Raw genomic sequence first — 112,640 nt, 5'->3', positions numbered from 1 at the left:
CTGGCTGTCGCGGGAGTTGAGGAAGATCACCGCGTCGAGCGCGGGAACGTCGACGCCCTCGCTCAGGCAGCGGGCATTGGTGAGGATGCGGCAGACGTTGTCTTCGGGGTCCGTCTCTTCTTTCAGCCAGTCGAGCATCTGGTTGCGCACGAGGACGTTCATCGTTCCGTCGACGTGCTTGGCCTCGAGACGGAAGCGTCCGTCGTTCTCCCGCTCTTCGCCGTGGAAGCTCACTCCGGCCGGGCGGCTGTATTGCCCGTCGTAGCCGCTGAGCATCGACTGCACCTTCTGGCTGTCTTTGATCGAGCGCGAGAAGGCGACCGCGCGGCGCATTGGCGCGCGATCGCTCTTGGCTTCTCCGAGCCCCTGCACGCCGCGCTTCGCGAGGCCGTCGAAGATGCCCATAATGCGGGCGACATCCGGGATGTTGAGCTCGCCATCGATCGAGAACTGTTCCTGCCAGTTCGCGCCGATGGTTCCCTCGTCCACCGCGAGCACGAGCACCCGGTAGTCGGTGAGCAGATCGCGTTCCACGGCCGCGCCGAACCCCAGGCGGTGGAAGGTGCGGCCAAATACCGATTCGTCGTCCATGCTCACGAGCACGGCGTCCTTCTCCACCGCCTTCGTGCGCACCGCCTCGGCGTAGATCTTCGGGGTGGCCGTCATGTAGAGGCGCTTTTTGGCCTTGATCGCGGACTCGTCGTGCACGCGGAGAAAGGCCGACTCTGTCTTGTCGGCCAGGGTGAATCCGGCGGTGCGGTGTGCCTCGTCGCACACCACCAGGTCGAACTCTGGCAGGCCGCTGGCCTGGGCTCGCGCCACGACGTCGATCGACTGGTAGGTGGAGAAATACACGGTCAGGCCGTCGGGCACCTCTGCCTTGGCGACCTCCTTCAGCAACTGGCCTGTGCTGGTCGTCGCGGGATAGGCAAGATCGGAGACGGAGTAGTCTTCGTTGTTTTTGCCGACCTTGGTGTCGGAACAGATCGCGAAGGCGCGCAGGGGCATGGCGCGCTCGGCCGACCACTCCTTGAGCGTTTGCGAGAGCAGGGCGATCGAGGGCACCAGGAACAGCACGGAGCCGCCGGCGCCGGCCACCTTCTCCGCGATGCGCAGGCTCGTGAAGGTCTTGCCGGTGCCGCAAGCCATGATCAGCTTGCCGCGGGACGCGTCCTCGAAGCCGGCCTCGACATCCGCCAGCGCTTCCACCTGGTGCTGACGCAGCTTCTTTGTGGACGCCCGATGCAGCTCGTCCGGCTTCGCAAGCGAGTAGCGCGACCAGTCGATGTCGGAGTTCGCGAGATCATCGATCCCGATGCGCCAACTCTTCACCCGCTGGTCGAGCAGTGCGTCTTCGGCATGCTTCGACCAGTTGGTGGAGGTCGACACGACCATGCGGCTGGTGAACGGATGCTTGCCACTCGTCGCGAGGAACGAATCGATGTCGCCCTTCTGAATGGTGTGCGCCGGTGCGTAGAACTTGCACTGGATCGCGCAGAATCCGCCGCCGTATATTTCTCGCGCCACCAGGTCGATGCCGGTGTCTGGCTTGCCGTCGCGGCCCGGCCAGTCCTGCCACAGCCACACCTCTTCGAAGCGTGCCGTCCACACGGGGTCGGCCGTGAGATAGGCCCTGGTGAGCCGCTCGAGGAGCAGTCCCTTCTCGCGGGTGTCCCGCGCCATTCGCGCGTACTCGTCGAGCAGTTCGTGGATTGTGGTCACGCGTCGGCACCCCGTCGTCTGCCCCTTGGGCACTCAAGGCATGCCATGATTGAGGCATGAACTCTTGAGGCATTAAAGCATGAGTGACGATGGCTCTGGATAGTCGTGCTGCGGGCGCGTAGTCATGAGTGATGGCCGATACGCACTCCGAAGCCGCCCGGATTCTGGGCGAGCGAGTGCGGATATATCGACAGGAGCTAGGGCTCAGTCAGGAAGACATCGCGGACCTGGCCGAAATGCACGTGACAAACCTGGGCAAGATCGAACGCGGGCAATCGAATCCGAGCCTGACCACGATCATCCGCGTCTCAGGCGTGCTGGATGTCGACCCGGCCGAGCTTGTGCGCGGGCTCGGTCTCGGCGAGATTCCCACGCGCGCCCACAAGCTCACCGCCGCGGATCTCATCCGCGAGCGGAACAAGCGCGGCTAGAAACTCACGCGCCAGAGGTATTCGCCGCCCCACGGGCGGAACCACCGCACGATCACGACGCTGCTGCGGGCTAGGTCGTCACCGCGCAGGGTGAACTCGAGGTAGTCCCCGGGCTGTAGTCGGCTCGGGATGTCCGTGAGCAGCAAACCGGCGCCGAGAAGCGTCAGCGAGATGCCCCGCAGCTCCTCTGTGCCTTCGTTGCTCAAGCGATAGGCCGGAGCCCGGTCGCGGTCGAGGTGGAACGGAACCAGGTAGGCGGACGGTGGCGGGATGTCGGGAACCAGTCTGAGCATGTCTGCACGCTAGGTCGGGCATCCGACGACCGCTCTTGAGCTGTGGACAGACATTTGTGCCTAGGAGCTGTGCAGGAGAAGAACTCTGCTCCTCACCCGCGGTGTGGCACTGGTTTCGGTTCACAGAGTCGCTGTTCGCCCGCCTGTGCTTACGGGAGGATCGGTACTTTCCCCTTGAGGTCCGCAGGAAGGATATATACGATGGAGCTAATAGAGGATATACAACTCGGGGGAGGGGTGATCATGACCAAGCGCCTCGTCGAGATCGATGATGACGATCTCCAGACCGCCCAGGAGCTCTTGGAAGCCCCGACGATCAAGGAGACCGTTGCCCTCGCGCTCAAAGAAGTGATTGCGGCCGAGGCTCGCCGGCAGCACATCAAGTTGCTGCGCACAGGCTATCTGGCGCCGATGGCCGACAAAGCTGAGCGTCGTCGTGCCTGGGGGCAATAGGTGGGTGCTGTGGCGACCCACCTCATTGACACGAGTGCGTACGCCAGAATGCAGTACGAGGCGGTCAGCGACGTGCTTGCACCGTTGATCGAAGCCGGAGTGGTGGGAAGCTGCGCACCGCTTGACTTCGAGGATCTGTATCAGACCCGCACGCCCGCGGAGTACCGGCTGGTCACGAGCATCCGCCGCAACGCGTATGAACACCTGCTCGTCGCCGAAGACGAGTGGTCACGAGCCTTCGAGGTGCAGACCGTGCTCGCATCCCAGTCGCGCCTGCGCGGGGTCGGGATGTCCGACCTGCTCATTGCGGCGGTCGCCGAGCGAAACGGGCTGACGCTGCTGCACTACGACGGCGACTTCGACACGATTGCCGAGATCACCGGTCAGGATGCGCGCTGGGTAGTGCCCCGTGGCCAGACGCCGTAGTCGGGCCCGTCGTTAGACTCCGTAGTCCGCGTTGTAGCGCGCGAGCACCTCGTCGATAGGCGCGTCCAGCAGGAGGCTGCCCTTGTCGAGGTAAAGGCCGCGCGTGCAGAAGCGCTTGAGGTCCTTCTCGTTGTGGGAGACGAAGAACATGGTTCTGCCTCCGGCGAGCATCTCCTCGATGCGTCGGTAGCACTTCTCGCGGAACGCCTTGTCACCCACCGCGAGCACCTCATCCACCAGCAGGATGGGCTCTTCCAGCCTCGAGATCACGGCGAACGCGATGCGCACCCTCATTCCGCTCGACAGGTGCTTGTACGGCGTATCGAGAAAGTCGCCGATCTCGGCGAAACCGATGATCTCATCGAAGCGCTCGTCGATCTCGTGCCGCTTCATGCCGTGCAGGCCTGCGGTGAGGTAGACGTTGTCGCGCACGGAGAGGTCGTCGACGAAACCGCCGGTGATCTCGATCAGGGGAGCGACCCCGGAGTGCACCCGCACATAGCCCTCGTCGGGGAACATCACTTCGGCGACCAGCTTCAGCAGGGTCGACTTGCCCTGGCCGTTGCGACCGACCACGCCGATCGCTTCGCCCGCCGCCACGCTGAAGGTGACGTTTCGCAGCGCCCAGAACTCACTCGAGCGGGTGCGGCGCGTGCGGCCCGCGAAGAGGTCCTTGAAGTTGCGGCGTGACAGGCGATTGCGACGAAAGCGGATGCCCGCATCCTTCACCTCGATCACGGCCGTCGACGGGCCCGCGGATGTCGTCTCGGTCACCTAGATTTCCTTCAATACCGCGCGAATTGTGCGCCTGAACACGAGAAGGCCGACACCGAAGATCACGAGGCACATGATGGCGCTGATGATCACGTCGAGCCAGTGGTCCTTGATCTCCAGCGGGAAGAATGCCGAGCGGTACAGCGCGAAGATCCCGGACAGGGGATTGAACGCGGAGACGAGATGAAGTCCGTGCGGCAGATTGGTGAGGCTGTAAATGATCGGCGACGCATAGAACAGAAAGCGCAGCGTGAGCTTCACGGCCCGTTCCATGTCTCTGAAGAACACTACGAGCGGCGCCACGATGAAGCCGATGCCGAGCGTGAGGATCGCCTGCATGACGATCGCCAGAGGCAGCAGCAGGATTTCGCTGTGCAGTACCGCCGGGGTATCCGTGAACTGGGAAAGGACGACGAAGACCGCGATGACGGGAAGGCTGACGACGAACTCGATGCCCTTCGAGAGCACGATGCGGCCCACCCAGATGGTGCGCGGGATCTTCGTCGACCGGATGAGCTTGGCCTCGCGCAGAAACGCCCTGGTGGCATCCGAGACGCTTCCGTTGAACCACATCCAGGGCAGAAGAGCCGTGAGCAGAAACACGATGTAGGGCTGGTGGCCGATGCCGCGCGGAAAGATCTGGGTGAAGACGAACCAGTAGATCGCCGCCATGACGAGCGGGTCGAGGATCGACCAGAAGTAGCCGAGCGCCGACGTGGAGTACCTGACCTTGAGGTCACGCGTGGTCAGCAGCCACAGCGAGTGCCGGTAGCGCGCGAACGGAGACCGTGCCAGGCGTGCCTGAGGAACTACACTCACGCGTCGGGGTCCTTAAGAGTCACGCACCCCCGAGCGCCCGCGTCAGACGAAGAGGTTTGCGCGCTCCAGGTCTTCGGCAAAGTCGATCTCTACGGCGTAGAGGTCGGAGATGTCTACCGGCTCAAATCGTAGCTTGTCCTGTTCGATTGCCAGCTCAATGCCGCGCTCGAAGTAGTCCTGGTCGCCGACACGGCCGAGCTGGCGCAGAAGCGCCGCCTTGTCCTGAGCCGCAATGAAGTTGATGCCGACGGCCTCGCCGAGTCCGCCCTTGACGGTCTTCGAGAGCTCGTTGATGTATCCCTCGGCGCCGACCGTGTACTTGACCTCTTCATCCGACACCTTGGAGGTGTTGACCGAGACGAAGGACTGCTGCCGCTCCATCATGGCCGCGGCGCGAACAAGCGCCTCCGGGTCGAAGACGACGTCACCGTTCATCCAGAGCACGCCGCCATCCTTCGATGCACGAAGCGCGCGCATGAGGCTCTTTGACGTGTTCGTCTGGTCATACTGCTCGTTGTAGACGAAGGATGCGCTCGGGAACGCCTCGATGATGTGCTCGAGCTTGTAGCCGACGACGATCGTGACCTCGGCGCTCTTGCCGAACGCGTGGTGGATGTTGTCGAACTGCTGCTGCATGATGCTGCGGCCGTCGCTCAGCTCGGTCAGTGGCTTCGGAAGCGAGCGACCGAGACGACTGCCCATGCCCGCTGCCAGAATGACGATCTGCGTGCTCATAATGGGTTGCTCCTCAGGTTGCCTTGTCGTTCCATGCGATCCTGTGCGTGCTTCAGGCAATTCTTCAGGAACTTCCTAAGAATTTCCCCTTAAGACGAGCCCTAAGTTCGGGACTCTTTGCCCCGGATGCCCTTGCCACAGGTGTTCAACACCACCGATTGTTCACGGGGCGGTTACCGCATAGCTGTACTTGTGACACCTCGTTGTGCTCTGGCAACTTTACCGAAGGCTCGCGATTGAGGCCCAGAATCGGACGTCTTGTGTCCAATTCGTAATGCGGGCGCGTATTGGGACGAAGCTGTCCACCGGCGTTGATACGGTTACGGGGTGGATCCAGACACCGACGACCGAGAGCCCGGCTCAGCAGACGCCGGAAGATCCGTAGCGGAGACTTCGGAAGCCGACACAGGCACCTCGAGCACCGCAGTATCCGCAGCCGAAGCGGGCGCCAGCGCGGTCGCGAGCACGCCGTCGGCGGCGCCGAAGCCGGCCGCAAAGAAGCGCACCACCGCGCGCAAACCGCCCGCAGCATCCGCCGCTGAGAGCCCAACGCCGGCGACTGTGAACGCGCAAAAGCCCGCCACCGCAGCCCGGAAGCCGGCGACCGCAGCGCGAAAGTCGACTGCCGCGAAGACCGCTACCAAAAAGACGGTAGCCGCCGGGTCCACTGCGGCGAAGACCGCAGGCACCGCTGCGTCGAAGCCGCCGGTCGCAACGCGCACTGCTGCGGCGAAGACTGCCCCGTCGAAAAGCACCCAGGCGAGGCCGACCGAAACGGTGCTCCAGATCACGGGGCTCAGCAAGCATTTCGGCCAGACCTTCGCGGTCGACAGCGTTTCGCTCTCCGTGCACGCGGGCACCATCTTTGGCATCGTCGGGCCGAACGGCGCGGGAAAGACCACGACGCTGTCGATGGTCACCGGCCTTCTGCGTCCGGACGCGGGTACCGTTCGTGTGCACGGTGCCGACGTGTGGACCGATCCGGAGAAGGCCAAGCGCAACATGGGTGTGCTGCCCGACCGACTGCGACTGTTCGACCGGCTCACCGGCGGCCAGCTGCTCCACTACTCCGGCATCCTCCGCGGGCTCTCGGCCGCGACCGTGAAGTCGCGTTCCGCCGACCTCGCCGTGGCCTTCGGTCTCGAGGATGCGCTCGACCGGCTCGTCGCGGATTATTCGGCCGGAATGACCAAGAAGGTCGCGCTCGCGGCGGCGATGATCCACTCGCCGAGGCTGCTCGTCCTCGACGAACCGTTCGAATCGGTCGACCCGGTCTCCGCGGCCAACGTGATCGAGATCCTGCAGAAGTACACGGCGGCGGGTGGCACGGTGGTGCTGTCCAGCCACAGTATGGACCTCGTCCAGAGAATCTGTGATTCGGTCGCGATCATCATCGACGGCAAGGTTCTCGCCTCCGGCACCATGCGGCAGGTGCGCGGAACGCAGTCGCTCGAGAAACGATTCGTCGAACTCGCCGGTGGGCGTCGAAGCGCGGAGGGCATGGAGTGGTTGCACAGTTTCTCCGACTGAAGCTGCGGCTGCTCGCCAACACCCTGCGACGCAGTCCGTGGCAGGTGGTGGGCATCATCATCGCGCTGCTGTACGGCCTCGGTGCGGCCTTCCTCGCGATCGGCTCGCTCATCGCGCTCAGATTCGCGGATGCCGCATTCGCGGGCACGATCGTGACGCTGCTCGGATCGGTGCTCGTTCTCGGCTTCCTCCTGCTGCCGCTCGCGTTCGGAGTGGATGACACCCTCGACCCCAGGCGGTTTGCGCTGTTCGGTATCCCCTCGGCGCGGCTCGCGGCGGGCCTCGCCCTCGCCGCGCTGATCGGTGTGCCCTCGCTCGTCATCGCCGTGATCGCGATCGCCCAGGTCGTGACCTGGTCACGAAGCCCGCTCGCCATGACCCTCGCCGTGCTGAGCGCGCTCGTCATCGTCGTGACCTGCGTGCTCGGCTCCAGGGTCACCACGTCGATCGCAGCCTTCCTCCTGTCGAGCCGGCGCGCACGCGAGACCACCGGATTCATCACCGTCATCGCGATCGTCTCGCTCTCGCCGGTCGCGGTGCTTCTCGCTTCGCTCGACTGGCACCGCGACGGCATTCGCCTGCTCGCCGGCATCGCGCGCGTCGCGGGCTGGACGCCGCTCGGAGCGGTCTGGGCCTCGCCCGCGGATGTCGCCGTCGGCAATGTGGGCGCGGCCCTCGCGAAGGCCGCCATCGGCATCGCCTTCGTCGGCATCCTGTGGTTGGCGTGGCGCGCGCTCGTGGAGAAGATGCTCGTCACCCCCGCGCGCGAGACGCAGGTGCGGCACGAACGCGGGCTGGGCTGGTTCGCTCGGATGCCCGACAACCCGACCGGCGCGATCGCCGCGCGGGCGCTCACGTACTGGTTCCGCGACCCGCGGTATCGCATCTCGCTCGTCATGGTGCCGATCGTCCCGGTACTGCTCATGGTGCCGCTGTACACGGTGGGCGTGGACTGGCACTACCTCGCGCTCATCCCCGTGCCCGTGATGTGCCTGTTCCTCACCTGGTCGATCCACAACGACGTGGCCTACGACCACACGGCGATCTGGCTGCACCTGGCATCGAACACCTCGGGCCGCGCCGACCGCCTCGGTAGGGTCGTGCCCGCGCTCATCCTGGGCGTGCCCCTGGTTCTGATCGGCTCGCCCATCTGCGCCGCCCTGTTCGGTGACTGGGCGGTTCTGCCGTCACTGTTGGGCCTGGGCACCTGCATCCTTCTGCTCGGGCTCGGCCTGTCGAGCGTGATGTCCGCGAGATTCCCTTATCCCGCCGTGCGCCCGGGGGACGGGCCGTTCATGCAGCCGCAGTCGAGTGGAACGGTCGCCGCGGTTGCGCAGTCGATCTCCTTCTTCGCGATCATCGGCATATCCCTGCCGGTGGTAGCGCTCGCCGCCCTGGGATTCGCGTTCGGCATCGCGTGGCACCTGGCCGCACTGGCGGCCGGGGTGGTGATCGGCCTCGCCTGCTTCTTCGGCGGCGTGCACTGGGGAGGGCGCATCTTCGACCGGCGCGCACCCGAACTGTTGGCTTTCACGCTTCGGAACTAAAATCTTCTTATGAGCGGTGACACACAGCAGGGCGGCGGCGGAACAGACACCCTCGACCGCGAACTCGAAGAACTCCTCACCCGCGAGCAGGTGGAGGACGGTGACCACGAGCGCTTCTCGCACTACGTGCAGAAGGAGAAGATCCTGCAGTCGGCGCTGAGCGGCAAGCCCGTCATCGCGCTGTGCGGCAAGGTGTGGACCCCCGGTCGCGACCCCGAGAAGTTTCCGATCTGCCCCACCTGCAAAGAGATCTACGACTCGCTGAAGAAGTAGCGGCCCTGGCGATCGGCCCTTCGACGAGCTCAGGGACCGGCCGTTCGCTGAGCTTGTCGTTCGCTGAGCTCGTCGAAGCGGTCGCTCAGGCGTAGCGGGTCGGGATGACCGGCTCGCCGCGGCCCAGGCGGAAGGCCTCGGGCGGCAACTCGGCGATGGCGGATGCGCGGTGCTCGCGGGCCAGAACCGTGCCGGCGACGCCGCAGTACCGGTCATCCGGCACACCATCCGTCATGAGCGGCACGAGCAGCGAGCGGTGCGGGGCCGCATCCTCATCGGGCTTGCCGACGTGGATGACCTCGGCGGTCGCTCGTCCCGCCGCGTCGAAGGTGCGCACGGGATACTTTCGGCCACCGAGCGAAACCTTCTGCGGCGACTTCTTGGCGACGGAATGCCAGGCGCCCTCGGCATCCGTTCTTGCCACGAGCTTGTAGACGAGTCCCGCGGCGGGGGAGCCCGAGCCGGTGACGACGGAGGTTCCGACGCCGTAGGAGTCGACCGGGGCCGCGCGCAGGGCCGCGATCGTGTACTCGTCGAGGTCGTTGGTCACGGTGATCTTGGTGCCGGTCGCACCGAGTCCGTCGAGCTGTTTGCGCACCGCACTTACCTGCTCTGGCAAGTCTCCGCTGTCGATGCGCACCGCGCCGAGCCCGGTGCCGGCGACCTTGACCGCGAGGTCCACGGCGGTCGTGACGTCATAGGTATCGACCAGCAGGGTGGTGCCGGGGCCGAGGGTGGCGACCTGGGCGCGAAACGCCTCCTCCTCGGTGTCGTGCAGGAGGGTGAAGGAGTGCGCGGCCGTGCCCATGGTCGGGATGCCCCAGCTGCGCCCAGCCTCAAGGTTGCTTGTGGCGTCGAAGCCGGCGATGTATGCGGCCCGGGCGGCCCCGACGGCGGCGCGCTCGCTCGCGCGCCTGGACCCCATCTCCGCCAGCGGTCTCCCGCTCGCGGCAGACACCATGCGGGCGGCGGCGCTCGCGACCGCGGTGTCGTAGTTGAGCACGCTGAGCGCGAGCGTCTCGAGGATCACCGCCTCCGCGAAGGTGCCCTCCACGATGAGGATGGGGGAGCCAGGAAAGTAGACCTCACCCTCCTGGTAGCCGAAGATCGAGCCACCGAAGCGGTAGTTCGCGAGCCAGTCGATGGTGACCGCGTCGACGACGTGATTGTCGCGCAGCCAGCCGAGTTCGGCATCCGTGAACCTGAATTCGGTGACGAGGTCGAGAAGGCGCCCGGTGCCGGCGACGATTCCGTAGCGGCGACCGCCTGGGAAGCGGCGGCCGAAGACCTCGAACACGCAGTCGCGCTCGTGCGTTCCGGCACGGATGGCCGCATCCAGCATCGTCAACTCGTAGCGATCGGTCAGGAGTGCGCTGCTCACGAGTCGAGCCTACCGAGTGCTCCCTGTGACGACGGCTAAACTTGGGCCTCGTGACTGACGCGCCCATCGGCATCTTCGACTCCGGGGTGGGCGGTCTCACCGTTGCTCGCGCGATCATCGACCAACTGCCGGGCGAGTCGATCGTCTACGTCGGTGACACCGCGCACTCGCCCTACGGTCCGAAGCCCATCGCCGAGGTTCGCGGCTACGCGCTCGAGATCATGGACGACCTCGTCGCCCAGGGCGTGAAGCTGCTCGTGATCGCCTGCAACACCGCGTCCTCGGCCGTTCTGCGCGACGCAAGGGAGCGCTTCACCGAGGCCCACGGCATCCCCGTGGTCGAGGTCATCCAGCCGGCCGTGCGCTCCGCCGTGCGGCAGACGCGCAATAAGCGCATCGGCGTGATCGGCACCCAGGGCACCATCGCGTCGCGCTCCTACGAAGACGCCTTCGCCGCCGCCACCGACCTGGAGTTGTTCACCCAGGCGTGCCCGCGCTTCGTCGAGTTCGTGGAGGCCGGCGTCACCTCGGGCGCCGAGCTGTTCGACGTGGCCGAGGGCTACCTGCGACCGCTGAAGGACGCGGGAATCGACACCCTCGTGCTCGGCTGCACCCACTATCCGCTGCTCTCCGGCGCGATCCAGTACGTCATGGGCCGCGATGTCACGCTCGTCTCGAGCGCCGTCGAGACCGCATACGACGTCTACCGCAAGCTCGTGAAGCACGGCCTGCAGCGACAGTCGACGGATGCCCCGAGCTACGTCTTCGAGGCAACCGGCGGCAGCCAGAGCGAGTTCCTCACTCTCGCCCGACGTTTTCTCGGCCCCGAGGTCTCGGCCGTGGAGCTTGTCGAAACCGGTGCCATCCATCTACCAGCCCAGCCAGCAGAACAGGACCTGATTTCATGAGCGACACACGCATCGACGGACGCGGCAATGACCAGCTGCGCGAGGTGACGATCGAGCGCGGCTGGAGCAAGCAGGCCGAGGGTTCAGCACTCATCTCCTTCGGCAACACGAAGGTGTTGTGCACGGCATCCTTCACCAATGGTGTTCCGCGCTGGCTCGCGGGCAAGGGCAAGGGCTGGGTCACCGCGGAGTACTCGATGCTTCCGCGCTCGACCAACAGCCGCATGGATCGCGAATCGGTGAAGGGCCGCATCGGCGGTCGCACGCACGAGATCTCGAGGCTCGTCGGCCGCTCCCTGCGGGCGATCATCGACACCAAGGCGCTCGGCGAGAACACGATCGTCATCGACTGCGACGTGCTGCAGGCCGATGGTGGCACTCGCACCGCGGCGATCACGGGTGCCTACGTCGCGCTCGTGGACGCGATCGAGTGGGCCCGGGAGAAGAAGTTCATCGGTCAGAAGTCGACCCCGCTCATTGACAGTGTCTCGGCCGTCAGCGTCGGCATCATCGACGGCATTCCCATGCTCGATCTGGCATACACCGAGGATGTGCGCGCCGAGACCGACATGAACGTGGTGGTCACCGGCCGCGGACTCTTCGTCGAGGTGCAGGGCACCGCCGAGGGTGCGCCGTTCGATCGCCGCGAACTCGACTCGCTACTCGACCTCGCGCTTGGCGGCGCGACGGAACTTGCTACCATCCAGCGCACCACGCTCGGGCTATGACCGCCGTGAAGCTGGTTCTCGCCACCCACAACGCGCACAAGGTTGAGGAGCTGCGCCGCATCCTCGGCTCCCAGCTCGACGGCATCGAGCTCGTGGGCTACGAGGGCCCCGAGCCGATCGAGGATGGCGACACGTTTGAGGCGAACGCGCTGATCAAGGCGCGGGCGGCATCCGAATTCACCGGGCTTCCGGCGATCGCCGACGACTCGGGCATCTGCGTCGACGCCCTCGAGGGCGCGCCGGGCATCTACTCGGCTCGCTACGCGGGCACTCGCGACGACATCGACAACTACCGCCTGCTGCTCGCGAACCTGGGCGACAATGCGAACCGTACGGCGAGCTTCATGTGTGCGGCCGCACTCGTCGTCCCGCCGCCGGTGGGTGCCGTCGGCCCGGACGGCCCGGCCGAGGCCGCGGAGTCGTTCGAGCACGCGGAACTCGGCGTGTGGCCCGGGACCATCGCTCGCGCCGCGGCGGGAGAGTCGGGCTTCGGCTACGACCCGATCTTCATCCCCGAGGGACTCGCGGTGACCTCGGCGGAGCTCAGCCCGGCCGAGAAGGATGCGCTCAGCCATCGCTCCCGCGCCTTCTCGCAGCTCATGCCCGCGGTGCGCGCGCACCTCCTCTGACGTCGTCCCGATTGTTCGCAGTTTCCGCCTCACGGCGAGGCGGGAAGGGCGGAAACTGCGAACGATCCGATCACGCAACTATGGTGTGAGGGTGACCGTGCGGGCCAGAGGGTGGATGCTGCTGGGTCCGGCCTTCGTTGCCGCGATCGCCTACGTCGACCCCGGCAATGTCGCGGCGAATCTCAGCGGCGGCGCGAGGTACGGCTACCTGCTCGTGTGGGTGCTCGTGGTCGCCAATGTCATGGCCGGCATCGTGCAGTACCAGTCCGCGAAGCTCGGAATCGTGAGCGGCACGACGCTGCCCGCCCTGCTCGGCGAACGCCTCCGGCCGCTGCCTCGCCGTGCCTTCTGGGTGCAGGCCGAGCTCGTCGCCGCGGCCACCGACCTCGCGGAGGTGATTGGCGGAGCGATCGCACTGCAGCTCCTCTTCGGCCTCCCGCTCCTACTCGGAGGCGTCATCGTCGGGGTCATCTCCATGCTGTTGCTCGCCGCGCAGAGTCGCTTCGGGCAGCGTCCGTTCGAGTCGGTGATCATCGGACTGCTGGCGATCATCGCCGTCGGGTTCCTCGCGGGGCTGTTCGTGCATCCGCCCGACGGCCGTGAGATTCTCGGCGGTCTCGTTCCCCGTTTTGACGGAACCGACTCGGTGCTGCTCGCCGCGAGCATGCTTGGTGCCACCGTCATGCCGCACGCGATCTACGTTCACTCGGCGCTCGCCCGCGATCGGCACGGCCTCGCTGCACCGGATGCGCGTGCCCGGCTGCTCAGAGCCACCCGCTGGGACGTCGTGGTCGCCCTCGGCATCGCGGGCCTCGTCAACATCGGAATGCTGCTGCTGGCCGCGGCCAACCTGCGCGGCGTCGCCGGTACCGACACGATCGCGGGTGCGCACTCGGCCATCGAAGCCTCGCTCGGACCGGTGATCGCCCTCGCCTTCGCGATCGGGTTGCTGGCATCGGGGCTCGCCTCGACATCCGTGGGCAGCTATGCGGGCGCGACGATCATGGCGGGGCTGGTGAAGCGGCAGATTCCGCTGTTCCTGCGCCGACTCGTAACGCTCGTTCCGGCGCTCGTCGTGTTGGGGCTCGGCATCGACCCGACCTGGGCGCTTGTGATCAGCCAGGTGGTGTTGAGCTTCGGCATCCCGTTTGCGCTCATTCCGCTGTTGCGGTTCACGGGCGATCGCAGCGTGATGGGGGACGCCGCCAACGGACCGGTCATGCGCTGGGCGCTCACGGCGACGGTTGTGCTCGTCGTGGCGCTCAATCTCGCGCTGCTCGTGCTGCTCGCAACGGGGCTGTGACGGCGGGGCGCGTTCGACGGGTAGCGTTGAACCGCTATGACCACTGACGAGATTCCCCTCGATGCGCCGCTCGCCGCGCGCATCGCCCACGCTGTTGACCGCTATGGCGAGGATCGAGTCATCGCCATGGCGGTCGGACTGCTGTCGGGTAGGAACGAGGGCGACGACATCCTGCTGTATTTCGGCGGGCGTCACGCCCGGGGAGTGCTCGATGGCGCGCCGCCGCTGTACTGGCCCGAGCTGTGGGGCGCCCGGGCGCTGACCGTCGTCTGGCCGGATGCCGAACCCGGTGCGGCGACATCCGCGGTTCTGGCCGGTCTCGGCAATCAGGCCTGGCGGGTGCGCGAGATGTGCGCGAAGGTCTGCGCGGCCCACGGCGTGGGCGACACGGACTCGCTGTCGGCGCTGCTCGCCGACGAGGTTCCACGCGTGCGCTCGGCAGCAGCGCGAGCGCTCGCCGAGATCGGCACCACTGAGCAGCTGGATGCGATCAGGGCGTTGCTGAAGGATGCCGACAAAGACGTGCGCAGGGCCGCCCAGCAGTCGCTCGACCGGCTTCGTGATCGCACGAGGCCGACCAGGGACTGACGCGGCACCCGCCGACTCGACTCAGGTATCCGGGTTCTGGTCGAACGCGCCTTCGCGCAGACGCAGGTCCTCACCGTTCGTCGCGGCGGCCGCCTCGCGGTTCGCCTTGCGAGCCTTCCGGGTCGCCTGAATGTAGTGGTATACGGTGGGGATGAGCGTGATCACGACGGCGCCGAGCAGGATGATGTCGATGTACGAACTCACGAACGCTGCGACCGGCGGAATGTAGCCGAGCAGGTAGCCGCCGACCGTGAGCCCGGCCGCCCAGATGAGCGCACCGATGAGGTTGTAGAGCGAGTACTTGCGGTAGTTCATGTGACCGACGCCCGCGGCCACCGGCGCGAAGGTGCGCACGATCGGCACGAAGCGCGCCAGGATTACGGCGAGACCGCCGAAGCGGTCGAAGAAGTGGTTCGTGCGCCGTACGTTTTCGATGCTGAAGAGGCCGGTCTCCTTGCGTTCGAAGATGCGCGGGCCAGCCTTGTGTCCGATGAGATATCCCGCCTCACCGCCGAGGAAAGCGGCCAACCCGATCGCGCCTGCCACCCACCAGATGTCGATTTGGATGAGCTGCCCGTGGCCGGGAAAGGCGAGGAGTCCGGTGATGATGAGCAGGGTGTCGCCCGGGAGCAGAAACCCCACGAGCAGCCCGGTCTCGGCGAATACGATGAGTGCCACGCCGACGAGCGCGAAGGCGCCGAATCCCGCGATGAGCGTGTTCGGGTCGAGCCAGGGGATGAGGGCCGAATGTACCAAGGGCGGGTTCTCCAGTCGTCTGTTATGGACAGGCTAGTTGTTCGAGGATGCGGGAAGCTGTAGGGATTTCCCCCCATATCTGCGGCCGTCAGTGCGGGAGAAGGGACTTGAACCCTCACGCCTTGCGGCACAGGAACCTAAATCCTGCGTGTATACCAATTTCACCACTCCCGCGAACGGTCAATTCTAGCCAGCGGGGGCGGCGGTGCGGGGCAGAGCACCCCGCACCCGATCCCGCTACTGGGTGGTGAGCCGCGAGCGCACGGCGAGCCGGGTCGGCACGGCGATCGACACGAGGCCGAGCAGCACGGTCACGCCCACAAGCGCCAGGTACACCACGGGCTGAATGGTGGGAAGGGGCTGTCCCGAGACGCCGAAGGCGATTCCGAACAGCGGCGGGATGGCCGCGACGGTTCCGACCACCACCGAGATGCCAGCGATCAGCACGGATTCGATGAAGGTCATCCGCTGCACCTGGTTGTTCGACGCGCCCACCAGCCTCAGCAGGCCGAACTCCCGGCGGCGTTCGGAGGTGGCCATCACGAGGGTGTTGATCACCGAGAGCGCGATGTATCCGAAAATCACGGCGAGGGCGACGATGTTCACCCAGGACTGCGAATCCCGAGCATCGCCTCCCGCGGCCGTGATGGCGGCCCTCGGCTGCACGCTGAGGCCGAGCGAACGGATGCCCGCGGCCGCGGTCCCCGAATCGGTCGACACGAGAAGGTAGTCGTCGAGCGCGGTGGTGGTGTGCGGTCGCACCGCGCTCGCGGCCATCGTCAGGTCGCCGAAGCCGAGCCCTCTGGAGTAGATGGCGACGACGGTGGCGTTCACCGGCGTCCCGTCGCCGAGGTTCACCTTGAGAGGCTGCCCCACGGCGAGCGGTTGCCCCACCATGGCACCCGTCGCGGCGGCAGCGTCGGCGCTCACCGCGATGGTGTTCGGCTCCGCCAGCCGTGCGAGCGAGCCGCTGGTGACTCCGAGGTCGAGCGTGTCGCCGGCCGCTTTCGGGTCGACGCCCTGAAGCGAGTAGACCGACACCTCGTCCACGAGTGGCGTGTTGACGAGCACCGTGGAGCGGATCACCGGATTCACGGCGGTCACCCCGGGGATCTCTCCCACGTCGTTCGCCACCTCGGGCGAAATTCCGGATGCCGAGCTCACCAGATAGTCGGAGGTCACGCCCTTCACCGTCTGGTCTGCAGCCTCGGCGGCTACCGTCGTGGGCAGGAACAGTTGGACGCTGGCGAAGGTGATCGCGAGAGCGAGCGGAACGATCGCGGAGGCGAGGCGTCGGGTGTGAGCACTCGCGCTTGCGCTGGCGAGCACAGCCGCTGCCGACGAGCTGTGCCGCAGCAGCGGGCTCACGATGCGCAGGGCGAGCCCCACGATCTTCGGGCCGAGCAGTGCCACGCCGACGATGTTGAGCAGCGCGGCGGATGCGGCGGCGGTGAGACCGAGCAGCCCCGAGAAGACGAGCGGCAGCAGAGACGCGAGCAGACCGATGGCGAGGAGCACAACACCCGTGATGATCCGGCCCCTGCCGAGCCGCCGCGGTTCCGTCGCGGACTCGCGCAGCGCATCCACGGGCGCTATTTTCGCCGAACGCCGCGCGGCGATCGCGGCCGCACCGAGCGCGGCCAGCACGCTGACGGTCGCGGCAGCGACTGCGGGGAGCGGACTGTATGACAGTTCGAAGTCGGCAGGAATGACGTGTGCCACGACGAACTGGTCTCTCAGGAACCGCGCGAGGAAGAACCCTGGCACGGTTCCGAGCAGCGCGGCGGTACCGGCGACGAGGAGCACCTCGCGGGCCACGAGCGCGTGGATCTGCCAGCCGTGCGTGCCGATGGCGCGGAGCATGGCGAACTCGCGGCGCCGTCCGGCGGTCGACAGAGACAGGGTGCTCGCCACGACGACGAGGGCGATCATGAGCGAGACGCCCATGAACGAGCCGCTCAGCTCGGTGATCCGAGCGCGCGCGCCGAAGGAGTCGAAGGACTCGAGCTCGCCCCTGGCCATCCCCGTGTACGTCTTCACGTTGTTTACCGAGGTCGCGATCGCGGACGCGAGGCCGTCGACATCCGTACCGGGCTTCGCGATCACGCCGATCGTGTCCACGCTGCCCTTGTGCGGCGAGAGCTCCGCGATCTGGCCGTCGCTGAGGAAGACCGTCGACGACGCATCGCCCGATTCTTCGCCCTTCGGCGCGTGGCGGCTCGTGCCCGACACGGTGTAGTCGGTGGCGCTTGCGCCGTAAGCGAGGCGGATGTGGCTTCCGGGCTTGACCCCGAACGAGCGGTCCAGCACGACCTCGTCCGCGGCGCGAGGGGCCCTCCCGCTCGCAAGTTCGTACGGCGCCAGCGCGGCGGTAGACCACCCGTGTGCGTCGACGGCGCGGTGCGTACTGGTGGTGAGTGGAATGGTGATGTCGCCGATCGCGCGCTCTACGCCGGGCACGGCGGCGACCTTGGCGACCGTCGCATCCGACAGCGGGTTGCGTTCGCTGAACGGCACGGCCGGCTTGGTCGACGATGAACCCTTGTCGTAGTGGGCGGGCAATTCCTGCGGGGCGGCGACGATGATGTCGGCTGCGGCGTAGCGGGTGGCCGGGATTCCGCCGTTCTGCCCCGATTCGAGCAGCACACCGAGCGCGGTGAGCAGCCCGGAGGCGAGCAGGATGGCGATGAAGACACTCGTGAGACCGCGACGGTGGTAGCGGATCGAGCTCAGCGTGACGTGCCACATGGTTACCACTGCCCCAGGGTCGTCATCCGGTCCGCGATGCTCTGCGCATCGGGGGAGTCGACGGAACCCGCGAGCTGCCCGTCGGCGAGAAAGAGCACGCGGTCTGCGTACGAGGCCGCGACCGGGTCGTGGGTGACCATCACGACGGTCTGGTGCAGCTCGGCCGCCGTGTACCGCAGCAGGTCGAGCACCTGGTGGCTGGTGCGGGTGTCGAGCGCGCCGGTCGGCTCGTCGGCGAAGACCACGTCGGGTTTCGCGATGAGAGCGCGGGCGATGGCCGCGCGCTGCTGTTGCCCGCCCGAGAGCTCCTGAGGACTCCTGTCGATCAGATTCGCGAGGCCGACGGCCTGCACGATGTGGTTGAACCACGCCTGGTCCACCCTGCGACGAGCGAGCAGCAACGGCAGCGTGATGTTCTGCGCCACCGAGAGGTGGGACAGCAGGTTGTAGGCCTGGAAGACGAAGCCGACGTGGTCGCGTCGGAAGGTGGTGAGCTTGCGCGCCTTGAGCTTCGACACCTCGGTGGTGCCGAGGATCACCCGGCCCGAGGTGGGCTTGTCGAGTCCCGCGGCCGAGTTCAGGAAGGTGCTCTTGCCGGAGCCCGAGGGCCCCATCACGGCGGTGAAGGAGCGCGCAGGCACCGTCAGTGACACTCCCCTCAGGGCGGCGACCTGCTGCGATCCGGCGCCGTATACCTTGGTGACGTTCTCGAGTCGCACCGCAGGCTGGCGATCGCCCGGCGATCCCGCGAACGTCTGCTCGTCATACCCGGTCATGTCACGCTGATTGATTGGCATATAAGCGAAGTTACGGATGACGTGCTAGACGTGCGATCCAGCCAGCCGGTGTCTTCATGGTGTAGCTGGCTATACCGACAAACGCGGTGCGCTCCGACAGGATGGAACCTGTGAGACCTTCCCCGGCATCCCGATGGCGCTCACTCGCGCGCCTTCTGGGCTATCTCGCGGTCGAGGCGTGCTGGGCGTTCGCATCCGTGGGAGTGCTCGTCGTTGTCGTGCTCACTCTGCCCTTTCTTCTCCTTGGCCTTGGTCGGTTCGTAGTGCCGTTCACCGCGGATCTGCTCGACCGCGTCGCTTGCCGGGCGAACGCACGTGCGGCACGGGTGATGGGAATCGGCGCCTGCAGCCGTCGCGACGATCTCGCTGGGCCTGTCACTGCTGACGACGTGAAGCGCATCGTCGCCTCACCGACAACCCGACGCGAGCTCGGCTGGCTGCTCGTTCACGCAACACTCGTGCTGGCGGTGGCGCTCATCAGCTGCTGGCTGGTGATCGACGGCGCAATCACCCTCCTGACGCCGGCGTACTGGTGGATGTTCCCGGCGGCGGCACCCGTGAATGTCAACTTCGCGGTCACGAGCTGGCCGCTCGCCTTCTTCGGCACACTGCTCGGTGTGTTTTACGCGCTGCTCGTGTGGTTTCTCGTGCCGTGGTTGGCGCGCCGTGTCGCCAGCAGCACCATCGGCATCCTCACGCCCAGGCACTATGCGGAACTCGCGACTCGCATCAACGCGCTCTCGACGAGCCGGGCCGCGGCGCTCGCGGCGCATTCGGCCGAGCTCCGTCGCATCGAACGCGAGTTGCACGACGGCGCACAGAACCGGCTGCTCGGGGTCGTCATGATGCTCGGGATGGCGCACCGCGCCTTCGAGACCGACCCGGCATCCGCCCTGCCGTTCATTGAGAAGGCGCAGGATGCCGCCTCCGGTGCGCTCGCCGAACTGAGAAACGCGGTGCACGACGTGTACCCGCCGGTGCTCGACGAACTCGGGCTGGCGGGTGCGGCATCCACTCTGGCCAGCCGCTCGGTCATCCCGGTCGTGCTCGAGGCCTCCGGCCTTCGGCGCGCGCCAGCGGCGGTGGAGGCGGCGGCCTACTTCGTCGTGGCCGAGGCGCTGTCGAACGTGGCGAAGCACTCCCAGGCGAAGCACGCGAGCGTCACCCTGCACACCGAGCGCAGCGCGGATCAGGACGTTCTCGTGATCGAGGTGACCGACGACGGCAGGGGAGGCGCCACCACCGACGGAGCGGGCACCGGACTCGCAGGAATCGCCAGACGTGCCGCGGCGTTCGAGGGAACACTGACCGTGGATAGCCCGGTCGGAGGACCCACAACCGTGAGAGTGGAGCTTCCATGCGGATTCTGATCGCCGAAGACGACGCGCTGCTGCGCGAGGGGCTCGGCCTGCTGCTCGGCAACGAGGGCTTCGAGGTCGTCGCCTCGGTAGGCAATGCGGATGACCTGCTCGAGGCCTTCGAGACCGCCGAGGCAGACGCGGCCGTGCTCGACGTGCGGATGCCGCCCACTTTCACCAACGAGGGGCTGAAGGCGGCCCTCGAGCTTCGCGCGCGCAGGCCGGGATTCCCGGTGCTCGTGCTCTCCGCCTACGTCGAAGACGAGTACGCGAGCCGCCTGCTCGCCGGCGGCTCGGAGGGCGTTGGCTACCTGCTCAAGGAGCGCGTGGGCAACGTCGGCCAGTTCGTGGACGCCCTCCGTCGGGTGATCGGCGGTGCCGCCGTGATGGACCCCGAGGTGATCGCCAAGCTGTTCACGCGTCGCAGCGTCGACGACCCCATCCGCACGCTCACGCCGCGCGAGCACGAGGTGCTGGGTCTCGTGGCGCAGGGCCTCGGCAATCACGAGATCGCGCAGGCGATCACGGTGACGGAGACCGCGGTGAGCAAGCACATCGGCAACATCTTCGCGAAGCTCGGCCTCTCACCCGACGACAGCGGCAACCGGAGGGTGCTCGCGACGCTGGCGTACCTCAACTCCTGAGCGCGTTGCCGCCTGTGGATAACCTCGACGCGGCTTGCGGCTCCTGGTTCATGATTGCCGAATGTCGAAGGCAGTATCGATCATCACCGAGCAGGTTCGCGAGCGGGTGCGCCGCGACGGCATCGACCTCGGTGGCGATCACGCGCTGGCCCAGCGCTACGTGCACGACGAGGTGCAGCGATATAGCGAACGTGCTCTAGGAGGCTCGTTCCCGCTGCTGGCAGACGAGTCGCTCGCAACAAAGCAGATCGTCGCCACCCTCACCGGCTTCGGCCCGTTGCAGCCGTTCCTCGACGACCCGGAGGTCGAGGAGATTTGGATCAACGGGCCGGAGCGGGTCTTCGTCGCCCGCAACGGCATCCCGGAACTGACGACGGTTGAGCTCACCGGCAGTCAGGTGCGCGACCTGGTCGAGCGGATGCTGCAGTCCTCCGGTCGCCGCGTCGACCTCAGTTCGCCCTTCGTCGACGCCTCGCTGCCCGACGGCAGCCGCCTGCACGTGGTCATCCCCGACATCACGCAGAAGCACTGGGCGGTCAACATCCGCAAGTTCACCAGGCGCATCGGTGACCTGCAGACGCTCGTGAGCCTCGGCTCGGTCACGCAACAGGCGGCCGAATTCCTGCGCATGTGCGTGCTCGCCGGGCAGAACATCCTCGTCTCGGGCGCGACGCAGAGCGGTAAGACCACGCTCCTGAACGCCCTGCTGTCGTCGGCGAGGCCCAACGAGCGCATCGTCACGGTCGAGGAGACCTTCGAACTCGACCTCAGCGCCCGCGACACCGTCGCGATGCAGTGCCGGCAGCCCAGCCTCGAGGGCACGGGCGAGATTACGCTGCGGCGACTGATCAAAGAGGCACTGCGGATGCGCCCCGACCGCCTCGTGGTCGGCGAGGTGCGCGAGGCCGAGTCGCTAGACCTCCTCATCGCGCTCAATTCCGGGCTGCCCGGAATGTGCTCCATTCACGCCAACAGCGCACGGGATGCCCTGTCGAAACTCTCGACGCTGCCACTGCTCGCGGGCCGCAACATCGACTCATCCTTCGTCGTTCCAACGGTCGCGTCGAGCATCGATATCGTCGTGCACTGCGAACTCGCTCGAAACGGCACGCGCAGGATCGTTGAGATCCTCGCCACGAGCGGACAGACGTCGGGGTCGATCATCGAAGCCAGCACCATCTTTACCATGCAGCGCGGCACGCTCGCGGCTACGGGCGGGTATCCCACGAAAACCGCCAAGTTTCGCGCGGCCGGCTTCGATCTGTCGGTCGTCCTCGCGGAGGGCGCCGCATGAGTGTCGTGCTCGGTTGCCTGCTGGCTCTGGGACTGTTGCTCGCGCTCTCACCCTTTCTTTGGCCGCGCGACACCGGATCGCGGCGCGAAAAGTCCGCGCTCTCCGCACTGCTGCGGGTGAGGCTCGCGCAAGCGGGAATGCCGAGGGCATCCGTCGCCGCCTTCGTCGTGGTCTCTTGCCTCGCGGCCCTTGTGGGTGCCGCACTCGTGTTCGCCTTCGTCCCGGTGGCCGCCCTCGCGGTCGCGGCAGCCCTCACGGCGTTCGTACTTCCCTTCGCGGTTGTCACCTGGCGAGCGAACGCACGCCGCCGGGCGAATCGGGTGGTCTGGCCCGATGTCGTCGACCACCTCGTCTCCGCGGTGCGTTCAGGACTCGCCCTGCCCGACAGCGTGATGGCGCTCGCCCACACCGGTCCGGCATTTGCTCGCGGTGCTTTCGCACGTTTCGAGCGGCAGTACCGCCGCACCGGAAATTTCGCGCTCTGTCTCGACGAGTTGAAGGCGGCGCTCGCCGACCCGGTCTCCGATCGCATCCTCGAAACACTGCGGATGTCTCGCGAGGTGGGCGGCAGCGAACTCACGACGGTGCTTCGCAACCTCGCCGCATACCTTCGACAGGATGCCGCCATCCGCGCCGAGGTCGAAGCGCGGCAGTCGTGGGTGATGAACGCCGCGAAGCTCGGGGTGGCAGCGCCGTGGGTCATCCTGCTCCTTCTCGCCTCCCGACCGGAGGCCGCCGCGGCGTACAACACCACGGCGGGCATCGGACTCATCGTCGGCGGGCTCGTCGTGAGCGTTCTCGCCTATCGCCTCATGCAGCAGCTCGGGCGGATGCCGGAGGAACGCAGGTGGTTCCAGTGACGTCGCTCTCGGCGTGGGCGGCGGTCTGCGGTGTAACGCTCGGGCTTGGGCTGTGGTCTCTCGCGAGCCTGCTGCCGAGGCTCGGGCGTCCGAGGCTGGTCAGCCGCGTCGCCCCATACCTCGCGGACGTATCGACGGGCGCGCGGGAGCTCCTCGATCGCCGCACCAGCGACCCGCTTCCCGTTGTGGGGATGCTTTTCGCACCGCTCCTCGAGCGGGCACGAGCCCTGCTGGGGCGCATGCTCGGTGGCGCGGCCACGATCGCGCTTCGCCTTCGCCAGTCAGGGTCCGCACTCAGCGTCGAGGCGTTTCGTTCGCGGCAGTTGGTGTGGGGCTTGTGCGGCGCGGTGGCCGGACTCCTTGCCGTGGTCGCCATCTCCCGCAGCCAGGCGCTCGCGCCCATGCTCCAACTGCTGATTGTGGTGGTGCCGGGCGCGGTGGGCGTCGTGCTGCGTGACTACCTGCTGCAGCGAGCGGCACGAGCGCGGCTCGAAAGGATCTCGAGCGAATTGCCGACGGTGCTCGAGTTTCTCACCCTCAGCCTCTCGGCCGGTGAGGGCATCCTGGATGCGCTGCGAAGGGTGTCGCGCATCAGCCATGGTGCGCTCGCGGGGGAGATCTCGAGTGTCGTTGCCGCCGTCAACACCGGTCTTCCGCTCGGTGAGTCACTCGAGGGCATGTCGAACGGCATCCGCCTCCCCGCTCTCTCGCGCTGCGTCGAGCAGATCGTCGGCGCGCTCGAGCGAGGCACTCCACTCTCCGAGGTGCTACGGGCGCAGGCGCAGGACGGTCGCGACGACGCCAAGCGCGAGCTGCTCGAACTTGCGGGAAAAAAGGAGGTCGCGATGCTCGTTCCGCTCGTGTTCCTCATTCTCCCCACCACGATCGCGTTCGCGATCTTTCCCGGCATCTTCGTCCTCCAAATGGGTTTCTAGACCTCCGATCGAAAGGAAACACCGTGACAACACTGCGTACCCTCGGGCAGCGATTCCTGCACAGGCTTCAGCACGAAGACCGTGGCGACGTGCCGGGCTGGGTGCTCATCACGCTCATGACCGCCGGGCTCGTGATCATCATCTGGGCCATCGCCGGGCCCGCGCTCAGCAACGTGTTCCAGCAGGCGATCTCCCGCGTGCTCAACTTCTGAACCGTGCTGCGAACCTTGCGCGACGATCGAGGCTCGGCCGTTGCCGAGTTCGTGATGGTGAGCGGATTGCTGACCGTCCTCACGCTCTCGGTCATGCAGCTCGGGCTCGCGCTGCACATCCGCAACACCGTGCTCGATGCCGCAGCGGAGGGCGCCCGATACGCCGCGCTCGCCGACAGCGGACTGCCGGATGGGGTGGCTCGCACCCGCGATCTCATCACGACCGCGATCGGTGCCTCGTATGCGCATGACGTGACGGCACAGTATGGGAGCTACCTCGGGCATCCCGCGGCCGAGATCACCGTGCACGCGCCGCTGCCGCTCATCGGGCTGGTCGGCATCGACGGTGGACTGGAGGTGACCGGTCATGCTGCGGTCGAAACGCTGGACTGACGACGACGGCAACGCCTCGCTCGAGTTCATTACGACGGGAATGATCCTGCTGCTACCGCTCGTCTACCTCGTGCTCGTGATGGCCGCGGTGCAGGCGGGCGCGCTCGCCGTGGAGGGTGCCGCGCGGCAGGCCGTGCGTGTCTTCGTGCAGTCCGCAACGGTCGACGAAGCGCAGGCACGCACCGAGCGCGCAATCCAGTTCGGGCTGAAGGACTACGGGCTCGACGCGAAGGATGCGACGGTCTCGGTCACCTGCACGCCTGAGCCCACCGACTGTCTGACCAGGCTCGGCACCATCACGGTCTCGATCGCGGTCTCGGTGCGGCTGCCGCTCGCACCCTCGGTCATCAACGTCGACGTGCCGCTGTCGGTGCCACTCAAGGCGACCGCGAGCGAGCGCGTCTCCAAGTTTTGGAGCGCGCGATGAGCCGCGAACGAACTATGGCGGCACGGATGTCCGACGACGAGGGCTCCATCCTGCCGCTCACGATCTTCTACGGATTTCTCTCGCTCGTGCTCATCCTGCTCGTGGTCGCCGCGAGCTCGCTCTACATAGAACGCAAGCGCCTCTTTACCGTCGCGGACGGCGCCGCGCTCGCGGGCGCAGAGGCATTCACAGTCGACGCCGTCGCCGCGACGCCCACCGGCATTCGCCCGACACTCAAAACCCCGGATGTCGCTGCCGCGGTCGCCGAATACCTCGAAGACAACCCGCGCACCGAGTTCGAATCGCTGCACGTCGACCGCGCCGAAACGGTGGACGGGCGCAGCGCCACCGTCGCGCTCTCGGCCTACTGGCGCCCGCCGGTGGTCTCGCTCCTCGTCCCGCAGGGTTTCCGCATCGACGTCACGGCGCTCGCCCGCTCCGTCTTCTACTGACTCACCCGCCCGTCCGCTGAACCTGTCGAAGCGGACTCAGCCCGTCGAGCACGCTCGGCGCACGGACGCGGGCGGAGAGGGGAGAGAGGAACCGCTACTCGCCGGGCGGCTCCGTCGACTGTGCGATCGAGCGCTTGCCCGCGATGAGCCACACGATTGGTCCGATCACCGGCACGAGCGTGACGATGACGACCCAGACCACCGTCGCTCCGACCGAGGCTCTGCTGCTGCCGATCTGCACGAGTGCCACGATCCACAGCGCGAAGGGGAGCAAAGACGCGATGATCATCAACAGATGCCAACCGGCCAGTCCGCTCAACGTCGTTCCGTCCCTTCTCGCCGCACCGCCCCATCCGGGCTGTGGTGCCCAACCCTAGTCGCGTGGGTGGCCAAGATCACCGAGCGTGCCAGTTTCAGCGGGCACCGTCGGCGCAGACGGGCACGCGCGACGAAAGAGTGCGCGCGGAGCGGATGCGCGTCAGTCACTACCGTGCGGCACGAATAACGCGGCCACCCCGATGCCGATCATCATCCCACCGCCGGTGCCGCTGAGCTTCGCGATGCGCTTGGGGGAGCGTGCGAACCAGTCGCGGGCCGCACCCGCAGTGAGCGCCCAGACGCCGTCGCTCAGCAGCCCGATCGTGATGAACACGAGGCCCAGGATGATGAGCTGCAGCGGCAGATTGCCCGCGCGATGGTCGACGAACTGCGGCAGGATCGCGATCATGAACACGATGACCTTCGGGTTCGACACTCCCACGAGAACGCCCTCGACGAGCGTTCTGAGGTGACCGCGCCGGGTCACTCCCGCCATGGTGTGCTGCGCGACCCGGTCGCGATGCCGAATCGCCTGGATGCCGAGGTAGATCATGTACGCGCCCCCGGCGATCTTGACCACGGTGAACGCCACGATCGACTGCTCGATGATCGCGCCGACTCCGAACGCCACCGCGACGGCCATGGCGAACACCCCGATCGCGTTGCCGACGACGCTGAGCAGTCCGCCGAGGCGCCCGAGCGCGAGCGAGCGGCCGATTACGAACAGCACGCTCGGGCCGGGAAGGATGATGAGGAGGAATGCGGCGACGGCGAAAGCTGCGAGGTTCGCGGTGGGAATCACAGGATGATGCTATTGGTCGCGCGGCTTGCGCGGCACATACCTCGGCAGATAACGCCACAGGATGCCCGCCCCCAGCAGTCCGAGCACGCCCATCACGCCGCTTGCGACGGTGATCGAGACCAGCCCGGTGATGCCCGCGACCGCGAGCGGCGCGACCGCGCTGCCGAAGTCGCCGGTGAAGCGCCAGGCGCCCAGGAACGGCGCCGGATTTCGCTTGTCGGCGAGGTCGGCGCCGAGGGTCATGAGGATGCCGCTGCCGATCCCGTTCGCGAGCGAGAGCACCATGGCCACCGCGATGAACCATTCCACGTTGCTCGGCAGATCGTGCGTCACAGAGAGTACGAGGTGTCCGATGCCCAGGCCGATCATCGAGGGGAGCGCGCTCCACAACCTTCCGAAGCGATCCATGATCTGACCGCTCGCATAGAACAGGCCGAAGTCGAGCGCGCCGGCGATTCCGATGATGAGCGCCGTGTTCGCATCCGTGATGCCGATGCTCACGGCCCACAGCGGCAGGATCACCTGGCGGCTCGCCCGCACGGCCCCGATGAGCGCGGCACCGGTGCCCACCCTCAGCAGCACGGCGCGCGCGTTGTAGATCGTGCGCATGAGGCCCACCGATTCCTCGGCGACGAGCTCCTGCCCCTCGCGAAGCCCGGTGACGGCGCGGTTGGCGGCGAGCGTCGCGGCCGGGTCGGGAAGGATCATCAGCGTGATCGCGGCGCCGAGGCATCCGATCACCTGCACCCAGAACACCGACTGCGTATGACCGGTGAGATGGATGACGCCGGCCGCGATGAAGGGGCCCACGAAGTATCCGAAGCGGAACGTTCCGCCGAGCGTCGACAGCGACCGCGCCCGGTAGGCCTGCGGAACAAAGCTCGTCATGAACGCGTGCCTGGCTAGCGCGAAGACGGCGGTCGCGAGTCCGATCAGCAGGATGCCGACGCCCAGCAGCCACGGGTTCGGCGAGTACGTCGCCGTGATGAGCCCGACGATCGCGAGCAGGGCGGCGTAGATCATCGCGTTGCGCTCGCCGATTCGGCTGACGATCCAGCCGCTCGGGATGTCGCCGAAGAGTTCGCCGACCATGATCATCGAGGCGATGAGCCCGGCGAGCGCGAGGCTCGCACCGAGGTTGTTCGCCACGATCGGGATGATGGGCACGATGGCGCCCTCACCGATCGAGAACAGGAGGGTAGGCAGCAGCGCGGGGAGTGCGATCGAGCGGAAGCTGAAGGGTTGCTCCTGCGGACTGGTCACTCGTTCGATGTTATCGGAGGTGGGTGACGCAGAACGTGCGAACAGCGCACTCCGGTAGGCTTGCTGCGACATGGACGAGCTTGATTTTTCTGCAGAGATCGGCGCCCTCCGCTCCACCTTCGCGGACATCCGTGCGGTCGTCGGAGTCGAGCGGCTCGAGGCCGAGATCGCCTCGCTGAGCGAACAGGCGGGCGTGCCCGACCTGTGGGACGACACCGAGAAGGCCCAGCGCATTACGAGCGACCTCAGCCACCGGCAGGCGGAGCTCGCCAAGATCACGAGCATCCAGTCGAGGCTCGACGACCTCGAGGTCATGGTCGAACTGGCCAACGAGGAATCGGATGAGGCAGCCGCGGCCGAGGTGCGCACCGAGTTCGCGAGCATCCAGAAGCTGTTGGGCGAACTCGAGGTGCAGACCCTGCTGAACGGCGAGTGGGATTCCCGCGCTGCCGTCATCACCATTCGCGCGGGCGCCGGGGGAGTGGACGCCGCCGACTTCGCCGAGATGCTGCAGCGCATGTACCTGCGCTGGGCCGAGCAGCACAACTATTCCGCGAAGGTGCTCGACACAAGCTACGCCGAAGAGGCCGGCATCAAGTCCACGACGATCGAGGTGGATGCGCCCTACGCCTTCGGCACGCTGAGCGTCGAGGCGGGGACGCACCGGCTCGTGCGCATGAGCCCGTTCAACTCGGCGGGCAAGCGTCAGACCTCCTTCGCCGCGGTCGAGGTCATTCCGCTCATGGAAGACACCGACCACATCGACATTTCGGAGAACGACATCCGGGTGGACGTCTTCCGATCGAGCGGCCCGGGCGGCCAGTCGGTCAACACGACGGACTCTGCGGTGCGCATCACGCACATCCCGACCGGCATCGTCGTGTCGATGCAGAACGAGAAGAGCCAGATCCAGAACCGCGCGGCCGCGATGCGCGTGCTGCAGTCGAGACTTCTCGTGGCGCAGAAGGAGCAGGAGGCCGCCACCAAGAAGGAACTGGCCGGCGTCATCACCGCCAGCTGGGGCGACCAGATGCGCAGCTACGTGCTCGCGCCGTACCAGATGGTCAAAGACCTGCGCACCGAGTACGAGGTCAACAACCCGTCCAACGTCTTCGACGGCGACCTCGACGGCTTCATCAACGCGGGCATCCGCTGGCGCAAGCAGGATCACAGCTAGAACGCTGCGACTGGGCGGCTCGCGGCCTGTCGTGACCGCAGATCGACGGATGCTGCCTAGGCTCAAACAGTCATGATTCGCTTTGATCAAGTAACGAAGCTCTACAAGGGGAACACGCGGCCGGCGCTGAATGCGGTCACGCTCGAGATCCTGCGGGGCGAATTCGTCTTTCTCGTCGGTGCCTCCGGCAGCGGCAAGTCCAGCTTCCTGCGCCTCGTGCTGAAGGAAGAGAACCCCACCCGCGGCAAGATCCACGTGCTCGGACAGGACGTGGGCAACCTCTCCAGCCGCAAGGTGCCGTACTTCCGTCGCAACCTCGGTGTTGTCTTCCAGGACTTCCGACTGCTGCCGCAGAAGACCGTGTTCGAGAACGTCGCGTTCACGCTGCAGGTGATCGGCAAGTCCCGCGGCTTCATCCAGGAGGCCGTGCCCGACGTACTCAAGATGGTCGGCCTCGCAGGCAAGACCGCGCGATTCCCGCACGAACTCTCCGGCGGTGAGCAGCAGCGCGTCGCCATCGCACGGGCCATCGTGAACCGCCCCGCCATCCTCCTGGCCGATGAGCCCACGGGAAACCTCGACCCCTCCACGAGTGCGGGCATCATGACCCTGCTCGAACGCATCAGCGCGAGCGGCACGACCGTGATCATGGCCACCCACGACGCCGGCATCGTCGACCAGATGCGCCGTCGCGTCATCGAACTCGTGAGTGGCCAGGTCGTCCGAGATGAGCGCCACGGCGGCTACGATACCCAGGCCATACAGACCGTGCCCGAGGCAGAAGACGAACTGCCCTACGCACCCAGGGGGTTCGCAGAATGAGGTTCGGACTGATCATGTCCGAGGTCGGCAGCGGCCTTCGACGCAACTTCTCCATGGTGGTCTCCGTGGTGCTCGTCACCTTCATCTCCCTGAGCTTTGTGGGGGCCGCGATCCTGCTGCAGATGCAGATCGGGCAGATGAAGGGCTACTGGTACGACCGCGCTCAGGTGGCGATCTACCTCTGCACCGACCTCTCGACCGATGGCAGCTGCAAGCTTGTCGAGGCCACCGAGGCGCAGAAGAAGGCGGTGGATGCGCAGCTGAAGTCCGCCACACTCGCGCCGCTCATCAAGAACGTCGAATTCCAGAACCACCAGCAGGTGTACGACCAGTACAAGAAGCAGTTCGGCAGCACCACCGGCTCCGACTTCGTCACGCCGGAGTTTCTGCCCGAGACCTTCTGGGTCAACATGAAAGACCCGAACCAGTCGGACGTGCTCGTCGAGAACATCTCCGGGATGCCAGGGGTGGAGCAGGTCAAGGACCAGCGCAAGTACCTCGAGCCGATCTTCTCGGCGCTCAACATCGCGAGCGTGGCCGCGGTGAGCATCGCGGCCCTGATGCTCGTTGCCGCGGTGTTGCTGATCGCGACGACCATCCGACTCTCCGCGTTCTCGAGGCGGCGGGAGCTTGGAATCATGCGGCTCGTGGGTGCATCGAACCGCTTCATCCAGACGCCGTTCATCCTTGAAGGGGTGATCTCTGCCCTCATCGGCTCGGTTCTCGCGAGCGGTGCCGTGGTCGCGGTCGTCAAGATCTTCGTGCAGGGCTACCTCAATGCCACACCGTCGGCGACACCCTTCATCGGCATGACTGAGGCGTTTATCGTGGTGCCGATCCTGCTCGTGGTCGGTGCAGTGCTTGCGGCGACCTCCGCAGGCGTCGCGATCAGTCGCTATCTGAAGGTCTGACCCGTCGCGCGCGGCGACCGCGTTAGACTGTTGGGCTGCCTGCGCGGTGCAGGCACTTGTCAAGGAGTCAATCGTGCCCAGGGAACGTGGCCAGAAGGTCGTCGCCACCAACCGCAAGGCCCGCCACGACTACACCATCGAAGACACCTATGAGGCCGGACTGGTTCTCACGGGCACGGAGGTGAAGTCGCTGCGCGAGGGTCGTGCGTCGCTCGTCGACGGCTACGCCTTCGTCGAGTTCGGTGAGGCCTGGCTGGATGCCGTGCACATTCCCGAGTACAACCAGGGCACCTGGAACAATCATCCGCCGCGGCGCAAGCGCAAGCTGTTGCTGCACAAGGCCCAGATCCTGAAGATCCAGAACAAGACCAAGGAGGGCGGCTACACGATCGTTCCGCTCTCGATCTACTTCAGCGACGGGCGCGCCAAGGTCGAGATCGCCGTGGCGAAGGGAAAGCGCGAGTACGACAAGCGCCAGGCGCTGCGTGAGCGTCAGGACAACCGCGAGGCCGATCGCGCGATGTCTGCCCGGCGCAACCTCGGCGACTGAGTGCGTCCGCAGCCGCACTGTGTGGCTGGCTGTGTAGATACTCAGGATGCCGGGCGCAGAAACCGGTTGGTTGTCAGGTTTCGGTTGGGACACTGGGCGCATGACCGACAGCACCACCTTGCGTGCCGCAGTGCGTGTGCTGTCGAAGGTGCCCGAGGTCGGCGTTCTGTTCTGGGTCGTGAAGGTGCTCAGCACGGGGATGGGGGAGACCGCTTCCGACTACCTGGTCAAGGCATTCGACCCCGTGATCGTCGTGCTCCTTGCGGCCGTCGCATTCTTCGCCTGTTTCGTCGTGCAGTTCAGGGCACCGCGCTACGTTCCCTGGCGTTACTGGTTGCTGGTGACGATGGTGAGCGTCTTCGGCACGATGATCGCGGATGTCGCCCACATCGTCGTGGGCATCCCCTACGGCGCATCCAGCCTCATTTTCGCCGTCGCACTGACCGTTGTCTTCATCGTCTGGTGGCGCACGGAGCGCACCCTCTCGATCCACAGCATCACGACGCCCCGCCGGGAGTTGTTCTACTGGGCGACCATCATCGTCACCTTCGCGCTCGGCACCGCCGTGGGCGACTTCCTCGCGAGGACGGTCGGGCTCGGATACCTCGGTTCCGGCCTGCTCTGCGCGGTGCTGATCGCCGTGCCCGCGGTCGTGTACCGCATCCGTCGCACCGGTGCCGTCTTGTGGTTCTGGGTCGCCTACGTGCTCACGCGGCCGCTGGGTGCATCCTTCGCTGACTGGAGCGCGGTGAGTCGCGCGAGGGGCGGCCTCGACCTCGGTACCGGCCCCGTAACCATCGTGGCCCTGATCGCGATCATCGGGCTGGTCGCGGTTCTGTCCGTCAAGCACAACGCGCAGAAGGCTCTCTGACATGGTCGCCCTCGGTGTCCTGCAGACTCCGGGGCGGCAGGAGACCCGCGCGCGCTTTCGACACTCTTCGGCACCGCCCGCCATCGTCCTCGGACTGACGACGGTCGTCTTCGTTGCCACCGGCTCCTGGATCCCGTCACTCTGGGGCGATGAGGCGGCGAGCGTGCTCTCGGCCGAGCGCTCGCTGCCATCGCTGTTTCGCATGCTGGGTCACGTCGATGCGGTCCACGGAACCTACTATGTGTTGCTCCACTTCTGGGTCGGTCTCTTCGGCCCCTCCCCGTTTTCGGTGCGACTGCCGAGTGCGTTCGCCGCAGGCATCACGGTTGCCGGCGTCGTGGTGCTGGCCACGAGGCTGAGCGGGCGACGCGCCGGCATCCTGGCGGGGATCGTGTGTCTTGTGCTGCCGCGACTGACCTACATGGGGGCGGAGGCGAGGGGATACGCGCTCAGCGCCGCCTGCGTCACCTGGCTGACGATCCTGCTGGTGGCGGTGCTGACCTCCGAGAGGCCGCGAACGAGGCTCTGGGTGCTCTACGCGTTCGGACTCGCCGTGTGCGGCTACGTGTTCCTGTTCAGCCTGTTGATCGTGGTGCCCCACGCCGCGACCGTGCTGGCGCTCAAGCACAGGGGGCCGTGGCGAAGCTGGCTGAAGGCAGCAGCCGGGGGAATCGTTCTCACGGCGCCCGTGATCGGATACGGCATCGCCGAGAGCGGACAGATCGGATTTCTCGCGCACCGGCACGCAACCACTTTCATCACGACCACCGTGACTCCCTGGTTCGGAAATCCCGTCCTCGCGGTGCTGGGTTGGGCGCTGGTCGCGTCGGCCGCCGTTGTCGCCTGCGTCGGATGGCGGCGTGCTCGTCGTGTCGTCGGCCCGCATCGTGAACGGCCGGAAGGCGCTGCTGTGCCCAGCCTGGTCGTGCTCTCGCTCGTCTGGCTCCTCGCGCCGGCGGCGATCCTCATCGCCGTCGACTCGATCCACGCCATCTACTCCTCGCGCTACCTCTCCTTCGCCACGCCGTCGGCGGCGCTGCTCATCGGCTGGCTGCTCTCGCGGGCTCACCGCTGGTGGGTCGCCGCGGCCGCGCTCGTGGCTATCGCTCTCGCCGCGGCTCCGAGCTACGTTGCCCAGCGCACCGCATTCGCACAGAACGAGAGCGACTGGGCCGTTGTCGCAGCGGTCATCCACGCCCACGCTTCGCCGGGCGACGGAGTGCTCTTCGACGAGGCGGCGCGGCCTTCCAGGCGTCCGCGCCTCGCGATGCGCATGTATCCGGCCGGGTTCGCCGGACTCGAGGATGTGGCACTCAGGTCACCGTTCTGGATGACCGACGTCTGGCATGACTCGGTCTACCCGCTCGCATCCGTCGGCTTGCGCCTCGGCGGAATCCACACGGTCTGGCTGGTCGAACTCCACTGGCCGGGGGAGAAGGCGGCGCGCTACGACCTCGGCACGCTCAGCCGCCTGGGGTACTCGGAGGTGCACCGGTACGAAGAGCACAGCGATGACATCATCGAACTGACGCGGTGATCGCCGGATCCCCGTTGCGGCACTACCGTGGTGGCGAGGAGAACGCCTGAGCGAACGGAGATCTCGGATGCGAGGCACGCGTGAGCTGGCTCGGCTGTTCCTCGCGGCGGTCGCCACGGCATCCGTGCTGGCGCTCACCGCCTGCGGCTCGGTCGATTCGTCAGCGACCACGCGGATGAGCGCACCGGCTCCCGCCGCGACGAAGGTTCTGGCCGCGTCGCCGCCGATGGGCTGGAACAGCTGGAACCACTTCGGTTGCTCGGTGACCGCGGCCGACGTCGAGGCCGCGGCGGACGCCATCGTTCGTGACGGCTTGCGTTCCCTCGGCTACCGCTACGTCAATGTCGACGACTGCTGGCAGGCGCCCACCCGCGACGCACGTGGCCGACTCAGGGCCGACCCCACCCGGTTTCCACAGGGCATGAAGGCGCTGGGCGACTACATCCACGCGCGGGGGCTCTCCTTCGGCATCTACGCGACGCCCGGCAGGCGCACCTGCGCGGAGCTGTACAACGACTATCCCGGCACACTCGGGAGCCTTGGGCACGAGTCACTCGATGCGCGCACCTTTGCCTCCTGGGGAGCCGACTATCTCAAGTACGACTGGTGCAGCGCCGACCGGGACGGTGTCTCCAGGCGGTCCGGGTTCTCGATGATGCGGCAGGCACTGGATACGACGGGTCGCCCCATCGTGTTCAGCATCCACGACAAGCCCGAGGCGCCGGTCGCGGTCTGGCGGGCGTCGGTCGCGGACCTCTGGCGCACCACGCACGACATCCACGACACCTGGGCCTCGATGATCGGCATAGCGAACACGAACGCCGCGCTGGCCCCGAGTGCGAGCCTCGGCCATTGGAACGATCCGGACATGCTCGAGGTGGGAAACGGCGGAATGACCACCGTGGAGTATCGAACCCAGTTCAGCCTGTGGTGCGAGATGGCGGCACCGCTGCTGGCGGGCAACGACCTCGGCTCTGCCGGTGCGGATGCCCTGGCCATCCTCGGCAACGCCCGCGCCATTGCCATCGACCAGGATGTGCTCGGCGGGCAGGCGCGCATCCTGTCCGACGCCTCGGGTCAGCTCGTTCTCGCCAAGGATCTCGCCGACGGCTCGGTCGCGATCACACTGACGAATGAGACGGACCACGGGACGAGCCTCTCCGCGGCCCTGTCGAAGACCTCGCTCGGCGCGCTGGCGCGCTACCACGTCGTCGACGTCTGGACCGGTGGCGTCTCGGACACGGTGTCGCCACTCGTCCGCCAGGTGGATGCGCACGCGACGGTGATGCTGGTCGTCTCGCCCGGCTAAGCTCTGTGCATGGCATGGGCAGCAACGATTCTGCCGAGTCTGACCGGCGTCGCGATCCTCATCCTCGTGGCCACTGCCGTGCTGACCGCGTATCGCGTCCCGCATCGGTCGGCCCCCGCTCTCGCGATTCTGCGGGGCACCGTGCAACTCGCGATCATCAGCTTCGTGCTTGCCGGTGTCATCTCGAGCCCGCTCTGGGTCACCGTGGCTCTGCTCGTGATGTTCAGCGTCGCCGCCTCCACGGCGACGCGCCGGGTGGGCTGGTCGTGGGAGCACGCGCGCATGATGTTCGGGTCGATGGCGCTCGCCATCGTCGTGACCCTGGGCATCGTGTTCGCGACGGGCGCGATCGAGTTCGCGCCGCGCTATGCCCTGGCGATCGGCGGCATCGTCATCGGCAACACCATGTCGATTGCGACTCTCGCCGGCCGCCGTTTCAACGAGGCCGTTGGCGACCACTGGGACGAGGTCGAGGGCTGGCTTGCGCTCGGTGCGACCCCGAGGCAGTCCACCTTTGCCCTCGCGCGCGGTGCCGTCTACTCCGCGCTCATCCCCTCGACCGACCAGTCGAAGACGACGGGACTCGTGACACTTCCCGGCGCCTTCGTCGGCGCCATCTTCGGTGGTGTCTCGCCACTCGAGGCGGGTCGCTTTCAGATCGTGGTGCTCGCAGCGATCATGGCCGCGGGTTCCATCACGGGCGTCGTCGTTGCGACCTGGCTCGCGCCCGTGAAACAGCGGCCAGCGGCACTCAGCTGAGGCTCGAACCCACGCCCTCCGCGGCCCACGGTGCCGCATTCTTTGAGGTTTCTGGGCAGCGGTGCGACAGAGTGATGGGAAGCGCGCAGCATCGGGAGGCGCCACACACGGGAGGGTTCGAGATGGAGTGGATCTTGGCGTCCGGTTTCGGAGTGCTGGCGCTGGCAGGCATCGCGGTGATCGCCCGATACGCCGTGGCAGTGTTGACCGAGGTTGATGCCGAACGGACCGACTTCGCCGAGGTCTGAACCTCGCGGCGGAGACCGCTTAGCGGGCGCGCGGCACAGAGAGGCCGATCTCGGTTCCCTCTGCTGAACTGCGCACCACCGTGACGGAACCGCCGTGTCGGGTGGCGATGTCCCGAACGAGTGCGAGGCCGATGCCGAAACCGCTTCGCGTCGCCGTGGTCTGTTCCCCGGCGCTCCTGCCGTGGGCGAAGCGGTCGAAGATGCGCCTCGGGGAAATGTCCCGGATTCCCGGCCCCCGATCGCTCACCGTTATCTCCACCAAGGAGCGCGTTGCCGACACACCGATGGCGACCTCGGATCCCTCCGGGGCAAAGCGCACGGCATTGTCGAGCAGCGCCACGAGACAGCGGTGCAGGCTCGTTTCGGGGATGACGGCCGAGACGGGTTCGATGTCGGCCGCGGTGATCCTGACCGCCTTCTCATCCGCGATGAGTTGCATCGAGGTGGCAACGGCGTCGATCACCGGTCTCACAGGCGTTGCCGCCGTCTCAGCGCTCGGCCCAGCGGTCGGCTCGGCAGCCAGCAGCAGATCGTTCACGACATCCACCAGGGACTTCGCGTCATCGCGCAGCTGCGCGACCGTCGCGGCCGATGGGTCGTCTGCCGCGAGGCCTCGCTGCAGCACCTGAAGCCGCGCGTCGAGCACCGTGAGCGGCGTGCGCAGCTCGTGGCTCGCATCCGCCACGAACGTGCGCTGCATGCGCAGTGCGTTGCCGAGCGGTCGCACGGCCTGGCGCGTGATGAACCAGCCGAGGATGCCGGCGCACACGATGAGCACGATGCCCAGCACGACCGCCCCGCGCAGGACATCACCGGCGCTCACGTCGAGGTTTTCGGGATCGGGAACGAGTTCGAAGACCTCTCCCGGTTTCACCTTCGTGATGACGAACAGGTAGATACCCGTGATGATCGCCACGACGACGACCGTGGATGCGACGGCGATCTGGATGCCCACGCGGCGGGAGGCGCGCCGCACGGCGAGGGTGTCGCCGTCAACGGTCGTGGAGTTGGCCTGCCGCTCGTTCATATGTCCCCCAGGCGGTAGCCCTGGCCGCGCACGGTGAGAACGACGTCGAGATCGACCTTGCGTCTGAGGTAGTGCACGTAGGTGTCGACCGTTCCGGGTTGGTCATCCGAGGTGAATGCCGCGTGAAGGAGCTGCTGCCGGCTGAACGTCTGGCGCGGGTTCTCCGCGAGCGTCCTGAGCAGCGCCGTCTCCCGCGGGGTCAGGAGAACGCGACCGTCGTAGGGCGAATAGATCGTGCGGCTCTCGGGATAGAACTCCCACGAGCCGACGCGGATCATGGCCCCCTCGCCCGTGAAGGTGCGCCTGAGTGCGCGCAGCCTGGCCAGGAGCTCGTCGAACTCGAATGGCTTGACCAGATAGTCGTTCGCACCCGCATCGAGGCCACCGACCTTGTCCGGCAGGGTTCCGAGCGCGGTGAGCACCAGGATGGGCGTGGTGACGCGCTTGCGCCGCAGCGCTTCGACCACGGCGAGGCCGTCGAGCGAGGGAAGCCGGCGGTCGATGACCATGACGTCGAAGTTGCCGCTCAGACCGGCGACCATGCCGCGCTGGCCGTCGGTTTCGAGTGTGACGTCGTAGTTCTCAGAGAGAACCTGCGCGATCAGCGGACCGAGCTGCGGGTCGTCTTCGATGAGGAGCAGCCGCGGCTGCTCGGGGGGAGTGGCGACTCGCATGGGAGGCTCCGCATCGGTCGAAGAGAACGCACCGCCTGGTGCCTCCAATCTACCGGGCGCCGTCATCCCCTCCGCGTCACACGCGCGAGAGCGCGCGACCGACAGCGACGTCGTAGAACTCCCCGATCGCCTCGCGGTTGTAGTCCTCCGCATCCAGCGAGCACGGTGCCACGCTGCCGGCGAGGAAGTCGCGCATTCCCTCGGCGAGAGCGTCATCGTCCTGCGCCACGACATGGATGCCGTCGTGGGGGAGCGCGTCGTGAATCGAATTGAAGTCGACGGACACGATGGGCAGGCCCACGATCGCGGCCTCGAGGATCACCATCGGTTGCCCCTCGTAGTTGCTGGAGAGGACGAAACAGTCGGCTGCGGCGACGATGGCGAAGGGGTTCGCGTACGGTCCGACAAGGAAGGCGGCGCCCGCGAGCCCCAGTCCGTCGCGCAGCGTTTCGAGCGAGCTCCGAAGCGGCCCGTAGCCCACCAGGAGCAGTCGGGTGTTGGGGTTGTCGCGGTGCACCGCGGCGAACGCGCGCAGAAGCCGCGCCTGGTTCTTCTCCGGAGAGAATCTGCCCACCGTGACGAACCACGTGAGGCCGTCGTCGGTTGCGAGTGAGCGCGCCCAGTCCGGCACGACGATCTCGCCGGTCTCCGCATCCACCGGATGCTGGGCGAGCTCGCGCACATCCTGCGCTATGCCCTCGATGACCTGCCGGTTGTTGACCAGGTTGCGCGCCGCCACGAACTGCTCTGCTCGCAGCCCGTACGGCTCGAGGAGCGACGCGCGATTGACCAGGTCGAGGCTCGGTGACACCGAGACGAGCGCGTCAAATGACTCGTACAGCGCGAACACCGCGCGCAGGCCCACTCGCATCCGCCTACGCCTCCGGATGACGCGGTCCGCTTCGGCGACGATGTCGTTGTGCAGCCAGATCGACCGTCGGGCCTCGGGGGAGTGCAGCAGCAGCCTCGCCCAGAATGGGCTGTATCCGCTGAAGTCGATCACCGAGTCGAAGCGGCTCTGGCCGAAGCAGCGGCGCCACTCATCGTTCCAGAACTCGTGCTGGAGCGCGGGTAGCGCGGAAAGTGGTTCATGGCGGATGTCGGCCACCTTGCGGCGAAGGTGCGAGACCTTGCTGCCGTTCATGCCAGCCATGCGATGGAATTGCCGTACCCGGGGATCGATCCTGGCCTGGTTCGCTCTCTGCTGTGCGCCGCGCGGGCGAGCGAATACGGCTGACACGTCGTACCTGTCGTGGTCGATGGCACCGAGCAGGTTCAGCGCCGCCGAGGTGATGCCGTTCGAGCGCATTCCGCCGAGGTGCAGCAGCACGGGGATGCGGGTGTCGTCGGAGATCGACAGCACGGCGGGGTCTGCGGTGTTACCGCGGAAGACGATGTCCACCACTCGTTCCGCCGCGCTTCCGTCGTCGTGCGTCGTGAAGCGCTCCTTGGCGTCGCGGTACCGGGCGTCCCGAGTCGATTGCGGCGTCCGATCGCTTCCCGCCTCCCGCACGGCTTCAGCGAGCTCATCCACGGTGAAGCAGCTGGGGCCGGGCAACTGCTCGGTCGGCAGGTAGGTGCCGCGCGAATCGGAGTAGGCGCTCGCATCCGGTGTGTAGAAGACGATGGGGCGGTCGGAGGCGAGGAAGTCGAAAAAGATCGACGAGTAGTCGGTGATGAGGATGTCGCTGAGGCCGAGCATGGCATTCGTCGGGATGTCGTTCGGTACGAGAACCCGGGCGAGCGCCGGATCGTGGACGGCGAAGCGATGCACCACCTGGTGGGTCTTCAGCAGCACGACGTACTCATCCGCGCCGAGGCGTTGCTGCACGGCCTGCACCGTTTCGAGGAGCAGGCGGGCGTCGTCTTCCGGTGCCGTGAACGAATCGCCCTTCCAGGTGGGAGCGAACAGCACGATGCGGCGGCCGCGAAGATCCAGGCCCGCCGACCCAAGCCGCGACCGGTCGCGAGCAACGGCGTCTGCGCCGAGGAACTGGTGATCGACGCGCGGGTATCCCGCCTCGATGATCTTCCCCGTGTAGATTCCTCGAAGTCTGTACGCCTTCTCATACATCCGCTCCGTCATGAAGGAGTTCTGGGAGAGGAGGTAGTCGGCGGAAACAAAGTTGCGCAGCGTGTTGGCCGAGCCCATGGCGCCGTTCGGCATGTCGTAGCCCATGTGCTTGAGCGGGGTACCGTGCCAGGTGTTGAGGTAGATCTGGCCCGGCCGCTTGCCGAACTCGGGCGGAAAGGTCGCGTTGTTGACGAGGAATTTGCTCGTCGCGAGAGCGCGGAAGTACTGCAGCGACCGGTAGCGCACGAACTGCACGCGCGGGTTGTGCGCGAACTCCTTCTGGATGTCCTGGTGCGCGTGCAGGCTGTCGAGCACCCAGGTGTGCGTCAGGTCGCGCAGGTCGACGCTGCGGAGCAGTTCGCGAAAGATCGCTTCCGGGTTGCAGAGAACCCCGTTACCCTCGAACGACTCGTACAGCACCGTTCGGTCGCGAATCGCGCCCCGTTGAACGAGTGCGCGCAGTTCTGCAGCGAGTGCACGCCTCACCTGCCGAACCCGATTTTTCGCACGCCTCGTCAGCCGTTTCACCTTGGTTTCCTCCCACGGAGACGGTCGGAGCCGTCGGGGGGAGTTTTGCTGAATTACTCTAAGAAGCGTCTAAGAAATCCCAGCACATCCCGAGGAACGTCGAGATGGCCGCTCGGTGAACTCTGTGTCAGGCGAATCCTCGTGGGCATAGAAAGTGCCGCCCGGATGTTCTAAGCTGTAGGGCTGCATCCGATGGTTGCAGCAGTGACAACTCAACAGCGCGCGGTAGTGACCTCCCTTTCATGGGGCGCATGGGGATGATCGGTTTCGACATTGCCTGAGCAACTGTGAGAAGCGGGTCGAGGAGGCAGGCTTATCTCGTAAACGATGTCTGCAAAATATAAGTGCCAATTCAAAGCGCACTGACTTCGCTCTTGCTGCCTAAGCAAAAGCACTAAATGAAGTCCGTCAGTCCGGGAATGCTCTCTACCCGGGTTCTGGCGTTATCTAGAGAGATTGCTTCGTAGTTACGCCCGAGGGCTGCGAGGGACTTTAACCAGGGCTGGGCTCGTCGGATTAGATGCCAGTGGCAAAGTCCGGAGCCGAGTAGAACGCTTTCACTGGCTACACCCGTAGAAGGCACACGACCACAGCAGTGGACGGGGGTTCAATTCCCCCCATCTCCACCCTTGGTCACTACCGCGCGCTGCCCCTGAGTGCGTCTTCGAGCTGCCGCGTCTCTCGCGCTCGCGCGTCCAGGGTCGGTTCGTCCAGCTCCGACTCGCTTATCGCCGATGCGGTGCGAGCGGGTTCCCCGGCCGCGACGTTGGCAGGCATCCGCTTGCCGAGTCGAGCCGCGAGGAGAGCGAACAGGGCCGACACTCGCCGTCCGGTGCGCGAGGCGAGCTCAATCGACGGCTTCTCGACGAGGGAGTACATCATCAGCGTGAGCACCAGCGTCGTCGCGAGCGAAAGCACCGCGCCGATCCACCAGGGCGACCCCACGAACAAGAGGCCGAAGCACACAACCACGGGGGAGTGCACGAGGTAGAGGCTAAAGCTGATCTTTCCGAGCCAGGCGAGCCCTCGGCTCTCGAAGATCCGGCTTGCCGCCGGACAGAACGCGACGGTCGCGACCATGATGGCCGCGCCGGGCACCCGTAGGGCGAGTGCGGCATCCGCGGTCGGCCCGCTGAGAAGCGGGCGCAGCATCCAGTAGCTGGTCGATAGTGCCGGGCCTGCTATCGCGAGCCCGATCCAGATCGCGGTGAGCCGCCTGGTGTGGTTGGCTCGAGCGACGGCGTCGTGGATGCGGTGGGCGTTCGCACCGAGCAGGGCGCCGAGCGCAAATGCGGGCAGGTACATCGCCGCGGTCTCGTGCTGGACGTATCCGACGAGGCTCGCGCCGCAGAAGAAGAGACCCCACAGCACGGGAGCGCGCCGGCTCCACAGGGCGATGACGACAGCGAGTGGCAGCAGCAGCGAGAACCAGAGTTCCCAGGTGAGCGACCACAGCGGCGGGTTGACGGATGGACGCTGCGGATCCGCGATGAGAAGCGTCTCGGTAACGAGATTCGACAGACTGATGTTCGGGTGTGCCTGGCGAGTGAGCCAGGAACCGGCGCCACCGACGGTTGGGTGCGGCGGCACGGCGATCACGAGGTACGCGAGCACCATCGAGGCGACGACCGGCACGCCGAGGCGCACGATTCGTCGCGGGTAGTACGCGGCCCAGTCGTAGCGCGCGGTCGGGTCGCCGGTGTCTTCTCGCTTGACGCGGCTGAGTGGCGACAGCGTGAGCACGAAGCCGCTCAGCACGAAGAACACGAGCACGAACTCAGGTCCGGCGACCAGTATCTTGGCGGGTCCGCCCACGAACCACCAGGCGAGCGAGAAGGGCACCAGGTTGCTCGACGAATCGTAGGCATTCGAGATGGCGGGGATGGTCATCGACAGGTGATGAGCGAGGACGATGACCGCAGCCAGTCCCCGCAACCCGTCGAGGGAGCGAAGTCGAAGTGCGTGCTTGGGTGCGTCCGTCATCGCATTCCACGGTAGGTACGAATCCTCCGAATCCTCCGATTGCGCGGATTTACTAAGCTTCCACTCAGGTCACCCCGGTCGTTACGGCATCACTCTCGCTCGTCCGACAGCGAGGCTATCCAGCCGCCCATCACCTCGAGCAGCGACTCCTGCGACGCGCCTTCGAACGCGCCCAGCTTCAGGAAGTGCCGGGCGATGGTGAGCCCGAGGATGCCGCTCACGGTGACAAGAGCGCGGAGCCGCGCATCCTCGCCCTCGAGCGAACGCTCAAGGTTGTCGACCCGTTCGTCGAGGTACGCCCGCATCGCGTCCGCCGCCTCGGGCACGGTGAGCATCGAGCGCACAAGAGCACGCATCTCGGGCGGCGGCTCACCCAGGCGCGCCCCGAGAACGCCCGCGAGATGCTCCGCCGCCTGTTCGCCGTCGGCGCGCGGCAACTGGACGGCGGAGCCGAAGAGCGCGCTCTTCGAGCCGTAGTGCTGCATCACCAGGGACGGGTCGACGCCAGCGGCGCTCGCGATGCCGCGGATCGTTGCACCCTCGAAACCCTGCGCCGCGAAGGCCTCACGTGCTGCTTCGAGGATGCGCTGGGCCGTGCGGGCGCGCTGCGCGTCCCTCGAGGTTTCGGTCACGCAATCACTCTACAAGCGTTGAGTGAAAGGTGGTACGGTGACTGCTCAACACTGTTGAGCGAAACCTCATCCGAATCGGGGAACCCTGTGGCACTGATCGCGATCGAAGAACATTGGAACCTGCCGGAGCTCACGGCCGCGGTCAAGCGGCTACCCGCGCGCCGCGCCGATGACAGTCTCGCCTTCGACCAGATGGGCGATAATCTCGAGCGCCTGAATGACATCGGCGAGGCAAGAATCGCGGCGATGGATGCGCAGGGGATCGACCTGCAGGTGCTCTCGCTCGCGCCGCCGGGAACCCAGCCGCTCGATCCCGCCGATGCCGTGGCATTCAGCCGTCGCGCCAACGACGCGGCTGCCGAAGCCGTGCGTCGCCATCCCTCGCGCTTCCGCGCGTTCTCCACCCTGCCGACGCCCGATCCCGCAGCGGCAGTGGCCGAGCTAGAGCGCGCCGCAGGCCTCGGCTTAGTGGGAGCGATGGTCTACGGTCGCAGCGGCGACGTTCCGCTCGATGACCCGCGCTACGACGAGCTATTCGCCGCGGCGGCCGCGCTCGGGCAGCCGATCTTCATCCACCCGCAGATTCCCTCCCGCGTCATCCGCGAGGCGGCGTACAGCGGCATCAATCCGACCGCGGATCTCGCCCTCGCGACCTTTGGCTGGGGCTGGCACCTCGAGGCCGCGCTCGCGGCGCTGCGGCTGATCGTGAGCGGCACCTTCGACCGCCACCCGGGGCTGCAGCTCATTCTCGGCCACTGGGGCGAGCTGCTTCCGTTCTGGAGCGATCGCACAGACAGCCTCTCCCGCGTCTCGAAGCTCGAGCGCAAGGTCTCGGACTACATCCGCTCGAACGTCTTCATCACGAGCTCCGGCATGCTGAGCCCCACGCTGCTTCGCCACACTTTCGAGGTGACGACGCCCGATCGCGTGCTGTTCTCGACCGACTACCCGTTCCAGCGACCGACACGGGCCGACATTGCGCAGTTCCTGGCCGAGTTCGGAGACGAGCGTGACAGCTTCGCCGAGTCGAACGCGCGGTCGCTCTTCCGCATCGACGGGCCGATCGGCCGAGATCGCGGCGGCGCTAGCTGAGTTCGACGACGGTCATCCCCGGATGCGCGTGGGCGTCCATCGAGGCGAGCGCGGCCGGCGCCTCCTCGAGACCGATCGTGCGTCCCACGAGCAGCGAAGGGTCGATCGCTCCGCTCGCGATCTCTGCCAGCATCGCGGGATACTCGTGGGCCGCCATGCCGTGGCTGCCCAGAATCTCCAGCTCGCGCGCGATCACGAGGTCCATCGGCACGGCGGCGACAGCATCCGCACCGGTCATAAGCCCGACCTGCACGTGTCGACCGCGCTTGCCGAGGCTGCGAATCGAGTTCTCGCACGTTGCCCTGCTGCCGTAGGCGTCGAGAGAGAGCTGCGCGCCGCCGCCGGTCAGCTCGCGCACCACGGATGCGACGTCGCCGCTGCCCGGCACCGCGACCGCTCCGAGTCCTTCGGCAAGCGAGAGCGCTTCGGGAGATACGTCGATGCCGATGACTCTGGCTCCCGCCGCAGCGGCGATCATGATGGCCGACAGGCCGACTCCGCCGCAACCGTGCACGGCTATCCATTCGCCCGGCTGCAGCCGCCCCTGAGTCATGACGGCGCGATAGGCGGTGGCGAAGCGGCAGCCGAGCGCGGCGGCGGCCACGAAGCCGAGACCATCGGGGAGGGCGACGAGGTTGGTGTCCGCCTCCGCGATCGCCACGAAGTCCGCAAAGGAGCCCCACTGGGTGAAGCCCGGCTGGGTCTGGTTGTCGCAGACTTGCTGGTTTCCTGAGGCACACTGCTCGCACCGGCCGCAGGCGCAGACGAAGGGCACGGTCACCCGATCACCCGGCTTCCAGCCGGTGACCTCCACGCCGACCGAGTCGATCACTCCGGCGAGCTCGTGCCCGGGCACGTGTGGCAGCCGGATGTCGTCGTCGTGCCCCATCCAGCCGTGCCAGTCGCTTCGGCAGAGCCCGGTCGCGGCCACGCGGATCACGACTCCTCGCGGGTCACATTCCGGGGCGGGAACCTCGGCGAGGTGTGGCATGGTGCCGAACTCGCTGAACATCACGGCGCGCATCCGGCTCAGAACTTTCTCGTGAACGGCTCTGGCTTGCGCATGCGGATCAGCAGGAGCAGGGGAACGAGCACGTACGGGCCGTTGTAGAGCAGGAAGACGAGCGGGTTCGGGGTGCGCTCTGCCGCGCTGCCGAAGAACTCGACGCCGAAGATCGGGATGGCGGTCAGGCTGATGATCATGGTCGCGTAGATCACCGAGTAGAGCTGAATCCAGTTCCAGCGCTTCACGAGGGCGAGGATGAGCAGCAGGTAGAACGGCAGGTAGATGAAGGCCGAGGTGCCGCTGATGAACCTCAGCCAGACCGGATGCGACTGGTACAGCGGGTCGAAGTTCGAGGAATAGGTGTAGTTCCACTGCACCAAGACGTTGTGCGAGTTCGCGACCTGGTCGAGCCCGAGCCCCTCCACAGAGTCGCTGATGATGCAGGTGACGATGAAGATCGAGAAGATGCAGACGAAGAAGATGTCGATCGGTCGCTGGCGCAGCGGGAGAGAGGTCACGGCCTACATGTTAGCGAGGCGTGACGCGGCAGCACCGTCGATTCCGGTGCAGAATCGCGCGCGTCTGCCGATCAGTTGAAGATGCGGATGCTGTCGCTGAGCTTGAAGATCGGCGTCAGCAGTGCGAGGAAGGGCGCGAGGATGCGCAGCAGGTAGACCAGCACGGTGACGTGCAGCAGGTCGCCGACGAGGAAGAGCACGACGGCGATCACGGCGAGCACAGCCGCCGAGCGCAGCGCGGAGACGGTTCCGAGGAACAGGGCGGCGAAGCCGAGCGATGCCGCGACGATGCCGACGTCGACGATAGAGGCGCCGACGTGGGGGTTGGTGGCGAGGTGCGAGAGGCTCCAGGCCACGATGGCCACGGCCCACAGCAGCAGGAAGAGGCCTCCCGCGGCCGGCTTGGAGAGTTCTTGCTTGAAGGTCGTCGCCTGGCTGCTCATGAGGAAATCCTAGCGCGAGCGGGCCGATGGGTGACGCAGCGCGACTTTGCCGTGCGCCTACCCGGAGTCAATAAAAAGGAGTACGCTCCCGTTAAATGTGATCCGCCGAAGGAGAGGGTGCTGGTGTCCGACGATGAGCCGATTCGCGCCCGCGGGTCACGACCGGTTTCGGTCGTCGCGAGCGGCAGAGACTCTCTGCTCGACTCGCTGCCCGTAGCGAGCGGACGCGCGCGGACTCGCCAACTGCTGAAGGCCAAGGGCGTGCGCGTGCTGCGCGTCTCCTGCGACGCCGGTCAGCTACTCGGTGACCGCGTCGAGAACGCACCCATGCTCATCCAGACCCTTCAGGGCAGGATCACCCTCGTCGCGGCGGGAGAAGAGATCGACATGCCGGCGGGCGCCGTCGTGCACCTCGAACGGCAACTGCCGCATTCGATCCTGGCGATCGAGCGCTCGCACCTCATGATAACGCTTCTGGGCCCGAGGCTAGCGAGGCCGCGCACGGCGAGCCACGATGCCGAGCGAGTGCCTGCGGTGGCGTCGAGCGGCTCGCTCCAGCGGGGCGTCGGCCGTGCGACGGGAGGGCGACGAGGCACCGGAGATGGCATGTGGGCCGCGCACAACCTCGTTCTTTCCGCAACCGGCGCGAACGCGATCGCACTCGACGGGATAACGCGCCGGCACGCCGAGCTCGAGCGGCAGCTTGCCGCGGGAACGTCTCAACTGCTCGACGAGCTGGCGGGGCAGACGGATGCGCGGGCCGCGCGCGAGCGCGTCGTCGACTGGGCGCGCACCGCGCTCCTTCCACAGCTCGCGCTCGAGGCCGAGGTGCTCTATCCGCCCGTCGCAGTTCAGCCGCAGCAGCGCAGCCTCGTGACCACCCTTCGGCAACAACTCGACGGAGTCATCGCGGCGGTCGACAGGCTCGCGGAGCCGCGCGCGTCGCTCGCCTTCGACATCGCCGCATCCGCCGTCGCCCTGCGGGTGATCGTCGGGAGGCACCTCAAGGCGGAGGCCGAACTACTGTTGCCCGCGCTCGCGATCTCGACCGGCGAGCCGCTCGCGTCCCTGTGGGAGCGCATGAGCCACTCGCTTGCGGTGCCGCTCGGAGCCTAGGAGAGCAGCTCGAGCGTGGCCTCGTGCAGCACGCCGTTGCTCGCGAGCGCCGAGCCGTGCCACGGCCCGGACTCACCGTTCACCGACGTGAACCGGCCACCGGCCTCCTCAACGATCGGGATGAGCGCGGCGATGTCCCACGGCATCATGTCGAGCTCGCCCGAAATCTCGACGAGTCCCTCGGCCACCATCATGTACGGCCACATGTCGCCGTAGTCGCGGGTGCGCCAGGTGCTCCGTGCGAGGTTGAGATAGCCGTCGAGCTTGCCCGCCTCCTCCCAGCGCGTGATGCCGCTGCAGCTGGTCGAGGCATCCGCCAGCTTGGCGACCTTCGAGACCTGGATGCGTCGCTCCTGCTCCGACGGCGTGGTGGCGCCCGGCCGCATCACCGCTTCGCTCGTGTGTGCCCCGCATCCGGATGCCGCCCACCAGCGCCTGCCGAGGGCCGGCGCGCTGACGACGCCGACCACGGGCACGCCGTCGACCGCGAGCGAGATGAGCGTGGCCCATACGGGAACGCCGCGCACGTAGTTCTTGGTGCCGTCGATCGGGTCGATGATCCACTGTCGATTCGACTCGCCCTCGGTGCCGAACTCCTCGCCCAGGATCGAGTCGCCGGGCCGGCTGTCACCGAGTGCGGCTCGCAGGGCGGTTTCCACGGCCTTGTCCGCGTCGGAGACTGGCGACATGTCGGGCTTCGTGGTCACGACGAGATCGCTCGCGCGATAGCGATCCATCGAGATCTCGTCGGCCATCTCGGCGAGTTCGCGGGCGAGACTCAGGTCGGACTGGAGCGTGTATTCGGTCACGGCTCAAGGGTACCGGTGGCGCGGTCCCTTGAGCTCGTCGAAGGGGTGTGCACGAAGGCAGACGCTTCGACAAGCTCAGCGACCGATCAGGATGAGAGCGAGGCCAACATTCGCTGGAAGGAATCGAGGCGCAGCCGCCCCACCTCACCGAGGCGGCCATCCTCGACCTGCTCGATGATCGCGCAGTCGGGGGAGTCCGGCAGGTGTGTGCAGCCGCGCGGGCACTCCTCCGCGATCTCGGCGAGATCGGTGAACGACTTGAGGATGTTGTCGGGGTCGACGTGCCCGAGGCCGAAGGAGCGCACGCCCGGGGTGTCGATGATCCAGCCGTCGCCGACCCGGTAGGAGATCGTCGACGACGAGGTGTGCCGGCCGCGCCCCGTCACGGTGTTGACCCTGCCGATCGCCCGGTTGGCCGAGGGAACCAGCGCGTTGACGAGGGTGGACTTGCCCACCCCGGAGTGGCCGACCGCTACCGTGCTGTGTCCGGCGAGCAGCGTCGCGATCTCCTCGGTCGGCACCGCTCCGCTCGCGCTCGTCACGATGCGTATGTCGAGCCCGGCAAAGTTCGCCAGGAAGTCGCTCGGGTCGGCCAGGTCGGTCTTGGTGACGCAGAGGATGGGAGCGATACCCGCGTCGAACGCCGCTACGAGGTAGCGGTCCACGAGTCGCGGTCTCGGCTCCGGGTTGGCCGTGGCGACGACGATGAGCATCTGGTCGGCGTTGGCGACGATGATGCGTTCGACCTCATCCGTGTCGTCGGCGCTGCGTCGCAGCACGGTCGTGCGCGGCTGAATGCGCACGATGCGCGAGAGGCTGCCCTCATCACCGCTCGTGTCACCGACGAGGTCGACCAGGTCGCCGGTCACGATCGGCTTCTTGCGCAGCTCGCTCGCCCGCGACGCCGTGGCTTCGTGCTCATCCGCGGTGTTCTCACCGACGAGCACGGAATAGCGCCCTCGGTCGACGGTGAGCACTCGACCGGTCACGGCGTCGTTGTGCTCCGGACGGATCTTGGTGCGCGCACGGTTTCCCTTGGGGTTCGGCCTGGTGCGCGCCTCGTAGTCGGCGTACTTGTCGTCGTCTTCGTCGTCCGTGTCGCCCAGCCAGCTCATCCGTCGTAGCTGCCCATCGCCATTGAAGACAGCATGGTTCTAGAAGATGCTCAGCGGATCGGAGTTGCCGCTCGTCGCGATGCCGCTGACGAGGCCGCGCCACAGCTGCGGGAACTCGGGGAGCGTCTTGGCGGTCGTGGCGATGTCGTCGATCTCGACGCCCGGAATCGCGAGTCCGATGATCGCGCCGGCGGTGGCCATGCGGTGGTCTTCGTAGCTGTGCCAGAGTGCGCCGTGCAGGGTGGCGGGGCGGATGATGAGGCCGTCATCGGTCTCGGTCACGTCTCCGCCGAGCGCGTTGATTTCCGTGGCCAGCGCCGCGAGCCTGTCGGTTTCGTGTCCGCGGAGGTGCGCGATGCCGGTGAGCACCGTCTCGCTGTCGGCCAGCGCCGCGAGGGCCGCGACGGTGGGCGCGAGTTCGCTCGCGTTGTCGAGACGGATGCCGTGCACGGCTCCCGTGCCGCGCACCGTCAGGTTGCCGACGCCCTCCCCGGTCTCGACGAAGGACACCTCGCCGCCCATGCTCTCGAGGATCTCGGTCATGCGAGCGCCCACCTGCGTGGTGTGCGATGGCCACCCGGTCACGGTGACCGAGCCGCCCGCGACGAGGGCTGCCGCGAGGAAGGGGCCAGCGTTCGAGAGATCCGGTTCGATGTCGACGTCGATGCCTGCGATCGGCCCGGGGGAGACCGCCCAGCGGCCGGGTTGTGAAGCGTCGACCTGCACGCCGCGAGCGGCGAGGGTGGCGATGGTCATCTCAATGTGCGCCTCGCTCGGTACATGGTCGCCCGACTGCCGCAGCGTGAGCCCGTTGGTGAAGCGGGCGCCGACGAGAAGCAGGCTCGAGATGAACTGGCTGGAGCCGGAGGCATCCACCTCGAGCTCGCCGCCCTCGATCGCGCCGGTGCCGTAGAGGCTGAAGGGAAGGCGGCCGCGGCCGTCATCCGTGACGTCGACCCCGAGCGCGCGCAACGAGTCGATGGTGGGGCGCATGGGACGCTTGCGGGCGCTCGGGTCGCCGTCGAAGGCGACCGGTCCGAGAGCGAGCGCGGCGACGGGTGGCAGAAAGCGCATGACGGTGCCGGCAAGTCCGCAGTCGATCGTCGTTCCGCCGCTCAACTCGCCCGGGGTGACCAGAAGATCCGGCCCGTACTTGCCCGCGCCTGGCACCTCGACGATCGACGTGCCGAGCTCTTTGAGGCCCTGAACCATGAGGGCCGAGTCGCGTGAGTGAAGCGGCGCGCGAAGGGTTGAGGGTGAGTCGGCGAGGGCGGCGAGCACCAGTTCGCGGTTGGTCAGCGACTTGGAACCTGGCAGCGAGAGACTCGAAGTGAGGGGCCCGGCGGCGACCGGGGCAGCCCAGGGACCGGGGTCGGCCTCGAGTACGAGATCGTCGTTCTCGTATGGGTCGAACTCCGGCTTGGAATAACGGGAAACTAGCATCGGTTACCAGAGTATCGGCACGAGACGTGAAGGGGAGGAAACGGTGGAGCTTCTGCTTGAGCGACCGCTCAGTCACAGCGCGGCGCAAGCCAGCCTCGGCGAAGTAAGCTTGGCGCCGATGACGACCTCCACCAAGAAGACGCCCCCGTCGGACGCCACCCGCGACCTGTTCGAGGAGCAGGCGATCCCGTTCATGGATCAGCTCTATGCCGCGGCCATGCGCATGACGCGCAATCCCTCCGATGCCTCCGACCTCGTGCAAGACACCTTCGTCAAGGCCTATGCGGCCTTCGGCCAGTTCCAGCAGGGCACAAACCTCAAGGCCTGGCTGTACCGCATCCTCACCAATACCTTCATCAACGGGTATCGCAAGAACCAGCGCAACCCGTATCAGGGCACGATCGACGAACTCGAGGACTGGCAGCTCGGCGGCGCCGAGTCGGTCACCCAGGGCCGGTCGACTCGTTCGGCGGAGGTCGAGGCGATCGACCATCTCCCCGACAGCGACGTGAAGAACGCTCTGCAGTCGATCCCCGAAGACTTTCGTATGGCGGTCTACTTCGCCGACGTGGAGGGCTTCTCCTATCAGGAGATTGCCGACATCATGAAGACCCCAGTGGGAACCGTGATGAGCCGACTGCATCGTGGCAGGAGGATGCTGCGTGAACTTTTGGCCGGGTACGCCCAGGAGCGCGGGATCGCGACCTCGGGCAGTCCTAAATCCTCGGGGAGCAAAAAATGACCGATTGTGGTTGCGAGAAGGCGAAAGCCGAACTGGAGGAGTACCTCCACAACGAACTGACCAAGGCGGATGCTGCGGATATCACGGAGCACATGGCCGGTTGTGCAGACTGCGAGACGGAGCTCAAGGTGGGAATCGTGCTGACGCAGGCGGTGCAGCGCGCCTGCAAAGAGACCGCGCCGGAAGACCTGCGCGAACAGGTGCTAATGAAGCTCCGCGAGATCCAGGCGACGCACTGACCGTTCCCTGAGTGCGCTCCCGCTCCCTGAGCTTGTCGAAGGGGCGGGCAGTGCCATGCCCTCCGACAAGCCCCGGGGCCATGCCCTACAGCGTGAGCGCGCGATCGATAAGGTCTGCCTGTTCCTTCGCGCTGCGCTTTGTCGAGCCGGTGGCGGGCGACGCTGAGGCGGGCCGCGAAGCGAGCGAGATCGAGCGCTCCTTGTAGTTGCGCGCGAGCTCGAGGCAGATGAACGGCCAGGCTCCCTGGTTCTCCGGTTCCTCCTGCGCCCACATCACCTCGGCGTTCGGATACTGGGACAGCACCGAGATCAGCTCTCGCAGCGGCAGCGGGTAGTACTGCTCCACGCGCACGAGGGCGATGTCCTTCTGCTCTCGCTTGTCGCGCTCGGCGAGCAGGTCGTAGTGCAGCTTGCCCGCGTGCAGCACGACGCGCTTGACTGCTGCCTTGTCGGTGATGGTCGCGTCATCGATGACCGGCTCGAACCTGCCGCTTGTGAAGTCCGCGATTTCGCTCGTCGCACCGCGCAGGCGCAGCATCGCCTTCGGGGTGAAGACGATGAGCGGGCGGCGTGGACGCTGGTAGGCCTGGCGGCGCAGCAGGTGGAAATAGGATGCCGGAGTCGACGGCCTCGCAACCGTCATGTTGTTCTCGGCACAGAGCTGCAGGTAGCGCTCGATGCGTGCCGAGGAGTGGTCTGGACCCTGTCCCTCGTAGCCGTGCGGCAGCAGCAGCACAACGCTCGAGCGCTGCCCCCACTTCTGCTCGGCGCTCGAGATGAACTCGTCGACGATGATCTGCGCACCGTCGGCGAAGTCGCCGAACTGGGCCTCCCACAGCACGAGTGCATCGGCGCGTTCCACCGAATAGCCGTACTCGAAGCCCATGGCCGCGTACTCGCTGAGCAGCGAGTCGTAGATCCAGAATCGACCCTGGTTGTCGCTGAGGTTGCCGAGCGGGAGCCACTCCTGGCCGTTCACACGGTCGTGCAGGATGGCGTGGCGCTGCACAAAGGTGCCTCGCCTCGTGTCCTGCCCGGCCATCCGCACCGGGGTGCCCTCGAGCAGCAACGAACCGAGCGCGAGCAGTTCCGCGAACGCCCAGTCGATGGAGCCGCTGCGGCTCATCTCGACGCGCTTCTTGAGCAGCGCCTGCAGCTTCGGATGCACGCTGAAGCCGGCGGGCGGGTTGTCGTGCGCGTTGCCCACGAGACCGATGACGCTCTCGCTCACGGCGGTCGACATCGGATCACCCTGGGCGTCGTCCTGCTGCGAGGCGGGGCGCTCGAGATCGGCGATGGCGTTTGCATCCTGGATGACGATCGGCATCGACGCCGTCTGTGCCGCGTGCGTCTCCGCGAAGGCCCGCTCCAGCCGATCCTGGAAGTCCTGGTGCGCCGAGTTGTACTCCTCCTCGGTGATGTCTCCACGACCGACGAGCGCCTCGGTGTACAGGGTGCGAACGCTGCGCTTGGCCTCGATGAGGTTGTACATGAGCGGCTGCGTCATCGAGGGGTCGTCGCCCTCGTTGTGACCGCGCCTGCGGTAGCAGATCAGGTCGATGACGATGTCGCGGTGGAACTGCTGGCGATACTCGAAGGCGAGCTCCGCGACGCGAACGACCGCCTCGGGGTCGTCACCGTTCACGTGGATGATCGGCGCCTGGATCGACTTGGCGACATCCGTCGAGTAGACCGAGGTGCGGCCCTCGCTCGGCGGGGTCGTGAATCCGACCTGGTTGTTGATGTTGACGTGCACGGTGCCGCCGGTGCGGTACGCGCGCAGCTGCGACATCTGCAGGATCTCGGCGACGATGCCCTGTCCGGCCATCGCGGCATCACCGTGGATCATGACCGGCAGCACGCTGAAGGTGCCGATCGGCTTGCGATCCTGCTTGGCCCGAACGATGCCCTCCATCACACCGTCGACCGCCTCGAGGTGCGAGGGGTTCGCGGCGAGGTAGACCGGAATCTGCTCGCCGTTGGCGCCGGTGAAGGTGCCCTCGGTGCCGAGGTGGTACTTCACATCGCCGGAGCCCTGCACCGTGCGCGGGTCCTGGGTTCCCTCGAACTCGCGGAAGATCTGGCCGTAGGTCTTGCCCGCGATGTTGGTCAGCACGTTGAGCCGGCCGCGGTGGGCCATGCCAATGACGACCTCGTCGAGTTCCTCCTCCGCGGCACCCTGCAACAGGGCATCCAGCAGGGCGATCGTGGACTCGCCACCCTCCAGGCTGAAGCGCTTCTGACCGACGTACTTGGTTTGCAGGAAGGTCTCGAAGGCCTCGGACTCGTTGAGCCGCTCGAGGATGCGCATCTGCTCGTCGTGGCTGGGCTTGGTGTACGGGTGCTCCACCCGCTCCTGGATCCACTTGCGCTGTGCCGGATCCTGGATGTGCATGTACTCGATACCGATCGTGCGGCAGTACGAGTCCCTCAGGATGCCGAGAATGTCGCGCAGTTTCGAACTGCGCCTGCCACCGAAGCCGCCCGTGACGAACTCGCGGTCGAGATCCCAGAAGGTCAGGCCGTGGTTGTAGATGTCGAGGTCGGGGTGGATGCGCTGGCGATACTCCAGCGGATCAGTGTCGGCCATGAGGTGGCCGCGCACGCGGTACGAGTTGATGAGCTCGTGAACGCGGGTGGCCTTGCTGAGGTCTTCAGCGGGGTCGACGGTGATGTCCATGCCCCAGTGGATGGGGTCGTAGGGGATGCGCAGGGCGGCGAAGATCTCTTCGTAGAAGCCGTGCTCGCCGGTGAGGCGCTCCTGCACGAGTTTCAGGAACTCGCCCGACCCCGCCCCCTGGATGACCCTGTGGTCGTAGGTGGAGGTGAGCGTGATGGTCTGGCCGATCGCGAGATCGATGACCGTCTTGAACGAGGATCCGCGGTATTCGGCCGGGTACTGCAGGGCGCCCGCGCCGATGATGCAGCCCTGGCCGCGCATGAGGCGCGGCACCGAGTGCTCCGTGCCGATGCCACCCGGGTTGGTGAGCGAGATCGTGGTGCCGGCGAAATCATCCGCGGTGAGCTTGTTGTTGCGCGCCTTGGCGACGAGCGCCTCGTAGGCGGCGACAAACTCGCTGAAGTTCATGGTGTCGGCACGCTTGATGCCGGGAACGAGCAGCGCGCGGCTGCCATCCGGCTTAGGGATGTCGATGGCGAGGCCGAGGTTGATGTGCGCGGGAGCGACAACGGAGGGCTTGCCGTCGACCTCGTCGTAGTAGACGTTCTGGCTCGGGAAGTCCTTGAGCACCTGTACGAGAGCCCAGCCGATGAGGTGGGTGAAGGAGACCTTGCCGCCTCGCGCCCGCTTCATGTGGTTGTTGATCACGATGCGGTTGTCGATCATGAGCTTGGCCGGAACCGTGCGCACGCTCGTTGCCGTCGGCACGGTGAGACTCGCGTCCATGTTGGCCGCGAGGCTCTTCGACATGCCGCGCAGCGGCTGTACGACGTTCTTTTCTTCCGCGGGCTGCTCCGGCTGCTCCGCCTGGGCAGAAGCGGGAGCCTCGGCGGGGATCGGTTGCGGCGTCGCCTGCTTGGAGGTGGTCTTCGCGACCGGCTGGCCCTGAACGGCCTCCGTCACGGGAGCCGCGGGTTGCGCCGCCGCGGCCGCGGGGGCCGCGGGGGCTGCGGCCGGTGCCGCCGGCTCAGCTGGCTTCTGGGGCTCGACACCGGAGGCCTCGGCGACCGGCTCGGGGATCTGAGCCTCGCCGCCCTCCTGGGCAGCCGCATCCGGAGCCTGGGGCAGTTCGGCCTCGGCCGCTGCCTCCTTGGACGCCTCTGTCGGTTCAGCGGGTGACTCGGCCGACTCGGTGGCAGCGTGCTGCGCGGCCTGACCGCGGTCCGTTGAGTCGGTGCGGACGGGTTGGTAGCTCTCGAGAATCGGCCACCAGGATTGGTCTACCGAATTCTTGTCGACGATGTACCTTTCGTACATTTCGTCTACCAGCCATTCGTTGGCTCCAAACTCGCCCGAGGATCCGTCCTCTGGCGCGAGTCCGGTCACTTGGCTCGACACCGTGTACCGCCCACTTCTTCGTTAGTCACTCAGTTGCTGTTCCATGCCCTGATCGGGCCCCGGCCGTCGTTGGCCGCATTCGATCAAGCGTAATCGCTTTGGCTGGACGATGCCGTCTCACACAGGCAGGGGCTACCTTTAAAATCATGGAGTTTTATGAGGCCTCGCCGCAGCACGACCTGACCTACTCTGACGTCTTCCTCGTTCCGAGCCGCTCGGGCGTCGGCAGCCGGCTGAGCGTCTCGCTCGCGCCCGGCGACGGCACCGGCGCGAGCATCCCGGTGGTCTCGTCCAACATGAACTCCGTGACCGGTCCGAGGCTCGCGGCCACGCTCGCCAGGCGCGGCGGTCTCGGCGTTCTGCCGCAGGACCTGCACCTGCAGGATCTGGACACGGCCATCCGCTGGGTCAAGGATCAGCCGGTCGCCTTCGACAGTCCGCTCACCTTTGGACCGGATCGCACGGTGGCCGAAGCGCTGCGACAGATTCCCGCGGTCGAGGGGCACGGCATCCTCGTGCACGACGGTCACGGCGCCTTCATGGGCTTCATCCTCGCCTCGAGGCTCGGTACGGCACTGCCGGATGCCAGGCTCGGCGACCTTCTGCACGCCAGGCTCACCTCGATCGATGCCGACGACGTGACGGATGCTCGCGCGGCCTTCGACCTGATGGTCGCGGCAGAACTGGACTTCGCCCCGGTGCTGCACCACGGTGAGGTGGTGGGGACGCTCAGCCGCAGGGGCGCGCTGCGATCGACGCTCTACACGCCCGCGGTGGATGCCAACGGTCGACTTCGTGTCGCGGCGGCGCTCGGCATCAACGGTGACGTGGCGGGCAAGGCCAGGGCGCTCGTGGCCGCCGGTGTCGACGTGCTCGTGCTCGACACCGCTCACGGGCACCAGGACAGCATGGTGCGCGCGATCAGGACCGTCGCCGACCTCGACCTGTCGATCCCGCTCGTGGCGGGCAACGTCGTTACGGCGGATGCGGTCGAAGATCTCGTCGCGGCCGGCGCCAACATCATCAAGGTGGGTGTTGGCCCGGGAGCCATGTGCACGACCCGCATGATGACGGCCGTCGGGCGGCCGCAGTTCTCCGCGGTGCTCGAGACCGCCGAGGCCGCGCGGGAGCTCGGGGCGCACGTCTGGGCGGATGGCGGGGTGCGTTACCCGCGCGACGTGGCGCTCGCGCTCGCCGCCGGTGCGGCATCCGTCATGATCGGCTCATGGTTCGCCGGCACGATCGAGGCACCCGGCACGCTCGAGACGGATGCCGTCGGCCGCCTCTACAAGGAGAGCTGGGGCATGGCCTCCACTAAGGCCGTGCACGATCGATTCGATCGACTGGACGCCTACGACCGGGCGCGCAAGGAGCTGTTCGCCGAGGGCATCTCCTCGTCGAAGATCTACCTCGACCCGCTGCGGCCGTCGCTCGAGGACCTGCTCGACATGATCACCTCCGGCCTGCGCAGCTCGCTCAGCTACGCGGGCGCATCAAACCTGGAGGAATTCCAGGAGCGCGCGCTCGTCGGGCTGCAGTCGGCATCGGGTTACGAAGAGGGCAAGGCTCTGCCGGTCAGTTGGTAGCGAGGCCGCCGCGCAGCCTGACTCGCTATACTCGGTCGGATAATGGACGACCCTCCCCCCAGGTGCCGTGCCGGTGGTTCCCGTGCATGAACTGATCATGCTCGCCATCGGACTCGTTCTCACGGTCGGCACCGGCTTCTTTGTTGCGTCGGAGTTCTCGCTCGTCAATCTCGACCGCTCGGACCTCGAGGCGCGTGAGGGACGCGGCGAACGCGGGCTCGCCATTTCCATCGGCGCACTCAAGATCACGTCCACCCATCTCTCGAGCGCGCAGCTCGGGATCACCCTCACGACGCTGCTCACCGGCTTCACCATGGAACCCGCCATCGGCGAGCTCGTGCGCGGCCCGCTTGCGGCCGTCGGCCTGCGTGGCGCCGGGGTCACCGTCGTCGCGAGCGTGCTCGGTATCGCGCTGGCCACGCTGCTCTCCATGATCATCGGCGAGCTGGTGCCGAAGAACTTCGCGCTCGCGCTGCCGATCCGCACCGCGAAGCTCGTGCTGCCGTTCCAGGTCGGATTCACCTGGGTGTTCCGGCCGTTCGTTGCGCTGCTCAACAACACGGCCAATGTCATCCTGCGCTCGGTGGGCATCGAACCTCGCGAGGAGCTGTCGTCGGCCCGCACCGCGGAGGAGCTGTCGTCGCTCGTGCGGCGCTCCGCCAAGGAGGGCAGCCTCGATCGTGACACGGCGACGCTGCTCGCCCGCACCCTCGTCTTCAGCGAGCACACGGCGACGGATGTCATGACGCCGCGACCCAGGGTCACGAGCGTCGAGCGAATCGACTCCGCGCAGCGCGTGATCGAACTGGCCAAGAGCACCGGATTCTCCCGCTTTCCCGTGGTGGATGACGGCATCGACGACGTGGTCGGGTTCGTGCACGTCAAGCAGGCGGTCGCCGTTCCGCGGGAACGCCGTGCGGATGTGCCGGTGTCGGCCTTGCAGTCGGAGGGGCTGCGGGTGCCCGAGACGATGAGACTCGACGTGCTGCTCGGCGAGCTGCGCGGGCGCGGCTACCAGATGGCGGTGGTCGTCGACGAGTACGGCGGCACCGCCGGCGTCGTCACCCTCGAAGACCTCGTGGAGGAACTCGTGGGCGAGGTGGCCGACGAACACGACAGGACCCGTGCGGGCGTGGTTCGCTCTCGCGACTGGCTGACCTTCCCAGGCATGCTGCGTCCGGACGAGTTGCTCGAACGCGCAGGCGTGGCGGTGCCGGAGGACGGGCCGTACGAAACGGTGGGCGGATTCCTCATGAGCGAGCTCGGTCGCCTCGCCGTCGTGGGCGACACGGTTACGCTCGACGCTGGCACCTTCCGTATCGAACGGATGGACGGGCGCCGCATCGATCGGGTGCGCTTCACCCCCACGCCGCGCGAGGACGGTGACTCGCATGAGTGAGTGGTGGGGCCTCGCCTGGCTCGTCATCCTGCTGTTCGCGAACGCGTTCTTCGTTGCCGCAGAGTTCGCGGTGATCTCGGCCAGGAGATCACAGATCGAACCGCGCGCGGAGGCGGGAAGCCGCGCCGCGAAGACGACCATCCACGCGATGGAACACGCGACGATGATGCTGGCGACGAGTCAGCTGGGCATCACCGTGTGCTCGCTGCTGATCCTCAACGTCTCTGAGCCCGCGATCCATCACCTGCTCGAGGGACCGCTCGGTCTCACGGGATGGTCGGCGGACCTCATTGCCACGATCGCGTTCGTGATCGCGCTCATCATCGTGTCGTTCCTGCACGTCGTGATCGGCGAGATGGTGCCGAAGAACCTGTCGTTCTCGGTGCCCGATCGGGCCGCGCTCATCCTCGCCCCGCCTCTCGTCTACATCTCCATGGTGTTCAGGCCGATCATCGTGGCGCTCAACGCCACAACCAACGGCATCGTTCGACTGTTCGGGGTGCAGCCCCGCAATGAGGCCACGAGCGCGTTCACCGTGGACGAGGTAGCGAATATCGTCGCCCAGTCCACGAAGGCGGGCGTGCTGAATGACAGCATCGGAGCACTCAGCGCGGCCTTCGAATTCTCGACCAAGAAGGTCAGGGACATCGCCGTGGGGATGGATGACCTCGTGAGCCTCTCGGAGGCCGTCACGCCGGCCGAGGTGGAGCGAGCCGTCGCGCAGCACGGCTTCTCCCGCTACGTGCTCGTGAACGACGACGGCGAACCCAGTGGTTACCTGCATCTCAAGGACGTCATCGACCTCGAGGAGACACACGAGTTCACGGAACCGGTGCCGCCCAAGCGCATCCGGCAACTCATCTCGATCTACCGCGAGGCGGACCTCGAAGACGCCCTCGCCTCGATGCGCCGCTCAGGTGTGCACCTCGCGCGGGTGTTCGACGAAGGCGGCGCGACGCGCGGTGTGCTGTTCCTCGAAGACATCATCGAGGAGCTCGTAGGCGAAGTGCAGGATGCGACCAGGCGCAACTGAGTCCGGATCGCCACGATACGAGGCCCGCGCCGTGCCGTTCGGCGGCACGCGAACTATCGTGAGTTCATGACGGCATATCGTGAATGGACGGCATCCGACGCCGCGTCCTGCATCTCCGTACCTCGCGCCGACGACGACAAGTACAGTCGCGGCGTCATCGGCATCGTCACCGGGTCAGACAGCTACCCCGGGGCGGCCGTCCTCGGCGTCGAGGCCGCCCTCCGCACTGGCGTCGGCATGGTGCGCTACCTTGGCCCGCAGCGCCCGACCGAGCTCGTGTTGCAGCGCCGGCCGGAGGCCGTCGCCTCGGATGGACGAGTGCAGGCCTGGCTGCTCGGCTCGGGCATGGACGCCGCCGCGCGCGATGCGGCGAGCATGCGACGGCTGACGGATGCGCTCGACCAGGGCCTTCCCACGGTCATCGACGCGGGCGCGCTCGACCTCCTCGACAGGGCGAAGGGGCCGGTGGTGATCACGCCGCACCTGCGTGAACTGGCCCGAGTGTTGGGTACGGAACCAGGCGACCTCGGGGACGACCCGGCGGCTGCGGCCCGGCGGGCGGCAGACCGTCTCGGGGTGACCGTGCTGCTCAAGGGTCATCGCACCCACGTCGCCGCTCCAGACGGCACGAGCCTCGTGACCTCCGTCGCGCCGGCGTGGACCGCGACGGCGGGGACGGGGGACGCGCTCGGCGGCGTGCTCGGCGCGCTCCTGGCCACACACGCGAGCGAAGTCGGGGCGGACGAATCGTTGTTGGCGCGGCTTGCCGCAACGGCATCCGTTCTGCACGGGCTCGCCGCGGCCCGGGCGAGTGCCGGGGGCCCGTTCGTGGTGCTCGACCTGGCGCGGGAACTGCCCGCCGTGATCGCAGCCCTGCTGAGCGCGCGGCCGGCGCCCGCGTGACCGAGGCGACCTCCGGCCCCTTCGAGCGGATGCTGCGGTCCCGCTGGGCGCTCTGGTCGGCGCTGCTGCTCGTGCACCTGTGGCTCAGCTTCGCTAATCTGCACGACGACCCACATCCGCTCGGCGATGTGTCGCTCGTCTACCGCGCCTGGATGGAGCAGGGCTTCGCCACGCAGTCCTGGGTGGGCCTCGATCGCGACTGGGTGTATCCGATCCTCGCGATCGTGCCGATGCTCATCGCCTGGGCGTTCGGACCCGAGAATTACGCGTTCACCTGGCTCGCACTCGTCATCGTGCTGGATGCCATCGCGTTCGGCTTTCTCATCGGTTGGTCCGGCCCGGCGCGCAACACCGCGGTCGCCTGGTGGTGGCTCGGCTTCCTCATGCTGCTCGGGCCGATCTCGCTCGCACGGCTCGACACGGTGAGCGTTCCTCTCGCCATCGTCGCGGTGCTCTACCTCGCGACCAGGCCGCGGCTCGCGGGGGCGCTCCTCGCCGCCGCAGCCTGGATCAAGGTCTGGCCAGGCGCGATCCTCATCGCGGCCGTGGTTGCCACCAGGGAGCGCTGGCGCGTTCTCACCGCCGCTGTGCTCGGCAGCGTGCTGATTGCGGGCTGTGCACTGGTGCTCGGCGGCGGCGCCCACGTTCTCAGCTTTGTGACCCAGCAGGCCGATCGTGGGCTGCAGATCGAGGCACCGGTGAGTACGGCGTGGTTGTGGCAGGCGGCGGCAGGAGCCCGCCACGCCCGCGTCTATTACGACACGAGGATGCTGACCTTCCAGGTCACGGGAGATGGCGCAGATGCCGTGAGCGCTCTCATGACGCCGCTTCTCGTGCTCGTCGTCGCGGCCATCCTGCTTCTCGCGCTACTCGCTGTGCGCGCACGGGTGCAAGCCACGGCTCTGCTCGCGCCACTCGCCCTGGCCCTCGTGGTGGCCTTCGTCGCCTTCAACAAGGTGGGGTCGCCGCAATACCTGTCGTGGCTCGCCGCGCCCGTCATCCTGGGTCTCGTGACGCCGGGTGGTCGCTCGTTCAGGGCACCGGCCGCGCTCACCCTCGTGCTTGCCTTCATTACCCAGCTCATCTACCCCACGCTGTACGACGGTCTGCTCGCTCTCGAAACGGTGCCGCTCGTGCTGCTCACGGTGCGCAACCTGCTGCTGTTCGTGCTGCTGGGCTGGTCGATTCTGGCCATCTGGCGCGCCGGGCGCGAGGATCTGCCGCGGTTGGCGTCGCGCCGAAATGTCGAGGCTCCGGGAATGGCGCGAATCGTGACAGGCTTGAAGAAGACGGGTCCGGCGAACGGGGCCGGGGAGAGCGTGGAGGAGTAACAATGCTGGTGGCATTTTCGGTCGCACCGAGCGGTGGAGCAACGGAGGGTGACTCCGTGCATGACGCTGTCGCCGCGGCGGTCAAGGTCGTGCGCGACTCCGGCCTGCCCAACCACACAGACTCCATGTTCACGACGATCGAGGGCGACTGGGACGAGGTCTTCGACGTGGTGCGGCGCGCAACGGATGCCGTGGCCGAGTTCGGCACGCGCGTCTCGCTTGTGCTCAAGGCCGACATCCGCCCTGGTCACAGTGGTGAGCTGACCGGCAAGGTGGAACGACTGGAGCGCGCCATTCGCGATTCCTCGCGGTGAGCCGCGCGGAAGACACCGCGAGCGAGCCTCTCGAATCTCACGCATCGCCGTCGCTGAGCCCCGCCCGCACGCGGCTCGCCCTGCTGGCTCTCGCGCTCGGCGGCTTCGGAATCGGCGCCACGGAGTTTGTGGCCATGGGGCTGCTGCCCAACCTCGCTCACGACCTCCTGCCGGCGCTCCAGGCCGTCAACCCTGATGCTGCGAATGCCCAGGCGAGCTGGCTCGTCTCCGCCTACGCACTGGGCGTCGTGGTCGGCGCGCCGACGATCGCGACGATGGCCGCGCGCTTTCCGCGCAAACAACTGCTGCTCGTGCTTGCGGGAGCATTCACCCTGGCGACGCTGGCATCCGCACTGCTGCCAGGGTTTGGCCTCGTGCTACTCGCTCGATTCGTCGCAGGACTGCCGCACGGCGCGTACTTCGGCGTGGCCTCACTTGTCGCGGCGTCCCTCATGGGCCCGGGCCGACGCGCCAGGGGAGTGGCGATTGTGCTCTCCGGTCTCACGATCGCGAACGTCGTCGGCGTCCCGGCCATCACGCTGCTCGGCCAGACCACGAACTGGCGGGTCGCCTACCTCGCGGTCGCCGCCATCTTCGCTCTCAGCTTCGTCGCGATCGCGCTGCTCGTGCCGTTCCAGTCGGGCGACGCCGGCGCGACCATGAAGCGCGAGCTCAAGGCCTTCGGTCGAGCGCAGGTGTGGCTCGCGCTGCTCATCGGCGCCATTGGCTTCGGCGGTTTCTTCGCCGTGTACACCTTCATCTCGCCTCTCGTCACGGAGGTGACGGGCCTCGGAGTGCACTTCGTACCCGTCGTGCTCATCGTCGTCGGGCTCGGGATGACGGTCGGCAACCTGCTCGGCGGCTGGGCCGCAGATCGCAACATCATGCGCTCGATCTTCGCGTTTTTCGGCGTGTTCGCGCTGTCCCTGGCGGGAATGGCGCTCACGTCATGGTCGGTCCCCGGCTTGCTCGCTTTCGCCTTCATGGTGGGCGCCTCGTCTGCGGCACTCTCGCCGGCGATCCAGACGCGCCTCATGGATGTCGCGGGCGACAGCCAGACGCTCGCTGCGGCGGTAAACCACGCGTCCCTCAACCTCGGCAACAGTCTCGGCGCATTCCTCGGCGGTATCGCGATCGTCGCGGGCCTCGGCTACGTCTCGCCCAGCTGGGTGGGCCTGCTTCTGTGCGTGCCCGGTGTGGCACTTGCCGCCGCGAGCGTGCTGCTCGAACGCAAGCGGCCGATCCGGCGCTAGCCGCGCTCGTCAGAAGCCCTGCGGCGACTCCGTTGAGATCAGGATGCCGTCTTGAATGGCCCGCTTGCGCAGCGCAACCTTGGTGCCGACGTCGATTCCCGCGACGCGGTACTTCTCGCGAATGCGCTTGAGGTATGACTTGGCGGTCTCTTCGGAGATGCTGAGCTGGAAGGCCACGGCCTTCACCGGCTCGCCACCGCCGTAGAGCGCCATCACCCTGCGCTCCTGCGCGCTGAGCTTCGGCGCTCCGCCCACCGTTCCCGCGTTCAGTGCCAGGTCCAGTTCCGCGGAGATGTACGACTCACCCCTCGTGGCCGCGCGAATCGCCTCGACGATCATGTCGGCATCCTCGCTCTTTACGAGATAGCCGAGCGCACCGGCCGCGAGCGCCTCACGCACCACGTTCGGCTCCGAGTAGGTGCTCATGACGACCGTCTTCACGCCCGTGGTGTTGAGGGTCGAGATCTTCAGCGAGATCGGGATGTTGTCTTTGAGGTCGAGGTCGAGCAGCACGACGTCCACGGGGAACTCCGCGTGGGTCAGCAGCTCCGGCCACGTGGTGACCGCGGCGACCATGCTGATGTCTGAGGCGGCCCCGCGGATCCACTCCGTGAGCGCTCCGAGGAGCATCTTGTGATCGTCGACGAGGGCGAGTCGAATCCTGTCGTCTGCTTGCGCCACTGTGCTACTCATCTCCATTGGTGTTCTCCAGCATGTTATTGGTCCGCCGGGTTCGCGACGACACACTCGATCTCGACACGCAGGCTGGAGTTCTGCGTCGAGTCGATGAAACGGCCCACCTTGCCGATCGCGTTCCACGTTGCGGGATCGACGCGATTGCGCTGGATGCCCGTGGTGGCGATGACGATGGGCACGTTTACGGTGCGTGCCGGGCCGTTGTCCAGGGTGGTGGTGATCGGACCGAGGGTGAGCTGGGCGGTCGGTGTGGTCTTGCCATTGCTGCTGACGAGCAGCCAGACTGCGGCGAGCAGGCCGTCGCGCTGGTGCGGATCCAGGAGGCCGGCGAGACTGCCGGGGTCGCTGAGCGTCACGCCCTTGCCCAACTGCTCGGACTCGGTGATGGCGTGGTAGAGCCAGGTCTCTCGGCGACCCTCGATGAGGTGAAGGCGCAGTTCGGTCGCGAGCGAGGCCGCGGTCGAGGCGATCTTGGGCGACAGCGGGAGCTGGATGGTGCCGGTCGCGACGGAATCGAGCAGTTCTTCGGCTGCGAGGTCGAGCCGTGCGAGTTCCTCTGAGGCGAGCATCCCGACCGCGAATCGCGGTGCGGAGATCGTGCTCTGCACGAGCACGCGGTCGAGTTCGAGCTGGACGAGCCTCCTGAATCGACGCACCACGTAGACGCCGAACACGGGCGGCAGCACGGCCAGCGCGACGACGCCGATCTGCGACGGGAGCGTCTCGCTCGTCAGCGGAGTGGTGAGCAGGATGGCCCCGACGAAGGCGACGCACAGCAGCCCGGCGGCGAACAGCATTTCGCTCGCACGGCGCAGGGTGACGGCGACGAGGAGCCCGAATCCCACGGAGACGGATGAGGTGGCGAAGGCTCCGATGTCGTGCAGCGGCCAGATGGCTGCGAAGTCGAGCGCGACCACGCACGCCTGCGCGACCAGGAACGCGCCGAACAGCAGGCCGGACATTCGTTCGCCGCGCGTGGCAAGCGCCACGCCCACACCGATGAGCGACGCGACGTAAATGAACCAGGAGACGACGATCGGCAGGAGGCTCGGGTAGGACTCGAGATGCCAGACGAACAGCCCGATTCCGCACAGCGCCTGCACTCCGGCGATCACGCCGGCGCCCACGCCGAGATAACCGGTGCCGAGACTGGCGCCGGGCGCACTCGCCTGGCGGACGGCGCGAGCTGCGGTCGACGCGCTCGGGACGCCGCCGCGCGGACGTTTGCCGACGATGACGCCGAGCGTGTTCTCTTCTGGGCGCGAGAAGGTCACTTGGGTACCTCCAGTACCACCGTGGTCCCTGAGCCGCGGGCCGAGAACAGCCTGGCGTTGCCGCCGACCTCCTTGAGCCTGCCGACCACCGAGTCCTTGAAGCCGAGCCGCGCGGCGTCGATGTCCTTCAGGTCGAAGCCGACGCCGGCATCCGTCACCATGGCTCGCACGGTGGTCTCGTCGTCCGTGATCGTCACGTGCGCGTCGGTGACACCGGCGTGGCGGCGCACGTTCTCAAGACACTCGGCGAGTGCGAGCAGGAAGGCGTCGAGCACGTTGCTCGGCAGTAGCACCTGACCGGTGCCGTGCCAGCTGACCTCGAGGCCCATTCTGCCGAAGCGCTGTTTGACCGACTCGAGCGTGGTGCCGAGGATCGAGTCCTCGACCGGTTCGAGGTTGTACGTTCCGGATGAGGTGGGGACGGGACTCGCACCGAGCCGCAATTGCCGCAGCAGTCGGGCGTCGTCGCCGGCCTGCTGCTGGAGCGCCGAGGTCGTGACTCCCACGCCGGAGTGCGCGAGCAGGGTGAGGGTGGCGAGCACGGTGTCGTGCAGGAGCCGCGCGCCCTGACGCCGCTGAGCCTCGGTCTCGCTCGCCAGGCGCTCGGCGCGATGGGCGCGGCCGATGCTGAAGATTCTGCGGGCGGCTCTCGGAACGCTCGCGCCGAGCCAGTAGCCGAGGATCGACGCGAGGATCCAGCCGACCAGGGTGGCGACGGCCTGCGGCGCGATCCCGTCAGGATGCGGTGCGGCGAACTCCACGAGGATGAACGAGAGCACTACACCCACGACGAGCACGACGAGCCTCGGCACCGAGTTGGTCAGCACGATCGCGAAGGATGCGAGAGCGGCGGCCGCGAGGGGGACCATGGCGTCGGCGATGGCGCGCGTCTCGCTCTGCCCGTTCGGTACCTGCGCGACCAGCAGGATCGCGAGTCCGGAGGCGAGGCCGAGAAGAACCCAGAGGATGGACTGGCCGATGCCCATGCGGTAGAGCGCGAAGGCGAGAAGCACGAACAGCGGAAGGGTCGCGAGATAGCTCGCCCATGGCAGCACGCCGGGCACGCTGAAGCACACGAGAGAAACAATCGTCGATCCCAATCCGACCACTCGGGCGGAGCGATGTAGAAGGCGATCGCGTTCTTTGGCGATGGGTTCCACGCTAGACATGCTTCCACACTGTCACCTCAAATGGGGGTGCGACACTGTTCGCTGGGAATCCGGTGAGAAAGGTACAGTTCAGGGGAAGAACAAGAGGGGCGCGCCGGGTAGACCCGGTAGCCACACTCAGAGCCGGATCGGGTGCTCATGCACCCGGGTCCGGATCGGTGCCTTGACCCGAATAGACGGCACCGGGGCGGAGCCTCATTGAGGAACCGGCCAGACCGGGGGGTCTTGCTAAGAGGGCCACGGGCAACCGTGGCCCTCTAGCGGCAGAGCCCTCCATCGCGGCGGATACGATCGCGATCTATTCCGAGGACACCCAACCGGCGCGGATGCCGTGGTCGCGAAGCTTGATCTTCGAACCGAGGTCGGTGCCCACGTCCCGGTACTTGCGCCTGGCTCGCTTGATGTACGACTTCACGGTCTCTTCGGTGGTCTGCATGATCTCCGCGACTTCGCGAATGGTGCGACCGGATGCGTACAGCACGAGGGCCCGCTGCTCGCGCTTGCCGAGCCCGGGCAGCACCTCGGGATTCGTGCCAGCGATGGCGTTGCGCAGCGGGGCGTTCTGATGCTGCTCTCCCACGGCGGCAGCGCGAATCGCTGCCACCAGTTCGTCGGCCGTCTCGGTCTTTGGAACGAAGGCGAGCGCGCCCGCCTGCACGGCGGTGTAAACGGTCGGAATGTCGGCGTGCCTGCTGATCACGATGGTGCGGCTGCCCGCCGCGGTGAGCGCGCGGATCTTTGTGCCGATCGGAATGCGGTCATCGAGATGGAGGTCGAGCACGACGACGTCAACGGGGAACGCTTTATGGCCCAGGAGGCCGGCCCAGCTCGCCTCGCTCGCCACGACCTCGATGTCGAGTTGCGAGGCTGCAAGGTGGGCGACTATTCCGTCGAGCACCAGCCTGTGGTCGTCAACGACCGCCACCCTGATCTTCGGGGATCGGGGCGGACGCACGGTCACCATGGGCGATCGCCAAACGGCGGCAGTGCGCCTCGGGAGCCGGCCTTATTATCAGACCGTTCTGTATACACTCGATCAGCATAGCCAATATGACAAGCCCTCGATTGTCCCTGTTAGTCGCTGAGTAGTCGCACGAGCTCCGGGCCCACGAGGTCGTGTTCGATGAGAAAGCCATCGTGGCCGAATTCGGAGTGGATGATGGTGGCTCGCCCCTCGTCGAGACTGCCGCTCAGCCGACTCGCGATGAGCACCTGGTACTCGGCGGGGAACAACCGGTCGCTGTCGATTCCCAGCACGAGGCTGCGTGCTGTGATGCGCGAGAGCGCCTCGGCGACGCCGCCGCGATCCCTGCCGATGTCGTGCGAGTTCATCGCCTCGACCAACAGCACGTAGCTGTTGGCGTCGAATCTGCGGGTGAACTTGTTGCCGTGGAAGTCGAGGTAGCTCTCCACGGCAAACTTTCCGGAGGAGCCTAGCGGGCTGATGCTGCTCTGCCAGCTGCGCTGGAACCGGTCATTGAGCTCTGACGGCGAGCGGTAGTTGAGCAGCGCCATGCGCCTGGCGAGGGCGAGGCCGCGGTACGGACCCTCACCATCCTTGGCCTCGTAGTAGTCGCCGTCGTTGAACCCCGGGTCCATCTTGATTGCTTCGATCTGCACGGAGTTGAGGGCGAGCTGGTCGGCGCTGCTGATCGTGGGAGCGGCGATGATCGCCACGCGGTCGAGGCGTTCGGGGTAGCCGATCGCCCACTCGAGCGAGTGCATGCCGCCCATGGATCCGCCGATGACCGCGGCCCAGTGATCGATGCCGATCGCGTCGGAGAAGGCGACCTGTGCCGCCACCTGGTCGCGGATGGTCAGGTACGGGAAGCGCGCGCCCCACTCGCGGCCGTCGGGAGCGAGCGACGCGGGGCCGGTGCTGCCCTGGCAGCCGCCGAGCATGTTGGGGCAGACGACGAACCACTCGTCTGTGTCGATGTACTTGCCCGGCCCGATGATGCCGCTCCACCAGCCGGCTGTCGGATGCCCGGGGCCGGCCGAGCCGATGAGGTGGCTGTCTCCGGTGAGGGCGTGCAGCACGAGGATGGCGTTGCTGCGATCGGCGTTGAGCTCGCCCCAGGACTCGTAGGCGATGCGCGCGGAAGCGAGACCCTCGCTGCGTTCGAGCGCGAGAGGCCCGATGGACACGAAGGAACGATTGCCGGGAGCATCGCCCTCGCGCCACGCACCGGTGGCCGGCGGCTTGCCGGAGAGAGCCCTCGTGTTCGCTTCGGTGATGAAGCTCGAAGGAACCGTGTCCTCGGGTGTCTGCCAATCCATGTCTAGTTCAGTATCGCGGACGGCGTGGCGGCGGTCGTGCTTTGTTACGCGCCGGGGTGGCCGTGGCGTTCACGACATCGCCGCGGGCGCCCTGCCGGAGCAGGGCGACCGCGGCGAGGAGGTGGCGCTTACTTTCCCGCGACCGCGCGGGCGGCGGCGAGGCCGACCTCGAGGTCTGCCTTGATGTCGTCGATGTTCTCGAGACCGATCGAGAGGCGCACGAGGCCGGGCGTGACACCCGCGGTGAGCTGCTGCTCCGGGGTCAACTGCGAGTGCGTGGTCGACGCCGGGTGGATGATGAGGCTGCGCACGTCGCCGATGTTGGCGACGTGGCTGAACAGGCTCACGTTGTCCACGAGAGCGCGGCCGGCATCCACCCCGCCCTTGAGGTCGAACGAGAGCACGGCGCCGACACCGCGCGGCGCGTACTTGTTCGCCGCTCCGTACCAGGGGCTCGACGGCAGGCCCGCGTAGTAGACGGTGTCGATGTCGTCATGGGCGTCGAGCCACTCGGCGATCAGCTGCGCGTTCTGCACGTGGCGCTCGACCCGGAGGCTGAGCGTCTCGATTCCCTGAATGAGCTGCCAGGCGCTCGCCGGGGCGATGGCCGCACCGAGGTCACGAAGCAACTGCACGCGAGCCTTGATGATGTAGGCGATGCCGTCGCCCAGAACGGTGGTGTAGCTGGCGCCGTGGTACGAGGGGTCGGGCTCGGTGAGGCCGGGGAACCTCTCGACGTTCTTCGACCACTCGAACTTTCCACCGTCGACGATGATGCCGCCCATGACCGTGCCGTGGCCGCCGAGGAACTTGGTGGCCGAGTGCACGATGATGTCTGCGCCGTGCTCGAACGGGCGGATGAGGTACGGCGTCGCGATGGTGTTGTCGACGATGAGCGGGATGCCGTTGTCGTGCGCAACGCCGGAGACGAGCTCGATGTCGAGCACGTTGATCTTCGGGTTGCCGATGGTCTCGGCGAAGAAGAGCTTGGTGTTCGGGCGAACCGCGCGGCGCCACTCCTCGGCGTCATCCTGGTTCTCGACGAAGGTCGTCTCGATGCCGAGCTTCTCGAGGGTGTACTTGAACAGGTTGTAGGTGCCGCCGTAGACCGAGGACGAGGACACGATGTGGTCGCCCGCGTTCGCGATGTTCAGGATGGCCAGCGTCGTTGCCGACATCCCGGATGCGAGCAGAAGCGCTGCAGTGCCGCCCTCGAGCGCCGCGACGCGCTGCTCGACGACATCCTGGGTCGGGTTCTGGATGCGGGTGTAGATGTTGCCGAACTCGGCCAGCGCGAACAGGTTCTTGGCGTGCTCCGCGTTGTTGAAGACGTATGCGGTGGTCTGGTAGATCGGTGTCGCCCTGGCGTTGGTCACCGGATCGGGCTGCGCGCCCGCGTGGATCTGCTTTGTTTCGAATTTCCAGTCGCTCATCGCGTCTCTCCTCTTGCTTCGATTGCTCTTGACTCGTGCCCGTGGTCTGTACCGACGAATTCCTGTGTCTCGCGGGTGTCCGCACACAATCCACCGAGCTTAGGAACTCGGCAGCGTCAGGAACAATCCTGTCGCAATACGACGTAATGACACAGCACCGGGTGCTATCGGTCGCGGCGCGAGCCCGTCGGATCGACGCGCGATGGGCCCCGTTCGGCCGGCCGGCCGCTACCGCCCTCGCCCTCGAGCGTGAGGAAGAGCCACTGCGGTTTCGGCTCGATCAGCGGTCTGAAGACCTTCCGTACGAGCGGGCTCGCCAGGGCGATCGAGATCGCGATGCAGGCGAGGATCATCGACAGCAGCCAGACGCTGGAGGAGTGATCGTCGCCGAGGATGCCGGACTGCCGGATCGGGTAGAGCACGAAGCTGTGCAGCAGGTAGATGTACATCGTTGCCTGACCGAAGCTCGTGAACCAGGTCCTGCGGCGCGGAATGAGCACGAACATCGCCGCGCTCAGCAGCACCGCAAGCAGGATGAAACCGAGGCGCACAAGCCCCGCCCACCAGGCCGTCTGCCCGACGATGTCGTTGTAGGAGTCGTCGTAGAAGAACCAGTTCTTGAGGTTCATGGATCGCAGCGGCCCTATGAAGAGGAAGACCACGGCGATCCAGATCGCGAAGACGGCGACCGCACAGGATCGCACCCAGAGCACGTTGCGGTCGAGCACGTGCCAGCGATCGACGAGCTTCCACTGCCGCACCTGCCAGCCGAGAAAGAAGAACGGCAGGATGCCGATGGTGCGCGAGAGCGAGAAGGTGTTGTCGATGTTGCTGAGGTAGCCGACACCGATCGAGAACACGACGCACCACACGAGCGGCCAGCGCAGGAGCACGAGGTAGGGGAGCAGCAGGCGGAAGAGGCCGAGCGCCAGGAGGAACCACAGCGTCCAGTGGGGCGTCGTCGGGTTGAGGCTCGTTGAACCCTCCACCAGGAACTGCACCGCACTCCAGATGGCCTCCATGATCGCGTACGGCAGCACGATGTCGGTGAGCACCTTCTTCATCTGCCGCGAGTTCGGCGGACTCGCCTTCGAGAAATAGCCGCTGATGATCGCGAAGGCCGGCATGTGGAACGCGTAGATGAAGAGGTAGACGCCGAGCGCCGCATCCGAATCGCCGGTGAGGCGCTGGATGCCGTGACCGACGACGACGAGAGTCACGGCGGCGAATCGCGCGTTGTCCCAGACCGCAACGCGCTTCTTTCGCGCGGGAGCGGTCTTCACGCCATCCGTCATCGTTACACCATACTGGCGGCCGGCTGGAAGGACGCGGGCGGTACGGTTGATGCGAGCGAAGGAGTGAGTGTGCAGTCGAAGCGGGTTGTAGTCACCGGTGCGAGTTCGGGAATCGGCGCAGCGACCGCTCGGCTCTTCCGCAAACGTGGCTGGGAGGTCGTTGCTGTCGCCCGTCGGCGCGACCGCCTCGAGGCGCTCGCGGCCGAGACCGGCGCGCAGTTCTTCGTCGCCGACCTCACCGACCAGACGCAGGTCGACGCGCTGCGCGACCATCTCGCCGAGCTCGGGCCCGTGCACGCCCTCGTCAACAACGCTGGCGGTGCGTTCGGACTGGCCTCGGTCGAAGACAGCGATCCGGATGACTGGACCCGCATGTATGACGTCAATGTGATCGCGGTCAAGCGCGTCACGAGCGCGCTGCTTCCGCTGCTGCGCGCGGCGTCCGCGGATCGCGGTCACGCCGACATCCTCACCGTGACCTCGATTGCCGGTCATGTCGCGTACGAGGGCGGCGGCGGATACAACGCGGCCAAGTTCGCGGCCCACGCGCTCGTCGCGGTGTTGCGCCTGGAACTCGCGGGCGAGCCGATCCGGGTGCTCGAGGTCGCGCCCGGCATGGTGAAGACCGAGGAGTTCTCCCTCACCCGCTTCGGCGGCGACCAGGCGCGGGCAGACGCGGTCTACGACAACGTGCCCGATCCGCTCTCGGCAGAGGACATCGCGGAGGCCATCGTGCACGCGATCGAACTGCCGGGGCACGTGAACCTCGATCTCGTGACGATCAAGCCGGTGGCACAGGCGGCAGCGCACAAGCTCGTGCGCGGCGAGCTCAAGCCGAAGGCATAGCCTCCACGATCGTCGGAGCGTCCTCCGCGTCATCCGCGAAGGCAAGCTTCGGCACGAAGAACAACAGGATGCCGGCGAGTAGCGCGCCGCCGCCGCAAATCGCCCACACGAGGTAGTAACCGAACAGGCTTCCCGCCGTTGACCCGGCGATCTGCACCGCGCCGATCGTGAGCACGATGGCGAACACCGACGAGGCGAACGAGCCGCCGATCGTCTTGGTGGTGTTGGTGAGCGCCGAAGCGATCCCGGTCTGCCCTCGCGGAGCCGCGGCAGCCGCGGCTGCGGGCATGGCGCCGACGAGCGCGCCGCTGCCGAGCCCCACAATGACCATGTTCATGAACACCTGCCAGGTCTCGAGGTGCAGGGGGAGGAACAGCAGGTAGCCAGCCGCGACGAAGAACGCCGCGATGATGAGCGTGATGCGTGGCGTGAACACGCGGGACAGCAGCGGGAACAGCAGCGCACCGACGATCATCGACACGAGATAGAGGCCGATGAGGATGGAAATGGTGCCGCTCGCGAGGCCGAGGCCGTATCTGAGCTCTGCCTTATTCGTGCCGGCGTAGGTCGACAGCGGGGCCTGGGCGCCCAGGATGCTGATGCCGATGAGAAACGCGGTGAGCTGCACGGGCCACATGTTCGGCTGGGCGAACACGCGGATGTCGATCGCCGGATCCTTCTGCCGCAGCTCGAATCGCACGAACGGCCAGAACACCAGGATTCCGGCGGCCATGATCGCCCAGGGCCACCACTGGTCGTCGTTGAACTTGAGGAAGGTGAGCCCCGAGGTGATGAGCAGGAGACCGATCGTGAGGATCGAGAAGCCCTTCCAGTCGAGGGTGCGATCCGGCAGCGACTCGGACTCCGGCACGCCGAACAGGATGACGAAGAAGACGAGCGAGACCGCGATCGCCGGCACCATCATCGTGGGCACGACCGAGTGCTGCAGGGCGGAGGCGCCTCCGAAGGCGTCGAAGATCGCGGAGCTGCCGAGTGCTCCCGCTATGGCACCGCCCTCGAGTCCGACGATGAGGAGGCCCGCGGCCCGGCGCGTTGCGGAGGCGGCCCTTCCGCTGCGGCGCCCCTTGTCGAAGATGAGGGCGATCTCGAGCGGCAGCCAGACGACGTAGAAGGCCTGCAGCGTCCAGGCGATGAGGAAGCTCGTGAAGTCACCGGCGAAGGCGAGCCACCAGCTCGCGCCCGCAGTGAGCACCGTGGCGACGAGCAGGATCTTCTTGTGCCCGTACATGTCGCCGAGCTTCGCGAGCACGGGCACGACGAGCGCCGAGAGCAGCAGCTGCGCGCCCTCGAAGATGTTGAAGTCGGCATCCCGGATGCCGAGGTACTTCACGAGGTCGGGGATGAGCGGCACGTAAAACCCCTGCAGGATTCCGCTCACGAACTCGACGAAGAAGAGGAAGCCGATCAGGCCGATCGTGATCGCGCCGGCTCTGCCGCGAATGACTGTCATGAACGGATGGTAGCGGCAGCGATCGCAGACCGGACGAGACGCGCGCTCGCCGCGCTCGGTCTGCTTGACTGGACGACGTGACGCCGCAGCCGCTCTCCGAACTCATCGACCCGGGATGGGCGCAAGCGCTCGAACCCGCCGCAGCCCAGATCGCGCGGATGGGCGACTTCCTGCGAGAGGAGACCGCGGCCGGCCGCGGCTACCTTCCCGCGGGTGCGAACGTGCTGCGCGCCTTCACCTATCCGCTGGCGGATGTGCGGGTGCTGATCGTCGGCCAGGATCCGTACCCGACGCCCGGGCATCCAATCGGACTGTCGTTCGCGGTGGATCGCGCCGTTCGCCCGGTGCCGCGCAGCCTGCAGAACATCTACCGTGAGCTGCGAGACGACCTCGGCGTCTCGACCCCCGACCACGGGGACCTCACCGCCTGGGCGGAGCACGGCGTGATGCTCCTGAACCGCTCGCTCACCGTGATGCCGGGCAAGCCCGCCTCGCACCGGGGCAAGGGCTGGGAGGCCGTGACGGAGCTCGCCATCCGCGCCCTGGTCGCCAGGGGAGGCCCCCTCGTCGCCATCCTCTGGGGGCGTGACGCGCAGGGGCTCGAGCCACTGCTGGGCGCGACACCGGTGATCAAGTCGGTGCATCCGAGCCCGCTGTCGGCTTCAGGCGGCTTCTTCGGTTCCCGCCCGTTCAGTCGGGCGAACGCGGCACTTGTGCAGCAGGGCGCTGAGCCGGTCGACTGGTCACTCGCGCCGTAACGGCGGGCGAATGGGCGCGGGCCGAAGTAGCATCGAAGGATGCTGGAATCGGAGTATCAGGCCACTCACCGACCCACCGAGGCCATGCGCAATCATCCGCCGCTCGCCTCGCCCTTCGAGTACAAGATCCGCGATGCGGCGCTGCAGGACCTGCCCAGCGTGCGCGAGATCTACAACCACTACGTGGCGAACTCCACCATCACCTTCGACGAGAAACCGATGACTCTCGCGGCGCTGCGCTCCAAGTTCCAGCACCTTGGCAAGCTCGGGATGCCGTTCCTCGTCGCCGAGAGCCCGAGCGGCCAGATCCTCGGCTACGCCTACGTCTATCCGTGGCGCGAGAAGGCGGCGTACCGCTACACGGTGGAGAGTTCCATCTATCTCGGTCCGGCGGCGACCGGCAAGGGCCTCGGCACGAGACTGCTCACCGAGCTGATCGACCGATCCAGGGCCGCGGGGCTCAAGGAAATGATCGCCGTCATCGCAGACAGGGGTGCGGATGCCTCACTCGCGATGCACAGGAGCTTCGGCTTCAAGGAGATCGGCCACATGGGCAAGGTTGGATTCAAGTTCGGCAGGTGGCTCGGCACCGTGCTCATGCAGAAGTCACTGAAGTAGCAAGCGCATCAATGGGGGAAGCACCGCGGAGGAGGCCGCTGCAGCACACGGTCGTGCGCACATTCAGGGCGCACCTTCGGGCGCGGCCGGCACCGGCGTTCGCGGCCCTCGACGCCCGGCTGCGACCGCGTGCCGAGGCCACGAGCATGTACACCACCGACCCGGCAGCTTTTCTGATCATTACCCAGGGCGACTGGTGGTACCGCGGCGAATACCGCCTGGTGCCCGATGAGACTGGTTCGAACCTCGAGTACACGATCCTCAACGTGGCGCAGCGTGCCCGCATCCTGAGCCACATCGCGGCGCGACACGTGCTCGCCGCCGCTCCCACAGGCTTCGAGACGCTCGTGCGCGGACTGAGACGGGAGCTGGAGTAAGTTCCTGCGAGTCAGGGCTTGCCGGGCTTGCCGTTGCCATTGCCACCTGCGGGCGGAGCCGGCGGTGGCTGCGGCGGGGTGACCGGCGCGGTCGGTGGAGTCACCGGCGTCGGCGGCCGGTAGCTGCGCTTGAGGAACTGCGGATCGGGCGCGGGGAAGTCGCCGCCGCGATACTCGGGGTTCTTGTTGAGCGACGCCATGGTGGTGCGGAAGATATTGAACTTGGTGTTGTAGCCATTGGTGCCTGCGATCCGGATCCTGCGCAGGCTCTGTTCGCCGCCATCCGTGTTACCCACCCAGACCGCGAGGGCGGCCTTGGTTGTGGTGGCGATGAGCCAGTTCTGCTGTGCGTTCTCGGTCGTACCGGTCTTGCCGACGATCGGCACACCATCGTGCGGGTTGCCGGCCGTACCGGTGCCCGACTTCATCACGGCCGCCAGCGCGAACGCCACGGTGCTCGCGATGTTCGGCTCGATCGCCGTGGTGCAGTGCTTGGGCTGCCCGCTGAGCTGGTGCCCCTTGCCGTCGATGATCCGGTCGATGATGGTCGGCGCGCAATACACACCGTTCGCACCGATGGTGGCGATGGCGCCGGCCATGGTGAGCGGCGCGATCTCGTTCGCGCCGAGAGTCGACGACGGCAGCGCCAGGAGCTGGTCTCCGTCGGCACGGTGCACGCCCATCGCTTCGGCATCCGCGCGAATGTCGCAGAGGTCGAGCTTCTGTGTCATGGCGATGAACGCGACGTTCACCGACTGCACGGTGGCCTGCAGCACCGACATGTTGCCGCCCTCGCCAGGGGAGTCGTTCTTGGGCTTGTAGGGTGGGCCGCCGAGCGATTCGCATGCGGCGGTGAAGCTCGAGATCGGGAAGGAACGCACGCTGCCGTTGACCGTGTCATACAGTCCGTGGCCCTTCTGCAGCCAGTCGGTCAGGGTGAAGATCTTGTAGGTCGATCCGGTGGGGAAGCCGGAGGAGCCGCCGTAGTGCCTATCGGTGCTGTAATTGACGGCCGTCGCTGTCGGGCCGCCGCCGTTCGCAGAGTTGTTGAACTCCTTGTTCTGGGCCATGACGAGGATGCGGCCGGTTCCGGGCTGCACCGCGTCCGCCGCCGCTCCGAGAGCGAAGCGATTCTCGTCCGCCGGCGCATCCGCCGACAGCGCGGCTTGGGCTACGTCCTGCTGGTCGAGGTCGATGCTCGTGTAGACCTGATAACCACCGCGCGCCCAGTTCTCCTCTCGCTCGGAGGGGCTGGCTCCCAGCGCCTCGAGCGTGGGAATCAGGCGGGTGACGTAGTCGCAGGCGAACTTTGCGTCGAGCGCGTAGAGGCATCCGTTGCTCGGTGCCTCAGGCTTTGTGGTGATCGGTGTCGCCACCGCCTCGTCGTATTGCTTCTGGCTGACGTAATTCAACTCGAGCATGTTGCTGAGGATGAGGTCCCGCCGCGATTTGTTGTCTGCGAAGTTCTTCTTATTGCCGAGATTGAGGTTGTTCGGGTCCTCGACGATCGCGATGAGGCTCGCGGCCTGTGCCAGAGTGACGTCTTTCGCGTCGACGCTGAAGTACTTGCGAGCGGCGGCCTCGACCCCGTAGGTGTCCCCGCCGAAACCGGTGATGTTGAGGTAGCCGAGCAGAATCTGCTTCTTCGTGTACTTTTTGTCGAGCCCGATCGCGAGCTTCATCTCGGCGAGCTTGCGCGCCATCGTGTCATCGATCGCCGAGAGGTATGCCTTCTTCTCGGCGACCGGATCCTTGATCTGCAGTGCCTGCTGCACGAGGATGTTGCGCACGAGCTGCATGTCGATCGTGGAAGCACCGCTCGTGACCTTCTTGTGCTGCAGATTGCCGGCCGCGGCACGAACGACCGACTTCACATCGACGCCGCCGTGATCGTAGAAACGACGATCCTCACCGGCGATGGCAGCGTTGCGGAGGAACGGCGACACCTCGTCCCAGCTGACGTTGCGTCGGTCCTGGTCGTAGATCGTGGCGATCTGCACCGGCTTGCCTGCGCGGTTCGCGTAGATCGCGTTCTGCTGGGTGAGACGACCCAGGCTAATGGTCTCAGGAAGGTTGTCGAACACCCCGATCGAGACGTTCGCCGCCTCGCTCGTGAGGGCGATCGCGGGGGTCATCATGGCCGCAACCAGCACCCCTGCGATGACGCTGAAGCCGAAGAACCCCGCCAAGCCGATGAAAAAACCCGTGCGTCTCGACTCCTGCCCCATGCTTCCACGCTACGACGGATTCGGAGGTGCTCTTGACAACTTGTGCTGGATTGTCAGCTTTGGGTGCCGGGATGTCCGCGTATTACGGGCTCCCGGCACCCCCGCTGCTAGTTCTTCGGTGTTGCCCTGCGCAGGACGAAGTAGCCGACTACTGCGGCGAGAACCGTCGGTGCGAGCATCCATGCGACGACTCCGACCGAGCCGGATGTCGCGAACCATTCGCCCACGCGTTCCCAGCTGTGACTCCACGTGGCCAGCGCGATGAGGCCAACCCCGAGCGCGAGCAGCACAGCGCCGAAGCTGAGCAGCCCGGTCGCTTTCCACCGCACGTACAGGGTCGCGGACGCCATGCCGACGAAGAAGAAGAACAGGAAGATGCTGACGAAGATGAAGAGACGTTGCCAGAACGGCCCGCTGCCGTAGTAGACGGCGGTGAACATCCTGCCGCCGACTCCCCAGCCGCCGGTCCAGTCCTCGAGGTAGGAGAGGAGGGTCAGCCCGCACCCGTAGATGACCGAGAAGATCACAAACGCGAGCGAGGTGCCGAGGTAGAAATCCCTGCGCGTCACGCTCAGACCGAGTGCGAAGGGGAACGTGCGCGCGATCGCCTGGATGGCGACGACGAGCATGTACACGAAGATGTACCACGTGGCGCCGCTGTACTGCAGGCCGTCGGAGAGGTCTTTGCGATCCTGACCGCTCGTGGAAGTGTAGAGGATCACCCAGATCGCCAGATAGGCGAAGAAGATGATGGCGAGGACGAGCCACGGCAGCCCGATCGACTGCCAGCCGTTGGTGAACTGCAGCCTCGCCGCGTTCCAGACCCTGTTCGCCTTCGTTCGTGCTTCTGGTACCGCCGTGTGAGCGGACGTCATGGTGGTCATGCGCTGTACTCGAATTCCTTCTCGGTGCTGCCGGTGCGGCGCACGATGAGTTGCTGGAGGGATACGGGGGAGAGCTCGAGGCCCAGGCTCGCCGCTGCATCGCGTTCGGGCCTGCTGAGGCCCCCGACGGTGACCGAGCCGAGAGCGCCGATGCTCGCGCGGTGGAGAACGTCGCGGCCCTGCACGAACTCGTCGACGACCGCTTGCAGCCCGCTCACCGTGGTGGCGGATGCGCGCAGTTCGTCGGCATCCTCGTCGATGATGATGCGGCCGTCATCGATCACCAGCACGTGTTCGAGCAGGCTGCTTACCTCGTCGATCAGGTGGGTCGAGAGGATGACCGTGCGCGGATGCTCGGCGTAGTCCTCGAGGAGGCGATCGTAGAAGATCTGCCTCGCCACGGCATCCAGGCCCAGGTAGGGCTCGTCGAAGAAGGTGAGCGGCGCGCGCGAGGCGAGTCCGACGATCACCCCGACGGCCGAGAGCTGCCCGCGGGACAGCTTCTTGATCGGGCGGTTCACCGGCAGCCTGAAGTCAGCGACGAGTCGCTCGGCGAAGTCGGCGTCCCAGCGGGAGAAGAACCATGGTGCGCTGCGGAAGACGTGCTTCGGTTTGAAGTTGTCTGGGTAGCGCTGGCTCTCCTTGATGAAGCAGAGCTGCTGCAGCACGGTCGCGTTCTCGACGGGCGGTGCACCGAAGACCTCGATGCTGCCGCTCGTGGCGAACTCCTGTCCGGTGAGCAATTGCATGAGGGTGGTCTTGCCTGCGCCGTTGCGACCGAGGAGGCCGTAGATCTTGTTCTCGCTGACGGTGAAGCTCACATCGTCCACGGCGCGCAGGCTGCCGAATCGTTTGCTGAGGTTCTTCACCTCGACTATTGGGGTCATTTTCGCTCCGCTTCTTTCGGTGTCGAGTTGGTGATCATCGTGGCCAGTTCGTTCGGCGAGATGCCGAGCTTTCCGGCTTCGGAGAGGAGGGGCTGCACGTACTCCTGCTGGAAGTGCTCGCGCCGCTTCTGCATGAGGCGGTCGCGGGCGCCGGCGGTCACGAACATCCCGATACCCCGCTTCTTGTAGAGGATTCCGTCGTCAACGAGGAGGTTGACGCCCTTGCCCGCGGTGGCGGGATTGATGCGATAGAACGCCGCAAACTCGTTCGTCGACGGCACCTGGCTCTCTTCTGCCAGGGCTCCGCCGATGATGTCGTTCTCGATCTGCTCGGCGATCTGAACGAAAATCGGTCTGCCTTCGTCCACCCGATCCTTCTCCCGCTGGTTGGTTCATTACTTGAGTAACTAACCAACCAGCTTTGTTCTCGGATGTCAAGCGCCGCGTCCGCCGACCTTCTAGGCTCGAACCGTGTTCGAACTCCACCACCTCAGCGCGCAGCAGCAGTGGGAGCGCCTGCAGCGTCGCGACATCACGCCGACCGAGCTAGTCGAGCACTACCTCGGGCGCATCGAGAGGGTTGACGGCGATCTCGGTGCCTTCGTGACCGTAACCGCGGATGCCGCGCTCGAGCGGGCGCGCATCCAGACTGAGGAGGGCCCGCGCCCCACCGCGCTGTGGGGACTCCCGTTAGCCGACAAGGACCTCGTGAATCGCGCCGGCGTGCCCACCGGCTACGGCTCGCGGCTCACGCAGAACTTCGTGCCAGAGGAGTCGGATGAACTCGTGACGGTGCTGGACGACGCCGGCGGCATCAGCCTCGGCAAGACCAACACTCCCGAGTTCGGCCTGCCCGCATACACCGAGAGCCTCGTGGCACCGCCGGCTCGCACGCCGTGGAACCCTGAGCTCGGAGCCGGAGGTTCAAGCGGGGGAGCGGCGGTGGCGGTTGCTGCCGGGCTCGTGCCCTTCGCCCCCGGCTCCGACGGCGGCGGTTCCGTGCGCATCCCGGCCGCGGCGACGGGCCTCGTGGGCGTCAAGCCCTCCCGCGGACTCGTGCCGAGCGGCTCCGGGCTCGACAAACTGGCGGGACTCGCGGTGCCCGGTCCGCTCGCGAGAAGCGTCGCGGACGCGGCGATGCTGCTCGACGCGATGATCGGTGAGCAGTCCTTCCCGTTCACGGTGCGCGCTCCGCGCTGGGACGGCGGCGCGCTTCTCAACGCTGCCGTGCGCGGCGAAGGCCGGTTCCAGCTGGGTGTGATGACGACGTCGCCGTGGGACTCGGCCTACGACATCCGGGTGTCTGCCGAGGCATCCGCGGCGCTCGATCTGGCGCTGAAAGAACTCAACGCGATCGGTCACGGCATCGAGGAGATCGCGCTCGAGCCGGATGACAGCTACGCGCCGAACTTCCGCACCATCTGGCAGGCGGGCGCGGCCGGCATCCCCGCCGAGGGCGAGCAGCTGGAGCTGCTCGAGCCGCTCACCCGCTGGCTGGTCGCCCGCGGGCGCGAGCTCTCCGCCCGCCAGCTCGGTGAGGCGCTCGCCGCGCTCGCGCTGTTCGAGCGCTCGATCATCCGGCAGTTCGCCGGCTTCGACGCCGTGCTGACGCCGTCGCTCGCGATGACCCCGCGGCCGATCGGCTGGTACGACAACGAGGATGGCGAGCACAACTTCGAGCAGCAGGTGCAGTACACGCCGTTCACCTCCTTCGCGAACGTCACGGGACTGCCGGCGATCACGCTGCCGGTGGCCCAAACGGATGCCGGGCTCCCGATGGGAGTGCAGCTCATCGGTCGCCCGGGTAGCGAGGCCACGCTGCTGGCGATCGGGGCACAGCTGGAGCGCCGCCTGCGCTGGCAGGAGCGGCATCCGCCGCAGTGGTGAAGCGCGTCGTTCCCTGAGCTGGTCGGAGGGAGCCGTGGCGTTGCGCTTCGACAGGCTCAGCGGCCAACGAGCTCCTCGGACTTGTCCCACAGCGCTCGGGCGAGTTCCTCCTGCTGCGGCATCCTGCGAATCTTGCCGAAGGGCGTGAGGCGATCGAAGTAGGTGCCGCTCGCAACCCCCACGTCCGGCACCGAGGCGAGGTGGATGAGCGGCGCGGCACCCTGCTCCGGGCGCAGGCCGATCCTTCCGCCGCTGATCAGGTTCGCAAAGCGGATGATCGCCGTGTCCGCCCCGAATCCCGTGGCCACGTAGCCGGGGTGGAACGCATAGGACGCGACCTCTGCGCGCCTGGCGAGCTCCTCGGTGAACAGGATGTCGAGAAGCTTGCTCGTGCCATAGGCCGGCCAGCCGCCGAGCCAGGCTCGGTGCTCGAAGTTCAGGTCGTCGAGGTCGAGCCTGCCCATCAGATTGGCCACGCTGGCCGTCGCGATGACCCGTGCGCCGCTTCGTTGCAGCACCGGCAGCAGCAGGTTGGTGAGCAGGAACGGCGCAAGATAATTCGACTGCAGCGTGCGCTCGAAGCCATCCGTGGTGATCGCCCGCTCGCGCACCAGACCGCCCGCGTTGTTCGCCAGCACATCGATCCGCTCGTAGCGCGCACCGAGCGCCGCTGCCAGCTCGCGCACGTCATCGAGCCGGTCGAAATCGGCGAGAAAGGCGCTGCCGCCGACGGCTTCGGCAACGGCCATCGTGCGTTCGCGGTTGCGACCCACGAGGGCGAGTTCGGCACCCCGCGCGCCGAGGTTCGCGGCGGCCGCGGCACCCAGCCCCGAACTCGCGCCGGTGATCACCATGACGCGCCCCCTGAGGTCTTGTGCCGGTTGCGCGCGCTCGTTGGTCATACGTCGTTTCTAGCAGCCGTAGTCGCGCGCTCGCCAAGCTGCGCCCCAGAGTCGCGGAATACAGTGGCAGCATGCCCAGCACCCTGAAGCGCGTTGCGATGGTGTCGATGCACACCTCTCCGACGGCGCCAGCCGGCAGCGGGGATGCGGGAGGCATGAACGTGTCGATCCTTGCCACGGCGAAGGGTCTGGCCGCCCGCGGCTTGCGGGTGGACCTGCTGACCCGGGCATCCGCTGGGCCGTCGGTCACCGAGATCGCGGAGCGCATCACGCTTCGGGAACTCGCGGCGGGGCCGGCCACGGCGCTGCCGAAGGGCGCGCTGCCCAAGGTCGCCGACGAGTTCGGTGAGGCGGTCGCCGCTCTTGCCCGTGGTGCGGACGGCGGATACGACCTCATCCACGCGCACTATTGGCTGAGCGGGCTCGCGACGCTGCCGGTGGCGATCGAGCAGGGCATTCCGCTGGTGCAGAGCTTCCACACTCTGGCGTCGATGAAGAACCGCACGCTTGCTCCCGGGCAGGAGGCGGAGCCGGAGGCGAGGGTGCGATCGGAGATGTACCTCGCGAACCAGGCGGCCGCGATCGTGGCGGGGTCTGCCGCTGAGGTGACGAGCCTCATCGACGACGTTCGCGCATCCGCTGAGCGAATCTGGGTGATCCCGCCGGGCGTCGACGTCGACCTGTTTCGGCCGGATCGCGCCGTGAGCGGCGGAGAACGGCGGATGCGCGCGATGCTGCGGGTCGACCCAGGTCGTCCGGTGATCGTGGTCGCGGCGCGCATCCAGCCGCTCAAGGACCAGGAACTTGCGATCCGCGCCTTCGCCGAGGTGCACGCGCTGCTCGGTCGCGCGCCCGTGCTCGTGCTCGCCGGCGCCGAGACGCCGGGCGACGAGGAATATGGGCGGATGCTCCACTGGCTTGCCGCCAGCCTCGGCGTCGCCGACCACGTGCGGTTCGCCGGCGCGTTGTCGCGCAGCGATCTCGCCGACCTGTTCGCGATGGCGAGCCTCACGCTCGTTCCCTCGCACTCGGAGACCTTCGGGCTCGTCGCGCTGGAATCGGCCGCGAGTGGCACACCGGTGGTGGGTTACCGCGGTGGCGGGCTCGTCGAGGCGATAGCGGACGGCGCATCCGGGGTGCTCGTCGATTCCCGGCAGCCGGCAGAGTGGGCGAGGGTGATCGCGCTCCTGCTCTCCGACCCGATGCAGCTCGAGCGACTGCAGTTCTCTTCGCGCCACCACGCGCTCGGCTTCACCTGGGGCGCGACCGCCACGGCACTGCTCGGTGTGTACTCCGCGCTCGTCAGCTAGGGCGGCCGTAGGTCTCCAGCAGTCGCAGCCAGATCTCGTTCATCGTCGGATACGGGGGCACGGCGTGCCAGAGCCTGTCGATCGGTACCTCGCCCACGATCGCGACGGTCGCCGCCTGGATCATCTCGGCGACATCCTGACCCACGAAGGTCACGCCGAGCAGCACCCCTCGCTCTTCGTCCACCACCATGCGCGCCTTGCCCTGGTAGCCGTCGGCCTGCAGCGCGGCACCGGCCACCTGCCCGAGCTCGTAGTCGACCACGCGGATGTCGTAGCCCGCCTTCCGCGCGCCGTCTGCCGTGAGCCCCACCGACGCCACCTCGGGGTCAGTGAAGGTCACCTGGGGAACCGCCTGATGATCCGCGGTGGCCACGTGCGCGCCCCACGGTTTGTCGTCGACCGGCTCGCCCTTCGCTCGCGCCGCGATGACATCGCCCGCGGCCCGCGCCTGGTACTTGCCCTGATGGGTGAGCAGCGCGCGGTGGTTCACGTCACCGCACGCGTAGAGCCAGTCGAAGCCGTCGACGAGCATCGTGTCGTCGACGTGCAGCCAGTCGCCCGGCTTCAGGCCGATCGACTCAAGGCCGAGATCGTTCGTACGGGGAAGGCGTCCCGTCGCCACGAGCAGTTCCTGCGCCGTGACGGTGGTTCCGTCGTCGAGCTGCAGGGTCACGCCGGAGTCGTCGCGCGAGACCGAGACCGGGGAGACGCCGAGCTTGACCGTCGCGCCCAGCTCGCGCAGCGCATCCGTCACCATCTCGCCAGCGAAGTGTTCGTTGCCGGAGAGCAGGCCGCTGCGGGAGATCAGGGTGACCTCCGTGCCGAGGCTCGCGTACGCGGTGGCCATCTCCGATCCGACCACGCCGCCACCGATGATCGCGAGGCTCTTCGGTGCCTCCTGGGCGCTGGTGGCGTCACGGCTGGTCCACGGGTTCGCGTCCCGGAGACCGGGGATGTCTGGAAGCATGCCGTCGGAGCCGACGCTGACCGCGACGGCGTGCTTCGCGGTGAGCACGGTGACGGTGCCGTCGTCCGCCGTCACCGAGACCTCCTTGGCGGCCGTGAACCGCGCGCGCCCACGCACGAGGTCGATGCCCGCGCCGGTGACCCAGTCGACCTGGCTCTGGTCGTTCCAGTCGTGCGTGAAGCTGTTGCGGCGCTTCAGCACCGCTGCCACGTCGAGGTCGCCGGTCACTGCCTGCTTTGCTCCGCCGAGTTTCTGTGCCGCGCGCAGCGCGATGCCGCTGCGGAGGAGTGCTTTCGACGGCATGCAGGCCCAGTAGGAACAGTCGCCGCCGACGAGTTCGCTCTCGACGATGACGGTGCTCAGACCGCCCTGCACCGCGCGATCCGCGATGTTCTCGCCTACCGCTCCGGCTCCGACAACGATGAGGTCATACTCACGATTCGCCATCCTCCGAGGCTACCCGCGCGGCCTCCCCGCGTTTCGAAAATTCAGGACTTTGGTACGCGGGTGCTGGTCAGCGGCCGACGAAGGTTGCCGGAGTGCGGGTGAGGAACGCCTGCATGCCGATGCGGGCATCCTCGCTCGCGGCGAGCTCGACCAGCGCGGGCTGCAATTGCTGCTCGGCGAGAGCGTCTCCCTCGCGCACCGCGACGCGCGCATTCGCGAGTGCCGCCTGCACAGCGAGCGGCGCCTGCGCCGCAATCCGTTGCGCCAACTCGAGACCACGGGCATATTGCTCACCGTCGGCGACAACCTCCTGCACTAGGCCGATGCGGTGCGCCTCGCGTGCGTCAAAGCTGTCGCCCGTGAGGATCCAGCGCATCGCGTTGCCCCAGCCCACGGCCCGCGGGAAGCGCAGGGTGGCGCCGCCGAACGGCAGGATGCCACGGGCGACCTCGATCTGGGCGAAGCTCGTCGACTCCGCCGCGACGGCGATGTCGCTCGCGAGGATCAGCTCGATGCCGAGGGTGAGGCACGTGCCCTGCACGGCGATCACCACCGGCTTGCTCAGCTGCGTGCCGCTCACCTGCCAGGGGTTGACGCCGCCCTCGGGCACGATGTCGATGCCGTCCGCGCCGATCCGCGGACCGACGTCTGCGAGGTCCAGGCCACCCGTGAAGTGGTCGCCGTGCGCGTACACGAAACCGGCGCGCAGCTCGGGGTCGCGCTCGAGTTCCCCGTACGCGAGGGAGAGCTCCTGCAGCATCCGAAAGTCTGTGGCGTTGCGCTTGTCTGCGCGATTGAAGCCGATGAGCAGAACGTGTTCGTCGCGATCGACCGTGATCCGTGAGTCCGTCATGCGGTCAAGCCTAGGTGGCGGCCACGAGCCTGTGCTCGCCGTCGATGGCTGGCGGCACCATAACAGGATGAGGCGCAACACGCCGTCGCGATCTGCCGCGCGAGGCGGCGCGTCGCCTCTCATCCTGCTGAACGCACGCGCGGTCAGGCCGTGAGGGCGCCGAGGACGCGCAGGATGCTGCCGAGGTCGTCCGAGGCGGCCTCGGCGGATGCGGGGGCGAAGCCCGCGATTCCCGCGCCGGCGAGGGGAAGTGCGGCCTTCGCGGCCCCGATCACGTCGAGAAGAGTCGCGAGGCTCAGTCCGAACGGCATCGGGTCGCTGACGCCGCCAAATTCTGCCGGGTCGAGCACGTCGAGGTCGATGTGAATGTACACCGAACTCGCGCCGCTCGAGGTCAGCGCCGCTGTGACCGACTCGGCACTCGCATCCTGCACACCCAGCGCCCGCACGGCGCTCGAGGCCAGGTACTCGTTCTCGCCGTCGTCAACGCTGCGGATTCCGATGAGAATGGTGCGCGCCGGATCCAGCGGCGCCTCCGGCGCGAGGGTCGGCGTTCCCTCGCCGAGCAGGGTGCGCAGCACCATCCCCGCGAACGCTCCGGATGGCGAGGACTCAGGGGTGTTGAGGTCGGGATGCGCGTCGAGCCACAGAACCGCCATCGACTCGTTGAGGGCGTTCGCGTGGGCGATCGGCGCGAGGTCCACGGCGCAGTCGCCGCCGACCGTGATGACCGTTCCGCTCAGCGCGTCGAGTGCCTGCGTCGTTCTCTCGCGCACCTGCTCGAGCGAACTGAGCCGGTGCACCGCAGTGCCCTGGCTGCTGCCGGCGCCCAGCGGCACGTCGACCGAAACCGTGGATGCTGTCGGCAGGTCCCCGCGGATCGCCTCGGCTCCCTCGGCCAGGCGCATCGCGCGCGACGATCCGGAACCCTGCCACTGCGGTACTACAAGAAAAGTTGACGGCACGACACTATTCTGCGTGCTTCGGGCGCCGCCCGTCAGCCGCGGTCGCTCTCGCGGGCGCGTTTCGCCAGCGTGAGATTGGCCCTGAGCTCCTCGGCGTTCTGGCGAACGACGTAGGCGGGCTGGTCGCGCTCGACCCTCCAGCTCTCCGAGAGCGGGCCGGCGTTCACGGTGTCGAAGCCGAACTCGTCGTAGAGCCGCGTGACGACGGCGATCGCTTCGTCGCTGTCGCCCGCGGTCGCGAGTGCGCGCCGGTTCTCGCTGCCGGATGGCGTGCCATCCGTCGTGATGTCTGCTGACGGGATGTGGTTGAAGCCCTTGGCCACCTTCGAGGTGGGGAGGTGCTCCTGCAGCAGTCCCGATACCGTCGCCGAGCCGTCGTCGAGCGCGGGGAAGTGCCCGTCGCGCTCCCAGTAGTAGTTGTTGGTGTCGATGACCACCTTGCCCGCGAGCGGCGCGACCGGCACATCCTGGTAGGCCTTGAACGGCACGCTCACCACGGCAAAGTCTGCGGCCTCGGCGGCCTCCTGTGCGGTTGCGGCGCGAGCGTGCTCGCCCAGCTCCGCCACGAGCTCACTGAGCGACTCCGGGCCTCGCGAGTTGCTCCTCACGACGTCGTACCCGTGAGCAATGGCGGCGCGCGCAACCTGACCGCCGATGTGTCCTGAACCGATGAATCCGATAGTTGTCATGTTCGCGCTAACGGATGCGGCGGCCGATTTCTTCCCCGACCACGATTCGGCGCGCTACTGGCCGTCGGTGAGCGAGCGCTGCGGCGCGCCCGCCTTGAGGGCGGCCAGCCGAGCGTCCAGCTCGACCTGCTCATCCGAGGCCTCGAGCTGCTCAAACTGCGCGTCGAGGCTCGAGGATGCGAGCTCCTGCCTGCCGGCGACCCTCGCCTCCTCGCGACGGATCTTGCTCTCGAAGCGGCTGATCTCGCTCGTCGGGTCAAGCAGGTCGATGCTCTTCACGGCATCCAGAACCTGCGACTGTGCCTTGACCGTCTTCGAGCGAGCGACGAGTTCGTCGCGCTTCGCCGTGAGCTGGCTGAGCTTGCCGCGCATCGCGTCGAGACCACTCTTGAGCTGGGCAACGACCGCGGTCTGGGACGCGATGGTGGGCTCGGCCGTGCGCGCCTCCTTCTCGGCGGAGAGCTGCCTTCCAAGGGCGACCTTGGCCAGGTTGTCGAACTTGTCGGCATCGGCAGTGTTGCCTGCGGCGCGCAGTTCATCGCCCTTGCGGCTCGCCGCGAGCGCCTTGTTGCCCCAGTCCTGCGCGTTCGCGACGTCTTCGGCGTGGTCCTGCTCCATGAGGCGCAGATTGCCGATCGTCTCGGCGATCGCGCTCTCGGCCTCGGAGATGCTGTTCGTGTAGTCGCGAACCATCTGGTCGAGCATGACGGCCGGATCCTCGGCGGAGTCGATGAGGGCGTTGATGTTGGCCTTCGCCAGCTGGGAAATCCGACCGAAGATGGACTGCTTGCTCATGATGGGGCCTTCCGGATTCGCGGGTGCACTGCCTGTGCCGCGATTCTATCCGGAGGGCCCCGACGTGGGCTGGGCTTTAGTTCTCGATCGACAGCTTCACTCTGCGGCGGATGTCGGCGAGCTGCTTCGTGAGTTCGGCGGGCAGTCGCTCCCCGAAGTGACCGAAGAACTCCTCGGTGCTGTCCAGCTCGGCGAGCCATGCATCCGGATCGATGTCGAAGAGCTCGTTCCAGTGTTTGGCCGTGACCTCGAGACCCTCGAGATTGATGCCGCCGTCGGCGGGCTTCCAGCCGAGGGGAGTGTCGGCTGCCGGCACGCGGCCGTCGACGCGCTCGAGGATCCACTCGAGCACTCGCGCGTTCTCCGCGAAGCCGGGCCACAGGAAGCTGCCGTCGGCGCCCTTGCGGAACCAGTTGACCTGGAAGATCTTCGGCGCGTTACCGTTCTGCTGCAGCTTCTCGCCTACCTTCAGCCAGTGGGACCAGTGGTCCGCCATGTTGTAGCCGCAGAACGGCATCATCGCGAAGGGGTCACGGCGCAGTTCGCCGACGGTTCCCTCGGCGGCGGCCGTTCGCTCCGACGAGACGGTGGCGCCGACGAAGACGCCGTGCTTCCAGTCGCGTGCCTCGACCACAAGCGGCACGTTGCTCGCGCGGCGGCCGCCGAAGATGATCGCGTCGATGACCACGCCATCCGGGTCGTCCCAGTTGTCAGAGATGGTGGGGCACTGTGAGGCGGCCACGGTGAAGCGCGAGTTGGGGTGTGCGGCGGGGCGACCGGATGCCGGGCTCCAGTCGTTGCCCTCCCAGTCGACCAGGTGGTCGGGCGCCTTGTCGGTCAGGCCCTCCCACCACACGTCGCCGTCGTCGCGCAGCGCCACGTTGGTGAAGATGGTGTTGCCCCACATCGTCTCGATGGCCGTCGCGTTGGTCGTCTCGCTCGTGCCGGGGGCGACGCCGAAGAAGCCCGCCTCCGGGTTGATGGCGCGCAGGCGCCCATCCGGTCCAGTGTGCAGCCAGGCGATGTCGTCGCCGATGGTCTCGACCTTCCAGCCGGGAATGGTCGGGCGCAGCATGGCGAGGTTGGTCTTGCCGCAGGCGGAGGGGAAGGCAGCGGCGACGTGGAAGACGCGTCCGCGAGGGTTCGTGACCTTGAGGATGAGCATGTGCTCGGCGAGCCAGCCCTCGTCGCGGGCGATCACCGAGGCGATGCGCAGGGCAAACGCCTTCTTGCCGAGCAGGGCGTTGCCGCCGTAGGCGGAGCCGAACGACCAGATCTCCCGCGTCTCGGGGAAGTGCGAGATGTACTTGGTGTCGTTGCAGGGCCACGCGACGTCCTGCTCGCCCTCGGCGAGGGGCGCTCCGACGCTGTGCAGCGCGGGAACCCATTCGACGCCCGGGGTGATGAGGCGCAGTGCCTCGGTGCCCATGCGCGTCATGATGCGCATGCTCGCGACGACGTAGGGCGAGTCGGTGATCTGCACGCCGAGCTTCGAGTACGGGCTCCCGAGGGGGCCCATCGAGAACGGCACGACGTACATCGTGCGGCCGCGCATGCTGCCGTCGAAGAGCTCGCGCAGGGTGGCCTTCATCTCGTCGGGGTGGCGCCAGTTATTCGTCGGGCCGGCATCCTCTTCGTCGAGGGAACAGATGAACGTGCGCTCCTCGACCCTGGCAACATCGCTGGGTGCGCTGCGCGCGAGAAAACTGTAGGGACGGAACTCGGGGTTGACGCGGGTGAGCGTGCCACTCGCGACGAGCTCGCGCGTCACGTCGTCGAATTCTTTCGCCGAGCCGTCGCACCACACGATGCGGTCCGGCTTGGTGAGTGCCGCCATCGACGCGACCCATTCGGCCACGTCACGGGGGATCACGGGCGCGTCCTCGTGCTCGTGTTCTTCTTCGCCGTGCGTGGCGGTGCGGTAAGCGTTGTCGCGAAGCCGTTCGTCAGCCTCGACGAGGTCGGCATCCGTGCGGGGGCGAATGGGGGTGAGAGTCATGTCGGTCCCTCTAACTTTCGTGATGGTGTTCTGTCAAGAACGGGCTTCTTCTTCCACGATGCGCCAATCTCGGGCAACTTTCTTCCGAAATTGATGGAAAGAAGCGTCGATCTTTCGCTAGTGTCAATTCCATGACCGATCTCGCCACCCTGGGGCAGCGCATCCGTTTCTTTCGCACCGCGGCGGGCCTGACGCTCGACCAGCTGGGCGCCCAGGTCTCGATCGCCGGCAGCCAGCTCTCCCTCATGGAGAACGGGCGGCGCGAGCCCAGGCTCTCGCTGCTCCAGAGCATCGCCACGGCGCTCGGAACGGAGGTCTCCGATCTCCTCGACGCGAAGCCGCCGACCCGCAGGGCCGCCCTCGAGATCGAACTCGACCGGATGCAACACAGCGCCGTCTACGCGGGGCTCGGGCTGCCCAGCATCCGCCCCTCGCGCTCGATGTCGGACGACACCCTCGAAGCGATGCTCGGCCTGCACCGCGAGCTTGCTCGCCGCGCCCGCGAGGCGATCGCGACGCCCGAGGAGGCGCGCCGCGCGAACACCGAGCTGCGTCAGTACATGCGCACGCAGAACAACCACCTACCCGAGATCGAAGAACTCGCGGAGGAGAGCCTGCGCAGCGTGGGTCACACCACCGGCGCGCTCACCCATCGCGAGGTGAGCCTCATGGCCAAGAAGCTCGGATTCGAGCTGATCTTCGTGAACGACCTGCCGCACTCCACCCGTTCGGTGACCGACCTCGCCAACGGGCGCATCTACCTCCCGCCCGCCTCCATCCCGGGCGGCCACGGGTTGCGCTCGATGGCGCTGCAGGCGCTCGCGCACCGGCTGCTCGGTCACAAGGAGCCCGACAGCTATGCAGAATTCCTGCGTCAGCGACTGGAGATCAACTACTACGCGGCGGCGTGCCTCATGCCGCTGCGGCAGTCGGTCGACTTCCTCACCGCGGCCAAGAACGATCGCAACCTCGCGATCGAGGACTTCCGCGACGCCTTCGGCGTGACACACGAGGCCGCTGCGCTGCGCTTCACCAACCTGGCGACCACACACCTCGGCATGACCGTGCACTTCCTTCGCGTCGGCGAAGACGGCGCGCTCTACAAGGGCTACGAGAACGACGGCCTGCGCATGCCGACGGATGTCACCGGATCCACCGAGGGCCAGCTGGTCTGCCGCCACTGGAGTGCGCGCATAGCGTTCGCGCGAACGAATCGCACGACGGAGCTGTACCAGTACACCGACACGCCGACCGGCACCTACTGGTGCTCGACGCAGACCGGCACCGGCTCCAAGGAGGAGTTCTCGATCACCTTCGGTGTGCCGTTCGCCGACGCGAAGTGGTTCCGCGGGCGCGAGACCACGAACCGCGAGACCTCAAGCTGCCCGGATGCGAGCTGCTGCCGTCGTCCCACCACCGAGCTCTCGAAGCGCTGGGCGCACAAGGCGTGGCCGAGCGCTCGGCTGCACGCGCACATCCTCTCGCCGCTGCCGTCCGGCACGTTCCCCGGCGTCGACGACAACGAGCTCTACGCCTTTCTGGAGCAGCACTCGGGCGATACGCACTAGCCATCGGACGCGAACGAGCGCGCCGACTCCGCACCCGCGGCGCGCAGCCAGCGCGTCGGGTCTCCCATCGCGGCCCCCGCGGAACCGGCCAGCTCTGTGAGCGAGCTTGCCGGAATCGCCGAGCCGTCGGCCCCGACGGGTGGCACCTCCAGCCTTCCCGCGATGACTCGCACGGGAACGTCCACGCGACCCGCGAGCGCGATCACGTGCCCCACGACCTTGCCCGCGGTCGAGGTCGCATCGAAGGAACCCTCGCCCGTGATGATCAGCGAGGCGCCGCCCACCGCATCCGGAAGCCGGCTGAGCCTGGACAGATAGGGCGCTCCCGGCTCGATCGAGGCGCCCCACGCGGCCGCGAAGCCGTAGGCGGTGCCACCGGCCGCGCCCGAGCCCGACAGCGTCGGATCTCCTCCCAGCAGCTCGGCGAAGCGCGCCAGACCGGTATCGAGGAGCTCCACCTGGTCCGGTGCGGCGCCCTTCTGCGGACCGAAGACGTGTGCCGCTCCGCTGGTGCCGAGGAGCGGAGCCGTCACGTCGCTCAGGAGCACGACGCCGTCGACCGGGGGAGTGACGAGTCCGCCGCGCTGAAGCGAGGCGAGGCGCGCCAACTCGGACGCGCGCAGTTCGCCGCCCTGAGCGACGAGGCCCAGTGCGGCAAGGGCACCCGCCCCGCCATCGGTCGAGGCGGATCCGCCGAGGCCGATCACGAGTTTGCGCGCCCCGCTCGCGAGAGCCGCCCGGATGACCTCCCCGAGCCCATAGGTCGTGGCCATCATCGGGTCGAGGGCGCCCATGAGCGGCAGTCCGCACATTTGGGCGAGCTCGATCACGGCCACACCGCCAGGCAACTCGAGCCATTCGCCCGGCACGCGCCTGCCATCCGGTCCGCTCACGAGGCCGGCGTCTCGGCGAACGGAGCCGGGAACCGCAGACTCGACGGCGTCCAGGGTGCCTTCGCCGCCATCTGCCTGGGGCAGCAGCACGAGCGCGTCGCCCTGCCGCACCGAGCGCCAGCCGGCGGCGATCGCCTCGGCGACCCTGCGCGCGGGGAGTGTGCCCTTGAACGAGTCCGGCGCGATCACAACGGAGAGCTGCATCACTCCATTCTGTCTCGAGGCCGAGCGCGGATCACTCGCGACCCAGCTGCTGCCTCGCCCGCTCCAGTGCGTCGGCGTTGGCGCCCACGGACTCCAGGCCGAGGAGTGCGGCGCCGATGATCGGTCGCGATCGCACGAGTTCGATCGTCGCGAGGGGCGCCCGTTCGGCGAGCAGTGCGGTCACGTCGTCGATCAACTTCTCGTGACCCGTGGCGAGAACGCCGCCGCCCAGAACGACCGGAAGTGCCGTGTTCTCCAGACCCAGCCTCCGGATGGCCGCTACCGCGATCGCCACGATCTCCTCGGCCTGTCGCTCGAGGAGCAGCAGACCCGCGGTGTCACCCCGGTCGGCGGCCGCGAGCACGAGCGGCGCGAGCGTCGCGAACACCGCCGTCGACAGGCGTCCAAAATGGATCTCTTCGAGCACGGCCTCGATGTCGGGCAGCCCAAGCTGCTGCGGGATCGTCGTGGTGAATTCGGTCGCCTCACCGCGACCATCAACGGCGCGCGCCGCGTGCCAGAGGGCCTGCTCGCCGAGCTGCCAGCCGCCACCCCAGTCGCCGGAGAGAGTGCCGAGCGCGGCAAAGCGCGCGTGCGCGCCATCCGCCCGAATGCCCACGCAATTGATGCCCGTGCCGCAGACCACCGCGATCGCGTTCGGCTCCTCGGTTCCGGCCCGCAGCAGCGCGAACATGTCGTTGTCGACGATAGGTTCCCGCTCGCCGCTGTTCGCCCAGGCGAACTCGGCGATAGCCGTGCGGAAGGCGGTGATCTCCGCGGGCAGATCGACGCCGGAGAGGTAGATCGCTGCACGCAGAAGGGGCCGGCCGGCGAGCACCTCGGTAACCAGCGAGTCCACGAGCGCCGCGGCGGGAGCCAGGCCGATGTTCTGCGGGCTCGACGCGCCACGACGCGACCGAGCGATCACGTTACCGTCGAGGTCCAGCGCCACCGCATCCGTCTTCGAGCCGCCGCCGTCGATCGCGACGAGAACCGGATCGTTCACTTCGCCCACGCCAGATGCTGCGCGTTGGTCGCGAGCAGCAGGTCGGTGAGCCTCTCCGCCTTCTCGAACTGGCGAACCAGCGGATGCGCGACCAGCGCCCGCAGCACCCGGTCACGTCCGCCGTGCACCGCGGCATCCAGTGCCAGCCGCTCGTAGCCCGCGACATCGCCGATGAGCCCGGCCAGGTCATCCGGCAACCTCTCGATCGGCAGTGCGGACACCCCGTCGCTGCCCACCGTCGCGGGCACCTCGATCACGTGGTCGTCGGGGAGGAAGGGCATGGCGCCGTTGTTGACCAGGTTCACCACCTGCACGTCGCGACGGTCCGAGACGAGCGAGGCGATGAGGTCGACCGCGGCCTCGGAGTAGTACGCACCGCCTCGCTTCTCGAGGATCGCGGGCTTGGTGTCGACGTGCGGGTCTGCGTAGAGGTCGAGAAGTTCCCGCTCGACGTCCATGACGGCCTCCGCGCGGGTCGGCGATGCCAGCTGCTCCTTCAGCACCTCGTCGTGGTCGTAGAAGTAGCGCAGGTAGTAGGAGGGCACAGAGCCGAGGAGGGTGAGGAGCGACGGCGACAGCTCGACGACCTCGGCCAGCTCCTCGACGCGCTCGCCGAGCAGGCGTGGCAGCACGTTGCGGCCGCGCACGGTCACGCCGCGCTCCCAGGTCAGGTGGTTGAGACCGACGTGGTCGAGCTGCACCTCGGCGAAGTCCACATCGAGCATCGAGGCGAACCGGCGCTGGAATCCCATCGCCACATTGCACAGGCCCACGGCACGGTGGCCCGCCTGCAGCAGGGCGCGGGTGACGATGCCGACCGGGTTGGTGAAGTCGATGATCCACGCGTTCGGCTTGGCGTGCCGTCGCACGTTCTCGGCGATGTCGAGCACGACGGGCACGGTGCGTAAGGCCTTCGCGAAGCCTCCGGGTCCGGTGGTCTCCTGACCGATGACCTGCGCCTCGTGCGGCCAGGTCTCGTCGCCCTGGCGTGCCGCCTGGCCGCCGATGCGAAGCTGCAACAGAACGACGTCGGCGTTCTCGACGCCGGCCACGACATCCGAGGTCGCCATGATGGTCCCCGGATGCCCGGCCCGAACGAACATGCGCCGCGCCATCCCCGACACCAGGTCGAGCCGGTGCGCGTCCGGATCGACGAGCCACAGCTCCTCGATGGGAAGCAACTCGCGCAGGCGGGAGAACCCGTCGATGAGCTCTGGCGTGTAGGGGGAGCCTCCACCGATGACGGTCAACTTCATGTCGTGGCCCTTCGTTTTTCAGACTCTTCTTCGCCGAGTTCACCGAGGAGTCGCTTGCGCACGTCGCGCAGCAGCAGTTCCCTCGCTCCCCGCAGCACGGGGAATTGTGCGACCTCGGATGCCGCCACCATCGGATTCCACAGCGTCGCCGTCTGGATCTCGCCACTGACGAGAGCGGCGAGTTCCGCGCCTCCCGCGCTGCCCAGCGGGCCACCGAGCACGATGGTCTCGGGATCGAGGATGGCGAGCACGGGAACGATGCCGAGTGCGATGCGGGGGGCGAGCGCGCTCAGCACCGCCTCGCGCGCGGGATGCGTGGCGAGGATTGCGCAGAGGTCGGCGAGGCTGCGCGCGTGCACTCCGTGCTGTGCCGCGAGCCGCACGAGGGCGGGACCGCCGAGCAGATCCTGCAGGTTCGTGGCGTCCGCGTCGATGGGCTCCGCGACGCGAGGCACCGGGAGGTATCCGATCTCGCCCGCGCCGCCCGCCGCGCCGTGATGCACCGTTCCGGCCAGGTCGACGGCGAGACCGAGCCCCTCGCCCATCCAGAGCAGCGCGAAGCTCGATGCCCCGTGAGCCGCGCCCTCGCAGCGCTCGGCGATGGCGGCCAGGTTGACGTCGTTGTCGATCTGCACGTCGCGGCCGAGGGCATCCGCGAGCGTTGCGCTCACGGCTTTGCGGGGCCAGCCCGGCAGCGTGTCGATGAAGGAGAGCTCATCGGTGCGCGGGTCGATCGAGCCCTGCAGCCCGATCGTGACGGTTCGCACCGCTGTGGCATCGAAGCCGGCGGATGCGCAGGCCGAGTCGATGGTGCCGCGGAGGTCGGCGGCAGCGTCGCGACCCGCCCGGTCGATCTCCGCTTCTGCCACCGGATGTTCGGCACCGGTCGCATCAACCGCCGTGGATCGGATGACCGCATCGTCGATCTCGACGGCGACGCCCAGCACCCGGTCGGTGCGCACCCCGTAGCTGGCGGCGTTCGGACCGCGACCGCCGGAGACCTCGCCGACGGCCTCGATGATTCCCGTCTGTTCGAGCCGCGAGACGATCTGGGACGCGGTGGGCTTGGAGAGTCCGGACAGCTCGCCGAGTTGGTTGCGGGTGAGCACGCCGTGTTCGAACAGCAGCGACAGCGCGGTGCGCTCGTTGGTCTCGCGCAGCCAGGAGGGCGTCCCTCGCACCGGCTTCGCCATGGTGTCCCTTCGTCGCGCGGTCACGCCGGTATGCGTGGCGCTGCGCTGCGCAAAGCTATCAGGAAACTTCCTCAACAGAAACATCCACCTTCATGGCGGGTCCCCGCGCCGGCTCAGTAGGCCTGCGGCTGCGTGAAGAGCCCCGTCGGGTCGTACTTCGCGCGCGCGGCCGAAAGTCGAGCGGCGTTGTCGCCAAAGTACGACTTTGCCGGGTCCGGCAGGCTCGCATCCGCATAGTTGACGTAGGCGCCGTCGCCCCACTGCGGCTCGAGCGCGGATCGGAACCCTCGCACGTAGGCATCGAACGGTGCCGGGTCCAGGCCATTCTCGAAGACCGCGCTGTACTGCACCATCATGAGGGCGGTGCGATGGGGGAACGCGGTGGCGCTCGGGCCGAGCTCGCGCACCCGGCCGCCGAGGGCATCCATGGCTATGCCGCCCTCCTTCAGTCCGGGCACCGCGGATGCCGCCAGCACCTGGTCGAGCAGCGTCGCGATTGCGGTGCGGTTGAGTTCGAGATACGGCACGTGTGAGGTCGCGGCCCACGAGTGGCGCGTCAGCCGTCCGTCCTCGCCCGTCGTGCACTCGGCGAGCGGAATCGTGGCGCATCCGGCGTAGCTCATCATCGCGTCGAGGTAGCTGTGGGTGGTGACGACGTCGCGCGTTGGCGCCTCGGTGACGGCGGTGAGCAGCGGTGCGAGTTGCGCGTCGAGCTCGCCTTTCGGGCCGATCCAGGTGCCGGCCACGGTGAGGGAGGGACCTTCGGGGTGGCTGGTTCCGGCGAGCAGTTTGAGCGCCGACCAGAGTTTGGGGTCGGCCTGTGGTGCCCACCCCTGCCACGCCTTAACGACGTCTTCCGCGCTGGAGAACGGCCACTCGAGCGTGAACATGGTGACCTTGGGTGCTGCCTGCGTCGTCAGCGTGAGCGCCGTGACCACGCCGAGGTGGCCGCCTCCGCCGCCGCGGCAGGCCCAGAACAGTTCCGGCTCCTTCGATTCCGTTGCGGTATGCAACGTTCCGTCCGCAGTCACGATCTCGACCTCGACGAGCGAGTCACAACTGAGCCCGTACGCTCGGCTGAGCACGCCAACTCCGCCGCCGAGGATCAGTCCGGTCGCCCCGACCGTTGCACAGGAGCCGGCGGCGATCGCCCTACCGGCATTGCCGAGCGCCGTATAGACCTGGGCCAGCGAGGCGCCCGCCTGGATGCGAACGGTTCCGCCATCCACGATCACATCCGTCATGCCTCGCGTGTCGATCACGAGCGACGGCGGCATGTCTGTGCCGTCCGCGCCGCCGGACGACCAGCCGGTGTAGCTGTGGCCGCCCGAGCGCAGGGCCAGGGGAATCTTCTGCGCGACGGCGAAGGCAAGCCCGGCGGCCACATCCGTCGCGGATGTCGCGGTCAGCACGCCGAGCGGCCTCGCGTCGTCGAAGCGCGGGTTCTCGACGAGCCGCACGGTGTCGTACGCGTCGTCGCCCGGTCGCGCGAGCGTTCCGGTGATCGCGCTGGCCAGCTCGTCCCAATTCGCGGGGATCTCTGGCGCGGTGCTGCGGGAGCGGGACGGACGCGGCGCGGGCGGAGAGACCGGCGCGCACCCCGCGAGGAGGCCAACGGCGCCCATTGCGAGCACGTGTCGGCGCGAGATCGAGGTCACTGCCCCATGTTATGAGCGACGGCTCTATTCACTGTCATCCCTGCGACGCGGCGGCGCACCTTCGTTCTGCTCGATCTGAGTCAGCAGTTCGACAACGAACGACGTGATGTCGACCGATCGGGTCGCGAACTCGGCACCCACATCCGTCCGAACTGCTGGCGTATCTCCTGTCCCGTTGCTCACTGGATTGCACTCAGTTCCGGTGCGTCCGCGTGTTCGCTTGCAGACATCGCCGTCGGTTCCATGGGCTCATCCGGGTGCGCTCGACGCCACTCGGTGCTGATTGCCGCAACGACGTCCTCGAGCTCGACGTCTTCGTCGACGAGAGCATCAACGAGGGTGGCTATCGTGCGGGTGACCTGGTCGGAGACCGCTTTACCGGACCGAACACGAGTGCCCTTTGCGCGACTGGACTCGACGAGCCCCGCAGCTTCGAGGGAACGGTACGCGCGCGCGATGGTGCCGGGCGCGGCACGAAGATCGGCGGCTAACTGCCGAACCGACGGCAGTCGATGACCTGCGGGAAGCTGACCAGACCGGATGAGGGTAGCGATCTGCGCTCTGATCTGTTCGTAAGGTGGCGTGGGGTCGGCTGTTTCGATCGTAATCATGCCGGTTGCTCCACGGTGCTTGTGCCGTCGTCGCGCGGCATTCGTCGCAATCTTCCGGCGCTGATTCCGCTGAGCGCTGCCGCGACGGTGAATGCCAGACCGGCCAGAAGGGCTACGCCGCCAGCAAGAAGCAGAGCGAGCCCCAGCATGGAGAGCCAATGGGCCGCGTCGCCCGTCAGCCCGGTGTTGAGAACCGGCGCATTAAGGAACGGAAGTCCTGCCGCCGCCAACAGCATTCCGGTGGTCAACATCATGGGCGCGATTCCAATAAACAAGATGAGTCGCGCGGCGTTTTCACGAAGCGCGATGTCTGCGGTGACGAACCCAGGCCATGCCGCCCCCGGCGACACTGCCACGCGTCTGAACGCGAGGGCAACCGACGCTGCGAGCAGAACCACGGCGACGGCAGTCGGCACCCCGAAATACCACCCGGGGAAAAGATAGGGGCCGCCTACAGTGCAAGGAACGTCGAAGACGGCAGCGCAGAGGAACCGTCCATCCGGTGGTGCGCTGGAGAGCGATCCGCACGCCGCGATCACGGCCATCGACAGCGCAGTCGAGCTCACAAACGTCCAGCGCAGCTTTGGCGACGCGAGCGACTTTGCGTTTCGACGGTCGAGGCTCGCGATGTGGCGGTCTACTTGGCCCTCGATGGGAACTGCGGGAAAAACCGCGAACACCGCCAAGCCGGCAGCGGTGCTGAGCGAGGGCGCCACCAGGAACGAGACGCCCTGCCACAGCGGGAACGCCAGATGGGCCAGAACCGCGGCTCCAAAGACCAGGAGCGTGACAAGCACCGCGGAGGCAGTTCGGACAAAGGCGGCTCTTTGGGTGCGACCCAGAGCAGCAGAGCCGACGCCGAGGTAGGGGCCTCGTACCCGCAGGATGCCGATGATCGCTCCCACGATCACCACCGCGCTCAAGGCCGCGGCTGAGTACAACGCTTCTTCGGCCATCGTCATCTCCATCCTGTATCAACTGGACGGTACAGCCCGGGGAACCTTGTGTCAAGACGTTGATACAGCCATGCGATAGAGAGTGTCGCGCTCGAGATCGAGTATCGATAAGCTCATATTGTTAATCGATAAGAAGGATCTTCCCATGACCAAACTCGCCGTCATCACTTCTCAGATCCTCGTCCTCGTGCTGTTCTTCGCCGCGCTCGGCGTGCAGCTCCTAATCCTTCCCGGAATCGCAGCTCAGGCGCGTGACCTCAATCCGCAGGTCGCCTATCTCTATGCCCCGTTCTTGGCGATGTGCATCGCTGTCATCGCATGCGGCCAGATCGTGCTCGCATCCATCTGGATGCTGCTGAGACTTGTCGATCGAGACCGCATCTTCACGAAGCGGGCCTTCGTATGGGTGGCGATCATGATTGCCGCGCTCCTCCTCGCAACCGCGCTAGCCGGGGTGATGTTCGTCATCCAGAACGTCGTTCTCCAGCTCGGTGGCCCGCCGCTCCTCACGTACGGGCTCCTTGCAGTCATGGTCGGCAGCACCACCCTGGCCCTCGTGCTCGTCGCCCTGCGCGGACTACTGCGCAAGGCGAGCGATCACGCCGCGTACCTCGAAGAAGTGGTCTGATGGCGATCGTCGTGAACCTGGATGTCATGCTCGCGCGCCGCAAGATGTCCGTCACCGAACTCGCGGATGCGGTGGGCATCACGATCGCCAACATCTCCGTTCTCAAGAACTCCCGCGCCAAGGCCGTGCGCTTCACGACGCTCGACGCGATCTGCCGGGTGCTCACCTGCCAGCCGGGCGACATCCTCGAATACACCGCGGATGCCTGACCGCACGTTCCCGAAGTGCGAGACGGCCCGAAAAATTACGCGATCAGTGCGCCGCCAACATCGCGAACACCTTGTCGTACGAGCCCTCGGCCGTGGCGTACCGCAGGAACTTGACGTTCTCCACGAGGATCTCCTTCGCATCCGGCTCATCGCGCAGGATGCCCATGACCTCGCTCAGGAAGTCGTCCAGCGGCATCGCGCGGTCGGAGTTCTCCTGTCCCATGAGGGCAGTCTGCACGGCAGGCGGCGCGAGCTCGAGAACCTGCACGCCCGCGGGTGCCAACTGGTGGCGCAGCACCTCGGTGTACGCGTGAATGGCCGACTTCGTCGCGTTGTAGGTCGGGGTCGCCGCGAGCGGAACGAAGGCCAGGCCGGAGGAGACCGTGATGATCGTCGCGTTCGGCTGGCCGGCCAGGAGCGGGGTGAACGCCGTGATCGTGCGGATCGGACCGAGCAGATTCGAGCTGATCGTCGCCTCTGCCGTCTCCAGGTGGGCGGGGTCGAGCAGGTTCTCCGGGCGCATGATGCCTGCGGCTGCGATGAGCACGTTGACCTCGGGGTGGTCGCGCTCCACTATGGAGCGCAGGGCGTCGATCGAGGCAGGGTCATCGACATCCAGCGGCAGCCCGATGATGCCCGGGTTCGCTTCGGCGATGGAGTCGAGGAGTTCCCGGCGGCGACCGGTGATGATGACCGTATTGCCCGCGGAGTGGAAGCGAAGACCCAGACCGAGGCCGATGCCGGAGGTTCCGCCGGTGATGAGAATGGTGTTTCCTGTGATGTTCATGGCTCAAGTTCAGCCGCGGCGGAAACGACCAACAAGGAAGCGGTTATCCGCTGATCGACAGTCAGTGGATAACCGAACTCAGACACGCGAGAGTAGACCAGTGGATCAACCCGAGCTCGCCGACTTCCTTCGCACCCGCCGCGTGGCGCTGCAGCCCGAGGACGTCGGACTCTCGCGCGGTCCGCGTCGCCGCACGCCGGGACTCCGGAGGGAAGAGGTCGCCGAGCTCGCAGGCATGTCCACCGACTATTACGCACGCCTCGAGCGCGGAAATGGACCGCAGCCCTCCGAGCAGATGGCCGCGGCGATCGCCCGCGCACTCCGCCTCACGCTCGCGGAGCGTGACCACCTGTTCCTGCTGACCGGCCACAGTGCGCCGAAACGCGTGCTGCGTGCCGAGCACGTCAACCCCGGGCTGATGCGCGTGCTCGATCGCCTCGAGGACATCCCCGCCCAAATCATGACGAGGCTCGGCGAGACCCTCGTGCAGACCGAGCTCGCGGTTGCGCTTCTGGGCGACCAGACCCGCTTCACCGGCCCAGAACGCGCCAACGTCTATCGGTGGTTCACCGATCCGTCGTCGCGGAACATCTATCCCGAGAAGGATCATGATCATCACGGCCGCGTCTTCGTCGCCCAGCTGCGTGAAAGGGCCGTGGCCGAGGGCGAGCGCTCGCCGGCCGCGGCGCTGGCGGCATCGCTGAGCCGGATGAGCGCGGAATTCCGCGCGGTGTGGCGCGATCACCAGGTCGGGCTTCGTTACACGGAGGACAAGACCTTCGTTCACCCGGAGCTTGGCCTCATCGACCTGCACTGTCAGAGCCTGCTCGATCCCGACCAGTCGCAGGTGCTGCTCGTGTTGACCGCGTCGCCGGGCACCGAGAGCTACGACAAGCTCAGGCTGCTGTCGGTCATCGGAGACCAGCACCTCAGCGTCAGGTAGCAGTGCGGGCAGAGAGCTCTCGAACGATGCGTTCAATGGTGGGCGTGGCGATTCCGTGCGATTCACCACGTCGGATGAGCGCGCCACCGATCGCGTCGAGTTCGCTGTCGCCTCCCGTCTCGAGGTCCGCCTGGAGCGACGAGCGCATCGGGGACGGCAGCTTGCCGAGTGCCGTGGCAATCTCATCCGGAGTCGCAGCGGCGCCATCCGCGGTCGCGACGGCGGCCACCTCGTCGAGCAGCGTGCGGGTCAGCTCTCGATCGTGCTCGAGCGCCGGGCCGATCGACTGGCGCCAGTAGGAGCTCAGGAGCGCCATGGGTGCGAGAAAGCGCAGCTTGGCCCACAGCACCTCCGCCTCGGAACCGCCCACGCGCACGCCGAGTCCGGCCCGGTTGAGGTCGGCCACCGTCGCGAACTCCGCCGCGGCCGCCGGCACCACGATGGTCAGGAACGGACTCTTGTGATCGATAACGGTGACGGATGCGCGCAACGCCTCGACCGCGATCGTCGCCCCCGCGACCGGCGCACCATGCACGCTCGCCCGCAGGAGCGCCATGTGCTCCATCCCGTTGAGCAGCGAGACGACCTCCGTGGGACGGGCTTCGCCGATGGATGCCGCGACTGCTGGCACCGAGAATGCCTTCGTGGCCACGATGACGCGGGCACCCGTCGGGATGTCGCTGCGGGCTTCCAGGCGCGAGGTCCAGTCGCCGAAGTGCGGGCTGCGGATGCTCAGCCCCTGTTCGTTGATCGCCCGCGCCGTCTCGGGCCGGGCTACGGCGACGGCATCGACGCCCGCCCGCTCGAGCAGCGCGGCGAGCAGGCCACCGACGGCGCCGGGGCCGACGATGGCGACGGGGTTCTCAGACAGGTGATCCTCCGTTGGGACGCGTGGATGGACTCCGGATGTCAGCTCGGCTGGTTTTCGTCGGGCAGTGACAGCGTGACCTTGCCGTCCGCGAGTTCGTCCGGCCGATCGAGGGTCTCTCCGTCTGTGACGTCGACGGGGTTGCCGAACGTCACCGGGATGCGCGGTCGAGCCAGGTACAGCTCGTTGTAGACGTCGCCGGCTCCCGCGATCGCGCTCGACGTCGGCCGTGAGCCGCGCTTCGGTAACAGCGCGCGGACGATGCTCGTGACGATCACCACACCCCATCCCGCGTACGTCACGTAGGGAGGCCAACTCTGCCCGGTTGCGACGCCGATGGCGAGGGGAACCGCGCACACGACCATCGCGATCAGGACCCAGCCACTGGCTCGCATGACACCTCCCAAGAGAACGGATGCTCCCATCCTGTAACGCGGGCCACCGGATGTCGAGGCGCGAGCAAAAATCGAGACCTGCCGTGGCCTGCATGAGGCGAAAGGCGGTGGTGCCCCCACGCAGATTCGAACTGCGGCCCCTGCCTCCGGAGGGCAGTGCTCTATCCCCTGAGCTATGGGGGCCAGGAGTACTGACCAAGGTTACCCCAGCGGCGACGGTCTGGACGGCGCCTTGATCGTTGGCGCAACAAGCCTCAGTGTGATTCTGCTGGCGATGTGAACAGCGGATGTCAACCATAACTCAGGCAGTTTCGTCGCCACCCGCGGTCGAAACGGGGAGTTCTCGGGCTCGGCGAGCGCTCAACGTGAGATCTGCCTGAGTTACGAACAAGACGGCCGTTGACACGCCGCTGAACGCTTGGCACAGGGGAGCGAGACGTACGGGAACGAAGTGGGCTACTTCACGGCGGCGACGGCATCCTCGGCGAGTTGCTTCGCGTCATCCGCGGTGCCGAAGAAGACCGAGGTTGCCGTGACCCAGTACGGGCCGCGGAACACCTGCAGCTCGCCCGTTTCACCGCTCTTGCTGAACCAGGCCGCGTCGCCGAGACCCGAAACCGCCGTGCCCGAGGCCGCAGCACGCTTCAGAGCCGCAAGGTCGGATGCCGCGGGGTGGGCAGCAGCGAAACTGATCGTCTCGCCGCTGGTCTGATTCACCCAGTTGCACGCAATGCCCCGGTACTTGAGCGCCGCGCTCGCGCTGCTGCCGGACTTCGGCGTGTAGTCGGCGTCGAGGCTGAAGTTGGGGTTGAAGTCGTACATCTGCTGCAGCGAGACGAGTTGCTCGCAGCCGACGCCGAGCGGTGTTCCCGCAGCCTGACTCGGTGCAGCAGTCGCATGCGCTGTTGCCTCCGGCGTCGCACTCGCGGAACTCGATGAGGTGGAACGACTCGGGGCGGTGCTCGCGGTCGGATGCGCCGTGTCCTTGCACCCGGTGAGCGCGAGCAGCGCGATCGCCGTGATTACCGTGATTCGGGCCGTCATGCCGCCTGTTGTGGATGCCATCGGATCCCCCTCCTGTGCCGGTGTCAATTCTCACCCACGGCGACGGGGGCGACCGCGAGGGCGCGCGCGGGCCGCACGATAGAATCGCTTCCCGTGACTCCAGCCCAGCTCTCCGCCCAGTTGCTCGCCATCGTGAACGCTGCGCTGGAGCGTCGAGGCGCCGTGCGGCCGACCCCACTCACCCTCGCAGACGTGAGCCTCGAGCGCCCGAAGAACCGCGATCACGGCGACTGGGCCGCAAACATCGCCATGAAGCTCGCGAAGCCGCTCGGGCTCAACCCGCGCGAACTCGCGGCAGACTTCGCCGCCGGTCTCGAGGCGGTCGACGGCGTCGCTTCCGTCGAGGTCGCGGGCCCCGGCTTCATCAACATCAGGCTGGATGCCGCTGCCGCGGGCGCCCTGGCGAAGACGATCGTCGAGCAGGGCGAGGCCTTCGGTCGCGGCGACCTCTACGACGGCGTCACGATAAACCTCGAGTTCGTCTCTGCAAACCCCACCGGACCGATTCACATCGGCGGCGTGCGCTGGGCCGCGGTGGGCGACAGCCTCGCTCGCGTGTTCCAGGCACAGGGTGGACTCGTCACCCGCGAGTACTACTTCAACGACCACGGCGCGCAGATCGACCGCTTCGCGCGCAGCCTCCTCGCTTCGTTCAAAGGTGAGCCGGCTCCCGAGGACGGCTACGCCGGCCAGTACATCTCCGACATCAAAGACAGGGTGGTCGCGGCCTACGACGGCGACCTGTCGGCGCTGTCGCGGGAGGACGCGCAGGAGGTCTTCCGCGCATCCGGTGTCGACTTCATGTTCGGCGACATCAAGGCGAGCCTGCACGACTTCGGTGTCGACTTCGATGTCTACTTCCATGAGAACGAGCTGCATGAGAGCGGTTCCGTCGAGCGCGCGGTCGCGAGGCTGCGGGAGCTCGGCCACGTCTTCGAGCAGGACGGCGCGACCTGGCTGCGCACCACCGAGTTCGGCGATGACAAAGACCGCGTCGTCATCAAGAGCGACGGCGAGGCGGCCTACATCTCGGGGGATCTCGCCTACTACCTGAACAAGCGCGAGCGCGGCTTCGAGCGCAACATCATCATGCTCGGTGCCGACCACCACGGCTACGTCAAGCGGCTCATGGCCATGACCGCCGCCTTCGGCGACGTGCCGGGCGTCAACCTCGAGATCATGATCGGCCAGCTCGTCACCGTCATGCGCGACGGCGAGCCCGTGCGCATGAGCAAGCGCGCCGGTACCGTCGTCACGCTCGAAGACCTCGTCGAGGCGGTGGGGGTGGATGCCGCCCGCTACGCCCTCGTGCGCAGCTCGGCCGATTCGCAATTGGACATCGATCTCGATCTACTCGTGCGCCGCACCAATGACAACCCCGTCTTCTACGTGCAGTATGCGCATGCGCGCACCAACTCGGTGGCGAACAACGCCGCGGCGTCCGGCGTGGATCGCAGCGCATTCAGCCCCGAGCTGCTGACGCACGACACGGAGAACAACCTTCTCGGCATCCTCGGTGAATACACTCGGGTGCTCGCCCAGGCCGCGGAACTGCGCGAACCGCATCGCATCGCCCGCTATCTCGAGGAACTCGCTGGCGCGTATCACCGCTGGTACGACAACTGCCGCGTCACCCCGCTGGGCGACGAGACAGTCAGCGACCTGCACCGCACCCGACTGTGGCTGAATGATGCCACCGGTCAGGTGTTGCGCAACGGGCTGGGCTTGCTCGGCGTATCGGCCCCCGCCAGAATGTAGCGAATGACGCTCCCGCCGAAGCAAGCGCCCGGAAGGCCGGTGCGAACTCAGGCGAGCGCGCGCACAGGGAAGACGCTCAAGCCGAAACGCAGGGTCAGGACCACGCTGCGCTTCGTGGTCACCGCCGGCATCATTTCCCTTCTCGTGGTGGCCGCGATCGTGGCCGACAACGCGGCACGGGGCATCGTCGCCGACCAGATTGCGAAGCAGGTGCGCACGTCGCTCGCCGTGCCTGCGAGCACGCCTGTCGACGTGAGCGTCGGCGGAACGTCCGTGCTCGTGCAGCTCCTTTCGGGCAGCCTCGACAAGGTCGACGTAGGCATCGCGAGGCTCTCGCTGGGCGAGCTCGCCGGTTCCGCCCAACTCACGGCCAGCGGCATCCCGCTCGATACGAGCAAGCCGACCGCACTCGCTCGCTTTGTCTTCGTCACCGACCAGACCGCGCTTAAGGCTCTGTTCTCCACCGTGCCGGGCCTCGCACCGAAGCAGATCGCGATCGCCGACGGCAAGGTCACTCTGGGAACCGAGGTGACACTGTTCGGCTATTCGCTGCCCGTCGGCATCGAGTTCACCCCATCGGCGAGCAAGGGGCAGCTCGTGCTCACGCCCTCCTCGATCGTGATCAATGGGCAGTCCTTCACGGGCAAGCAGCTGAAGGCCTCCGCATTCGGCTCACTCACCGACGCACTGTTCGTAAACCATGCCGTGTGTGTCGCGCCACTGCTGCCCAAGAACTTCACCCTCGAGAGTGTCTTCATCACCGGCAAGAGCATTCAGCTCACCGTCTCGGCGCAGAACGCTGTGCTGAACAGCAAGCTGCTGGCGAGCCGCGGAACCTGCCCTTCGAAGTAACGCCGGGCGAGCGGTCTCGGCACTCGTAATAAGATTCAGGGGACTTCAGGAACCGTGCCAGGTTCGCATCGCTCCACCCGCAGACACCCGTGAGGTTCCCCTTTGACTCTCAACCCGCTCGCCCCGGAGTGGCTGGCCCACCCCGCCGACGCGAACGCGCTGGCCGCTTCGGTGTGGTCGCGCCGCTCCGCTCGCACCGCATCCGGTGAGATCGAGATCGGCGGCGTCACCGCTTCACGCATTGCGGGCGAGTTCGGCACACCCGTCTACGTCGTCGACGAAGCGGATGCGCGCGGCCGCGCCGAGGAGGCGCACGAGGCCTTCTCCCGCGAGTTCGCTCGCGTCGGCTCCGCCGCCAAGGTCTACTACGCGGGCAAGGCGTTCCTCAGCGCCGAGATCGCTCGCTGGGTGACCGAGGCCGGGCTCAACATCGACGTCTGCAGCGGCGGCGAACTCGCTGTGGCGCTCGCCGCAAGCATCGACCCGTCGAGGCTCGGTTTCCACGGCAACAACAAGTCCATCGCCGAGATCGACCGTGCCGTCGCCACCGGAGTCGGCGTGATCGTGATCGACAGCATCGTCGAGATCGACCGCGTCGCCGAGGCGGCCGCCCGTCACGGCGTCGTGCAGTCGGTGCGGCTGCGGGTCAACAGCGGCGTGCACGCCCACACCCACGAGTACCTCGCGACGGCCAGAGAAGACCAGAAGTTCGGCATCGCGCTCGCCGACGCGGCGGATGCCGTGGCCGCCATCCGCGCGCGCCCCAGCCTCGAATTCCTCGGCCTTCACTCGCACATCGGCTCCCAGATCTTCGACTCGGAGGGCTTCGCCGAGGCGGCTTCGCGCCTCCTCGAGCTGCACGCGCGGCTGCTCGCCGACGGCCCGGTGCCCGAGCTCAACCTCGGCGGTGGCTTCGGCATCGCCTACACGAGCGTCGATGTCGCGCTCTCGCTCGGCGAGCTCGCACGCAGGCTCGCTGACATCGTGGCCGCGGAGTGCGCGAGGCTCGACATTCCCGTACCCGTCGTCGCCGTCGAGCCCGGCCGCGCGATCATCGGGCCGTCCACCACGACGCTGTACACGGTGGGCACAGTCAAAGACGTCGAGGTCTCGCTCGAGCGCGGCAGCGCCATCCGCAAGTATGTGAGTATCGACGGCGGCATGAGCGACAACGTGCGCCCCGCGCTCTATGCCGCCGAATACTCGGTGCGCATCGCGAGCCGGGCGTCGGATGCCGATCCCGCGCTCGTACGCATCGCCGGCAAGCACTGCGAGAGCGGCGACATCGTCGTGCACGCGGACTACCTGCCCGGCGACGTGCGCCCCGACGACCTCGTGGCGGTGCCTGCGACAGGTGCATACTGCTGGTCGCTCGCGAGCAACTACAACTATCTCGGCCGGCCGCCCGTGGTGGCCGTGCTCAATGGAGCGGCACGCGTCATAGTGCGTGGCGAAACCGAGGCCGACCTGCTTTCACGAGACGCGGGTATCCCGACAGGCCCAACAACCGGTGAGGAAACACGATGATCGAGTACCGCAACCTGCGAGTCGCCCTGCTCGGGGCCGGATCTGTCGGCGCCCAGGTCGCCTCGCTGCTCCTGCAGCACGGCGAAGAGCTGGCCCAGCGCGCCGGAGCGGGGCTCGAGCTCGTCGGCGTCGCCGTGCGGGACCCGGAGGCCGCGCGCACCGCGCACATCCCGCAGGAACTCATCACTACCGACGCCGAGTCGCTGATCCTCGGCGCAGACATCGTCATCGAGCTGATGGGCGGCCTCGAACCCGCGCGCAGCTACATCCTGCAGGCGCTCAACTCCGGCGCGGATGTCATCACCGGCAACAAGGCACTCCTCGCCACCCACGGTCCGGAGCTGTTCGAGGCCGCGGAGCAGGTGGGTGCCCAGCTGTACTACGAGGCCGCCGTCGCCGGAGCCATCCCGATCATCCGGCCACTGCGCGACAGCCTCGCGGGCGATCGCATCCGGCGTATCCTCGGCATCGTCAATGGCACGACCAACTTCATCCTCGATCGCATGGACACCACGGGGGAGAGCCTCGAAGACGCCCTCGCCGTGGCCACCGAGCTCGGTTACGCAGAGAAGTCCGACCCCTCTGCGGACGTCGAGGGCTTCGACGCCGCGCAGAAGACCGCGATCCTCGCGAGCCTCGCCTTCCACACCACGGTGCCGCTCGACCGCGTGCACCGCGAGGGCATCACGACCGTCACGCTCGAGCAGGTGGCCGAGGCGCGCAAGGCTGGTTACGTCGTCAAGCTGCTGTCGATCAGCGAGCGGCTCACGGATGCCGAAACCGGCGAAGAGGGCGTCTCGGCCAGGGTCTACCCCGCGCTCGTGCCCCGCGACCACCCGCTCGCGGCGGTGCATGGCGCGAAGAACGCGGTCTTCGTCGAGGCCGAGGCCGCGGGCGACCTCATGTTCTACGGTGCCGGTGCTGGTGGCAAGGAAACGGCATCCGCGGTTCTCGGCGACCTGGTCTCGGCGGCCCGCAGGCACGTCATCGGCGGCCCGGGCGTCGCGGAATCGACCCACGCGAACCTGCCCATCCTGCCGATCTCGCGCATCACGACGCGCTACCAGATCACCCTCAGCGTCATCGACGAGCCGGGCGTGCTCGCCGCGGTCGCCACCATGTTCAGCGACCACGGGGTCTCGGTCGAGGCGGTGGAGCAGTCGGTGCGCGCAGACGGTGGTTCAGCCACCGCTACCCTTGTTATCGGTACCCACAAGGCATCCGAATCCGATCTCTCCGCGACGGTCACAGCCCTCGAAGCGAGCGACGTCGTGAGTTCTGTCACCTCAGTATTAAGAGTAGAAGGTATCTAATGGCCAAGCAGTGGCGCGGAGTTCTGCGCGAGTACGCCGATCGTCTGAACGTCTCAGACAGCACGCCCATCGTCACCCTGGGCGAGGGCGGAACACCGCTGATTCCCGCTCCGGCGCTCTCCGCGCGCACCGGCGCCAAGGTGTGGGTCAAGTACGAGGGCATGAACCCCACCGGCTCCTTCAAGGACCGGGGGATGACCATGGCCGTCTCGAAGGCCGTGGAGCAGGGAGCCAAGGCCGTCATCTGCGCCTCCACCGGCAACACCTCGGCGTCAGCCGCCGCCTACGCAACCCACGCCGGCATCAAGGCCGCCGTGCTCGTGCCGGAGGGCAAGATCGCGATGGGCAAGCTGGCCCAGGCCATCGCGCACAACGCGGAGCTCCTGCAGGTGCAGGGCAACTTCGACGACTGCCTCGACATCGCTCGGGAACTCGCGAACAACTACCCGGTTCACCTCGTCAACTCCGTCAACCCCGACCGCATCGACGGGCAGAAGACCGCCGCCTTCGAGGTCGTCGAGGTGCTCGAGGATGCGCCAGACTTCCACATCGTCCCCGTCGGCAACGCGGGCAACTACACCGCATACTTCCGCGGCTACTCCGAGGAACTCGAGCGCGGCGCCACCACCAAGCTTCCCCGGATGTTTGGCTTCCAGGCCGAGGGCAGCGCTCCCATCGTGCGCGGCCACGTCGTGAAGCACCCCGAGACCATCGCCAGCGCCATCCGCATCGGCAACCCGGCATCCTGGGCGCTCGCGACCGCGGCGCACGACGCCAGCAACGGCTACTTCGGCGCGATCTCGGATGAGCGCATCCTCGAGGCGTACCGCATTCTGGCCGGCGAGGTGGGCATCTTCGTCGAGCCCGCCTCCGCCATCAGCGTTGCCGGTCTCCTGGAGCGCTCAGCAGCGGGCGAGATCCCGAAGGATGCCACGGTCGTTCTGACCGTCACCGGTCACGGCCTCAAAGACCCCCAGTGGGCGCTGCGCACGGCCGATGGCGCGGATGTCAAGCCCACCGTCGTTCCGGTCGACACCGCTGAGATCGCCGGCGTGCTCGGCCTCGCGAAAGTGAGTGCATGACCACTCCCGCTGCTGCTGGGCTGATCGGGCGCACGGTAACGGTCAAGGTTCCAGCCACCACAGCAAACCTCGGGCCGGGGTTCGACACGCTCGGCCTCGCGCTGTCGCTCTACGACGAGCTGACTGTGACGGCGCGCGCCGAACCCGGCGTTTCCGTTCGCGTCATCGGCGTAGGCGAGGGGGAGGTGCCGACCGACGAGAGCAACCTCGTGGTGCGGGCGATCGCGCACACCTTCGCCGCCCTCGGGCAGCAACTGCCTGGGCTGGATCTGGTCGCGCACAACTCGATTCCGCACGGCCGCGGCCTCGGATCATCCGGCGCCGCCATCGTCTCGGGCATCATGGCCGCCAAGGGATTGCTCGGCGGCATCGTGGAGATCGGCTCCGGCAAGCTGCTCGCGCTCGCGACCGAGATGGAGGGGCACCCCGACAACGTGGCGCCCGCACTGTTCGGCGGGCTCACGATCGCCTGGACCACGGATGCGGGCCCGCAGCACAAGAAGCTCATCGTGCACCGCGGCGTCTCACCCCTCATCGCCGTGCCGCAGGGCACCATGTCGACGGAGGTCGCGCGCAGCCTCCGTCCGCTGTCGGTGCCGCACGAAGACGCCATCTTCAACGTCTCCCGGTCCGCCCTGCTCATCGCCGCCCTCATCCAGAGCCCGGAGCTCTTGCTCGCCGCGACCGAAGACAGACTGCATCAGAGCTACCGGGCAAGCGCCATGCCCGAGACCGACTCGCTCATCACAGCGCTCCGCTCCGAAGGCCTCGCGGCCGTCGTCTCGGGCGCCGGGCCGTCGATCCTCGTGCTCTGCAGCGATCCCGCGCAAAGGCTCGTTGCCGCAGACCTGGTGGCTCGACAGCACGGCACGCCCTGGCAACCGCTGCTGCTCGCCGTCGACTTCAAAGGTGCTACAGTGATCGTGCACCCGGTAGAAATCTCGACCTAGTCCGAGTCCCGGTTTGCATATCACTAGCACTCGCTGCATCGCACCCGTTACTGCGCAACCCGCTCAGATGCGAGTAGCGATTCTCGAATAGCTCTCCGGTGGAGGGCGTCCGATTCTTGGATGCCCGCTAGCCAGGGGAAAGGAACCCTCTTAGTGACTGACCTCACTGTCCGTGCCGATCGGCCGGACTCGAGTGCCTCTCTCGCCAGTCTTCGCGTACCCGAGCTTCAAGCTCTGGCCGCAGAGCTCCGTATCAGTGGCGCTAACAAACTTCGTAAAGGAGAACTCGTGGACGCAATCTCCGAGATCCAGGACAATTCAGCATCGGCCAAGGCAAGCTCAGAGGCCCCGGCAGCAGAGTCTGTCGCGGCACCCGCAGCACAGGATGCCGTGGCAAGTCAGGCCACTGACACCGCGCCCGCAGTGAAGAAGCGCGGCTCACGCCGGGCCAGCACTGCCGTGGTCGACACGGCCGCCGCACCGGTGATCGATGTCTCCAGTACCACGCCTGCGGCCTCGGAGGCCTCGCCCGTGGAGCCGACAACGGATGCCGCCCCAGCCAAGGCGCCAGCGCGTAACCGGCGCTCCGCAGCCAGCCACGCGAACCAGGGCGAGAGCGGTCTCGAC

The 112,640-nt window shown here is 67.0% G+C and carries 111 protein-coding genes, 2 tRNA genes, 1 other RNA gene and 1 pseudogene (2 of these 115 cut by a window edge); 58 read left to right on the top strand and 57 right to left on the bottom strand.

Annotation, left to right across the window (positions count from 1 at the left end; genetic code table 11):
- On the bottom strand, positions 1-1,722 hold the start of the coding sequence (locus ABUA37_RS08110; RefSeq protein WP_349898615.1) for a DEAD/DEAH box helicase. The gene continues 3,195 nt to the left of window position 1, outside the view; the window shows 1,722 of its 4,917 coding nt (coding positions 1-1,722); its start codon is at positions 1,720-1,722; its stop codon lies beyond the left edge, outside the window.
- 131 nt (positions 1,723-1,853) lie between these two features.
- Between ABUA37_RS08110 and ABUA37_RS08105 the strand changes: the two genes are divergently transcribed.
- Entirely contained in the window at positions 1,854-2,153 is a 300-nt protein-coding gene (locus ABUA37_RS08105; RefSeq protein WP_349898614.1) for a helix-turn-helix domain-containing protein, read from the top strand.
- On the opposite strand, the gene ABUA37_RS08100 is transcribed toward ABUA37_RS08105, so the two are convergent.
- Positions 2,150-2,446, bottom strand: coding sequence for a hypothetical protein (locus ABUA37_RS08100; protein ID WP_349898613.1), 297 nt, complete (start codon positions 2,444-2,446; stop codon positions 2,150-2,152). The genes ABUA37_RS08105 and ABUA37_RS08100 overlap by 4 nt on opposite strands.
- A gap of 243 nt (positions 2,447-2,689) precedes the next feature.
- Between ABUA37_RS08100 and ABUA37_RS08095 the strand changes: the two genes are divergently transcribed.
- The gene (locus ABUA37_RS08095; protein WP_349898612.1) at positions 2,690-2,899 is read left to right on the top strand and encodes a type II toxin-antitoxin system VapB family antitoxin; all 210 of its coding nucleotides are present in this window, start codon (positions 2,690-2,692) and stop codon (positions 2,897-2,899) included.
- A 9-nt stretch (positions 2,900-2,908) separates the two neighbouring features.
- Positions 2,909-3,325 carry a PIN domain nuclease gene (locus ABUA37_RS08090; protein ID WP_349898611.1) on the top strand — a complete coding sequence of 139 codons (417 nt, stop codon included), beginning with the start codon at positions 2,909-2,911 and terminating at the stop codon, positions 3,323-3,325.
- Positions 3,326-3,337: 12 nt separating this feature from the next.
- On the opposite strand, the gene ABUA37_RS08085 is transcribed toward ABUA37_RS08090, so the two are convergent.
- The 4 genes from ABUA37_RS08085 to ABUA37_RS14340 form a co-directional block, all read right to left on the bottom strand.
- Entirely contained in the window at positions 3,338-4,099 is a 762-nt protein-coding gene (locus tag ABUA37_RS08085) for an ABC transporter ATP-binding protein (RefSeq protein WP_349898610.1), read from the bottom strand.
- Positions 4,100-4,918 (bottom strand): ABC transporter permease, encoded by an 819-nt coding sequence (locus tag ABUA37_RS08080; protein WP_349898609.1) that lies wholly within the window; start codon positions 4,916-4,918, stop codon positions 4,100-4,102.
- A gap of 42 nt (positions 4,919-4,960) precedes the next feature.
- Complete coding sequence (locus tag ABUA37_RS08075) at positions 4,961-5,653, bottom strand: phosphocholine cytidylyltransferase family protein (RefSeq protein WP_349898608.1); 693 nt, start codon at positions 5,651-5,653, stop codon at positions 4,961-4,963.
- A 320-nt stretch (positions 5,654-5,973) separates the two neighbouring features.
- Positions 5,974-6,444 (bottom strand): hypothetical protein, encoded by a 471-nt coding sequence (locus ABUA37_RS14340; protein WP_407075356.1) that lies wholly within the window; start codon positions 6,442-6,444, stop codon positions 5,974-5,976.
- Between ABUA37_RS14340 and ABUA37_RS08070 the strand changes: the two genes are divergently transcribed.
- The 3 genes from ABUA37_RS08070 to ABUA37_RS08060 are packed head-to-tail and all read left to right on the top strand — an operon-like array spanning position 6,431 to position 9,003.
- Entirely contained in the window at positions 6,431-7,183 is a 753-nt protein-coding gene (locus tag ABUA37_RS08070) for an ABC transporter ATP-binding protein (protein ID WP_407075355.1), read from the top strand. The two genes, ABUA37_RS14340 and ABUA37_RS08070, sit on opposite strands and share 14 nt — an antisense overlap.
- Positions 7,159-8,730, top strand: coding sequence for a hypothetical protein (locus ABUA37_RS08065; RefSeq protein ID WP_349898607.1), 1,572 nt, complete (start codon positions 7,159-7,161; stop codon positions 8,728-8,730). Before ABUA37_RS08070 ends, ABUA37_RS08065 begins: the two co-directional genes overlap by 25 nt.
- A gap of 9 nt (positions 8,731-8,739) precedes the next feature.
- Positions 8,740-9,003 (top strand): DUF3039 domain-containing protein, encoded by a 264-nt coding sequence (locus ABUA37_RS08060; RefSeq protein WP_325517468.1) that lies wholly within the window; start codon positions 8,740-8,742, stop codon positions 9,001-9,003.
- A gap of 85 nt (positions 9,004-9,088) precedes the next feature.
- On the opposite strand, the gene ABUA37_RS08055 is transcribed toward ABUA37_RS08060, so the two are convergent.
- On the bottom strand, positions 9,089-10,345 hold the full coding sequence (locus ABUA37_RS08055) for a nicotinate phosphoribosyltransferase (protein WP_407075363.1): 1,257 nt from the start codon (positions 10,343-10,345) through the stop codon (positions 9,089-9,091).
- Positions 10,346-10,434: 89 nt separating this feature from the next.
- Between ABUA37_RS08055 and murI the strand changes: the two genes are divergently transcribed.
- The 5 genes from murI to ABUA37_RS08030 all read left to right on the top strand — a co-directional run bounded on the left by murI (position 10,435) and on the right by ABUA37_RS08030 (position 14,540).
- On the top strand, positions 10,435-11,292 hold the full coding sequence (gene murI / locus ABUA37_RS08050) for a glutamate racemase (RefSeq protein ID WP_349898605.1): 858 nt from the start codon (positions 10,435-10,437) through the stop codon (positions 11,290-11,292).
- Positions 11,289-12,020, top strand: coding sequence for a ribonuclease PH (gene rph, locus ABUA37_RS08045; RefSeq protein ID WP_349898604.1), 732 nt, complete (start codon positions 11,289-11,291; stop codon positions 12,018-12,020). Before murI ends, rph begins: the two co-directional genes overlap by 4 nt.
- The gene (gene rdgB, locus ABUA37_RS08040; RefSeq protein WP_349898603.1) at positions 12,017-12,649 is read left to right on the top strand and encodes an RdgB/HAM1 family non-canonical purine NTP pyrophosphatase; all 633 of its coding nucleotides are present in this window, start codon (positions 12,017-12,019) and stop codon (positions 12,647-12,649) included. Before rph ends, rdgB begins: the two co-directional genes overlap by 4 nt.
- A 97-nt stretch (positions 12,650-12,746) precedes the next feature.
- A complete protein-coding gene (locus tag ABUA37_RS08035) occupies positions 12,747-13,952 on the top strand; it encodes an Nramp family divalent metal transporter (protein WP_349898657.1) in 1,206 nt (401 codons plus the stop codon).
- 36 nt (positions 13,953-13,988) lie between these two features.
- Complete coding sequence (locus ABUA37_RS08030; RefSeq protein WP_349898602.1) at positions 13,989-14,540, top strand: HEAT repeat domain-containing protein; 552 nt, start codon at positions 13,989-13,991, stop codon at positions 14,538-14,540.
- A 21-nt stretch (positions 14,541-14,561) separates the two neighbouring features.
- Here ABUA37_RS08030 and ABUA37_RS08025 read toward each other — a convergent pair whose 3' ends face one another.
- The 4 genes from ABUA37_RS08025 to ABUA37_RS08010 form a co-directional block, all read right to left on the bottom strand.
- Positions 14,562-15,296, bottom strand: a complete 735-nt coding sequence (locus tag ABUA37_RS08025) for a DedA family protein (RefSeq protein ID WP_349898601.1) — start codon at positions 15,294-15,296, stop codon at positions 14,562-14,564.
- 92 nt (positions 15,297-15,388) lie between these two features.
- Positions 15,389-15,470, bottom strand: a tRNA-Leu gene (locus tag ABUA37_RS08020).
- Positions 15,471-15,533: 63 nt separating this feature from the next.
- Positions 15,534-18,044: an ABC transporter permease gene (locus ABUA37_RS08015; protein WP_349898656.1), complete on the bottom strand. Its 2,511-nt coding sequence runs from the start codon at positions 18,042-18,044 to the stop codon at positions 15,534-15,536.
- A 2-nt stretch (positions 18,045-18,046) separates the two neighbouring features.
- Positions 18,047-18,841 carry an ABC transporter ATP-binding protein gene (locus ABUA37_RS08010; RefSeq protein WP_349898600.1) on the bottom strand — a complete coding sequence of 265 codons (795 nt, stop codon included), beginning with the start codon at positions 18,839-18,841 and terminating at the stop codon, positions 18,047-18,049.
- Positions 18,842-18,951: 110 nt separating this feature from the next.
- On the opposite strand from ABUA37_RS08010, the gene ABUA37_RS08005 reads away from it, so the two are divergent.
- The 9 genes from ABUA37_RS08005 to ABUA37_RS07965 all read left to right on the top strand — a co-directional run bounded on the left by ABUA37_RS08005 (position 18,952) and on the right by ABUA37_RS07965 (position 25,416).
- Entirely contained in the window at positions 18,952-20,211 is a 1,260-nt protein-coding gene (locus tag ABUA37_RS08005; protein WP_349898599.1) for a sensor histidine kinase, read from the top strand.
- Complete coding sequence (locus tag ABUA37_RS08000) at positions 20,199-20,843, top strand: response regulator transcription factor (protein WP_349898598.1); 645 nt, start codon at positions 20,199-20,201, stop codon at positions 20,841-20,843. The genes ABUA37_RS08005 and ABUA37_RS08000 overlap by 13 nt, the downstream gene beginning before the upstream one ends.
- A gap of 61 nt (positions 20,844-20,904) precedes the next feature.
- Positions 20,905-22,137 (top strand): CpaF family protein, encoded by a 1,233-nt coding sequence (locus ABUA37_RS07995; RefSeq protein ID WP_349898597.1) that lies wholly within the window; start codon positions 20,905-20,907, stop codon positions 22,135-22,137.
- The gene (locus ABUA37_RS07990) at positions 22,134-22,997 is read left to right on the top strand and encodes a type II secretion system F family protein (protein ID WP_349898596.1); all 864 of its coding nucleotides are present in this window, start codon (positions 22,134-22,136) and stop codon (positions 22,995-22,997) included. The genes ABUA37_RS07995 and ABUA37_RS07990 overlap by 4 nt, the downstream gene beginning before the upstream one ends.
- Positions 22,985-23,932 (top strand): type II secretion system F family protein, encoded by a 948-nt coding sequence (locus ABUA37_RS07985; RefSeq protein WP_349898595.1) that lies wholly within the window; start codon positions 22,985-22,987, stop codon positions 23,930-23,932. The genes ABUA37_RS07990 and ABUA37_RS07985 overlap by 13 nt, the downstream gene beginning before the upstream one ends.
- Before the next feature lie 23 nt (positions 23,933-23,955).
- Positions 23,956-24,144, top strand: a complete 189-nt coding sequence (locus ABUA37_RS07980) for a hypothetical protein (protein WP_349898594.1) — start codon at positions 23,956-23,958, stop codon at positions 24,142-24,144.
- Between the two features lie 3 nt (positions 24,145-24,147).
- Complete coding sequence (locus ABUA37_RS07975; protein ID WP_349898593.1) at positions 24,148-24,537, top strand: TadE/TadG family type IV pilus assembly protein; 390 nt, start codon at positions 24,148-24,150, stop codon at positions 24,535-24,537.
- Positions 24,512-24,964, top strand: coding sequence for a hypothetical protein (locus ABUA37_RS07970; RefSeq protein ID WP_349898592.1), 453 nt, complete (start codon positions 24,512-24,514; stop codon positions 24,962-24,964). The genes ABUA37_RS07975 and ABUA37_RS07970 overlap by 26 nt, the downstream gene beginning before the upstream one ends.
- Positions 24,961-25,416: a pilus assembly protein TadG-related protein gene (locus ABUA37_RS07965; protein WP_349898591.1), complete on the top strand. Its 456-nt coding sequence runs from the start codon at positions 24,961-24,963 to the stop codon at positions 25,414-25,416. Before ABUA37_RS07970 ends, ABUA37_RS07965 begins: the two co-directional genes overlap by 4 nt.
- Positions 25,417-25,510: 94 nt before the next feature.
- Here ABUA37_RS07965 and ABUA37_RS07960 read toward each other — a convergent pair whose 3' ends face one another.
- From ABUA37_RS07960 to ABUA37_RS07950, 3 genes are all read right to left on the bottom strand, one after another.
- Positions 25,511-25,705, bottom strand: a complete 195-nt coding sequence (locus ABUA37_RS07960; protein WP_349898590.1) for a PLDc N-terminal domain-containing protein — start codon at positions 25,703-25,705, stop codon at positions 25,511-25,513.
- 189 nt (positions 25,706-25,894) lie between these two features.
- Positions 25,895-26,536, bottom strand: coding sequence for a LysE family translocator (locus tag ABUA37_RS07955; RefSeq protein ID WP_349898589.1), 642 nt, complete (start codon positions 26,534-26,536; stop codon positions 25,895-25,897).
- 9 nt (positions 26,537-26,545) lie between these two features.
- Complete coding sequence (locus tag ABUA37_RS07950; protein ID WP_349898588.1) at positions 26,546-27,799, bottom strand: MFS transporter; 1,254 nt, start codon at positions 27,797-27,799, stop codon at positions 26,546-26,548.
- Positions 27,800-27,869: 70 nt separating this feature from the next.
- Here ABUA37_RS07950 and prfB point away from each other — a divergent pair, with 70 nt between their 5' ends.
- From prfB to ABUA37_RS07905, 9 genes are all read left to right on the top strand, one after another.
- Positions 27,870-28,976, top strand: coding sequence for a peptide chain release factor 2 (gene prfB / locus ABUA37_RS07945; protein WP_349898587.1), 1,107 nt, complete (start codon positions 27,870-27,872; stop codon positions 28,974-28,976).
- Between the two features lie 72 nt (positions 28,977-29,048).
- Positions 29,049-29,798, top strand: coding sequence for a cell division ATP-binding protein FtsE (ftsE, locus tag ABUA37_RS07940; RefSeq protein WP_349898586.1), 750 nt, complete (start codon positions 29,049-29,051; stop codon positions 29,796-29,798).
- On the top strand, positions 29,795-30,709 hold the full coding sequence (gene ftsX, locus ABUA37_RS07935) for a permease-like cell division protein FtsX (protein ID WP_349898585.1): 915 nt from the start codon (positions 29,795-29,797) through the stop codon (positions 30,707-30,709). Before ftsE ends, ftsX begins: the two co-directional genes overlap by 4 nt.
- Before the next feature lie 73 nt (positions 30,710-30,782).
- The gene (gene smpB / locus ABUA37_RS07930) at positions 30,783-31,259 is read left to right on the top strand and encodes an SsrA-binding protein SmpB (protein WP_349898584.1); all 477 of its coding nucleotides are present in this window, start codon (positions 30,783-30,785) and stop codon (positions 31,257-31,259) included.
- 100 nt (positions 31,260-31,359) lie between these two features.
- A complete protein-coding gene (locus tag ABUA37_RS07925) occupies positions 31,360-32,130 on the top strand; it encodes a COG4705 family protein (RefSeq protein ID WP_349898583.1) in 771 nt (256 codons plus the stop codon).
- A gap of 1 nt (position 32,131) precedes the next feature.
- Positions 32,132-33,667 (top strand): glycosyltransferase family 39 protein, encoded by a 1,536-nt coding sequence (locus tag ABUA37_RS07920; RefSeq protein ID WP_349898582.1) that lies wholly within the window; start codon positions 32,132-32,134, stop codon positions 33,665-33,667.
- Between the two features lie 67 nt (positions 33,668-33,734).
- Entirely contained in the window at positions 33,735-34,976 is a 1,242-nt protein-coding gene (locus ABUA37_RS07915; protein WP_349898581.1) for a glycoside hydrolase family 27 protein, read from the top strand.
- A 9-nt stretch (positions 34,977-34,985) separates the two neighbouring features.
- Positions 34,986-35,735: an ABC transporter permease gene (locus tag ABUA37_RS07910; RefSeq protein WP_349898580.1), complete on the top strand. Its 750-nt coding sequence runs from the start codon at positions 34,986-34,988 to the stop codon at positions 35,733-35,735.
- Between the two features lie 122 nt (positions 35,736-35,857).
- Positions 35,858-35,983: a hypothetical protein gene (locus ABUA37_RS07905; protein WP_349898579.1), complete on the top strand. Its 126-nt coding sequence runs from the start codon at positions 35,858-35,860 to the stop codon at positions 35,981-35,983.
- A 19-nt stretch (positions 35,984-36,002) separates the two neighbouring features.
- On the opposite strand, the gene ABUA37_RS07900 is transcribed toward ABUA37_RS07905, so the two are convergent.
- The 3 genes from ABUA37_RS07900 to ABUA37_RS07890 form a co-directional block, all read right to left on the bottom strand.
- A complete protein-coding gene (locus tag ABUA37_RS07900; RefSeq protein WP_349898578.1) occupies positions 36,003-37,010 on the bottom strand; it encodes a sensor histidine kinase in 1,008 nt (335 codons plus the stop codon).
- A complete protein-coding gene (locus ABUA37_RS07895; RefSeq protein ID WP_349898577.1) occupies positions 37,007-37,684 on the bottom strand; it encodes a response regulator transcription factor in 678 nt (225 codons plus the stop codon). The genes ABUA37_RS07900 and ABUA37_RS07895 overlap by 4 nt, the downstream gene beginning before the upstream one ends.
- 76 nt (positions 37,685-37,760) lie before the next feature.
- On the bottom strand, positions 37,761-40,244 hold the full coding sequence (locus ABUA37_RS07890; protein WP_349898576.1) for a glycosyltransferase: 2,484 nt from the start codon (positions 40,242-40,244) through the stop codon (positions 37,761-37,763).
- A gap of 295 nt (positions 40,245-40,539) precedes the next feature.
- Between ABUA37_RS07890 and ssrA the strand changes: the two genes are divergently transcribed.
- Positions 40,540-40,915: a transfer-messenger RNA gene (gene ssrA / locus ABUA37_RS07885) on the top strand.
- Between the two features lie 7 nt (positions 40,916-40,922).
- Here ssrA and ABUA37_RS07880 read toward each other — a convergent pair.
- Together ABUA37_RS07880 and ABUA37_RS07875 are read right to left on the bottom strand one after the other, a co-directional pair.
- Positions 40,923-42,269, bottom strand: a complete 1,347-nt coding sequence (locus ABUA37_RS07880; protein WP_349898575.1) for an acyltransferase family protein — start codon at positions 42,267-42,269, stop codon at positions 40,923-40,925.
- 89 nt (positions 42,270-42,358) lie between these two features.
- Positions 42,359-42,901, bottom strand: coding sequence for a TetR/AcrR family transcriptional regulator (locus tag ABUA37_RS07875; protein ID WP_349898574.1), 543 nt, complete (start codon positions 42,899-42,901; stop codon positions 42,359-42,361).
- A gap of 87 nt (positions 42,902-42,988) precedes the next feature.
- On the opposite strand from ABUA37_RS07875, the gene ABUA37_RS07870 reads away from it, so the two are divergent.
- The gene (locus tag ABUA37_RS07870) at positions 42,989-43,993 is read left to right on the top strand and encodes an amidohydrolase family protein (RefSeq protein WP_349898573.1); all 1,005 of its coding nucleotides are present in this window, start codon (positions 42,989-42,991) and stop codon (positions 43,991-43,993) included.
- On the opposite strand, the gene ABUA37_RS07865 is transcribed toward ABUA37_RS07870, so the two are convergent.
- The 3 genes from ABUA37_RS07865 to ABUA37_RS07855 all read right to left on the bottom strand — a co-directional run bounded on the left by ABUA37_RS07865 (position 43,986) and on the right by ABUA37_RS07855 (position 45,960).
- Positions 43,986-45,017, bottom strand: a complete 1,032-nt coding sequence (locus ABUA37_RS07865) for a zinc-dependent alcohol dehydrogenase family protein (protein WP_349898572.1) — start codon at positions 45,015-45,017, stop codon at positions 43,986-43,988. The two genes, ABUA37_RS07870 and ABUA37_RS07865, sit on opposite strands and share 8 nt — an antisense overlap.
- A 5-nt stretch (positions 45,018-45,022) precedes the next feature.
- Positions 45,023-45,517, bottom strand: coding sequence for a DUF2781 domain-containing protein (locus tag ABUA37_RS07860; protein WP_349898571.1), 495 nt, complete (start codon positions 45,515-45,517; stop codon positions 45,023-45,025).
- Positions 45,518-45,588: 71 nt separating this feature from the next.
- Positions 45,589-45,960 carry a hypothetical protein gene (locus ABUA37_RS07855; protein ID WP_349898570.1) on the bottom strand — a complete coding sequence of 124 codons (372 nt, stop codon included), beginning with the start codon at positions 45,958-45,960 and terminating at the stop codon, positions 45,589-45,591.
- A 123-nt stretch (positions 45,961-46,083) separates the two neighbouring features.
- On the opposite strand from ABUA37_RS07855, the gene ABUA37_RS07850 reads away from it, so the two are divergent.
- The gene (locus tag ABUA37_RS07850; RefSeq protein WP_349898569.1) at positions 46,084-47,076 is read left to right on the top strand and encodes a hemerythrin domain-containing protein; all 993 of its coding nucleotides are present in this window, start codon (positions 46,084-46,086) and stop codon (positions 47,074-47,076) included.
- Here the strand turns inward: ABUA37_RS07850 and hisN are convergent.
- From hisN to aroA, 3 genes are all read right to left on the bottom strand, one after another.
- Positions 47,073-47,885, bottom strand: coding sequence for a histidinol-phosphatase (gene hisN, locus ABUA37_RS07845; protein ID WP_349898568.1), 813 nt, complete (start codon positions 47,883-47,885; stop codon positions 47,073-47,075). The genes ABUA37_RS07850 and hisN overlap by 4 nt on opposite strands.
- 86 nt (positions 47,886-47,971) lie before the next feature.
- Entirely contained in the window at positions 47,972-49,000 is a 1,029-nt protein-coding gene (gene rsgA / locus ABUA37_RS07840; protein ID WP_349898567.1) for a ribosome small subunit-dependent GTPase A, read from the bottom strand.
- 39 nt (positions 49,001-49,039) lie between these two features.
- Positions 49,040-50,443: a 3-phosphoshikimate 1-carboxyvinyltransferase gene (aroA, locus tag ABUA37_RS07835; protein ID WP_349898566.1), complete on the bottom strand. Its 1,404-nt coding sequence runs from the start codon at positions 50,441-50,443 to the stop codon at positions 49,040-49,042.
- A gap of 118 nt (positions 50,444-50,561) precedes the next feature.
- Here aroA and ABUA37_RS07830 point away from each other — a divergent pair, with 118 nt between their 5' ends.
- Together ABUA37_RS07830 and ABUA37_RS07825 are read left to right on the top strand one after the other, a co-directional pair.
- Positions 50,562-51,185, top strand: a complete 624-nt coding sequence (locus tag ABUA37_RS07830) for a sigma-70 family RNA polymerase sigma factor (protein ID WP_349898565.1) — start codon at positions 50,562-50,564, stop codon at positions 51,183-51,185.
- Complete coding sequence (locus ABUA37_RS07825) at positions 51,182-51,424, top strand: zf-HC2 domain-containing protein (protein WP_349898564.1); 243 nt, start codon at positions 51,182-51,184, stop codon at positions 51,422-51,424. Before ABUA37_RS07830 ends, ABUA37_RS07825 begins: the two co-directional genes overlap by 4 nt.
- 85 nt (positions 51,425-51,509) lie before the next feature.
- Here ABUA37_RS07825 and ABUA37_RS07820 read toward each other — a convergent pair whose 3' ends face one another.
- Complete coding sequence (locus ABUA37_RS07820) at positions 51,510-55,442, bottom strand: multifunctional oxoglutarate decarboxylase/oxoglutarate dehydrogenase thiamine pyrophosphate-binding subunit/dihydrolipoyllysine-residue succinyltransferase subunit (protein WP_407075354.1); 3,933 nt, start codon at positions 55,440-55,442, stop codon at positions 51,510-51,512.
- Between the two features lie 146 nt (positions 55,443-55,588).
- On the opposite strand from ABUA37_RS07820, the gene guaB1 reads away from it, so the two are divergent.
- The 7 genes from guaB1 (at position 55,589) to ABUA37_RS07785 (ending at position 63,261) form a co-directional block, all read left to right on the top strand.
- Positions 55,589-57,028, top strand: a complete 1,440-nt coding sequence (gene guaB1, locus ABUA37_RS07815) for a GMP reductase (protein ID WP_349898562.1) — start codon at positions 55,589-55,591, stop codon at positions 57,026-57,028.
- Between the two features lie 97 nt (positions 57,029-57,125).
- Complete coding sequence (locus ABUA37_RS07810) at positions 57,126-58,427, top strand: hemolysin family protein (protein ID WP_349898655.1); 1,302 nt, start codon at positions 57,126-57,128, stop codon at positions 58,425-58,427.
- Positions 58,420-59,460 carry a hemolysin family protein gene (locus tag ABUA37_RS07805; RefSeq protein WP_349898561.1) on the top strand — a complete coding sequence of 347 codons (1,041 nt, stop codon included), beginning with the start codon at positions 58,420-58,422 and terminating at the stop codon, positions 59,458-59,460. The genes ABUA37_RS07810 and ABUA37_RS07805 overlap by 8 nt, the downstream gene beginning before the upstream one ends.
- 66 nt (positions 59,461-59,526) lie before the next feature.
- A complete protein-coding gene (locus ABUA37_RS07800; RefSeq protein ID WP_349898560.1) occupies positions 59,527-60,363 on the top strand; it encodes an ADP-dependent NAD(P)H-hydrate dehydratase in 837 nt (278 codons plus the stop codon).
- Positions 60,360-61,694: a hypothetical protein gene (locus ABUA37_RS07795; RefSeq protein ID WP_349898559.1), complete on the top strand. Its 1,335-nt coding sequence runs from the start codon at positions 60,360-60,362 to the stop codon at positions 61,692-61,694. Before ABUA37_RS07800 ends, ABUA37_RS07795 begins: the two co-directional genes overlap by 4 nt.
- Positions 61,695-61,696: 2 nt before the next feature.
- The gene (locus ABUA37_RS07790; protein ID WP_349898558.1) at positions 61,697-62,008 is read left to right on the top strand and encodes a thiamine-binding protein; all 312 of its coding nucleotides are present in this window, start codon (positions 61,697-61,699) and stop codon (positions 62,006-62,008) included.
- Entirely contained in the window at positions 62,005-63,261 is a 1,257-nt protein-coding gene (locus tag ABUA37_RS07785) for an MFS transporter (RefSeq protein ID WP_349898557.1), read from the top strand. The genes ABUA37_RS07790 and ABUA37_RS07785 overlap by 4 nt, the downstream gene beginning before the upstream one ends.
- A gap of 9 nt (positions 63,262-63,270) precedes the next feature.
- Here ABUA37_RS07785 and ABUA37_RS07780 read toward each other — a convergent pair whose 3' ends face one another.
- The 7 genes from ABUA37_RS07780 to ABUA37_RS07750 all read right to left on the bottom strand — a co-directional run bounded on the left by ABUA37_RS07780 (position 63,271) and on the right by ABUA37_RS07750 (position 71,408).
- Positions 63,271-63,954: a response regulator transcription factor gene (locus ABUA37_RS07780; RefSeq protein WP_349898556.1), complete on the bottom strand. Its 684-nt coding sequence runs from the start codon at positions 63,952-63,954 to the stop codon at positions 63,271-63,273.
- Between the two features lie 23 nt (positions 63,955-63,977).
- Positions 63,978-65,231 (bottom strand): hypothetical protein, encoded by a 1,254-nt coding sequence (locus tag ABUA37_RS07775; protein WP_349898555.1) that lies wholly within the window; start codon positions 65,229-65,231, stop codon positions 63,978-63,980.
- Positions 65,228-66,391 carry a sensor histidine kinase gene (locus ABUA37_RS07770; RefSeq protein WP_407075362.1) on the bottom strand — a complete coding sequence of 388 codons (1,164 nt, stop codon included), beginning with the start codon at positions 66,389-66,391 and terminating at the stop codon, positions 65,228-65,230. Before ABUA37_RS07770 ends, ABUA37_RS07775 begins: the two co-directional genes overlap by 4 nt.
- A gap of 307 nt (positions 66,392-66,698) precedes the next feature.
- Positions 66,699-67,364, bottom strand: a complete 666-nt coding sequence (locus ABUA37_RS07765; protein WP_349898553.1) for a response regulator transcription factor — start codon at positions 67,362-67,364, stop codon at positions 66,699-66,701.
- Between the two features lie 110 nt (positions 67,365-67,474).
- On the bottom strand, positions 67,475-68,680 hold the full coding sequence (metX, locus tag ABUA37_RS07760; protein ID WP_349898552.1) for a homoserine O-acetyltransferase MetX: 1,206 nt from the start codon (positions 68,678-68,680) through the stop codon (positions 67,475-67,477).
- Positions 68,681-68,808: 128 nt separating this feature from the next.
- Positions 68,809-70,173, bottom strand: a complete 1,365-nt coding sequence (locus tag ABUA37_RS07755; protein WP_349898654.1) for a bifunctional o-acetylhomoserine/o-acetylserine sulfhydrylase — start codon at positions 70,171-70,173, stop codon at positions 68,809-68,811.
- A gap of 104 nt (positions 70,174-70,277) precedes the next feature.
- Complete coding sequence (locus ABUA37_RS07750) at positions 70,278-71,408, bottom strand: acyltransferase family protein (RefSeq protein WP_349898551.1); 1,131 nt, start codon at positions 71,406-71,408, stop codon at positions 70,278-70,280.
- 69 nt (positions 71,409-71,477) lie between these two features.
- Between ABUA37_RS07750 and ABUA37_RS07745 the strand changes: the two genes are divergently transcribed.
- Entirely contained in the window at positions 71,478-72,254 is a 777-nt protein-coding gene (locus tag ABUA37_RS07745) for an SDR family oxidoreductase (RefSeq protein WP_349898550.1), read from the top strand.
- Here the strand turns inward: ABUA37_RS07745 and ABUA37_RS07740 are convergent.
- Positions 72,238-73,725 carry an MFS transporter gene (locus ABUA37_RS07740; RefSeq protein WP_349898549.1) on the bottom strand — a complete coding sequence of 496 codons (1,488 nt, stop codon included), beginning with the start codon at positions 73,723-73,725 and terminating at the stop codon, positions 72,238-72,240. The genes ABUA37_RS07745 and ABUA37_RS07740 overlap by 17 nt on opposite strands.
- A 77-nt stretch (positions 73,726-73,802) precedes the next feature.
- Between ABUA37_RS07740 and ABUA37_RS07735 the strand changes: the two genes are divergently transcribed.
- From ABUA37_RS07735 to ABUA37_RS07725, 3 genes are read left to right on the top strand one after another with little or no spacing between them, the layout of a single operon-like run.
- Complete coding sequence (locus ABUA37_RS07735; RefSeq protein ID WP_349898548.1) at positions 73,803-74,483, top strand: uracil-DNA glycosylase; 681 nt, start codon at positions 73,803-73,805, stop codon at positions 74,481-74,483.
- A 39-nt stretch (positions 74,484-74,522) separates the two neighbouring features.
- Entirely contained in the window at positions 74,523-75,101 is a 579-nt protein-coding gene (locus ABUA37_RS07730) for a GNAT family N-acetyltransferase (RefSeq protein ID WP_407075353.1), read from the top strand.
- 11 nt (positions 75,102-75,112) lie between these two features.
- Positions 75,113-75,478 (top strand): hypothetical protein, encoded by a 366-nt coding sequence (locus tag ABUA37_RS07725; RefSeq protein WP_349898547.1) that lies wholly within the window; start codon positions 75,113-75,115, stop codon positions 75,476-75,478.
- An 11-nt stretch (positions 75,479-75,489) separates the two neighbouring features.
- On the opposite strand, the gene ABUA37_RS07720 is transcribed toward ABUA37_RS07725, so the two are convergent.
- From ABUA37_RS07720 to ABUA37_RS07705, 4 genes are all read right to left on the bottom strand, one after another.
- A complete protein-coding gene (locus tag ABUA37_RS07720) occupies positions 75,490-77,706 on the bottom strand; it encodes a transglycosylase domain-containing protein (protein ID WP_349898546.1) in 2,217 nt (738 codons plus the stop codon).
- 107 nt (positions 77,707-77,813) lie between these two features.
- A complete protein-coding gene (locus ABUA37_RS07715; protein ID WP_349898545.1) occupies positions 77,814-78,590 on the bottom strand; it encodes an ABC transporter permease in 777 nt (258 codons plus the stop codon).
- Positions 78,587-79,477, bottom strand: coding sequence for an ABC transporter ATP-binding protein (locus ABUA37_RS07710; protein ID WP_349898544.1), 891 nt, complete (start codon positions 79,475-79,477; stop codon positions 78,587-78,589). The genes ABUA37_RS07715 and ABUA37_RS07710 overlap by 4 nt, the downstream gene beginning before the upstream one ends.
- Entirely contained in the window at positions 79,474-79,845 is a 372-nt protein-coding gene (locus tag ABUA37_RS07705; protein WP_349898543.1) for a GntR family transcriptional regulator, read from the bottom strand. Before ABUA37_RS07705 ends, ABUA37_RS07710 begins: the two co-directional genes overlap by 4 nt.
- Positions 79,846-79,948: 103 nt before the next feature.
- Between ABUA37_RS07705 and ABUA37_RS07700 the strand changes: the two genes are divergently transcribed.
- Positions 79,949-81,364, top strand: coding sequence for an amidase (locus ABUA37_RS07700; RefSeq protein ID WP_349898542.1), 1,416 nt, complete (start codon positions 79,949-79,951; stop codon positions 81,362-81,364).
- A 56-nt stretch (positions 81,365-81,420) separates the two neighbouring features.
- Here the strand turns inward: ABUA37_RS07700 and ABUA37_RS07695 are convergent, their stop codons facing one another.
- Complete coding sequence (locus ABUA37_RS07695) at positions 81,421-82,266, bottom strand: SDR family NAD(P)-dependent oxidoreductase (protein WP_349898541.1); 846 nt, start codon at positions 82,264-82,266, stop codon at positions 81,421-81,423.
- 71 nt (positions 82,267-82,337) lie between these two features.
- Between ABUA37_RS07695 and ABUA37_RS07690 the strand changes: the two genes are divergently transcribed.
- Positions 82,338-83,576: a glycosyltransferase gene (locus ABUA37_RS07690; RefSeq protein WP_349898540.1), complete on the top strand. Its 1,239-nt coding sequence runs from the start codon at positions 82,338-82,340 to the stop codon at positions 83,574-83,576.
- On the opposite strand, the gene ABUA37_RS07685 is transcribed toward ABUA37_RS07690, so the two are convergent.
- From ABUA37_RS07685 to ABUA37_RS07660, 6 genes and pseudogenes are all read right to left on the bottom strand, one after another.
- Positions 83,569-84,990 (bottom strand): dihydrolipoyl dehydrogenase family protein, encoded by a 1,422-nt coding sequence (locus tag ABUA37_RS07685; protein ID WP_349898539.1) that lies wholly within the window; start codon positions 84,988-84,990, stop codon positions 83,569-83,571. The genes ABUA37_RS07690 and ABUA37_RS07685 overlap by 8 nt on opposite strands.
- A 67-nt stretch (positions 84,991-85,057) precedes the next feature.
- Positions 85,058-85,843, bottom strand: coding sequence for a crotonase/enoyl-CoA hydratase family protein (locus tag ABUA37_RS07680; RefSeq protein ID WP_349898538.1), 786 nt, complete (start codon positions 85,841-85,843; stop codon positions 85,058-85,060).
- Positions 85,844-85,986: 143 nt separating this feature from the next.
- The gene (locus tag ABUA37_RS07675) at positions 85,987-86,808 is read right to left on the bottom strand and encodes an arginase family protein (RefSeq protein WP_349898537.1); all 822 of its coding nucleotides are present in this window, start codon (positions 86,806-86,808) and stop codon (positions 85,987-85,989) included.
- 32 nt (positions 86,809-86,840) lie between these two features.
- Positions 86,841-87,536, bottom strand: a pseudogene (locus tag ABUA37_RS07670) (NADPH-dependent F420 reductase); the annotation flags it as partial.
- Between the two features lie 15 nt (positions 87,537-87,551).
- Positions 87,552-88,292 (bottom strand): PspA/IM30 family protein, encoded by a 741-nt coding sequence (locus tag ABUA37_RS07665; protein WP_349898536.1) that lies wholly within the window; start codon positions 88,290-88,292, stop codon positions 87,552-87,554.
- Positions 88,293-88,368: 76 nt separating this feature from the next.
- The gene (locus ABUA37_RS07660; RefSeq protein WP_349898535.1) at positions 88,369-90,291 is read right to left on the bottom strand and encodes a phosphoenolpyruvate carboxykinase (GTP); all 1,923 of its coding nucleotides are present in this window, start codon (positions 90,289-90,291) and stop codon (positions 88,369-88,371) included.
- A 131-nt stretch (positions 90,292-90,422) separates the two neighbouring features.
- On the opposite strand from ABUA37_RS07660, the gene ABUA37_RS07655 reads away from it, so the two are divergent.
- Positions 90,423-91,859: a helix-turn-helix domain-containing protein gene (locus tag ABUA37_RS07655; protein WP_349898534.1), complete on the top strand. Its 1,437-nt coding sequence runs from the start codon at positions 90,423-90,425 to the stop codon at positions 91,857-91,859.
- Here the strand turns inward: ABUA37_RS07655 and ABUA37_RS07650 are convergent.
- The 7 genes from ABUA37_RS07650 to ABUA37_RS07620 form a co-directional block, all read right to left on the bottom strand.
- A complete protein-coding gene (locus ABUA37_RS07650; protein ID WP_349898533.1) occupies positions 91,856-92,956 on the bottom strand; it encodes a glycerate kinase in 1,101 nt (366 codons plus the stop codon). The two genes, ABUA37_RS07655 and ABUA37_RS07650, sit on opposite strands and share 4 nt — an antisense overlap.
- Before the next feature lie 31 nt (positions 92,957-92,987).
- Entirely contained in the window at positions 92,988-93,962 is a 975-nt protein-coding gene (locus ABUA37_RS07645) for an N-acetylglucosamine kinase (protein WP_349898532.1), read from the bottom strand.
- Entirely contained in the window at positions 93,959-95,218 is a 1,260-nt protein-coding gene (locus ABUA37_RS07640; protein WP_349898531.1) for a 6-phospho-beta-glucosidase, read from the bottom strand. The genes ABUA37_RS07645 and ABUA37_RS07640 overlap by 4 nt, the downstream gene beginning before the upstream one ends.
- Positions 95,215-96,435 (bottom strand): ROK family transcriptional regulator, encoded by a 1,221-nt coding sequence (locus tag ABUA37_RS07635; RefSeq protein WP_349898530.1) that lies wholly within the window; start codon positions 96,433-96,435, stop codon positions 95,215-95,217. The genes ABUA37_RS07640 and ABUA37_RS07635 overlap by 4 nt, the downstream gene beginning before the upstream one ends.
- An 89-nt stretch (positions 96,436-96,524) precedes the next feature.
- Positions 96,525-98,069, bottom strand: a complete 1,545-nt coding sequence (locus tag ABUA37_RS07630) for an FAD-binding oxidoreductase (RefSeq protein ID WP_349898529.1) — start codon at positions 98,067-98,069, stop codon at positions 96,525-96,527.
- Positions 98,070-98,248: 179 nt separating this feature from the next.
- Positions 98,249-98,680, bottom strand: coding sequence for a GntR family transcriptional regulator (locus ABUA37_RS07625; protein WP_349898528.1), 432 nt, complete (start codon positions 98,678-98,680; stop codon positions 98,249-98,251).
- Positions 98,677-99,636: a hypothetical protein gene (locus ABUA37_RS07620; protein WP_349898527.1), complete on the bottom strand. Its 960-nt coding sequence runs from the start codon at positions 99,634-99,636 to the stop codon at positions 98,677-98,679. The genes ABUA37_RS07625 and ABUA37_RS07620 overlap by 4 nt, the downstream gene beginning before the upstream one ends.
- Before the next feature lie 145 nt (positions 99,637-99,781).
- Here ABUA37_RS07620 and ABUA37_RS07615 point away from each other — a divergent pair, with 145 nt between their 5' ends.
- Both ABUA37_RS07615 and ABUA37_RS07610 read left to right on the top strand, forming a co-directional pair.
- Positions 99,782-100,264, top strand: coding sequence for a DUF2975 domain-containing protein (locus ABUA37_RS07615; protein WP_349898526.1), 483 nt, complete (start codon positions 99,782-99,784; stop codon positions 100,262-100,264).
- The gene (locus ABUA37_RS07610; protein WP_349898525.1) at positions 100,264-100,473 is read left to right on the top strand and encodes a helix-turn-helix domain-containing protein; all 210 of its coding nucleotides are present in this window, start codon (positions 100,264-100,266) and stop codon (positions 100,471-100,473) included. The genes ABUA37_RS07615 and ABUA37_RS07610 overlap by 1 nt, the downstream gene beginning before the upstream one ends.
- Positions 100,474-100,516: 43 nt before the next feature.
- On the opposite strand, the gene ABUA37_RS07605 is transcribed toward ABUA37_RS07610, so the two are convergent.
- Positions 100,517-101,260 carry an SDR family oxidoreductase gene (locus tag ABUA37_RS07605; RefSeq protein ID WP_349898524.1) on the bottom strand — a complete coding sequence of 248 codons (744 nt, stop codon included), beginning with the start codon at positions 101,258-101,260 and terminating at the stop codon, positions 100,517-100,519.
- Between the two features lie 100 nt (positions 101,261-101,360).
- Here ABUA37_RS07605 and ABUA37_RS07600 point away from each other — a divergent pair, with 100 nt between their 5' ends.
- Entirely contained in the window at positions 101,361-102,203 is an 843-nt protein-coding gene (locus ABUA37_RS07600; RefSeq protein ID WP_349898523.1) for a helix-turn-helix transcriptional regulator, read from the top strand.
- Here the strand turns inward: ABUA37_RS07600 and ABUA37_RS07595 are convergent.
- The 4 genes from ABUA37_RS07595 to ABUA37_RS07580 form a co-directional block, all read right to left on the bottom strand.
- Complete coding sequence (locus tag ABUA37_RS07595) at positions 102,196-103,014, bottom strand: ketopantoate reductase family protein (protein ID WP_349898652.1); 819 nt, start codon at positions 103,012-103,014, stop codon at positions 102,196-102,198. The genes ABUA37_RS07600 and ABUA37_RS07595 overlap by 8 nt on opposite strands.
- A gap of 98 nt (positions 103,015-103,112) precedes the next feature.
- The gene (locus ABUA37_RS07590) at positions 103,113-103,466 is read right to left on the bottom strand and encodes a hypothetical protein (RefSeq protein ID WP_349898659.1); all 354 of its coding nucleotides are present in this window, start codon (positions 103,464-103,466) and stop codon (positions 103,113-103,115) included.
- Between the two features lie 108 nt (positions 103,467-103,574).
- Positions 103,575-103,649: transfer RNA gene (locus tag ABUA37_RS07585), tRNA-Arg, on the bottom strand.
- 273 nt (positions 103,650-103,922) lie between these two features.
- A complete protein-coding gene (locus ABUA37_RS07580; RefSeq protein ID WP_349898522.1) occupies positions 103,923-104,531 on the bottom strand; it encodes a hypothetical protein in 609 nt (202 codons plus the stop codon).
- 93 nt (positions 104,532-104,624) lie between these two features.
- Here ABUA37_RS07580 and argS point away from each other — a divergent pair, with 93 nt between their 5' ends.
- The 7 genes from argS to rho all read left to right on the top strand — a co-directional run.
- Positions 104,625-106,289: an arginine--tRNA ligase gene (argS, locus tag ABUA37_RS07575; RefSeq protein WP_349898521.1), complete on the top strand. Its 1,665-nt coding sequence runs from the start codon at positions 104,625-104,627 to the stop codon at positions 106,287-106,289.
- A gap of 3 nt (positions 106,290-106,292) precedes the next feature.
- Complete coding sequence (locus tag ABUA37_RS07570) at positions 106,293-107,141, top strand: LmeA family phospholipid-binding protein (RefSeq protein ID WP_349898520.1); 849 nt, start codon at positions 106,293-106,295, stop codon at positions 107,139-107,141.
- 102 nt (positions 107,142-107,243) lie between these two features.
- A complete protein-coding gene (gene lysA, locus ABUA37_RS07565) occupies positions 107,244-108,668 on the top strand; it encodes a diaminopimelate decarboxylase (RefSeq protein ID WP_349898519.1) in 1,425 nt (474 codons plus the stop codon).
- Positions 108,665-109,981, top strand: a complete 1,317-nt coding sequence (locus ABUA37_RS07560) for a homoserine dehydrogenase (RefSeq protein ID WP_349898518.1) — start codon at positions 108,665-108,667, stop codon at positions 109,979-109,981. Before lysA ends, ABUA37_RS07560 begins: the two co-directional genes overlap by 4 nt.
- On the top strand, positions 109,981-111,063 hold the full coding sequence (gene thrC, locus ABUA37_RS07555) for a threonine synthase (RefSeq protein ID WP_349898517.1): 1,083 nt from the start codon (positions 109,981-109,983) through the stop codon (positions 111,061-111,063). Before ABUA37_RS07560 ends, thrC begins: the two co-directional genes overlap by 1 nt.
- On the top strand, positions 111,060-112,013 hold the full coding sequence (gene thrB, locus ABUA37_RS07550) for a homoserine kinase (protein WP_349898516.1): 954 nt from the start codon (positions 111,060-111,062) through the stop codon (positions 112,011-112,013). Before thrC ends, thrB begins: the two co-directional genes overlap by 4 nt.
- A gap of 120 nt (positions 112,014-112,133) precedes the next feature.
- On the top strand, positions 112,134-112,640 hold the beginning of the coding sequence (rho, locus tag ABUA37_RS07545; protein ID WP_349898515.1) for a transcription termination factor Rho. 1,614 nt of this gene lie beyond the right edge of the window; the window shows 507 of its 2,121 coding nt (coding positions 1-507); its start codon is at positions 112,134-112,136; the stop codon falls past the right edge of the window.

The organism is Parafrigoribacterium soli (genome assembly GCF_040227235.1).
Taxonomy (GTDB): domain Bacteria; phylum Actinomycetota; class Actinomycetes; order Actinomycetales; family Microbacteriaceae; genus Parafrigoribacterium_A; species Parafrigoribacterium_A soli.
Note: the sequence above shows the minus strand (reverse complement) of the source record. Positions and strands in the feature narration are given on the sequence as shown.

Excerpts from the sequence above, each read along its gene's own strand:
- ABUA37_RS08060 (WP_325517468.1), top strand. The coding sequence starts at position 8,740 with ATGAGCGGTGACACACAGCAGGGCGGCGGCGGAACAGACACCCTCGAC.
- ABUA37_RS07805 (WP_349898561.1), top strand. The coding sequence starts at position 58,420 with ATGAGTGAGTGGTGGGGCCTCGCCTGGCTCGTCATCCTGCTGTTCGCG.
- ABUA37_RS07610 (WP_349898525.1), top strand. The coding sequence starts at position 100,264 with ATGGCGATCGTCGTGAACCTGGATGTCATGCTCGCGCGCCGCAAGATG.
- ABUA37_RS08095 (WP_349898612.1), top strand. The coding sequence starts at position 2,690 with ATGACCAAGCGCCTCGTCGAGATCGATGATGACGATCTCCAGACCGCC.
- ABUA37_RS07765 (WP_349898553.1), bottom strand. The coding sequence starts at position 67,364 with ATGGTGACCGTGCGTCCGCCCCGATCCCCGAAGATCAGGGTGGCGGTC.
- ABUA37_RS07800 (WP_349898560.1), top strand. The coding sequence starts at position 59,527 with ATGACGGCATATCGTGAATGGACGGCATCCGACGCCGCGTCCTGCATC.
- ABUA37_RS07895 (WP_349898577.1), bottom strand. The coding sequence starts at position 37,684 with ATGCGAGTCGCCACTCCCCCCGAGCAGCCGCGGCTGCTCCTCATCGAA.
- ABUA37_RS07680 (WP_349898538.1), bottom strand. The coding sequence starts at position 85,843 with ATGACGGACTCACGGATCACGGTCGATCGCGACGAACACGTTCTGCTC.
- ABUA37_RS07660 (WP_349898535.1), bottom strand. The coding sequence starts at position 90,291 with ATGACTCTCACCCCCATTCGCCCCCGCACGGATGCCGACCTCGTCGAG.
- ABUA37_RS07620 (WP_349898527.1), bottom strand. The coding sequence starts at position 99,636 with ATGGCCGAAGAAGCGTTGTACTCAGCCGCGGCCTTGAGCGCGGTGGTG.
- ABUA37_RS07615 (WP_349898526.1), top strand. The coding sequence starts at position 99,782 with ATGACCAAACTCGCCGTCATCACTTCTCAGATCCTCGTCCTCGTGCTG.
- ftsE (WP_349898586.1), top strand. The coding sequence starts at position 29,049 with ATGATTCGCTTTGATCAAGTAACGAAGCTCTACAAGGGGAACACGCGG.
- thrB (WP_349898516.1), top strand. The coding sequence starts at position 111,060 with ATGACCACTCCCGCTGCTGCTGGGCTGATCGGGCGCACGGTAACGGTC.
- ABUA37_RS07695 (WP_349898541.1), bottom strand. The coding sequence starts at position 82,266 with ATGACCAACGAGCGCGCGCAACCGGCACAAGACCTCAGGGGGCGCGTC.
- ABUA37_RS08000 (WP_349898598.1), top strand. The coding sequence starts at position 20,199 with ATGCGGATTCTGATCGCCGAAGACGACGCGCTGCTGCGCGAGGGGCTC.
- ABUA37_RS07960 (WP_349898590.1), bottom strand. The coding sequence starts at position 25,705 with ATGATCATCGCGTCTTTGCTCCCCTTCGCGCTGTGGATCGTGGCACTC.
- ABUA37_RS07730 (WP_407075353.1), top strand. The coding sequence starts at position 74,523 with ATGCTGGAATCGGAGTATCAGGCCACTCACCGACCCACCGAGGCCATG.
- ABUA37_RS07665 (WP_349898536.1), bottom strand. The coding sequence starts at position 88,292 with ATGAGCAAGCAGTCCATCTTCGGTCGGATTTCCCAGCTGGCGAAGGCC.
- ABUA37_RS08030 (WP_349898602.1), top strand. The coding sequence starts at position 13,989 with ATGACCACTGACGAGATTCCCCTCGATGCGCCGCTCGCCGCGCGCATC.
- ABUA37_RS07570 (WP_349898520.1), top strand. The coding sequence starts at position 106,293 with ATGACGCTCCCGCCGAAGCAAGCGCCCGGAAGGCCGGTGCGAACTCAG.
- ABUA37_RS08055 (WP_407075363.1), bottom strand. The coding sequence starts at position 10,345 with ATGCTGGATGCGGCCATCCGTGCCGGAACGCACGAGCGCGACTGCGTG.
- ABUA37_RS07780 (WP_349898556.1), bottom strand. The coding sequence starts at position 63,954 with ATGAGTAGCACAGTGGCGCAAGCAGACGACAGGATTCGACTCGCCCTC.
- ABUA37_RS07655 (WP_349898534.1), top strand. The coding sequence starts at position 90,423 with ATGACCGATCTCGCCACCCTGGGGCAGCGCATCCGTTTCTTTCGCACC.
- ABUA37_RS08075 (WP_349898608.1), bottom strand. The coding sequence starts at position 5,653 with ATGAGCACGCAGATCGTCATTCTGGCAGCGGGCATGGGCAGTCGTCTC.
- prfB (WP_349898587.1), top strand. The coding sequence starts at position 27,870 with ATGGACGAGCTTGATTTTTCTGCAGAGATCGGCGCCCTCCGCTCCACC.
- ABUA37_RS07990 (WP_349898596.1), top strand. The coding sequence starts at position 22,134 with ATGAGTGTCGTGCTCGGTTGCCTGCTGGCTCTGGGACTGTTGCTCGCG.
- ABUA37_RS07715 (WP_349898545.1), bottom strand. The coding sequence starts at position 78,590 with ATGACCACCATGACGTCCGCTCACACGGCGGTACCAGAAGCACGAACG.
- ABUA37_RS07825 (WP_349898564.1), top strand. The coding sequence starts at position 51,182 with ATGACCGATTGTGGTTGCGAGAAGGCGAAAGCCGAACTGGAGGAGTAC.
- ABUA37_RS07720 (WP_349898546.1), bottom strand. The coding sequence starts at position 77,706 with ATGGGGCAGGAGTCGAGACGCACGGGTTTTTTCATCGGCTTGGCGGGG.
- ABUA37_RS07865 (WP_349898572.1), bottom strand. The coding sequence starts at position 45,017 with ATGCGCGCCGTGATGTTCAGCGAGTTCGGCACCATGCCACACCTCGCC.
- guaB1 (WP_349898562.1), top strand. The coding sequence starts at position 55,589 with ATGGAGTTTTATGAGGCCTCGCCGCAGCACGACCTGACCTACTCTGAC.
- ABUA37_RS08100 (WP_349898613.1), bottom strand. The coding sequence starts at position 2,446 with ATGCTCAGACTGGTTCCCGACATCCCGCCACCGTCCGCCTACCTGGTT.
- ABUA37_RS07605 (WP_349898524.1), bottom strand. The coding sequence starts at position 101,260 with ATGAACATCACAGGAAACACCATTCTCATCACCGGCGGAACCTCCGGC.
- metX (WP_349898552.1), bottom strand. The coding sequence starts at position 68,680 with ATGGATTGGCAGACACCCGAGGACACGGTTCCTTCGAGCTTCATCACC.
- ftsX (WP_349898585.1), top strand. The coding sequence starts at position 29,795 with ATGAGGTTCGGACTGATCATGTCCGAGGTCGGCAGCGGCCTTCGACGC.
- ABUA37_RS07810 (WP_349898655.1), top strand. The coding sequence starts at position 57,126 with ATGCTCGCCATCGGACTCGTTCTCACGGTCGGCACCGGCTTCTTTGTT.
- ABUA37_RS07590 (WP_349898659.1), bottom strand. The coding sequence starts at position 103,466 with ATGCGAGCCAGTGGCTGGGTCCTGATCGCGATGGTCGTGTGCGCGGTT.
- ABUA37_RS07920 (WP_349898582.1), top strand. The coding sequence starts at position 32,132 with ATGGTCGCCCTCGGTGTCCTGCAGACTCCGGGGCGGCAGGAGACCCGC.
- ABUA37_RS07925 (WP_349898583.1), top strand. The coding sequence starts at position 31,360 with ATGACCGACAGCACCACCTTGCGTGCCGCAGTGCGTGTGCTGTCGAAG.
- ABUA37_RS07900 (WP_349898578.1), bottom strand. The coding sequence starts at position 37,010 with ATGAACGAGCGGCAGGCCAACTCCACGACCGTTGACGGCGACACCCTC.
- ABUA37_RS08015 (WP_349898656.1), bottom strand. The coding sequence starts at position 18,044 with ATGTGGCACGTCACGCTGAGCTCGATCCGCTACCACCGTCGCGGTCTC.
- ABUA37_RS07690 (WP_349898540.1), top strand. The coding sequence starts at position 82,338 with ATGCCCAGCACCCTGAAGCGCGTTGCGATGGTGTCGATGCACACCTCT.
- ABUA37_RS07560 (WP_349898518.1), top strand. The coding sequence starts at position 108,665 with ATGATCGAGTACCGCAACCTGCGAGTCGCCCTGCTCGGGGCCGGATCT.
- ABUA37_RS07910 (WP_349898580.1), top strand. The coding sequence starts at position 34,986 with ATGGCATGGGCAGCAACGATTCTGCCGAGTCTGACCGGCGTCGCGATC.
- ABUA37_RS07650 (WP_349898533.1), bottom strand. The coding sequence starts at position 92,956 with ATGCAGCTCTCCGTTGTGATCGCGCCGGACTCGTTCAAGGGCACACTC.
- rdgB (WP_349898603.1), top strand. The coding sequence starts at position 12,017 with ATGACCGCCGTGAAGCTGGTTCTCGCCACCCACAACGCGCACAAGGTT.
- ABUA37_RS07580 (WP_349898522.1), bottom strand. The coding sequence starts at position 104,531 with ATGGCATCCACAACAGGCGGCATGACGGCCCGAATCACGGTAATCACG.
- ABUA37_RS07855 (WP_349898570.1), bottom strand. The coding sequence starts at position 45,960 with ATGAGCAGCCAGGCGACGACCTTCAAGCAAGAACTCTCCAAGCCGGCC.
- ABUA37_RS07915 (WP_349898581.1), top strand. The coding sequence starts at position 33,735 with ATGCGAGGCACGCGTGAGCTGGCTCGGCTGTTCCTCGCGGCGGTCGCC.
- ABUA37_RS07830 (WP_349898565.1), top strand. The coding sequence starts at position 50,562 with ATGACGACCTCCACCAAGAAGACGCCCCCGTCGGACGCCACCCGCGAC.
- ABUA37_RS08105 (WP_349898614.1), top strand. The coding sequence starts at position 1,854 with ATGGCCGATACGCACTCCGAAGCCGCCCGGATTCTGGGCGAGCGAGTG.
- ABUA37_RS07710 (WP_349898544.1), bottom strand. The coding sequence starts at position 79,477 with ATGACCCCAATAGTCGAGGTGAAGAACCTCAGCAAACGATTCGGCAGC.
- ABUA37_RS07625 (WP_349898528.1), bottom strand. The coding sequence starts at position 98,680 with ATGATTACGATCGAAACAGCCGACCCCACGCCACCTTACGAACAGATC.
- ABUA37_RS07725 (WP_349898547.1), top strand. The coding sequence starts at position 75,113 with ATGGGGGAAGCACCGCGGAGGAGGCCGCTGCAGCACACGGTCGTGCGC.
- ABUA37_RS07740 (WP_349898549.1), bottom strand. The coding sequence starts at position 73,725 with ATGACAGTCATTCGCGGCAGAGCCGGCGCGATCACGATCGGCCTGATC.
- ABUA37_RS07685 (WP_349898539.1), bottom strand. The coding sequence starts at position 84,990 with ATGGCGAATCGTGAGTATGACCTCATCGTTGTCGGAGCCGGAGCGGTA.
- ABUA37_RS07965 (WP_349898591.1), top strand. The coding sequence starts at position 24,961 with ATGAGCCGCGAACGAACTATGGCGGCACGGATGTCCGACGACGAGGGC.
- ABUA37_RS07970 (WP_349898592.1), top strand. The coding sequence starts at position 24,512 with ATGCTGCGGTCGAAACGCTGGACTGACGACGACGGCAACGCCTCGCTC.
- rph (WP_349898604.1), top strand. The coding sequence starts at position 11,289 with ATGAGCGACACACGCATCGACGGACGCGGCAATGACCAGCTGCGCGAG.
- ABUA37_RS07750 (WP_349898551.1), bottom strand. The coding sequence starts at position 71,408 with ATGACGGATGGCGTGAAGACCGCTCCCGCGCGAAAGAAGCGCGTTGCG.
- thrC (WP_349898517.1), top strand. The coding sequence starts at position 109,981 with ATGGCCAAGCAGTGGCGCGGAGTTCTGCGCGAGTACGCCGATCGTCTG.
- ABUA37_RS07905 (WP_349898579.1), top strand. The coding sequence starts at position 35,858 with ATGGAGTGGATCTTGGCGTCCGGTTTCGGAGTGCTGGCGCTGGCAGGC.
- ABUA37_RS07640 (WP_349898531.1), bottom strand. The coding sequence starts at position 95,218 with ATGAAGTTGACCGTCATCGGTGGAGGCTCCCCCTACACGCCAGAGCTC.
- ABUA37_RS08010 (WP_349898600.1), bottom strand. The coding sequence starts at position 18,841 with ATGCCAATCAATCAGCGTGACATGACCGGGTATGACGAGCAGACGTTC.
- aroA (WP_349898566.1), bottom strand. The coding sequence starts at position 50,443 with ATGCTAGTTTCCCGTTATTCCAAGCCGGAGTTCGACCCATACGAGAAC.
- rsgA (WP_349898567.1), bottom strand. The coding sequence starts at position 49,000 with ATGAGCTGGCTGGGCGACACGGACGACGAAGACGACGACAAGTACGCC.
- ABUA37_RS07880 (WP_349898575.1), bottom strand. The coding sequence starts at position 42,269 with ATGACGGACGCACCCAAGCACGCACTTCGACTTCGCTCCCTCGACGGG.
- ABUA37_RS07790 (WP_349898558.1), top strand. The coding sequence starts at position 61,697 with ATGCTGGTGGCATTTTCGGTCGCACCGAGCGGTGGAGCAACGGAGGGT.
- ABUA37_RS07995 (WP_349898597.1), top strand. The coding sequence starts at position 20,905 with ATGTCGAAGGCAGTATCGATCATCACCGAGCAGGTTCGCGAGCGGGTG.